The sequence below is a fragment of the Cellulomonas sp. GTC20042 genome (assembly GCF_055389595.1).
Window position 1 is genome coordinate 2672297 of sequence record NZ_AP043678.1, and the last position, 115343, is coordinate 2787639.

Below are 115343 nucleotides of genomic sequence, written 5' to 3' on the forward strand. Positions count from 1 at the left end.
CCGGACGGCACCGCCGTCACCGCGCGCAGCATCGAGGCCGTCGACACCGAGTACCCCTCGGCGAGGGTCACCGGCACCAGCCTGGAGTCCTGCGAGGGCACCGTCGAGGACCGGCGCACCGACGGCACGATCCCGGAGCGCGTCCCCTGCCTGCGGGTGCACGCCACGGTCACCAGCGGCTCCGAGAAGGGCCGGGAGATCTCCGTGTGGGCGACGGCGGGCACCTCGGCGTCCGACGTCCCGGACGGCACGCGGATCGTGGTCGAGCGCTACCCCGCCACCGGCACCGACGAGGAGGTGTGGGCCTGGCACGACTACGAGCGGTCGATCCCGCTGCTCACCATCGCGGCGGCGTTCGCGCTGGCGATCATCCTGGTGGCACGGGCGCGCGGGCTGCGCGCGCTGATCGGACTGGCCATCGCGTTCGCGGTGATCGGCTGGTACGTGCTGCCCGCGCTGCTGCACGGCGAGAACGCCGTGGTCGTCGCCCTGAGCGCCTCCACGCTGATCATGACCGTGGTGCTCTACCTGGCGCACGGGCTCTCGCTGCGCACGTCGACCGCGCTGCTCGGCACGCTGACCGGGCTCGCGCTCACCACCGGCCTCGGCGTGCTCGGCGCCGAGTGGGCGCACCTGAGCGGCGTGACCTCGGAGGACTCCTACCGCCTGTCGCAGCTGCTCGGCGAGAGCGGGGCGACCTCGCTGCGCGGGCTGTTCCTGTGCGGGCTGGTGCTCGCCGGCCTCGGCGTGCTCAACGACGTGACGATCACCCAGGCGTCGGCGGTCTGGGAGCTGCGGGCGCTCTCCCCGCAGGCGGGATGGCGCGAGCTGTTCGACGGGGGCATGCGGATCGGTCGGGACCACATCGCGTCGACGGTCTACACGATCGCCTTCGCGTACACCGGCGCGGCCCTGCCGGTGCTCCTGCTGCTCCAGATCTACCAGCTGCCCCTGCTGCCGACGCTGACCGGCGGGGAGTTCGCCGAGGAGATCGTGCGCACGTTCGTCGGGTCGATCGGCCTGGTGCTGGCGATCCCGCTGACGACCGCGATAGCCGCGCTGGTCGTCACCCGCACCCGCGTCCCCGGTCACGCCGCCACGCACCCGCACTCCCACGCGCACGCGCACTCCCACGCGCACGACTGAGCGCCGACGCCCGCGCAGTCCCAGCCCGCGCCGAGTTGTCAGTAGTTGTCGCTTCGCGGCGCCGGGAAGCGGCAATTCTTGACAACTCGGCGAGCGTGGGACCGCCCGCGGATCAGCGCGCGGCGGGCAGCGTGAGGATCTGGGCGCCGTCCTCGGTGATGGCGACGGTGTGCTCGCTGTGGGCGGTGCGGGCGCCGGTGGCGCTGCGCAGGGTCCAGCCGTCGGCGTCCGTGACGAGCTCGTCGGTGTCGGCCATGATCCACGGCTCGATCGCGAGCAGCAGCCCGGGGCGCAGCGTGTAGCCCCGACCCGGACGGCCGAGGTTGGAGATGTGCGGGTCCTGGTGCATGGTCGAGCCGACGCCGTGGCCGCCGAACTCGGTGTTCACCTGGTAGCCGGCGCCCTGGAGCACCTGCCCGATCGCGTGCGAGATGTCGCCGATCCGCGCCCCCGGCCCGGCCACCGCGATCCCCGCGGCGAGGGCCCGCTCGGTGGCGTCGATCATCGCCAGGTCGGCCGGGTCGCGCTTCGCACCGACCACGAAGCTGATCGCGGAGTCGGTGACCAGGCCGCCGAGGGAGATCGCCAGGTCGAGGCTGAGCAGGTCGCCGTCGGCCAGCGTGTAGTCGTGCGGCAGGCCGTGCAGGACCGCGTCGTTGACCGAGGTGCAGATGTAGTGCCCGAACGGGCCGCGCCCGAAGGACGGCGCGTAGTCGACGTAGCAGGACACCGCCCCGGCGCCGAGGATCATCTCCTTGGCCCAGCGGTCGATCTCCAGCAGGTTGGTGCCGACGGTCGCGCGGCCCTTGAGCGTCTGCAGGATGTCGGCGACCAGCGCGCCGGTGTCCTGCGCGCGGTGGACCTCGGCGGGGGTGAGGATCTCGATCATCGGGGCACCTTCATCTGTCTGTCCAACAACTATCCCGGTCAGACTATCCCGGTATTACTATCGGACGCATGGTCCGACTGCCGCTCACCCCCGCCGAGGTCGAGCGCGGGCGCCGGCTGGGTGCCCTGCTGCGCACGGCGCGCGGCGAGCGCTCGATGCTGACCGTCGCGCTGGCCGCCGAGGTCTCGCCGGAGACCCTGCGCAAGATCGAGTCCGGACGCGTGGCGACACCGGCGTTCCCGACGATCGCCGCCATCGCCGACGTGCTGGGGCTGTCCCTCGACGCGGTGTGGGCGGAGATCACCCGCTGCGAGCCCGCCGAGGCACCGGCGTCGCTGGCGTCCTGACGCGCGCTCAGCGCTCGGGCGCCGCCACAGGATCGCTCGGATCCGCCTCGATCGCCCCGCCACCGACGGCAGCCCCTGCCCCGCCCGCGACCGGCGCCGGCACCAGCGCCGCCGCCACCGCGGTCGTCAGCGGGATCGCCAGCACCAGCCCGATCGACCCGACCAGCGTCCGGACGATCTCCTCGGCGATCTCCCCGCTGGTCAGCGAGTCGAGCAGCGTGCGGTCGGACATCGCCACCAGCATCACCAGCGGCAGCGCGGCGCCGAGGTAGGCGAAGGCGACGGTGTACACCGTGGACGCGATGTGGTCCCGGCCGATCCGCATCCCGCCGCGGAACAGGTCGAGCCGGGTGGCCGAGGCCGAGGCCGCCCGCAGCTCCCACACCGCCGAGGCCTGGGTGATCGTCACGTCGTTGAGCACGCCGAGCCCGGCGAGCACCATGCCGCACAGCAGCAGCCCGCGCAGGTCCGCCTCGGGGGCGAGCTGGCGCAGGTCGAGCACGTTCTCGCCGTTGAGGCCGGTCAGGTGGGTGGCGCCGGTGGCCCAGGCCGCGAGCGCGCCGGTGGCGAGCAGCCCGCCGAGGGTGCCGAGCAGGGCGGTGGAGGTGCGGATCGAGATCCCGTGCGCCAGGTAGAGCAGCGCGAACATCAGCGCCGAGGCGGTCACCAGGGCCACCGGCAGCGCCGCCGCTCCCTGCACCAGCGCGGGCACGGTGAACACCAGCACCCCGCCGACCGACACCGCCAGCCCGAGCAGCGCGCCGAGCCCGCGCCAGCGCGCCACCGCGAGCACCAGCACGCCGAGCACGGCGGCGAGCAGCGCCATCGGCGGTCCGCGCACCAGGTCGACGAAGACGAACGGGGCCGATCCGGTGGCCTGCGGCAGCGCGAGCACCCGCACCCGGTCCCCCACCGCGATCACGTCGAGGTACTCCGGGGCCACCTGCACGGTCACGGTGCTGCCGTCGGCCTCCTCGGCGAGGAACGCGGGGCCGGTGGCCGAGTCGGCGAGCAGGTCGACGTCGGTGACCGTCACCACCTGGTACGAGGAGCCCTCGGGGGTGGTGCTGAGCTCGGGCAGGTCGCCGTGCGGCCAGAGCCGGACCAGCCCGGCGATCGTGACCACCGCCGCCAGCACCAGCAGCCCGACCACGACGGCACGGGCCCGCCTCCCGACCGGCAGGTCAGGGGCGGGCCCGTGCGTGTGGGTCATCGAGCGCCGGATCAGGCCCCGACGAGGTGCTGCGCCAGGTACGCGGTGACCTGGTCGAGCGCGACGCGCTGCTGCGACATGTCGTCGCGGTGGCGGATCGTCACGGCCTGGTCCTCGAGGGTGTCGAAGTCGACCGTGATGCAGAACGGCGTGCCGATCTCATCCTGACGGCGGTAGCGGCGGCCGATGGCACCGGCGTCGTCGAAGTCGACGTTCCAGTTCTTGCGCACCTCGGCGGCGAGGTCGCGGGCCTTGGGCGACAGCGCCTCGTTGCGGGACAGCGGCAGCACCGCGGCCTTGACCGGGGCCAGGCGCGGGTCGAGGCGCAGCACGGTGCGCTTGTCGACGCCGCCCTTCGCGTTGGGCGCCTCGTCCTCGTGGTACGACTCGACCAGGAACGCCATCAGCGAGCGGGTCAGGCCGGCGGCCGGCTCGATCACGTAGGGCACCCAGCGCTCGTCCTTCGTCTGGTCGAAGTACGACAGGTCCTGGCCGGAGTGCTCGCTGTGCGTCGACAGGTCGAAGTCGGTGCGGTTCGCGATGCCCTCGAGCTCGCCCCACTCCGATCCGCTGAAGCCGAAGCGGTACTCGATGTCGACGGTGCGCTTGGAGTAGTGCGAGAGCTTCTCGGCGGGGTGCTCGTAGTGCCGCAGGTTCTCGCGCGAGATGCCGAGGTCGACGTACCAGTCGGTGCGGGTGTCGATCCAGTACTGGTGCCACGTCTCGTCGGTGCCGGGCTCGACGAAGAACTCCATCTCCATCTGCTCGAACTCGCGGGTGCGGAAGATGAAGTTGCCCGGCGTGATCTCGTTGCGGAAGGACTTGCCGATCTGGCCGATGCCGAACGGCGGCTTCTTGCGCGCGGTGGTGAGCACGTTGGCGAAGTTCACGAAGATGCCCTGGGCGGTCTCCGGGCGCAGGTAGTGCAGGCCGGACTCGTCCTCGACCGGGCCGAGGTAGGTCTTCAGCATCATGTTGAAGTCGCGGGGCTCGGTCCACTGGCCACGGGTGCCGCAGTTCGGGCAGGCGATCTCGGCCAGGCCGCCCTCGGGCGCGCGGCCCTTCTTCTCCTCGAACTCCTCGAGCATCTGGTCCTCGCGGAACCGCTTGTGGCAGGACAGGCACTCGGTCAGCGGGTCGGTGAAGACGCCGACGTGGCCGGAGGCGACCCACACCTTGCGCGGCAGGATCACCGCGGAGTCCAGGCCGACGACGTCGTCACGGCCCTGGACGACGGTGCGCCACCACTGCTTCTTGATGTTCTCCTTCAGCTCGACGCCGAGGGGCCCGTAGTCCCACGCGGAGCGGGATCCGCCGTAGATCTCACCGCTCTGGAAGACGAAGCCGCGCCGCTTGGCGAGGGAGACGACGGAATCGAGACGGGAGGGTGCTGCCACGGTGGTTCTCCTGGTGCCGGTGGCCCCGCGCCTGGGTGGTGCGGGGAAGATCGATCGACAGGCTACCGGGGTCGGGGCGTGGGGCGCCGCTCGCGTCCAGGCGTTTTGACACTCGTTCTCACCTAGATGAGAATGGCTGTCATGATCCGTCGCCCCCTCACCGCCGTCGCCACGCTCGCGGCCGGCGCGCTGCTCCTGACCGCCTGCTCCTCCGGGGACGACGACGCGGGCGGCGGCACCGGCGGCGGCGACGGAGCGGTCTCGGTGCTCGCCTCGTTCTACCCGCTGCAGTACGTGGTGCAGCAGGTCGGCGGCGACCTGGTGGACGTCTCCAGCCTGACCCCGCCCGGCGCCGAGCCGCACGACCTCGAGCTGTCCCCCGCGCAGGTGGACCAGGTCGGCCGCGCGGACCTCGTGGTGTACCTGTCCGACTTCCAGGCCGCCGTGGACGACGCCGTTGACGCCAACCCGCCGGCCCACGTGGTCGACGCCGCGGAGGACACCGAGCTGCACGCCGCGGAGCACAGCGAGGACGGCGAGGAGGAAGAGGGCCACGACCATTCCTCATCGGGATCGCTGGACCCGCACTTCTGGCTCGACCCCTCCCGCCTGCCCGCCGTGGCCGACGACGTCGCCGCGCAGCTCGCCGAGATCGACCCCGACCACGCCGACGAGTACACCGTCAACGCCGCCGCCTTCACCACGGCGATGACCGAGCTCGACCAGCAGTACGCCGACGGCCTGGCCACCTGCCAGAGCCGCACGATCGTCACCACGCACGAGGCGTTCTCCTACCTGGCCGAGCGCTACGACCTGCAGCAGGTCGGCATCTCCGGCATCGACCCCGAGGGCGAGCCCTCCCCCGCGCGCCTGGCCGAGGTCGGCGACCTGATCAAGGACCAGGGCGTCACCACGATCTTCTTCGAGACCCTCGCCAGCCCCAAGGTCGCCGAGACCCTGGCCGACGAGCTCGGTGTCGAGACCGCCGTGCTGGACCCGCTGGAGGGCCTGACCGACGACACGCAGGACTACGTCTCGATCGCGCAGGACAACCTCGAGGCGCTGCGTACGGCACTCTCGTGCTCATGACCGACGCGATCACCCCCGCCCCGGCCGTCGAGGCCCGCGGCGTCGACGTCACCCTGGGCGGGCACGCGATCCTGTCCGGCGTGGACCTGACCGTCCGCACCGGCGAGGTCGTCGCCCTGCTCGGCGCCAACGGCTCCGGCAAGTCCACGCTGGTCCGCTCGCTGCTCGGGATCGTGCCGCGCAGCGCCGGCGAGGTGCGCCTGCTCGGCGCCCCGCTCGGCCCCGAGGTGCCCTGGCAGCGCGTCGGCTACGTGCCGCAGCGGATGCCCGCCGGTGCCGGCGTCCCCGCCACCGCCGTCGAGGTGGTGATGTCCGGGCTGGTGCACGGCCGGCGGATCCGTCCGCCGCGTGACGCCCGCCGCCGTGCGGTCGCCGCCCTGGAGGAGGTCGGCATGGCCCCGCACGCGGGCCGCTCCGTGCTGCGGATGTCCGGCGGGCAGCAGCAGCGCGTGCTGATCGCCCGGGCGCTGGTCCGCGAGCCCGAGCTGCTGGTGCTGGACGAGCCGACCTCCGGGATCGACCTGCCCACCCAGGAGACCTTCGTCGCCACCGTCGCCCGGCTGCACGAGGCCGGCGGGACCGTGCTGGTGATCCTGCACGAGCTCGGCTCCTTCGCCCCGCTGATCGACCGCGCCGTGGTGCTGCGGCACGGGCGCGTGGTGCACGACGGCCCGCCGCCCCGGGCGCTGGGCGAGCACGCCGGCCCGGAGCACGACCACGAGCACCCGCACGCCGACCCCGAGCCCCCCGCGGCCGGGACCGGGCTCTCCCTGGAGGTCCTGCCGTGACCTGGTTCGAGACCCTCGGGTCCATGCTGTCCTCCCCGCTGATGCAGCGGGCGCTGATCGCCGCCGTGCTGGTCGGCGCGGCCGCCCCCGTGGTCGGCACCTTCCTGGTGCAGCGCAAGCTGTCCCTGATGGGCGACGGGATCGGGCACGTCGCCCTGACCGGCGTCGCGATGGGCTGGCTGGTCGGCACCTGGGCCGGGCTCGCCCCCGCCGACACCCTCGCCGTGCCCGGCGCCGTGGTGGCCGCCGTCGTCGGCTCGATCATCATCGAGTGGGTGCGCTCGCGCGGGCGCACCAGCGGCGACCTGGCCCTCGCGCTCATGTTCTACGGCGGCATCGCCGGCGGCGTGCTGCTGATCAAGATCGCCGGCGGCACCAACGCCAACCTGGTCTCCTACCTGTTCGGGTCGATCTCGACCGTGTCCACCGGCGACCTGTGGTGGACCGTCGGCCTCGCCGTCGGCGTGCTGGCCGTCGGCGTCGGCCTGCGGCACGTGCTGTTCGCGGTCAGCCACGACGAGGAGTTCGCCCGCGGCTCCGGCCTGCCGGTCACCGCGCTCAACATGGTCGTCGCCACGATCTCCGCGCTCACCGTCACCGTCGCCATGCGCGTGGTCGGCCTGCTGCTGGTGTCCGCGCTGATGATCGTGCCGGTCGCCGTCGCGCAGCTGGTCGCCGGGTCCTTCGCCCGCACCATGGCGCTGGCCAGCGCGATCGGCGTCACCGTCAGCGTGGTCGGCCTGTCCATGACCTACTGGGAGGACATCCCGCCCGGCGCCACGATCGTGCTGCTCGCGATCGGCCTGTACGCGCTGGTCGCCGTCACCCGACCGCTGATCGCCCGGGGCAGGGCCGCCGACGCGCCGCACCACGACCCGCACCCCGAGCTGCCGGACGACGTCGAGCTGACGGCGCCCGGGACCCTCGGACGCTGACCGGGGTCGGGCGCGGAGTTTCGTAGACTCGCGCCCATGACGGACGTGGCGGCGGCATACGGCATGGCCGGGTGGCCGGTCGAGGCCGTGATCGGCGCGCTGTTCGTCATCGTCATGGGACGGTCGCACCTGTTCTACTGGATCGGCCGCGGGGTGACCGACGGGACGACCGTGCTGGTCGCCCGCGCGGGGCACGCGCACGGGAGCGCCGAGGACGACGGGGCGGGCGCGGTCAGCGGGTCCACGCCGGCCGGGCCCGCGACGGCGCACCCGGAGCCGCCCGCGACCGCCGCCCTCCCCGCCTCCCGTGCCGAGGGCGCCCGCGTCCGCGTCCGCCGCCTGCTCACCGGCCCCGGCGCCCGGCGCGGGCTCGCGATGGTGCACCGCTGGGGGCCGTTCGCCGTCACCCTGGCGTACCTGACCGTCGGCGTGCAGACCGTCGTCTTCACCAGCGCCGGCCTGCTGCGCATGCCCTACCTGCGGTTCACGATCGCGTCGATCCCCGGGTCGGTCGCCTGGGCGTTCATCTGGGGCACCGTCGGCCTCGGCGCCGCATGGGCCGCCGTCACCCTGGCCGCCGAGCAGCCGTGGGTGCTCGCGGGGGTCGTCGTGCTGCTGGTGGTCGTCGCGGCCGTGCTCGTGCTGCGCCGCCGGTCGCGCCGTGCGGCCGCCGCCGCGCTGACCGCCGAGGCCCGCGTCCCCGCCGACGCGTAGCCGGGCAGGCTCCGCGCCGAGCGGGGAGAACCTGTCGCCCGATGTCCGGTTCGGGCGACAGAAAGACCCCGCTCGGTGCGGGTCGCGCGCGAGTGCGAGGCGAGGACTCTGGTCCGGGGTGCGCGGATCCGGGCGCGCCTAGGCTCGGGCGGGTGAGCGAGGCGATCGTGGACGCGGTGCGGGCCCGGTTCGACGGGCGGGCACCGACCTATGACGACAGCGCGATGCACCAGGACCTCGCGACCGCCGTCGCCGGGTTCGTGGACCTCGACGGGGTGCAGACGCTGCTGGACGTGGCGACCGGCACCGGTCTGGTGCTGCGCGCGCTGCGGGACGTCGCACCCGACCCGCTCCGGATGATCGGCGTGGACGTCTCCCCCGGGATGCTCGCGGTCGCCGGCGCCGCGCTGCCCGGGGCGGTGCTGGTCGAGGCCGACGCACGCCGGCTGCCGGTCGCGGACTCCTCGGTCGACCTGGTCACCTGCGTGACCGGCCTGCACCTGATCCCGGACACGGACCGGGTGCTCGCCGAGTGGGCACGCGTGCTGCGGCCCGGCGGGCGCGCGGTCACCGCGACCTTCGCGGACTTCGACCCGACGCAGCACCACCGGGAGGTCGCGGCGTCGGCGCCGCTGCCGTACCCGGTGGTGCACGACCCGTTCCGCACGCCCGAGGCGCTCGCCGCGACGGCGGGCCCGGCCGGGTTCACGCTCGGCCGGACCACCACCTGGACCGACGGTCACGACACGCTGCTGATCGCGGACCTCACGCTCACCCGCTGATCGCGCGGATCAGGCGCCGTCCTCCTGGGCGAGGCAGAACTGGTTGCCGTCGGGGTCGGCGAGCACCGTCCAGCGGAACCCGGGCATCTCCCGCTCGGCGACCAGGCTCGCGCCGTCGGCGAGCAGCGTCTGGGCGGTCACCGCGCGGTCGGGCACGTGCAGGTCGAGGTGGATGCGGTTCTTGCCGGGGGTCGGGTCGTCGATCTTCTGGAAGGCCAGCGTCGGGCCGTCGGAGGTGACGGTGACGAACCAGCCGCCGTTGTCGTCGTGCACGGTGCCGCCGGTGTGCCGCGCCCACCAGGCCGCCAGGGTCGCGGCGTCGGTGGTGTCGAAGGTGATCATGCCCACGCTCATCGTCGTCATGCCGCGAGCGTAGGACCGACCCCCGACATCCCGGGCGTCAGACGCCGACGGGCTTGTCGACCGCTCCCCCGTACCGCCGGTCACGCCGGGCGTAGGTCTCGACCGCCTGCCAGAACACGGTGCGGTCGACGTCCGGCCACGGGGTGTCGATGAAGACCATCTCGGCATAGGCGGACTGCCACAGCAGGAAGTTCGAGGTGCGCTGCTCCCCGCCGGTGCGCAGCAGCATGTCGACGTCCGGCATGTCGGGCTCGTCGAGGTACCGCGCGACGGTCTTCTCGCTGATCTTGTCGGCCTTGAGCCGCCCGGCGGCGACGTCCTGGGCGATGGCGCGGGTGGCGTCGGCGATCTCGGCACGCCCGCCGTAGTTCACGCACATGGTGAGGGTGCAGGTGGTGTTGCCGGCGGTCAGCCGCTCGGCCTCCTCCAGCTCGCTGATCACCGAGCGCCACAGCCGGGGGCGGCGCCCGGCCCAGCGGACCCGCACGCCCCAGGAGTTCATCACGTCGCGGCGACGACGCAGCACGTCCCGGTTGAAGCCCATGAGGAAGCGCACCTCGTCCGGCGAGCGCGACCAGTTCTCGGTGGAGAACGCGTAGGCGGACACGTGGGTCACGCCGATCTCGATCGCCCCGGCCACCACGTCGAGCAGCGAGGCCTCCCCGGCGGCGTGCCCGTCGGTGCGCGGCAGCCCGCGGGCGTTGGCCCACCGGCCGTTGCCGTCCATGACGATCGCGACGTGCTGGGGCACCAGGGCCTTCGGGATCGCGGGCGGGCGGGCACCGCTGGGGTGCGGCGGGGGTGGGACCGGCATCAGACCCTCTCGACCATCGGGAGCGAGCGCAGGGTGCGCTCGAGGTGGAACTGGGAGTACGCGGAGACCATCCCGTTGCCCTCCTTGCGGTGCCGCTCGGCGCTGGCGTCGGCGATCGGCCAGTCGCCGACCAGCAGCGCGGCGAGCAGCGCCAGGGTCTCGGGGGCGGGTGCGGTCGCGCCGGGCGGGCGGCAGGCGACGCAGACGGATCCGCCCTGGGCGACGGCGAAGGAGTGGTGCGGGCCGGGCCGGCCGCAGCGCGCGCAGTCGGTGAACGACGGCGCCCACCCGGCGATCGCGAGCGCCCGCAGCAGGTAGGAGTCGAGCACCAGCCCGGGGGCGTGCTCGCGGGCGGCCAGCGACCGCACGGCGCCGACCAGCAGCCAGTACTGCTGGAGCGCGGGCTCGCGCTCGGCCTCGACCAGCCGCTCGGCGGTCTCCAGCATGACGGTGCCCGCGGTGTAGAGCGCGTAGTCCTCGCACACCGGCCGGCCGTAGGCGCCGAGGGTCTCGACCTGGGTGACGACGTCGAGGTTGCGCCCGGTGCTGAGCTGGACGTCGATGTGCATGAACGGCTCCAGCCGGGAGCCGAAGCGCGAGGTGGTCCGGCGCACGCCCTTGGCGACCGCGCGCACCTTGCCGTGGGTGCGGGTCAGCAGGGTGACGATCCGGTCCGCCTCCCCGAGCTTGTGGGTGCGCAGCACGATCGCCTCGTCGCGGTAGAGGCTCACCAGGACATCATCCCCCGTGCCGCCCACACCGCGCCGCCGCCGCGCAGGGATCCGCACCGGCCGTGCACCGGACGTCCTCAGATCGAGTGCGTGCCCACGGCGGCGAGGTGCTGCCGGTCCCGCCCGTCGCGCTTGGCCGCGCGCACCGCCGCGCTCAGGGTGCCGAGCAGGTCGTCGCCCACCGCGGAGTGCGCCAGGCCGACCGACACGGTCACCGCCAGGCCGGGGGCGAGCCGCGACCAGTCGTGGTCCCGGACGTCGGCCACGATCCGCTCGGCGCGCCGCACGACGTCCTGCTCCGCCGCGACCTGGTCGAGCACCAGCACGAACTCGTCGCCGCCGAACCGGGCCAGGGTGTCGCCGGCGCGGGCGTCCTGGCCGAGCAGGGCGGCGACCTCGATCAGCACGGCGTCCCCGGTGACGTGCGAGTGCGCGTCGTTGACCGACTTGAAGTCGTCGACGTCCACGAACAGTGCGGTCAGCGGCCCCTCGGCGGAGTCGAGCCTCGCCTGCAGCGCACGCCGGTTGCCGACGCCGGTCAGCGCGTCGACCTGGCTGAGCTCGGTGGCCTGGTCGCGCTCGGCCAGCAGCTCGTGCAGGCGCATCCGGGTGCGCACGGCGTCGAAGCGGTCGGCGTGCTGGGCGGACCAGCGGGCAGCCACCCGGCGGAACATGTGGCTGGAGTACGCCAGCGCGGGGTGCGGGCCGTACCGGTCGGTGGACGCGCGGATCAGCGCCTGGTCGGCGGCGGACACCCACAGGTCGTCCCCGAGCGCCTCGGCGACCTCCTGGAGGTCGTGCAGGGCGGCGGCGCCCTCGCTGAACCGCCCCTCGACGCAGGCGACGGTCCCGGCGACGTAGGTGCTCATCAGCCACTCCGGGCTGCCCCGGCGCGGACCGGCCCAGCCGCGCGGCACCTCGACCAGCTGGGCCGCGCCGGCGACGTCCCCGAGCCCGAGCCGGGCCAGCGCCTCGTGGCAGTCGGCGATCCCGGTCAGCCCGGACCAGTCGGAGCGCGGGGCCACCCGGCGCAGCAGGGCGGCGCGGGACGCCAGCCGGGCGAAGGTGGCACCGGCGTCCGCGCTGCCGACCAGCGAGAGCTGCACGGCCCAGTCGGCCAGGGTGCGCGCGGAGTCCACCACCACCGAGGGCACGATGTCGTCGGCGACCACGTGCCAGATCCCGGACAGCAGCGCGTCGCTCTGCTCGTACAGCTCCACCCGGCGCAGGGCGTTGCCCATCATCACGGCGGCGGAGACCTGGTTGTAGACCCGCCCGTCGGGCTGCCCGACCAGCACCCAGATCTCGGCCAGCAGGTCGATCACGTCGTGGTGCACCCTGGCGCTGCGCAGCGCCATCGCCCGCACGCCCAGCGCCTTGGCCCGCCAGAACGGCTGCGCGTCCTGCGCGGTGCGGGCCTCCAGCACGGCGGCGACCTCGGCGGCCTCCCACGGCCGGCCCACCTCGATCAGCGCTCGCCCGCGCACGAACAGGCAGTACCGCAGGGTCGCCTCGTCCGGCAGCGCCGCCGCCAGGGGCTCGATCCGCTCGGCCAGCCGGACGGCCTGCTCGGCGTCACCGTGCAGGAGGGCGTCGAAGGCCCGGGCGGCGAGGCGGTGCAGGGGGCCGAACTCGTGGACGCGCTCGGGTAGCACCGCGTGTCGCCTCCCCCCGGATGCCGGACGCACCACGCGACCGTCGCCGCGGTCGGTGCGGCGTTGGACCCGAGCATGGGTCACGCGCTGGTCCACGGGCACACCTGAGAGACGTTTTCACCCGGTCGCTCGCGAATTCCGCCCGCTGAAGCGACAGGGCGTCAGAATCCGCAGGTCACGCCGGACGCGGCTGCGGACGGCCGGTCACGTCGGACCGACCGCCCGCGGGCCGAGCGGGTCAGGCGCGCTGGGCGCGGTTCACCGCGGAGATGATCGCCTTGAGCGACGCCGTGGTGATCGACGGGTCGATCCCGACGCCCCAGAGCGTCCGGTCGCCGACCGCGCACTCGACGTAGGCCGCCGCGGTGGCGTCGCCGCCCGCCGACAGCGCGTGCTCCGCGTAGTCGAGCACCTGCACCTGCACGTCGAGGGTGCCCAGCGCCGCCACGAAGGCCGCGATCGGGCCGTTGCCGGCGCTCTCCACCGTGACCGGCGTGCCGTGGTCGACCAGGTCCACCGAGAGGGCGTCGCCGCCGTCACCGGTGACCGTGCGGGTGCCGCCGAGGGCGAACCGGCCCCACGGGGTGAGGTCGCCGTCCGGCTCGGCGGGCAGGTACTCGTCGGTGAACACGCGCCACAGCTCGTCGGCGGTGACCTCGGTGCCGTTCGCGTCGGTGTACCGCTGCACCACCTGCGAGAACTCGATCTGCAGCCGGCGCGGCAGGTCCAGGTCGCGCTCCGACTTCATCAGGTAGGAGATGCCGCCCTTCCCGGACTGCGAGTTGACCCGGATGATCGCCTCGTAGGAGCGGCCGACGTCCTTCGGGTCGATCGGCAGGTACGGCACCGCCCAGACGATGTCGTCCACGCCCGCGCCCTCGGCGTCCGCCCGGGCCTGCATCGAGTCCAGGCCCTTCTTGATCGCGTCCTGGTGCGAGCCGGAGAACGCGGTGAACACCAGGTCGCCGCCGTAGGGGTGCCGCTCGCCGACCGGCATCTGGTTGCAGTGCTCGACCGTGCGGCGGATGTGGTCCATGTCGGAGAAGTCGATCTGCGGGTCGATCCCCTGGCTGAACAGGTTCATGCCGAGGGTCACCAGGCAGACGTTGCCGGTGCGCTCGCCGTTGCCGAACAGACAGCCCTCGATCCGGTCCGCGCCGGCCAGGTAGCCGAGCTCGGCGGCGGCCACCGCGGTCCCGCGGTCGTTGTGCGGGTGCAGGGAGAGGACCACGTGCTCGCGGTGCCGCAGGTGGCGGCCCATCCACTCGATCGAGTCGGCGTAGACGTTCGGGGTAGCCATCTCGACGGTGGCGGGCAGGTTGATGATCACCGGGCGCTCGGCGCTCGGCTCGAAGACGTCCAGCACCGCGTTGCTGATCCGCACCGCGAACTCCAGCTCGGTGCCGGTGTACGACTCGGGGCTGTACTCGTAGAAGACCTCGGTGCCCGGGATCGTCTCCTCGTACTTCTTGCACAGCCGGGCGCCCTGCACGGCGATGTCGACGATGCCGTCCTCGTCCTGCCGGAACACCACCTCGCGCTGGAGCACCGACGTGGAGTTGTACAGGTGCACGATCGCCTGCTCGGCACCCGCGATGGCCTCGTAGGTGCGCTCGATCAGGTGCTCGCGGGACTGCGTGAGGACCTGGATCACCACGTCGTCGGGGATGCGGTCCTCGTCGATCAGCTTGCGGACGAAGTCGAAGTCGGTCTGCGAGGCGGACGGGAAGCCGACCTCGATCTCCTTGTAGCCCATCTGCACGAGCAGCTCGAACATCGCCAGCTTGCGGGCGGGGTTCATCGGCTCGATCAGGGCCTGGTTGCCGTCACGCAGGTCGACCGCGCACCAGCGCGGGGCCGTGGTGATCTGCTTCGTCGGCCAGGTGCGGTCCGGCAGCTCGACCCGGATCTGCTCGGCGTACGGGCGGTACTTGTGCACCGGCATGCCGGAGGGCTGCTGGGGGGTGCGGGAGTGATAGCTCATCGGGGCGTTCCTTGCGTCGCTGGTGCGGGAGTCGACCGGCACACCGAACTCCGCGACGAGGATCCGGCCTAGAGGGCCTCGTCGCGGCAGCGAAGAAGGAGGGTACGGGCGAGCACGTCGTCACTGTACCCCCGGGTCTCGGAGCGTCCGCAACCGCTCAGCATCCGGACAGCCGTCCCGGGTGGTGGCCGCGGCCGGTGTCAGCCCAGCGCCGTGAGCGCGTCCCGGGAGCGCAGCAGCAGGTGACCGCCCGCCGCCGTCACCGTCCGGGTGCCGGGTTCCAGCGGCACCGTCCACGCGACCTCGCCGTCGGACAGCCGCCGGGCCTCGATCGTCGGGTCGCCGGACGCCGTGCGCCCCGGGCCGAGCACCACCGTGCCGTCGGTCAGCGGCGCCCACCACATCAGGTCCCGGAACGGCAGCTCCCACCGCACCTGCCCGGTGGCGAGGTCCACCACCTCGTACCCGTCGACGCCCAGCAGCACCACCGATCCGCCCGCGACGATCCGCACCGAGCGGAACGTGTCCAGCCGCCAGATCTCCTCGCCGTCGGGCAGCGAGCGCGCGACGATCGACCCGCCCTCGTCCAGCACCATCACGTCGGAGGCCGCCACGTCCGAGACCACCAGCGGCGGGAACAGCACGCGGGTGCGGAACACCTGCTCTCCCGCCGCGTCCCGCACCACCCCGCCGACGCCCGGGGTCCAGGTGCTCACCAGCTCGCCGTCCAGCGCGCCCACCACGACGCTGTCCCGCGGGGGTCGCAGCACCACGTCGCCGTCCTCGGCGGCGAGCACCAGCACCGACCACGACTGCACCAGCACGAAGGTGTCGCTCACCTGGAGCTGCGGACGGGCCGCCGCCCCCGCGCGCAGCCGCAGCGGCACCTCGTCCTCGTACCACCAGCGGACCTCGCCGGAGGCGCCGGAGCGCCGCTCCACCCGCGCCACGCCCTCGTTGTCCGCCGACAGCAGGACCAGGTCGTCGCCGGCCCGCGCGACGTCCAGCAGGCGGCCGCGGTGCCGCCACTCGCCCATCGGCTCGCCGGTGTCCGCCGCCAGCGCCGTCACCAGCAGGTCGGTGGTCGGCCAACCGGTGCCCGGCGCCCCCACCGCCGAGGCGCCCCGGCGCTCCAGCGTGCGCGGCCCCTCCACCGCGCACAGCAGCACGGTCCCGGCCGCCTGCGCCGGCTCGTCCTGCGGGATCGTGGATGCCGCCCCCTCGCCGGTCGGCCCGTCGGCGGCCCGGCAGCCGGTGAGCGGGCGCGCACCCGCCACCGGTCCGAGGTCCTGCGTCCAGCGGGTCGACCCGTCGGTGGCGTCCAGGCCGGTCACGGTGAACCGCCCGAGCCGCACCGCCGTCACCACCAGCACGTCGCCGACCGGCACCAGCACGTCACCGGTCTCCACCGGCGCGCTCCACCGCTGCCACGGCGGCTGCTCGATCCGCGCCAGCATCCCCGGTGGCACCGCCTGCACCCGCGCGCCCCCGCCGCCGAGGCGGTCAGCCACCAGTGCCCCGCCGGCGACCAGCACCCCGACCACCAGCAGCACGACCAGCCGGCGCCGGTGCCCGCCGGTGGCGCGGTGCTGCGGCGGGTGGTGGACGACGTCGGGGGGTGTGCCGTCCAGGGAGAGCTCGGTGACCGGCGCGCGGTCGGGCGGGCGCCTGCGCGGACGGGAGCGCGGGTGGTCGGGCGGGTGTTCGTCGGTGACCGGGCCGTCGGTGGGCGCGCCGGGGACCGGCTCGACGTCGATCAGCTCGACGTCACGCATCCTCGCGTCAGACCGCCCTCGGCCCATGGGCAGAACTCTAGGCGCGCACCCCGACCGTCAGCGAGAGATCGCCGAACTGGATGACGGAGCCCTCGGCGAGCCGCACCCGGCGGTCCGGCAGGCAGACGATCCGCTGACCGTCCGGCAACGTCACGAGCGTCCCGTTGGTCGATCCGCGGTCCACCACCCAGGGGCCCTCCGCGTCACGGCCCAGCATCAGGTGCGTCTTGGACACGGAGCGTCCGGGGTCGGACACGTTGACCACCCGCGCACCGGCCACCGGGTCCGGGTTGCGGCCCACGAGCAGCGGGGACTCCAGGTCGACCAGCGTGCCGTCGGGCAGCCGGACCGCCCAGCCGGGCAGCGCGCCGACGGCCGGGGTGGCGCCGGTGAGCGGGGCGCCGGCCGGCGGGGCGGGGAACGCCGGGGCCGGGACGGGGGCGGCGGCCGCGGGCGGCTGCACGGCGGGGGCCGGGTAGCCGGGCAGCGGCGAGGCTCCGGGCAGCTCGGCGGTGCCCGGTGCGGGGTACGTCGGGGCCTCGGTCGCCGGGTGCGCCGGTGCAGCGGGGGTCGGGTACCCGGGGACGGCGGGTGCGGGTGCGGCCGGGGCAACGGTGCCCTCGGGGCCCGGGGCGACCGGAGTGCCGAACGGGACCGCGTGGCGGCCGGCGCCGGGCGGCACCGGGGTCGACGGGGCTGCCGCCGGGTCGACCGGGCAGCGCTGGTCCCATGCGGGCACGGCGGGCGCAGCGGGCGCGGGCGTCGGGGCGGGAGCCGCCGTCGGCGCGACCGGTGCGGGCGCGCTCGCGTCGGCGGCGGGGTACGGGTACGGCGGCGGGGCGTTCTCGGCGGCCGGCGGGGTCGAGGGCGGAGCCGGGTGCGGCGGCGGCAGGTACGGCACCGCGTCGGCACCGACTCCCGGCGCGGGCGCGGGGGCCGGCGGGTACGGGTACGGCGAGGGCGCGGGCGGCGCCTCGGCGGGGTACGGGTACGGGGCCGGAGCCGCGGGCGGGCCACCCGGCGCGACCGCGGAGGTCTCCCCCACCGAGGCGTACGGGCTCGGCGCGGCACCGGCGCCACCCGGCGCGGGGTACTGGCTCGGCGCAGGGTCGTACCCGCTCGCGGGTGCCGGGTACGGCGACGGTGCCGCTCCCCCGGGGTACGGCGTGGGCGCGGCGTCGCCGGGCGCGGGGAACGGCGGCTGCGCGGCACCACCGGCCGCCGGGTACGGAGACGGCGGTGCGGTGTACGGCGAGGGCGCGGCCCCACCGGGCGTCGAGTACGGGGACGGTGCCGTCCCGCCGGGCAGCGGATAGGCCGACCCGCCCGGGACCACGGGCAGCGCGCGGGTGTCCAGGTCGGGCCCGGGGCCGGGGGTGCCCAGCGGCGGCAGCACGAGGTGCGGGTCGTCGAGCCGGCGGTCGGCGGCGAGGGCGCCCCACCGGGTCCGCTCCTGCTCCTCCGTGCCGCTCGCCGCACCCGCGACCACCCCGGCGCCCGGGGCCACCGGCGCACCCGGCACCGGCCCGGCGGCGGGACGCGGCGTGGCGGCGATGCGGGCGGCGGCGGGCAGCCCGCGCACGTCCACGACGATCGCGTCGGCGGCGCGGTCGTGCCAGCCCCGGTGCTTGCCGGAGCCGTCGAACAGGATCGAGGCCAGGACGACGAGCTGCCCGACGCCGCAGGCCAGCGAGCTGAGCGAGAGCACCAGGGTGCGACCGAGCGCACGCCCGAGGCCGATCGGTCGCGCGGTGCGGACGTCCACCACGCGCAGCCCGAGGATCCGCCGGCCGACCGTCCAGCCCTGGGTGCCGTGGAACCACCACTGCACGCCGCCCCACGCGAGCAGCACCACCAGGCCGACCACGACCAGCACCGGGTTGACCGTCACGGTGCCCGGGTCGTCCGTGCCGCGCAGCGCGGCGAGGGAGGACGGGAGCACCGAGAGGGAGAGCACGCCCGCGGCCACCGAGGTCAGCGCGCCGTCGATCAGCGCTGCGGCGATCCGTCGTCCGACCGGGGCGGGCGGTGCCGTCACCGGCGTGGTCGTGGTCATCGGTCCTGTCCCTTCGTGCGACGGCGCCGCGGGAGGCGGGGGCCCCGTGCGGTGCTGCCGGTGCTGCTGGTCGTGCCGGTGGAGCGCCGGGTACGGGCCCGGCCGCGCAGGGATCGCGTGGTGACCCGGCCCTTCCATCGCTGCCGACGCGTCATGGTGGCACGCATCCGGGCCAGGGCGACGTCCACCTGGGCCCAGAACTCGCGTGTCTGCCGATCGGTGGGCTCGGCGCCGCCGAAGACGACGGCGTCGGCCTGCGCGGCGAGGTCGCGCACGGCTCCCTCGACGTCGGGCGGCGCGCCCTTGCGCCGACGGCGCTCGGGCCGGGCCACGGGGGCGGTCGCAGCGGCCACCTTCGTCTTCCGGCCGCGGCGACGCTTCGTGGGTGCGGGCTCGTCCTCGCCGGAGAACGCGCGGGCGAGCGCCACGGCGCCCTCGCGCCGGGTGGCGACCGGGTCGACCGGGCGGCGCAGGTCCACCGCGAGGTCGAGCACCTCCTGCCAGCCGCCGACCACCCGGCGCACCAGCTGCGCGTCCCGACGCCGACGTCGCCGCCGCCGGGCCTTGATCGCCGCGATCACGAGGAACGGGGCGAGGAGCAGCAGGAGGATGCCGGAGCCGGCAGCCGTGCCGAGCGCGATCGTCACCCAGAGCGGGGTCGCGCCCGCGTCCGGGTTGTCGGTGGTCTGCGGCTGCTCGGAGTCGTCCTCCGGCTCGTCCACCGGGTCGGCGGGCGGCGGGGGCGGCTGCGCGACCTGGGGCTCCGGGTCGGCGGGGCTGGTCTCGGTCTCGTCCTGCGGGGTCTGGGTCTGCGGCGGCGTGGGGTCGAAGGTCACCCAGCCGTAGCCGGCGAAGGAGATCTCCACCCAGGCGCGCACGTCGGCGCCGGTGACCACCAGCGGGGCGTCCGGGTCCGTCGCGGTCTCGGCGGTGCCGGTGGCGGTGTCGTCGTCGCCGGGCACGAAGCCCATCACCACGCGGGCAGGCAGGCCCATCTCGCGGGCCATCAGCGCCATCGCGGAGGCGTACTGCTCGTCGTCGCCGACCATGAGGTCGCCGGCGAGCAGCGAGGTCACCCGGTCGGCGCCGTGGCCGGACAGGGACGGGTAGTCGCCCATCTCGGTCAGGCCGTGCGAGAAGTACCCGCCCTCGGACAGCGCCTGCTCGATCGCCCGGGCCACCTGCACCGGTGTCTCCGCGTCGCGTGCGGCGTCCGAGGCGGCGGAGACCACCGCGTCCGGCACGCCCTGCGGCTCCGGCAGGTCGAGGCTGCTGGCGCCGGCCCCGCCGATCGTGTCGTCCTCCGGCTCCGCGGGGATCACGGTGTCCAGGGTGTAGCGGGTGCCGTTCGGCACGCCGCCGGTGAGCACGGCGGCGCCGGTCGCGTCGTTGAACCGCAGGCGGGAGGCGGTGTCGGCACCGTCCAGGTCCACCGCGACCGCGTCGCCGACGGTCGGCAGCCACACGCCGCCGAGGTCCGCGACCTCGATCTCGACCTGCACGTGCTCGCCGTCGCCGGAGGCGTCCGCCGCCGCCGCCTCGTCCACGGCCTCGGCGCTGACCGTCTCGCCGATCCGCCGGAACTCGCCGGAGGCCTGCGCGGAGCCGTCGCCCGCGACGTTCCACACCACCCCGTCGAAGCGGTCCAGGGTGGCCAGCCGGATCCGGGCGCCCTGCGGCAGCCCGGTCACGGTGAACAGGTCGCGGGTGTCGTCGTCCTTCACGAACTTGCGGAAGGCGGACAGCGGGCTCGGGTAGTCGCGCGGGTCGAAGGGCGGCACGAGCGCGTCGCGCAGCACGTAGCGCGCCCGGTGCTCGGCGACCAGCGGGGCGGTGCCGAGACCGGCGCCGAGCGCGACCACCAGCAGCACCGCCAGCGCGACCGGCCGGCGGGCGCGCAGCCGGCCCGACCGCCAGGACGCCCACACCAGCAGGGCCACGGCCAGGCCGGTGCCGACGCCGGCGGGCTGCACGGTCTCGAAGGCGCCGAGCAGCACCGCGCCGCCCAGCACCACCGGTGGCACCAGCGCGGCGGCGGGCGCGGTGCGGTCCCGGCCGAGCGCCACCCGCACGGCCAGCGCCGTGCCGACGAGCGCCAGCAGGAACGGCGGGACGCGCAGCCAGCCCGAGGCGCCCAGCGGCGGTTGCAGCGTGAGCACGTCCTTCCAGCCCAGGGCGGCGCCGCGCACCACGTCGGCGACCGATCCCGGCGTGGGGACGATCCCGGCGATCGTGCGCTCCGGCGCCGCCAGCGGGCCGCCGAGCACGGCGACCAGGACCAGCAGCAGGACGGTGGTGGTCAGCGCCGACCAGCCGCGCCGCGCCGACAGCACCGCCGCCGCGGCGCCGAGCAGCACGCCGCCGAGCACCGGGGCCAGCAGGACGGTGCCGCCGTAGACCGGCAGCAGCGGGCTGAGCGCCACCGCCACGGCGACGGACAGCAGCAGCACGTCCACCAGGGTCGCGACGAGCGACCGGGTCGAGCGCTCCGGCCGGCTCGTGGCCCGCACCGGCTGGCGCGGTCCGGAACCGGCGGTCGTCTCGTCGATCGGCGCGGTCGCCGTGGTCGCGGTCACTGGGCGGCCGCCAGTCGCAGCGCGCGCGGCAGATCGTCCAGCGAGCCCAGGCGCACCAGGCTCAGCGAGCGCTGCGTGCGCACCTCGACCTCGGCGCCGGGCACGCAGGAGATCACCAGCGTGCGGGTGCCCTCGGGCACGTGCCGGGCGGTGGCGCGCAGGTCGGTGTCGGCGACCACGGACCCGGTCACCAGGAACGCCAGCGTCACGTCCGGGGCGTCCCGGCTGACCTGGCGGCCGAGCGTGGAGGTGGCGGCGCCGTCCGGCCCGCACACGATGCCGGAGCAGTCGTCCAGGAACGGCCGGCGCGCGGTGGTCCGCACCCGGTTGCCGCCGGCCAGCACCACCAGCGGGTGTTCCTCGGCCATCACGTGCACGCCGAGGGAGGCGACCACGCTCACCGCGAGCTCGAGCTCGGCGTCGTCGGCGGAGCGTGCGTAGTCGCGCGGCTCGGTGGCCAGCGCCACGGCGGTCTGGGTGCGGCGGGTGTCCTCGTACTGCTTGACGGTGAGCTGCCCGCGCCGGGCGGTGGTGCGCCAGTGGATCGACCGGCGGTCGTCGCCGACCACGTAGTCGCGCAGCGCGTGGAACGCCAGGTCGGAGTCGGACAGGTCGCGGGTGGACCCGCCCTCCAGGTCGCGCAGCAGGCCGGCGTCGGCGCCGGTGAGCATGATCACGCGCGGGTGCACGAACAGCTGCTCGGACCCGGTCGTGACCGCGTGCCGGACCGCGAGGCCCAGCGGGTCGCCGCGCACCGCGCGCACCGGTCCCACGGTGACGACCGCGCGCCGGTCGGTGGGCACCGCGAACAGCTCCTCGTGCTCGGTGCCGGCGGGCAGCGCCGGGATCGCCAGCTCGGCACGGCCCTCGCCGACCTGGAGCTCCAGGCGCACCGGCCGGGCGCGACGCCCCGCGGGCGCCTGCACCACGACACCGCCGAACGCGCGCTCCCCCACCCGCACCCGGCGGTCGGCCAGGTCCAGGCGCACGCGGTGCGGCAGCCGGCCCCAGGTCATCACCACGGCGACCAGCAGCACCGCCAGCGCCGCAGCGGCCAGCGAGGTCAGCTCGACCCAGCCCAGCCGCACGCCGAGCACGCCGCCGAGCAGGCCGAGCGCACCGGCGCCCCAGCCCACGCCCGACAGGCGGGTGCGCGACCGTCCCCTCATCGCAGATCCCTCATGTGCCCGTCCGGATCAGGCCCGGGCGACCGGCGGCGGGGTCGCGGACAGCACCCGCTCCACCACCTGCGTCGCGGTCGCGCCGACGAAGTCCGCCTCGGGGTCCATCACCAGACGGTGCGCGAGCACCGGCACGGCCAGGTCCTTGACGTCGTCCGGGATCACGAACGGGCGACCGTCCGCCGCCGCGGCCACCCGGGCGCAGCGCACCAGCGCCAGACCGCCGCGCACGCTCGCGCCGAGCGAGGTCTGCGGGTCCTCGCGGGTGCCCTCGACCAGGCGCGCCACGTAGTCGAGCACCGCCCCGTCCACGTGCACCGTCTGCGCCAGGTCGGCCATCTGCACCATGACCTCGGTGGTGATCACCGGGTCGAGGCCCGCCGTGCGGTCGCGCTTGCCGGCCAGGATCTCCACCGTGGCGGTGCGGTCCGGGTAGCCGAGCGAGGTGCGGACCAGGAAGCGGTCGAGCTGCGCCTCCGGCAGCCGGTACGTGCCCGCCTGCTCGACGGGGTTCTGCGTCGCGATCACCACGAACGGCCGCCCGACCGGGTGGCGCTCACGATCGACCGTGACGTGCCCCTCCTCCATCACCTCGAGCAGCGCGGACTGCGTCTTCGGCGAGGCACGGTTGATCTCGTCCGCCAGCAGCACCGAGGCGAACACCGGGCCCTGGTGGAACTCGAAGGTGCGGGTGTTCTGGTCGTAGATCGTCACGCCGGTGACGTCGCTCGGCAGCAGGTCCGGGGTGAACTGGATGCGCTGCTGGGTGCCGCTCACCGACGCCGCGATGGCCCGGGCCAGCGAGGTCTTGCCGGTGCCGGGCGCGTCCTCCAGCAGCACGTGCCCCTCGGCGACCATCGCCGTCAGCACCAGCCGCACCGGGCGGTCGGCGCCGAGGACGGCGCGGGAGACGTTCGCCACCAGGGCGCCGAACGTCTGGGCGAACCACGCGGACTGCTCGGGGGTCATCGGGTGCTCGTCTCCTGTCGGGTGCTGCGGGGGTGGGGTGCTGCGGGGGCGGTGCGCGGAGTCGTCGGGGTCATCCGTCGTCGGTGTCCCCGCTGGACGGCGCGGGGCCCCAGCGGACCGTCGCCGTCCCCGTGCCGTTGTTCTGGGACTCGGACGAGGTGATCGTCCAGACCTTGACGGTGAGCGAGTACTCGCCCGGGACCACAGCGGTGGGCAGAGGGATCGTCCCCGTCGTCGCCGGGTCGCCCCAGGTGCCGCGGAGAGTGCCACCGGGCCAGCCGGTGACCTCGTACCGGTAGCCGGTGATCGCGTCGCCTCCGGTCGCGGTCGGAGCCGTCCAGCTGACCGTCAGCGAGTTCGGGAAGTCCGGGGTCGAGGTCGGGGCGGTCGCCACCACCGTGACACCGGCGGGGGCGTCCGGCCGGGTCCGCGCGTCGGAGGACGTGACCGCGGGTCCGAACTCGGAGCACTGGCCGCGCACGTTGCAGGCACGCACCTGCACCGAGACCGCAGCGCCGCCGGACAACCCGGAGATGCGCGCCGTCCGGCTGCTGTTGTTGACGTTGCCCACCGAACCGGCGGAGCTCGTCACCTCGTAGCTGACGTACCGAGAGCCGTTGGCGTCGACGGCGTCCCACTGCACGTCGATCGTTCCTGCCCCCAGTGCGGCGGTCGAGTTCGAGGCGCCCGTCACTCGCGGTGCGCTCGGCGTGCCCGGGGTGCCGAACGCCGCAGCCTTCGCCGTTCCGGCTGCCGACTCACCGGCCTTGTTCACGGCCTTCACCGAGAACGTGTACTCGGTGCCGTTCGGCACGTTCGACAGCGTGAACCGGGGCTCCGACCGCTCGAAGGTCCCGGCGCCTTCGCCGCCGGTGACGACGATGACGTACTTCGAGATCACGTCGCCATTGGCCGCGGGAGGAGCCCACGTCACGTCGATCTGCCTGCCGAGCACCGAGTTGGTGGCCTCGGCGACAGGCTCGGGCGCACCCGGCTTCCCCGCCGGGACCTCCACCCCCGACGGCTCGCTCATCGGACTCCCCTGCCCCTTGTCACCGAGCTTGTTGAACGCCTTCACCGTGACGGTGTAGCCGTTGCCGTTCACCAGGTTGTCGAAGGTGTACGACGTGCCCTGGGTCGTGACCGTCGCGTTGCCGCGGGTCGGTGCGGGCGAGATCGTCACCTGGTACGAGGTCACCGGGGAGCCCTTGCTGGCGGGGGCGGTCCACTGCGCGGTCAGGCTGCCGTCGCCGAACCCGGTCCACCTCGGCGCTGCGGGCTGGTCGGGGACCGCGTCCGGTGTGGCCGTGGCCGACGCCGGGCTCGGGTCGGACCAGTCGACCGCGTTCTTCGCGGCCACCGTGAACGTGTAGGCCGTGTCGTTCGTCAGCCCCGTGATGGTGCACGTCGTGCTGGCGCACTGGGTCTGCGTGCCGCCGGGCTGCGCGGTGACGCGGTACCCGGTGATCGGCTCGCCGCGGTTGTCCGGGGCGTCCCAGGAGAGCACGACGGTGGAGTCCCTGACCTCGCCGACACGCGGGGCGGCAGGCGTGGCGGGCTTGCCGCGCACCCGGGCGGAGATGCTGGCGACGACCTCGCGGGACGGGTCGTCGGTGGCGTCGCGCACGCGCACCTGCACGACCATCTGGCCGACCAGGTCGTCGGCGGGGCGCACCGCCACCGAGCCGCCGGAGATGCTGGCGGTGCCGGCGCCCGGGGTCTCGACGGTGACGCCGACGATCCGCAGCGACTGGTCGGGGAACGGGTTGTAGGCGCCGTCGAGCATGTTCACGACGGTCTCCTTGCCCTGGACCCCGTCGTTGATCACGCGGGAGGGCACGGTGGCCAGGCGCCGGGTGGAGGCGATGGTGCGCACCTCGACCTGCACGTCCATCGACCCGGAGCGGCCGTAGCCGAGGGTGAGCTGGAGCGTGGCGCGGGTGCCCTTGGGCGTGGCGGTGTCGGTGGAGACGCTGAGCCGGGTGCCGTCCAGGGTGGCGGTGAAGCCGGCGGGCACGCCGCCGGACAGCGCGTAGCGGTAGTTCTGCTGCGCGCCGGTGGCGCCCTCGACGCCCTCAGTGAACGCGAGCAGGTCCACGCTGACCGGTGCCTCGCCGGGGGCGACGGACAGCACGGAGGGCACGAACACCGGCGGGTAGTCGTCCTCGGTGTACACGGTGATGGACAGGGTGATCACGCTGGTCCGGGCGGTGGTGTCGCCGTCGCCGGTGGCGTCGGTGACCGGGACGGTGATCGACGCCGGTCCGACGTACCCGGCGGCCGAGGTGTAGCGCAGGGTGCTGGAGTCGACCACCAGCGCCGAGCCGTCGGAGCGGGTGGCGGTGACGGCGGTGGCGTCGGCGATCTTCGGCGTGCGGCCCGGGGCGACCTGCACCTGCTCGTCCAGGGTGATCTCCAGGGTCTCGCCGCTGGCCACGCGCAGCTCGGCGGCCTTGGGCCGGGCGACCGGCGGGAAGAACCCGAGGGCGGGCACGGTGATGAACGCGTAGGAGCGCGCGGACTCGTCGGTGGTGTTGGTGAGCAGGTAGGGCACGGTCTGCGCGCGGTCGGAGAGCGTCACGGTGACCACCCCGCCGGTCACCGAGGCGACGTCGGCGGCGCTGCCCGGCACGGAGACCGCGAGGTCGCTCAGCGGGCCGCTGGGGTTCTGCGCCAGGCTCAGCACGTCGACGTCCACGGCGGTCTTGCCGATCGTGTCGACCGGCGGCACGACGACGTCCTTCGCCACCGGTGCGAGCACGGGCGCGTCGCCGTTCACCGTCACGGTGAGCACGGCACCGGAGGTCGCACCCCGGGAGTTCTTCGCGGTGTACCCGATCGGGTAGATGCCGTCGGACTGCGCGGTGACGACGATCCGGCTGCCGCTGACCGTGGCCTCGACGCCGCCCTCGGCGGGCACCTCGAGCGCGGGGTCGATCGACAGGTCGCCACCGGCGACGTCCACGTCGTTGTCCAGCACCCGCACCTCGACGGTCTGGCCGGGACGCACGGTGACCGTGTCGTCGCGGGCGACCACCCAGTTGCTGTCGGCGGGCCGGGCGGCGATGCCGACGCGCACGGTGGCGACGGCGCGCTGGCCGGTCCAGTCCTCGACGGCGTAGGTGAAGGTGTCCGTGCCGGACTCCCCGGTCAGCGCCTCGTACTCCAGGTAGTCCGCGCCGACGTCGGTGATCCGGCCCTTGGTGCCGGCGGAGGCCTGGCCGAGCAGGGTGAGCCCGTCGCCGTCGGCGTCGATGCCGACCAGCGGCACCTTGATCCGCACGGTGTCGCCCGCGAACACGCGTGCCTCGAGGTTGAGCGGGCGCGGCGGTGCCTTGGTGGCGGCGTCGGACTCGTGGACGCGCACGGTGACGGTGGCGGCCGTCTCGTTGCCGGTGGCGTCGCGCACGATGAAGGTGGCGTGCACGGTCATCGGCGTGGCGGGCGCCTGGTAGCGCAGCACGTCGCCGGCGACGAACATCAGGCCCTCGCCGTCGCCCAGCGGCTCGGCGAACTCGGTGGCCAGGGTGATCGCGTCGCCGTCGGGGTCGTAGGCGTTCTCCATCACCGGGATCGTGACGACGCCGCCGGTGCGCACCTCGGCGGTGACGTTCGGCACCACCGGTGGCTGGGTGGTGGAGGACGCGGGCACGGGGGTGACCAGGATCTCGCCGGTCGCGGAGGCGGTGCCGTTGGAGACCACGTACGGGATCGTGACCGACTCGGTGAGCGCGCCGGTGGCCGAGATCTGGACGACCTCGTGGTTCCGGACGGCGACCCGCAGCCCGTCCACGGTGCCGACCGACTGGAGCACGAGCACGCTGCCGGCGGGGTCGGTGTCGTTCGCCAGCGGGGCGACGGTGACCTCGCCGCCGCTCGGCAGGTACGCCTTGTCCAGCACCGCCACCGGCGGCTGCACCTGGTCGGGCACCTCGCGCACGTCGATCCGGGCCAGGCCGGTGGCCTGCTGCGGCGCGGCGGTGACGGTGAACTTCACGTAGTAGGTGCCGGCCTGCGCGGCGCTGAACCGGAAGGTGCCGCGGTCGAGGTCCGGGGTGACGGTGGTGCCGGTGACCTCCTCGACGCCGGCGAGGCGCGGCTGCTCGGCGCCGTGGCTGCGCACGGCCGCGAGCGGCTGGAGCAGCACCTCCTGGCCGGCGTAGGTGACCGCGTGCACCGGGTCGACCAGCAGATCGGTGGTGCCGACCGCGCGCACGTCGACCTCGACCACGCCGTCCACGGTGTGCGCGCCGTCGGAGACCGCCACGTGCACCACGGTCGACCCGAGCGATCCGCCGTCGGCCACGTACGTGAGGGTGCCGTCCTGCCGGAACCGAGCGGTCCCCTGCTCGGCGACCGCGCTGACCAGCGTCAGCACGTCGCCGTCCGGGTCGGTGAAGTCCGACAGCACCGGGTAGGTGGCGGTGGTGCCCTGCTCCACGACGATCTGGCCGGTGCGGGTCTGCACCGGCGGCTCGTCCTGGCCGAGATCACGGACGGTCAGGGTGACCTGCGCGGTGGACGGGGCGCTGGTCCCGCGACCGTCGGTGATCGTGTACGAGAAGGTCACCGAGCCGGAGGCGTCCGGCGCGACCGCGAGCTGGAGGGCGCGCCCGCCGTAGACCTCGATCAGGGTGCCGAACTCGGCAGGCACGGGGTCCAGGTCGGAGATCGCGAGGATGCCGCAGTCCGAGGAGGTGTCGTTGTCGATCACCGAGAGGATCGTGGTGCGCCCGGGACGGACGCCGAAGGAGTCGTCGTTGGCGCGCGGCGGGGCGCTGCTCTCGGTGCACTCGGGCACGAGCTGCTGGGTGGTCCGCTCGCCCTCGCTCTGCTCGCTGTCGTCCTCCGGCTGGTCCTCCGGGACGATGTCGGCCCAGTCGGGCTCGCGCAGCTCGGTGTCCTCCAGCGGCAGCCAGAGCCGGCCGTCGACGGTCTCGTTCAGCGCGACGACCTGCCGGTTCACCCGGAAGGTCAGCGAGTCGCCGGAGGTCACGCCCTCCAGGTCGAGCACCTGGGGGTCCTGGCCGTCGCAGAGCAGCAGGTAGTTCGCGGTGGCCGAGGGCCAGGCGCCGTGGGCGCAGGTGCCGACGCGCACGGGTGCCGCCGGGGTGCCGCCACCGCCGGCCTGGTAGGTCTCGGCGGCCGCGCCGTCGGACAGCCGCACCTCCGCCAGACCGGCCGACCCGGCGACCAGCACCGTGTCGTCCGCGGGCCCGGCCTGCTGGAGCACCGGCGTGGTCATGCCCAGGGTGCTGGAGCCGCCCGGGGTGCGCACGGTGTCGCCGTCGAGGCCGACCACCACGTCGCCGACCGCGGTCACCGCGTCCACCGGACCGCCCAGCCCCGCCTCGACGGTGCTCTCGGCCGCGCCACCGACGACCGGGGTGAGCCGGGTGACGTCACCGGTGGCACCGGCCACGGCGAAGGCGTCGCCGGAGGTCGAGACGACCACCTGCCCGTCCTCGCCGATCTCGGCGTCGGCCTCGTCGGTGGTGGACAGCAGCGGCAGGTCGGCCAGCGTCCGCACCCACACCTGGCCGTCGGTCGCCAGCACGGCGACGGTGCCGCCGCCCATGGCCACCTGCGCGCCGGCCGGCACCGCGACCTGCGCGGCGGCGGTGACCCCGGCCGGGTCGACCACGGAGACGGTGCCGGGCTCGACGAGCAGGACGTCGCCGGCCTCCTGGAGCACGTCGAAGTCCGAGCCGGTGGCGGTGAGCCCGGCGTTGAGCTCCTCGACCTGCGCGTTGTACCGGCCGAGCTGCAGGGTGCTGGTGGACGTCAGCCACACCGCGCCGTCGTTGAGGTCCACCCGCGCCAGCGGGAAGCCGGGGTTGACCAGCGCGAGGGTGGCGAGCACCGCGGGCACGGTCACCACCGCGACGCCGGACACGGTCCGACGGCGGTCCCAGGGCCATCTCATGACGCGCAGCCCTCGGTCGGCGTCGCGGAGGCCCGGCGGTCGGCGCGCACGATCGACACCTCGATGCAGACCTCACCCTCGCCGTCCGGCGTGACGACCACCGTCGGGTCGTCCACCAGCGTCAGCGTGGGCTCGCCGGTGGCGGACAGCACGCCCCACAGGTAGCGGTCGCCCTCCTGCTCCGACGGGTTGGTCCAGGTGAAGACCACGGTGCCGTCGTCCTGGCGGGCGCCGAACAGGTTGGTGGGTGCGGGGACCACGGCCGCGACGGTCGGCGCGGGGGCGGTGAAGTCGGTCTCGTCGCCGTTCGGGGTGCCGTCGGAGCCGCGCCCGCCGAGCAGCACCACGGCCACGATCGCGCCGACCACCACGACGGCGGAGCCGACGGCGGCGAGCACGCGGCCGGTGCGGCGTGCGGGCGCGTGCCCGGGGCCGACCTCGATCCGCACCTCGCCGGGAGCCGGAGCCGGGGCGGGCGCGGGTGCCGGGGCGGGCTGCGCGGTGGCCCACGCCGGTGCGGGCGAGGCAGCCGGTGCGGTGGGCTGCACCTGGTGCACGGGGCGCATCCGGGTCGCGCCCTCCGCCCCGGCGACGTCGACCGGGCCGGCGGGCAGCGGCGCCGAGGGCGTACGGGGCGTCACCGGGGCGACCTCGACCACGGAGCGGGCGCGCGTGGCGTCGGCGGCACCGGCGTCCAGCGGGGCGCCCCGCAGCACGCCGGGATCGGCCTCCAGCTCCAGCGCCGTCACCGGCAGGCCGAGGTCCTGCTGCACCGCCTGCAGGTCACGGCCCAGGTCGGCGGCGCGGGCGTGCCGCTGCACGGGCTCGCGGGCCATCGCCCGGGCGAGCACGGTGCGCAGCCGCTCGGGCACGTCGTCCCGGGTCAGCGGCGAGGGGGTGCCGCGCTCGATCCGGCCGACCAGGTCCGCCGCCTCGTTGCCGCCGCCGGGGCGCTCGAAGGGCGAGCGTCCGGCCAGCGCGGAGAACAGCGTCGCCGCCAGCGAGTACACGTCGGAGCGCTCGTCACCGTGCGGCTGCGCCGCCAGCAGCTCCGGGGCCGCCCACGGGATCGACATGCCCACGGCGGCGCCCTCGGCGTCCCGCGGCGAGGCGATGCCGAAGTCGGACAGCACCGGACGGCCGAAGTCGTTGGTGAGCACGTTGCCGGGCTTGATGTCCCGGTGCACGATCCCGGCGCGGTGCACGGTCTCGACCGCGGCGGCCAGCCGCACACCGGTCTCCAGCACCTCGGCCACGGTGAACCGCTCCGAGCGGTACCGCTGGCCGAGCCCCGGGCGCGAGCAGTACTCCAGCACCAGGTACGGGCGACCGTCCTCGGCCACCCCCGCCTGGAACACCGACACGATCGACGGGTGGTGCGCCACCCGCGCCATCAGGTCCGCCTCGCGGGCGAAGGCCTCTCGGGTGGCGGGGTCGACCGAGTCCAGCAGCACCTTCACCGCGACGGCACGCCGGGGCAGCTCCTGGTCGTACAGGAACACGTCCGCCGCGCCCCCGCCCCCGAGCAGCCGCTGCGGGGTGTATCCCGGGATCCGCGGCGGCCGCGAGGGCTCACGTCGCTGGTTCACGCACCGGGCTCCACGGTGAACGTCACGCCGTCGCCGAGATCGACGACGTCCCCCACCCCCACCGCGACGGGATCGCCCGCGGTGATGCGGCGCGCGGGCAGCGGACCGCTGGCCACCGTCACGCCGTTCGTCGAGAACAGGTCCGTCACCAGGACCAGTCCCTGCTCCACGTGCACCTGCGCGTGCGAGCGGGAGATGTCCTGCTCCGGGCTGGGAACCGCCACCAGGCGGGAGCCCGCCGGGGCACGCTCCGCCTGCGGGGCACGACCGAGGACCACCGGGCGGTCCAGCGGGACCGTCTCCCCGGTGGACAGGTGCAGGTGGGCGACCGGCTCGGCCGGTGCGGACGGGGCGGGCACGGCCACCGCCGCCTGCCCGGGCACGCCGTAGCCACCCGCGGCGCCGGCGCCCACGGCCTGCGGGACGGGGGCGCCCTGCGGCACGCCCGCCGGGCCGGAGGGCCACTCGCCGGTCTGCGAGACCGCCCAGGAGGGCAGGTTCTGCCGGATCGACGCCAGCTCGCCGGACATGATCGTCAGGCCGTCGTGGTCGTCGGCGGAGGCCGGGCCGGGCAGCGCGGGGGTCGGCGCCGGGGCTGCCTCGGGCTCGGGAGCGGGTGCCGGGGCGGGGACGGCGTCCAGGTGCTCGACCGCGGGGGCCGGCGCCGGGGCGGGCGGCCAGGTCGGGGCGGGCAGGGCGTCGACCGGGTGCTCCTCGGCCTCGTCCAGCACGGGCTCGGGCTCCGACGCGGTCGCGCTCTCGGGCGCGACGAGCGGCTCGACCTCGGCGGCGTGCTCCGGCACGACGACGTCGGCCTCCGGCTCCGCGGCGACCTCGGCGTCGGTGTCGCCTGCGTCGGTGGAGTCGATGGCGTCAGCGGCGACCGCCTCGCCCTCGTCCGACCCGACCTCGTCCTCGACCTCGTCCTCGACGACCTCGTCCTCCGCCGCCACGACGGCGACCGGCTCGGCCACCTCCGCGACGACCGGCTCCTCGACGTCCGCGGCCTCGACCACGTCCGGCAGGTCGGCCGCCACGGCCTCCTCCGCCACCACGTCGGCCGCACCAGCCGCCAGGTCGTCCCCGGCCGCCGCCACCGCGTCGGCCTCCACCGCGGCCACCCCGAAGGTCGCCACCGGCACCGGCTGCGCGATCGTCCGCACCACCGGCACGTCGTCGGTCCCGCCCGTGGGGGCGTCGGCGGTGAGCTTCACGCGCACCCGGGACGCCCGCACCACGCCGGCGGCGATCGGCAGGCTCGCGCCGCGCGCCGCACCGGCCACCCGGATGGTGACCTCCTCGGCCGCACCGGTGGAGCGCTCGGACCACGACAGCACCTCGGGGGCGGTGAGCACCTCGGCGCGGGTGCCGCGCACCACCTCGACCTCGACGTCCCCGCGCAGCGCGGTCTGCACGCCGCCGCTGCTCAGGTCGACCGCCGCGAAGGGGTGCAGGCCGCTGATCCCGTGGCGCATCAGGGCGTCGAGCTGGCCCGCCATGCCGCCGTGCTCGGGCGCGGAGGCCCAGACGTCCCGCACGACCTCGGCCGGGGTGGTCGGCGCGAGCAGCAGCACGACCCCGCCCGCCACGACGGCGTACCAGTCTCCGGGGGTGTACTCCGGCACGATCACCGCTGGTCCTCCACACGCGTCCGGGGCCGCGGGATCGTCGCCCCGTCGACCGTCTCGTCCCAGGTCCTATCGGCAGGAACACCCCCGAGCGCAAGCCATCCGCCCGCAGAGTCCACCGAAGGGAGTGCATCCACCACCACGGCGGTGGCGTTGTCGCGGCCCCCGTGGTCCACCGCGAGGCGCACCAGGGCGGCCGCCGTGGCCGCTCCCTCGGCGCCGCCGGCGAGCACCTGGGCGATGTCCGCGGGGGTCAGCTCGTTCGTCACCCCGTCGGAGCAGATGAGCATCCGGTCACCCGGACGCGCGGGCAGCATCCAGTAGTCCGGCTCGGGGTCGGCGCCCGTGCCGAGCGCGCGGGTGAGCACGTGCCGCTCGGGGTGCTGCTCGGCGGCGTCGCGGCTGAGCATGCCGCTGTCCACCAGCTCCTGCACGACCGAGTGGTCCACGGTCAGCTGGGCGAGCTCGCCGTCGGCCCAGCGGTACACCCGCGAGTCGCCGACGTTGAACACCAGCCAGTGCGCGGCGCCGTCGTGCTCGCCGAGGGCGACGCCGGCGACGGTGGTGCCGCCCTCGCGCCGCTCGAAGGCGGTCCGGATCCGCTGCGCGGCGCGCCGGAAGCACGCGTGCACGTCGCCCGGGTCGACGGTGGTCAGCCCGGCGAGCTGCGCGAACTCCTCGACGGCGAGCCGGCTGGCGACGTCGCCCGCCTCGTGCCCGCCCATGCCGTCGGCGACCAGGAACACCGGCGGGTGGGCGAGCATCGCGTCCTCGTTGAGCGCGCGCACGCGCCCCCGGTCGCTCGCCGATCCCCAGCTCGTGCGCACCTGCTCGCCTCTCGTCGTCCCTGCTCGTCCCGCCCGGTCGAGTATGCCTCGGATCACGTCGCGTCTCGGTCAGATACCGAGCTGGTAGACGCCCCAGTACGCGAGCACCACCAGCAGCGCGACGCTGGCGAGGCACGATCCCCACAGCACCGCGTGGCCGATCAGCCCCCGGGCGAAGGGCTGCCGGGAGCGGCGCAGCGCGCGCATCCGCTCCACCACGGCGGCACCGGCCACCACCGCGCACAGCCCGAGCAGGCGCACGCCGACCCAGCCGCCCTGCACCACCCAGCCGTTGCGCTCGTAGCCCAGCGCGAGGCGCGCGACGGCCACCAGGTACCAGACCAGTCCGACCACCGTCGCCACCGACGCCGCGGACAGCAGCGCCATCCGGCGGGCCAGCACGGGATCGCGACCGGGCACCGGGGTGCGCCCGCGCAGGTGCTGCACGCCGATCACCGCCCACCGGCCGACCGGCAGCAGCACGATCAGCCCGACCGCGCTGAGCACCAGGGCCACCACCGCGTCGCCGTCGCCGAACCACCGGGGCGTCGGCGTGGGCGCCGCCCAGTAGAGCTGCTCCGGCTGCGCGCCGGCGATCCGCGGCCACCCGGAGGCGGTCTCCGGCAGGCCGAGCACCCAGCCGGACAGGTCGCGCAGGAACGCCGGGGCGACCTCGCCGTCCACCCGGATGCCGTGGTCGGCGCCCCGGTAGTAGCGCACGGTGTAGTCGGTGTTGCCGGCGATCGCGACGTCGCGGATCACCTGCTCGGCACCCTGCACCAGCGGCATGGAGGCGTCGGCGGTGCCGTAGGCGACCAGCACCGGCTGCGTCATCCGGCGCTGGTAGGGCGACACGTCGAAGTCGGCGTACTCGAAGCCGCCGCCGGGCACCGACATGCCGACGGCGCGCGGGATCGCCCGGAACACCTGCTCGGGCACGCCGGTGTTGCGCAGGTAGGAGCCCATCGCGAAGGCCGCCTGCTGCCGGGGCGGCACCACCGGCGCGGACACCAGGGCCACGAAGTCGATCGCCGGCTGCTCGACCGCCATCACCGGGGCGATCCAGGCACCCTCGCTCTCCGCGTAGACGCCCACCCGGTCCGGGTCGACCCCGGGCATCGCGCGCAGCAGGTCGAAGGAGCGCAGGTAGTCGGCGGCCATCGCCACGTAGTCGCGGTGCCGGGTGGTGTAGGTGTCGAGGCGCTTGTCCGGCACCATCGTCGCCACGCCCGCCGCCGCCAGCGCCTCGGCCTGCTCCACGAAGGCGAGCTCGTAGGTGCCGGTGCCGGCGCCGTGCACGAACAGCACCGCGGGCACGTCCCCGCTGACACCGACCGGCATGTGCACCTGGGCCTGCACGCTGGTGCCGTCGAGCTCGACGGTGACCACGGAGGTCTCGACCTCGTACCGCCCGGGCTCCGGCGCGTCGGTGATCGCGGTCGAGGACGACTGCACGGTCAGCGGGTCGGTCATCGGCACCGGGGTCCACTCCGGTCCCATCAGCGCGCCGAGCGCCGCGAGGACCACCGCCCCCACGACGCTGCCGACCGCCGTCCTGTTGCGCACCTCCCGATTATCCCCGAGCCGGCGCCACCACCCGCGCACGGGTGCGTCGGCACCCGGCCCGGCGGGTGGGGGAACGGTCACCGGCTCAGAACCCGAGGCGGCCGAGCTGCTTCGGGTCGCGCTGCCAGTCCTTCGCGACCTTCACGTGCAGGTCGAGGTACACCCGGTTGCCGAGCAGCGCCTCGATCCCCCGGCGGGCCCGGGTGCCGACGTCCCGCAGCCGGGACCCGCCCTTGCCGATCACGATCGCCTTCTGGCTGTCCCGCTCCACGAACAGGTGCACCCGCACGTCCAGCAGCGGCACCTCGCCGTCGGCGACCTCGCGCGGGACGATCTCGTCCACCACCACGGCCAGCGAGTGCGGCAGCTCGTCGCGCACGCCCTCCAGCGCGGCCTCGCGCACCAGCTCGGCGACCATCACGGCCTCCGGCTCGTCGGTCAGCTCGCCCTCCGGGTACAGCGCGGGACCCTCCGGCAGGTGGGAGATCAGCACCTGCTCCACCACGTCGACCTGGTAGCCGGACTCGGCGGACACCGGCACCACGTCGGCCCAGTCGCCCAGCTCGGAGACCGCCAGCAGGTGCTCGGCCAGCCGCTGCTTGCCGACCAGGTCGGCCTTCGTCGCCAGGGCGACCACCGGGGTCCGGCGCGGCAGCGCCGCGAGCTGCTCGGCGATGAACCGGTCGCCGGGGCCGACCTTCTGGTCCGAGGGCAGGCAGAAGCCGACCACGTCCACCTCGGTCAGGGTGCCGCGCACCAGGTCGTTCAGCCGCTCGCCGAGCAGGGTGCGCGGGCGGTGCAGGCCGGGGGTGTCCACCAGCACGAGCTGCGCCTCCGGGCGGTGCACGATGCCGCGCACGGTGTGCCGGGTGGTCTGCGGGCGCCCGGAGGTGATCGCGACCTTCTGGCCGACCAGCGCGTTGGTCAGGGTGGACTTGCCCGCGTTGGGCCGGCCGACGAAGCAGGCGAAGCCGGATCGGTGGGTCATGGGGGTGTTCTCCGTCATCGGTTCGTCGGATCAGCGGGTGCGGTGCGGGGCGGCGTCGTGCGGGTCGGGCTCGTCGGCACGGTCGTCCGGGCGCTCGTCGGCGTCGACCGGATCGGGCCGATGCACCCGGGAGACCTGCACCCGGGCGATGCGCTTGCGGCGGCCCTCGGTGCCCTCGGCGACCAGGCGCAGGCCGTGGATCTCGCCGACCGACCCGGCGATCGGCACCTTGCCGAGCGCCTTGGCCAGCAGACCGCCGGCGGTGTCCACGTCGTCGTCCTCGACCTCGATGCCGAACAGCTCGCCGAGCTCGTCGCGGCCCATCCGCGCGGGGACCAGGAAGGTCCCCTCGCCCAGGTCCTCGACCTGCGGGGCGGAGGGGTCGTGCTCGTCGGTGAGCTCGCCGACGATCTCCTCCAGGGCGTCCTCGATGGTGACCAGACCGGCGATCCCGCCGTACTCGTCCACCACCATGGCGATGTGCGAGGCACCGGCCTGCAGCTCGCGCAGCAGCTCGTCCACCGGCTTGGACTCCGGCACGAACACGGCCGGGCGCACCAGCGACCCGGCGGGGGCGTCCATCGCCTCCGGCTCGTCCTGCACCCGGCGCACCAGGTCCTTGAGGTAGAGCACGCCGCGCAGGTCGTCCACCTGCTCGCCGATCACCGGCACCCGCGAGTAGCCGGAGCGCAGCAGCAGCGAGAGCACCTTGCGCAGCGGCGTGCTCTCGGCGGTGGTGACCATGTCGGTGCGCGGCACCATGACCTCGCGGGTCAGCGTGTCGCCGAGGCCGAGCACCGAGCGGACCATCTCGCGCTCGTCGGTGTCGATCGCCGGGGACTCCCCCACCCGATCGACGATCTCGCGCAGCTCGTCCTCGTCGAGATCCGCACCGGCACCCGGCGCCATCCGCACCAGCGGGGCGGCGACCCGGCGCACCCCGGCCAGCAGCCGGGAGGTCGCCGCGAGCACCTGGCGCGGGTACCGGTGGCCGAGCGAGCGGGGGCTGAGCCGGGCCAGCACGACGGTGAGGAACGCGCAGGCGGCGACCGCGATCACCAGCTCCACCGACCAGGTCAGGGTGCTGGCCGCGATCGCGAGGGTCAGGCAGACCGCCGCGAGCATCTCGCAGAGCAGCCGCACCACGGCGGCGGCCTGGGCGACGGCGGCGCGCTCGTCGGTCAGCCGGCGCACCCGCTCGGCGGCGGGGTGCCGGGCGGCGAGCAGGTCGGCGACCGCGGACCGGCCGATCCGGAGCACCGCGGCCTCCCCGGCGGACAGCGCGGCGGCGGCCAGCACCGCCAGCACCGTCAGCGCGGCGAGCAGCAGGACCGGGACGTCGTTCATCGACCCGCGAGGAAGGTCAGCAGCAGCTGACGCTGCAGGCCGAACATCTCCTTCTCCTCCTCCGGCTCCGCGTGGTCGTAGCCCAGCAGGTGCAGGATCCCGTGCGTGGTGAGCAGCAGCAGCTCCTCGACCGTGGAGTGGCCGGCGGCCAGCGCCTGCTGCGCCGCGACCTCCGGGCAGAGCACGATGTCGCCGAGCAGCCCCGCGGGCGTCGGCTCGTCGGCGCGGCCCGGGCGCAGCTCGTCCATCGGGAAGGAGAGCACGTCCGTCGGGCCGGGCTCGTCCATCCACTTGATGTGCAGGTCCGTCATGACGTCGGTGTCGACCAGCATGATCGACAGGTCGGTCTGCGGGTGCAGGTGCATCGCGTCCAGGACGAAGCGCGCCAGGGCGGCGAACTCCGCCTCGTCGACCTCGTGGCCGGACTCGTTGTTGACCTCAATGCTCATCGCTTGTTGCTGTCCCAGCGTGCGTAGGCGTCGATGATGTCGCTCACCAGGCGGTGGCGGACGACGTCGGAGGAGGAGAGACGGCAGAACGCGACATCGTCCACGTCCGCCAGGATCGACTCGACGGCCCGCAGCCCGGAGGTCGTGCCCGAGGGCAGGTCCACCTGGGTGACGTCGCCGGTGACGACGACGCGCGAGCCGAACCCGAGCCGGGTCAGGAACATCTTCATCTGCTCGGTCGAGGTGTTCTGCGCCTCGTCCAGGATGATGAACGCCTCGTTGAGGGTGCGCCCGCGCATGTAGGCCAGCGGGGCGACCTCGATCGTCCCGGCCTCCATCAGCCGGCCGATCGAGTCCGGGTCGACCATGTCGTGCAGCGCGTCGTAGAGCGGCCGCAGGTAGGGGTCGATCTTGTCGGACAGCGACCCGGGCAGGAACCCGAGCCGCTCCCCCGCCTCGACGGCGGGACGGGTCAGCACGATCCGGTTCACCTGCCGCGCCTGGAGCGCCTGCACGGCCTTGGCCATCGCGAGGTAGGTCTTGCCGGTGCCGGCCGGGCCGATGCCGAAGGTGACCGTGTTCCGGTCGATCGCCTCGACGTACTCCTTCTGCCCGGCGGTCTTGGGCCGGATCGTCCGCCCCCGCGAGGACAGGATGTTGAACGTCAGCACGTCCGCCGGGCGGGTGCCGGTGCCGGCGGTGAGCATCGCCACCGAGCGGGTCACGACGTCCGGGGTGAGCGGGGTGCCGGCGACGGCGGTCTCGACCAGCTCGTCCACCAGGCGCGCGACCAGCGCCACGTCACCGGCGGGGCCGGCCAGCGCGATCTCGTTGCCGCGCACGTGCACGTCGACCGTCCGGAAGCCGTCCTCGATCGCGCGGAGCACCTGGTCGCCCAGGCCCAGCAGCTCGACCATGGAGACGGTGGACGGGATCGTGATCCGGTGCTCGACGCGGGCGTCGGGGCGTGCGGAGGACCGGCTGCGGTCTGCTGAGGTCTCGGCCATGTGCTCGGCGTCCGCCGCTGCGCTCCTTCTGCGGGCCCGCACGGTCGGCGGGGCGTCACCGGGGAGTCTACCGACCGGCTCCGACGCGCGCCCCGCCCGGGCCCCCGACGGCGGTACGCCCTGCGCGATCAGGGGCCTCGCACGAGGCATGCCGGCGCCGCGAGGTCGAGGGCCGATGGTCCCTAGGCACGGCGCGCGGGGCGGGGGCAGACTGCTTCGCAAGGGGGCAACGGCGCCCCCGGCATCGGGAGGTGCGACGTGGCTCTGTATGTCCAGGACTTCTCCGAGGGTGGCAAGGACCAGAAGGACCTGCTCGGCGGCAAGGGTGCGAACCTCGCCGAGATGACCCGGCTCGGCCTGCCGGTCCCGCCCGGCTTCACGATCACGACCGACGCCTGCCGCGCGTACATGCGCACCGGGCACCTGCCGCCCGAGCTGCGGGTCGAGGTCACGATGGCCCTGCGGCGGCTGGAGGACACCCTGGGCAGGAGCTTGGGCGACTTCCACGACCCCCTGCTGGTCTCGGTCCGCTCCGGCGCCAAGTTCTCCATGCCCGGGATGATGGAGACGGTGCTCAACGTCGGGCTGAACGACGCCTCGGTGGTCGGCCTGGCCGAGTTCTCCGGAGACGAGCGGTTCGCCTGGGACTCCTACCGCCGGCTGATCCAGATGTTCGGCAAGACCGTGCTCGACATCGACGGCGACCTGTTCTCCGACACCCTGGACAAGGCCAAGGCCGCCAAGGGCGTGCAGCAGGACGTCGACCTGGACGCCGAGGACCTGCGGCACCTGGTCGCCGAGTTCAAGGACATCGTGCGCACCGAGTCCGGCCGCGAGTTCCCGCAGCACCCCCGCGAGCAGCTCGACCTGGCGATCGTCGCGGTGCTCGGCTCGTGGAACACCGACCGCGCACGGCTCTACCGGCGGCGCGAGCGCATCCCGGACGACCTGGGCACCGCGGTCAACGTGTGCTCGATGGTCTTCGGCAACCTCGGCCCGACCTCCGGCACCGGCGTGGCGTTCACCCGCGACCCGGCGACCGGCCGCACCGGCGACTACGGGGACTACCTGGTCAACGCCCAGGGCGAGGACGTCGTCGCGGGCATCCGCAACACGCTGAGCCTGGCCGAGATGGAGCAGGAGGACCCGACCTCCTACGGCGAGCTGCGGCAGGCCATGCGCCGGCTCGAGACGCACTACCGCGACCTGTGCGACGTGGAGTTCACCGTCGAGCGCGGCAAGCTCTGGATGCTCCAGACCCGCGTCGGCAAGCGCACCGCCCCGGCGGCGTTCCGGATCGCGACCCAGCTGGTCGACGAGCACCTGATCACCATGGACGAGGCGCTGGCCCGGGTCAGCGGGGCGCAGCTCTCGCAGCTGATGTTCCCGCAGTTCGACCACGGCGCCGAGCGGACCCTGCTGACGAAGGCCATGGCCGCCTCCCCCGGCGCCGCCGTCGGCAAGGCCGTCTTCGACCCGGCCACCGCGCAGGCGTGGGCCGCCGAGGGCGAGGACGTGGTGCTGGTCCGGCGCGAGACCAACCCGGACGACCTGGGCGGCATGATCGCGGCCGTCGGCGTGCTCACCGCTCGCGGCGGCAAGACCTCGCACGCCGCCGTCGTCGCCCGCGGCATGGGCCGCACCTGCGTGGTCGGCGCCGACGAGCTGGAGGTCGACGCGGTGGCCCAGCGGTTCACCGTGCACGGCACGGTGGTGCACCAGGGCGACGTGATCGCGATCGACGGCACCACCGGCGAGGTCTTCCTCGGCGCGGTGCCGGTGATGCCCTCCCCGGTCACCACCTACCTGGAGGACGGCCTGGACGCCGCGCTGGCGCAGGCCGGCGAGGACGAGCAGACCGCCGACCTGGTGCGCGCGGTGGACCGGCTGCTCCGGCACGCCGACGAGACCCGCCACCTGCGGGTGCACGCCAACGCCGACACCGCCGAGGACGCCCGCCGCGCCCGCTCGCTCGGTGCCCAGGGCATCGGGCTGTGCCGCACCGAGCACATGTTCCTCGGCGAGCGCCGGGTCATGGTCGAGCGCGTCGTGCTCGCCGCCGACGACGCGGAGCGCCAGGCCGCCCTCGACGCCCTGCTCCCGCTGCAACGGGCCGACTTCGGCGCCCTGCTGGAGCAGATGGACGGCCTGCCCACCACGATCCGGCTGATCGACCCGCCGCTGCACGAGTTCCTGCCCGACCTCACCGAGCTGTCGGTCAAGGTCGCGCTGGCCGCCGAGCGCGGGGAGCCGGACGCCGACGACGAGAAGCTGCTCGCCGCGGTGCGCCGGATGCACGAGGCCAACCCCATGCTCGGCCTGCGCGGGGTGCGCCTCGGGCTGTCGATCCCCGGACTGTTCGCGTTGCAGATCCGCGCGGTCTGCGAGGCCACCGCCGACCGGATCGAGGCCGGCGGCCACCCGCACGCCGAGATCATGGTGCCGCTGGTCGGCAGCGTGATGGAGCTGCACCTGGTGCGGGACGAGGCGCTGCGGATCATGGCCGAGGTCGGGCAGGGCCGGGGCGTCGACCTGTCGCTGCCGGTCGGGGCGATGATCGAGCTGCCGCGCGCCGCGCTCACCGCCGACCGGATCGCCGAGGTCGCGCAGTTCTTCTCCTTCGGCACCAACGACCTCACGCAGACCACGTGGGGGTTCTCCCGGGACGACGTCGAGGGTGCGTTCTTCCCGGAGTACCTGGCGAACGGGGTGCTCACGGTCAGCCCGTTCGAGACCATCGACACCAAGGGCGTCGGACGCCTCGTGCAGATCGCCGTCGAGGAGGGCCGGGCCACCCGTCCGGACCTCATGATCGGCGTCTGCGGCGAGCACGGTGGGGACCCGGAGTCGATCCGGTTCTTCGACACGGTCGGGCTGGACTACGTGTCCTGCTCGCCGTTCCGGGTGCCGGTCGCACGGCTCGAGGCCGGCAGGGCCGCGATCCAGGGCCCCGACACCGACGTCCGCTGAGGGCGGGCGCCCGGGCCGTCGGGCTGGTGAGACACCACCCCGGCGGCCCCGCGCCTGCGACACCATCCCCGCGGCCCGCCGGACCGCCCCCTCCGCACCCCGGCGGGCAGCGGCACGCCCGGGCCCCGCCCCCGGTCAGAGGGTGGGGAACCAGGTGCGGACCTGGCGGACGATCACGTGCTCGAACGCGTCGTCGTCGTGGTGCTCGGCCACCCAGCGCACGAACGACCCGCCCACCGCCGCGTCCATCTCCTGCCGGCAGGCCTCGGGCTCGGTGACCGCGCGGTGCAGCAGCTCGGTCGCCTCGGCGGGCGTGCCGTAGCGGAACGGGTACGCGTCCGGCACCACCGAGCGCACCCACGGCAGGTCCGGGAACACCCCGATCGCCCCGGCCGCGAGCGCCTCCACGTACTCCAGCCCGTAGGACTCCTCGGTGGCGGTGGCCAGGAACGCGGTGGTGCGCGACAGCGCGTCCCAGTACGAGTCGCGGCTGGCGGTCAGCGGGCCGACCCACGCCCAGTCGCGGGCGGACATCTTCATCGCCATGTCGGACACCAGGTGGTGCTCGTGCAGCCGCGCCTCCACCCGGATCGGCGTGCGCCGGTGCACCCGGTCCACCACCTCCAGGAACAGCCGGGGCTGCTTGCGCTCGGAGACGTAGATCGCCGGGTAGAGCACCACGGGCACGTCGGTGTCGTGCCGGGGGCGCACGTGCTCGCGGCGGAAGCCGAGGTTGACCCAGGCGGTCTTGGCCTGCGCGGCCAGCGGCGGCACCGTCCACCGGGCGACCACCTCGCGCACCTCGGAGGCCGTGCGCGCCGAGTTGGCGAAGGTCGGGAACAGCGCGCAGGACAGCGCCACCGCGGAGCGCTCCACGTCGTGCGGGTAGCGGGTGGCGTTCCACCACACGAAGTTCATGACGTGCGGCTCCTCGCAGGCCCCGTGCAGGGTCTGCCAGACGTGCACCGAGTCGATCACGTCCATCGAGATCACCACGGTGTCCCGGCCGTCCACGAACTCCAGCGGCAGCATGTCGAAGCCCGCGCACCGCCGGGGCCCGGGGCCGACCAGCACCGACCCCGGGAACACCCGCAGCAGGCGCCGGACCAGCGTGGCCCCCGCGTCGTGGCCGGTGACGACGCCCTCGGCGTCGACCAGCACCGCGTCGTGCTTCACCGCGACCTTCATCGTCCTCACCTCACCGTCCGGACGTCCCGGACCGGGCACCTCGGCGGGTGACCGGTCCGGGACGTCGACGTGTCAGCGGCCGTCGGCCGGGGTCGCCTCCCGATCGGCCGAGCGCGCGGCGTCGTTCGCGCCGTCCTCGGCGCCGGCCGAGGGGGTCGGCAGGCCGCCCGCGAGCACCCGACCGGGCGCGGTGGCGGGCGCGTCGTCCAGCGCCGGCTCCGGCGCCGGGTCCTCCAGCACGGCCGGGTCGTCGGCCTCGGCGGTGCGGATCCGCATGCCGTAGAACGACCGGTGCACGAAGAACGCCGAGATCACGAAGAACACCGCCGCGAGCACCGTCACCAGCGTGCCGCGCCCCTGGTCGGTCAGGCTGACCGCCAGCTCCACGGCCAGCAGCCCGAACAGGGTGGTGAACTTGATCACCGGGTTGAGCGCCACCGAGGAGGTGTCCTTGTACGGGTCGCCCACGGTGTCGCCGACGATCGTCGCGTCGTGCAGGGCGGTGCCCTTGGCGTGCAGGTCGACCTCGACCACCTTCTTGGCGTTGTCCCACGCCCCGCCGGCGTTCGCCATGAAGATCGCCTGGTAGAGCCCGAACACCGCGATCGACACCAGGTAGCCGATGAAGAAGAACGGCTCCACGAACGCGAAGGACAGGGTCGCGAAGAACACCGCGAGGAACATCGTCAGCATGCCCTGCTGGGCGTACTGGGTGCAGATCTCGACGACCTTGCGGGAGTCGGCCTCGCTGGCGCGGGTGCTGCCGTCCAGCCGGATCGTGGTGCGGATGAACTCGACCGCCCGGTACGCGCCGGTGGTGACGGCCTGGATCGAGGCGCCGGTGAACCAGAAGATGATCGCGCCGCCGGTGATCAGGCCGAGCAGGAACGGCGGGTGCAGCAGCGACAGGTTCTCCAGCCCCGTCGTCAGACCGGCGGTGAGGCCCACGATGATCGAGAAGATCATGGTCGTGGCCCCGACGACGGCGGTCCCGATCAGCACCGGCTTGGCGGTGGCCTTGAAGGTGTTGCCCGCGCCGTCGTTCTCCTCGAGCATCCGCTTGGCGGTCTCCCACTGCGGCGTGAACCCGTGCTCGGCGGCGATCTGCTCGGCGGCCCCCTCCTGCTCCTCGACCAGGGACAGCTCGTAGACGCTCTGCGCGTTGTCGGTGACCGGGCCGTAGGAGTCGACCGCGATCGTCACCGGTCCCATGCCGAGGAAGCCGAACGCGACCAGCCCGAAGGCGAACACCGCCGGCGCCACCATGAGCTGGTCGAGCCCCTGCTCCGCGATCAGGTACGCCCCGCCCATCAGCGCGACGATCGTCATGCCCAGCCAGTACGCGGAGAAGTTGCCCGCCACCAGCCCGGACAGGATGTTCAGCGAGGGCCCGCCCTCGCGCGAGGACGTGACGACCTCGCGCACGTGCCGGCTGCTGGTGGAGGTGAACACCTTGACCAGCTCGGGGATCAGCGCACCGGCCAGCGTGCCGCAGGAGATGATCGTCGCGACCTTCCACCACAGCCCGGCCCCGTCGCCCTCCATGTGCCCGAGCACCGCCCAGGTGGTCACGTAGGTGAAGGCGATGCTCACCGCGGAGGTCAGCCACACCAGCGAGGACAGCGGCTTCTCGAAGTCCATCCGCTCGGCGTGCGCGTACCGGCGACGCGTCCACGCGTCGTTCGCCAGGAAGGACAGCGCGGAGGCGATGACCATGACCGCGCGCACCACGAACAGCCAGACCAGCAGGGTCGCCTGCACGGCAGGGCTGTCGACGGCCAGCAGCACGAAGGTCACCAGGGCCACGCCGGTCACGCCGTAGGTCTCGAAGCCGTCCGCGCTCGGGCCCACCGAGTCGCCCGCGTTGTCACCGGTGCAGTCCGCGATCACACCGGGGTTGCGGGCGTCGTCCTCCTTGATCTTGAACACGATCTTCATCAGGTCCGCGCCGATGTCCGCGATCTTGGTGAAGATGCCGCCGGCGATCCGCAGCGCCGACGCGCCGAGGGACTCGCCGACCGCGAAGCCGATGAAGCACGCCCCCGCCACGTCGGCGGGCAGGAACAGCAGGATCACCAGCATCATCAGCAGCTCGAGGCTGATCAGCACCATGCCGATCGACATGCCGGACTTCATCGGGATCCGGTGCACCGGCAGCGGCTTGCCCTCCAGCGAGGCGAAGGCCGTGCGCGAGTTCGCGAAGGTGTTGACCCGGATGCCGAACCACGCCACCGCGTAGGAGCCGGCCATGCCGAGCAGGCTGAACCCGATGATCGTCGCCACCCGGCCCCAGCCGAAGCCGACCAGCACCCGGTAGTACACGACGATCACCGCCGCGATGAACACCCACAGCAGCATGAGGAACCGCCCCTGCTGCACCAGGTACGTGCGGCAGGTGGAGTAGATCAGCTCGGAGATCTCCCGCATGGCGGTGTGCACCGGCAGCCTGCGCAGCTGTATGTACGTGCCGGCGCCGAACGCGAGGCCCAGCACGCAGACCAGCAGGCCGACGCCGAGCAGCGCCCGCCCGGACACCCCGCCCATCACGGTCACCTGACCGAGGTCCGGCAGCGCCAGGCTCGCCTCGCCGCCGTGCAGGCCGCTCTCGCCGGCCGCGTCGGCGGACGTGCTCCCGGAGGAGGCGCAGCCCGCGAGGGTCAGCACCACCAGGCCGAGCAGCCCCGCCAGCGGTCCGGTCGCGCGGGGCCGTCGCCGGTCCAGGCCGGGCGGTGATCCCGCCGTGCCGGGGCGCCCGCCGACGGGTCGGCGGACGGTCGTGCTGTGGACGTCGGTGCTGGTACGAACCCTGTGCATGCTCACGGTCGGTCCCTGGGAGAGCGCCTTTGCTGTCCCTTCGACGCTAGATCCGCCGACCCCCGCGCGGCATGAGCCCTATGGCCCAGATCACACTGCTCAGGTCCACCGGCCGAGGCGCTGGGCGAGCAGGGCCAGCGCGACCGGCCCCGCGGTCGACGTGCGCAGCACGTGCGGGCCCAGCCGGACCGCCACGGCCCCGGCCTCGATCATCCCCGCGGTCTCCCGCTCGGAGATCCCGCCCTCCGGCCCGACGACGACCAGCAGGTCCCCGCCTGCGGGCAGCGCCACGTCACCCAGCGGCTCGGTGGCCTCCTCGTGCAGCACCAGCACCGCGCCGCCGCCCTCGACGGTGGCGCGCACCCGGCGCAGCAGGGCCCCGTGGTCGACCGCCACCGCGACCTCGGGCACGTGGGCGCGCCGGGACTGCTTGGCCGCGGTCCGCACGGTGCCGAGCCAGCGGGCCCGGCTCTTGGCGGCACGGTCGCCGCGCCACACCACGATCGAGCGCTCGGCCTGCCAGGGCACGACCTCGTCCGCGCCGACCTCGGTGGCCGCCTCGATCGCCATCTCGTCCCGGTCGCCCTTGGCGAGCGCCTGCACCAGCACCAGGCGCGGGCTGCCGACCGGCTCGACCACGATCTCGGCCACCCGCAGGTGCACGCCGTCCGGGCCGACCTCGGCGACCTCGCCGACCAGGCGGGTGCCGGCGCCGTCCACGACGTCCACCCGCTCGCCGGGCGCGCGCCGCTGCACCACGCCGGCGTGCCGGCCCTCGGTGCCGCCGAGCAAGAACGTCCCGCCGGGCGCGAGCCCGTCCAGGGTGCCGGGCTCGCTGAGGAAGACCGGAGCGGTCACCGGCTCACCGGCCCGCGAGCTTGTCGCGCAGCTTGGCGAAGACGCCCTGGCTGGCGGCGGTCAGGCGGGCCTCCGGGCGCTCCTCGTCGCGCAGGCTCGCGAGGCGCTGGAGCAGCTCGGTCTGCTCCTCGTCCAGGCCGGTGGGCACCTGGACGTCGACGTGCACGTGCAGGTCGCCGCGTCCGCCGCCGTGCAGGTGGCCGACGCCGAGGTTCTTCAGCGTGACCACCTGGGCGGGCTGCGTGCCGGGACGCAGGTCGACGTCGCGCGGGCCGTCCAGGGTGTCCAGGGTGAGCACGGTGCCCAGGGCAGCTGCGGTCATCGGCACCTCGAGGGTGCAGTGCAGGTCGTCGCCCTCGCGCATGAACGTGTCGTGCCGGCGCTCGCGCACCTCGAGGTAGATGTCGCCCGCGGGGCCGCCGGCCGGGCCCACCTCGCCCTGCGCGGTGAGCTTGATCCGGGTGCCGGTGTCCACGCCCGCCGGGACGTCGACCTCCAGGGTGCGGCGGGAGCGCACGCGGCCCTCGCCGGCGCACTCGGTGCACGGCTCCGGGATCGTGGTGCCGAAGCCGTGGCAGGCGGCGCACGGCTGGGTGGTCATCACCTGGCCGAGGAAGGAGCGGGCGACGCGCTGCACGGTGCCGCGGCCGGCGCAGACCTCGCAGGTGCGCGGGGAGGTGCCGGGGCGGCAGCAGGTGCCGGAGCAGGTCGGGCAGACCACGGCGGTGTCGACCGGCACCTGCCGGTGGGTGCCGAAGGTCGCCTCCGCGAGGTCGAGGTCGAGCCGGACCAGCGCGTCCTGCCCCCGCCGGGCGCGCGGGATCGGGCCGCGCTGCGCACCGGCACCGGCCCCGCCGAAGAAGGTCTCGAAGATGTCCTGGAAGCCGAAGCCGCCGCCCATGCCGCCGCCGGGCGACGAGGGGTCGGCGCCGAGGTCGTACATCCGGCGCTTCTCCGGGTTGGACAGCACCTCGTAGGCGCGCGAGACGTCCTTGAACTTCTCCTCGGAGCCGGCCTCGGCACCGGCGACGTCCGGGTGCAGCTCACGGGCCAGGCGGCGGTAGGCCTTCTTGATCTGCTCCGGGGTGGCGTCGCGCTGCACGCCGAGGATCTCGTAGTAGTCGCTCACTCGTCACTTCCTGCGCTGGTGGGGTCCGTCGTGCGGGTCGGCGCGCCGGTGGGGGCGCGGTCTGCGGCGCTCACCCGGCGAGGATCCGGGAGAGGTACCGCGCGACGGCCCGCACCGCCGCGATCGTGCCGGGGTAGTCCATCCGCAGCGGTCCGACCGAGCCGATCCGCGCGACCGCGGACCCACCCTCTCCCGGGCCGCCGTAGCCGGTGGTGACGAAGGACGTCTCGAGCAGCCCCTCGTGCTGGGTCTCGCGGCCGATCCGCACCGCCACGGCGGTGTCGTCGGCGGCCATGTCGGTCAGCAGCCGCAGCAGCACCACCTGCTCCTCCAGCGCCTCGAGCACCGGGCTCAGCGTGCGGGCGAAGTCGGCGCCGCTGCCGCGGACCAGGTTGGCGGCCCCGGCGACGACGACACGCTCCTCGCTCTCCCCCGCCAGGGTGTCCTCGACCACGCCGACCACCGCGCGCACCAGGGGGGCGTCGGCGGGGGCGAAGTCGTCGGCGAGGTCGGCGAGCACGGAGTCGAGCTCGGCCAGCCGGCGCCCGACGGCGGCGACGTTGAGCCGGGTGCGCAGCCGGGCGACCACCACCGGGTCGAGGGTCTGCGCGAGCTCCAGGGTGCGCTGCTCGACACGGCCGTGGTCGGTGATGATCACGACCAGCAGGTGCCGGTCGCCGACCGGGACCAGCTCGACGTGCCGCAGGGCGGTGCGCCGCAGCGAGGGGTACTGCACGACGGCGACCTGGTGCGTGAGCTGCGCGAGCAGCCGGACCGAGCGGTCCACCACGTCGTCCAGGTCGACCGCGTCCTCCATGAAGGTCTCGATCGCGCGGCGCTCGGGGGCCGACAGCGGCTTGATCGTCGCCAGACGGTCCACGAACAGCCGGTAGCCGGTGTCGGTCGGCACGCGTCCGGCGGAGGTGTGCGGCTGCACGATGTAGCCGCTCTCCTCCAGCGCCGCCATGTCGTTGCGGATCGTCGCGGGCGAGACGCCGAGGGAGTGCCGCTCGACCAGCGCGCGGGAGCCGACCGGCTCACGGGTGGCGACGTAGTCCTCCACGATCGCGCGCAGGACGTCCAGCCTGCGGTCCTCGCTCATCGTCCACCTCCGGCGATCGGGTAGCACTCGGATGTTCCGAGTGCCAATCCTACGCGGGTCGTCCGGGGGCGCCCGGCCCGCGCCCTGCCGCGTCCGCGCTCGGCGAACCGAGGGTGCCGCGACGGCGCTGGGTGGCGTCCACCACGGCCACCACGAGCGCGATCAGCACCAGGGTGATCGTGATCAGCAGCGCCCGCCCGGCGGCGGTCCCGCCCGCCGCGCCCCCGCTGAGCGCCGAGTAGTAGGTGGACAGCACCAGCGCGACGCCGAGCGCCGAGCCGATCCGCTGACCGACCTGGAGCATCGACCCCGCCACCCCGGCCCGCTCCACCGGCACGTGCGCCAGCGTCAGCGTCTGGTTGGGCGAGATCACCAGGCCGCTGCCGGCACCCGCGACCATCTGCGTCGCGGCCACCACCCAGCCGACCGCCGGCGCATCCACCAGCCGGATCGCCACGTCGGTGCCGACCAGCCCGAGCACCACCAGCACCAGCCCCACCACCACGAGCGTGCGCCCCCGGGTGGCCACCAGCCGGCCGGACTGCTGCGCGGCCACCGCCGAGGCGATGGCGAACGGCATGCCGACCAGACCGGCCTGCAACGCGGAGAACCCGGCGATCTGCTGGAGGTAGAGGGTGACCACCAGGAACACGGACGTGAACCCGGCGAAGTACGCCATGCCGAGCAGCGCGCCGTTGCGGAAGGACGGGTCGCCGATCACCCGCGGGTCGAGCACCGCCGCACCGGTGCGCCGCTGGTAGCCCCGCTCCCAGAGCACCGTGATCACGCCCAGCGCGAGACCGGCCGCCAGCCACCACCAGCGCCGGGGGTCGTCGGAGCCGCCGGTGGTGGTGACGAAGGGGATCATCACCGCCGTGGCGGTCAGCGCGACCAGCGCGAGGCCGGGCACGTCGAGGCGGGTGGGCGCACCCGGGCCGGTGGCGGGCGCCCGTCGCGGCAGCCAGCGCAGGGCGAGCGGCAGCACCACCGCGATCACCGGCACGTTGACGAAGAACACCCACCGCCAGCCGTTCTCCGGCCCGGCGATCTGCAGGATGATCCCGCCGAGCAGCGGGCCGATCGCGGTGGAGACGCCGATCGTCGCGCCGAACCATCCGAAGGCCTTGCCGCGCTCCCACCCGGTGAACAGCTGCTGGATCGTGCCGACCACCTGCGGGTTGAGCAGGCCGGCGCTGGCACCCTGGAGCAGGCGCGCGACGGCCAGGAACTCGTCGGAGGGCGCCAGCCCGGCGGCCAGGCTGGTCAGCGCGAAGCCGAGCAGGCCGACGAGGAACAGCACCCGGCGCCCCTTGGCGTCACCGAGCCGTCCGGCGGGCACCAGCACCAGGCCGAAGGCGAGGGTGTAGCCGGCGACGACGAGCTGGAGCTGGCTCGGCCCGGCCTCCAGGCTGCGCTCGATCGAGGGCAGCGCGACGTTGACGATCGAGACGTCGAGCATGGTGATGAAGCCGACGGCCAGGCAGACGCCGAGCGCGCGCCAGCGCAGCGGGTCGACCGGTCGCGCAGGAAGGGCTGCGGGGGTGGATGTCACCGACGTGTCCTACCACGCCCCGCCGTCATCGGCACCTACGCTGCCCCGGTGATGGACCGATACGGGACCGATGTGCTGTCCGCCGGGTCGTCCCGGCCCCACCGCCGACCGACCTCCCGCCAGCAGCCCGCCGAGCGCGGACTGGTGGTCGAGGAGGTGACCACCGGCTGGGTCGGCGCGATCGTGCGGGTGGAGAAGTCCGGCGGCGAGCACGTCGTCGTGCTCGAGGACCGCAAGGGCGCCACGCGCACCTTCCGGCTCGGCCCCGGCTTCTGGGTGGACGGGGAGCCGGTGGAGCTGGTGCCGGTGCGCGCCGCCGCGCCGACGGGGCCGAGGCGGACGGCTTCGGGGTCGATCGCCGCGCCCGAGCAGCGCGCGCGGGTGGCCCGGGGCAGCCGGATCTGGGTCGAGGGCAAGCACGACGCCGAGCTGGTCGAGAAGGTCTGGGGCGACGACCTGCGCGGCGAGGGCGTGGTGGTCGAGCTGCTGGACGGCGTGGACAACCTGGTCGACGCGCTGCGCGACTTCTCCCCCGGCCCCGGCCGCAAGGTCGGCGTGCTGGTGGACCACCTGGTACCGGGTTCGAAGGAGCAGCGGATCGCCGACGACGCGCTGCGGCGGGTGCCGGCCGGCACGGTGCTGGTGCTCGGCCACCCCTACGTGGACGTGTGGCAGGCGGTGCGCCCGGCACGGGTAGGCCTGTCGGCGTGGCCGACGATCGAGCGCGGCACCGAGTGGAAGCGCGGCATCCTGCGCGAGCTCGGCTGGCCCGCCGAGGAGCAGGCCGACGTGGCACGGGCCTGGCAGCGGATCCTGCGCAGCGTGCGCTCCTACGCCGACCTGGAGCCCTCGCTGCTCGGCCGGGTCGAGGAGCTGATCGACTTCGTCACGGCCCCCTGAGCCGGGCACGCGCGAGGGGCGCCACCCGGGATCGGGTGACGCCCCTCGCGCGTGCCCGGCAGCGGTCAGGCCGCGACCGGCTCGTTCTGCAGCCGGCGGTACATGAACGCCGTCGCGATCAGGCCGACCGGGATCGCCACCAGCACGCCGACGCCGCACAGGAACGAGCCGATCGCCTGGGCCACGTAGACGCCGAGGAACAGCAGCACCACGGTGCCGAGGTTCCGGTTGACCAGCGCGAAGCTCGCCTTGAGGGCGTCGACCGGGGCGAGGCCCTTGTCGATCACGAAGTACAGCGTGAACTGCGCGAAGAACGCGAACACGATGCCCGGCACCCAGAGCAGCAGGTAGCCGATGCCGGTGCCGACGCCGACGAGCAGCGCCGCGAGGATCACCTTGCCGAAGTCGTCGAACTTGAAGAACGTGGCGAACTCGACGCGGCGGCCGTTGACGATCTCCAGGGTGGCGCGGATGACGCCCGCCTGCATGAAGACGCCGAGCAGGGCGATCACGGCGAAGAACAGCAGGCCGGTGAACCCGCCGAGGGCGCCGAAGCCGCCGCGGACGTTGCCGTACTGGTCCACGCTGGCGGCTGCGGTCGCGGTGAGGATCGCGAAGAAGACGCCGGCGATCACGCCGATCACCACGACGTACGCGAGCACGCCGAGGATCAGCGGGCCGACGTTCTGCGTGAACTTGGTCCAGCCGTAGTTGAACGCCTCGCCGACGCCGGCGGTGGGGCCGGTCGCGCCGTAGGGCTGCTGCGGCTGCTGGGCGTAGGGCTGCGCGTAGGGCGCGCCCGGGGGCTGCTCGGCGTAGGGCTGCTGCGCGCCGTAGGGCTGCGCCGGCGGCTGCTGGCCGTAGGGGTCGGCGGGCGGGGGCGGGTAGCCGCCGGCGGCCGGTCCGTAGCCCGGGGCGGCGGGCGGCGGGTACGCGCCCGGCTGCGGGGCTGCCGGAGGCGGCGTGGGCTGGCCGGCGGCGGGCGTCGACGGCTCGTCACCGCTCGGCGGGGTGGTCCCCGGGTTCTCGGTCATCTGGATGCCTCCCTGTTGCGGACGTCGTTCGTCCGTCGCGACAGCGAACCGAACCTCGGACCTGCATGTCAAGGATCGCGGGCCGTGTCCGAGCACATGTCACGCATCGGGATGAACCGGACAAAGTCCCCGGTCAGACCCTCCCCGGTGCCTGCGCCGCGAACGGAGCGGGACGAGCATGGCGGATCGCGGGCCGGTCCGCACGGCGAACCGGCCCTCGGGCGCCCCGATCAGTCCGCGAGCGCCCGCACCACGGCGTCCGCGAGCAGCCGCCCGCGCCGGGTCAGCAGCACCCGCCGCCCGTCCACGTCGCCGCGTCCGAGCGCCGCACGCCCGTCCACCAGACCGTCCGCGACCAGGGCGGCGACCGCGCCGCGCCCCCGCTCGGACAGGTCGTCGACCGGCAGCCCCTCGCGCAGCCGCACGGCGAGCATCACGCGCTCCAGCCGGGCGATCTCCGCGTCGATCGTCTCGCGCCCGGCGGCGGGGCTCTGCCCGGCCTCGACGCGCGCCGCGTAGGCGCGGGGGTGCTTGACGTTCCACCAGCGCAGGCCGCCGACGTGGCTGTGCGCGCCGGGTCCGACGCCCCACCAGTCGTCGCCGCGCCAGTAGGCCAGGTTGTGCCGGCAGGCGTCGGCGGGGGTGCGCGCCCAGTTGCTCACCTCGTACCAGCCCAGGCCGGCCTCAGTGAGCAGGTCGTCCACCAGCTCGTACTTGGCGGCCTGGTCGTCCTCGTCGGGCAGCGTGAGCTCGCCCCGGCGCACCTGCACCGCCATCTTGGTCCCGGCCTCGACCACCAGCGCGTAGGCGGACACGTGGTCCACGCCGGTGGCCAGCGCGGTCTCCACGGAGGTGCGCCAGTCGTCCAGCGACTCCCCCGGCGTGCCGTAGATCAGGTCCAGCGAGACGGCCAGCCCGGCGTCCCGCGCCCAGGCGACCACGTCCGGGATCCGGCGCGGGTCGTGGGTGCGCTCCAGGGTCGCCAGCACGTGCGGCACCGCGGACTGCATGCCGAAGGACACCCGCGTGAAGCCCGCGCGGGCCAGCGCCGCCAGCGACTCCGGGGTCACCGAGTCGGGGTTCGCCTCGGTGGTCACCTCGGCGTCCGGCGCCAGCCCCCACGCGTCGCGCACCCCGTCGAGCATCCGGGCCAGGTCGTCGGCGGGCAGCACCGTCGGGGTGCCGCCGCCCACGAACACCGTCTGCACCGGTCGCGCCGGCAGCCCGGCCTCGGCCAGCACCCGGGCGCCCAGGGCGATCTCCCCCAGCGCCGTCGACGCGTAGGACGCCTGGCTGGCGCCCCCGCCGAGCTCGGTCGCCGTGTAGGTGTTGAAGTCGCAGTACCCGCAGCGCACCGTGCAGAACGGCACGTGCAGGTACACGCCGAAGCCGCGATCCTCGGCACCCGCACGGACCGACGCCGGCAGGGCACCGTCCAGCGGCGCCTCGTCGCCCTCGGGCAGCGAGGGGCTCACTTCTTCTTCGCGTCCTTGGCGTCCTTCGGGGCCGCCGCGTCCGACGACAGCGCCGCGATGAAGGCCTCCTGCGGCACGTCGACCCGACCGATCGTCTTCATGCGCTTCTTGCCCTCCTTCTGCTTCTCCAGCAGCTTGCGCTTGCGGGTGATGTCACCGCCGTAGCACTTGGCCAGCACGTCCTTGCGCATCGCGCGGATCGTCTCGCGGGCGATCACCCGGCTGCCCACGGCCGCCTGGATCGGCACCTCGAACTGCTGGCGCGGGATGAGGTCCTTGAGCTTGGACGCCATCATCACGCCGTAGGCGTAGGCCTTGTCCTTGTGCACGATCGAGCTGAACGCGTCCACCTGCTCGCCCTGGAGCAGGATGTCGACCTTCACCAGGTCGGCGCTCTGCTCGCCCACGGGCTCGTAGTCCAGGCTCGCGTAGCCACGGGTGCGTGACTTCAGCTGGTCGAAGAAGTCGAACACGATCTCGGCCAGCGGCAGGGTGTACCGCATCTCGACCCGGTCCTCGGACAGGTAGTCCATGCCCAGCAGGTCGCCGCGCTTGCCCTGGCAGAGCTCCATGATCGCGCCGATGAACTCGCTCGGCGCCAGGATCGTCGACTTGACGATCGGCTCGCGCACGTCGCGGATCTTGCCGCCGGGGAACTCGCTCGGGTTGGTCACGACGACCTCGGAGCGGTCCTCCATCGTCACGTTGTAGACCACGTTCGGGGCGGTCGAGATCAGGTCCAGCCCGAACTCGCGCTCCAGCCGCTCGCGGATGATCTCCAGGTGCAGCAGGCCGAGGAAGCCGACGCGGAAGCCGAAGCCGAGCGCCACCGAGGTCTCCGGCTCGTAGTTCAGCGCGGCGTCGTTCAGCTTGAGCTTGTCCAGCGCGTCCCGCAGCGCCGGGTAGTCGGATCCGTCGATCGGGTACAGGCCGGAGAACACCATCGGCTTGGGGTCGGAGTACCCGCCCAGCGCCTCGGAGGCCGGCTTGCTCGCGTTGGTGACGGTGTCGCCCACCTTGGACTGGCGCACGTCCTTCACGCCGGTGATCAGGTAGCCCACCTCGCCGACGCCCAGGCCCTTGGTCGGCACCGGCTCCGGGGAGATCACGCCGATCTCCAGCAGCTCGTGCGTGGCACGGGTGGACATCATCGCGATCCGCTCGCGCGGGTTGAGGTTGCCGTCCTTGACCCGCACGTAGGTGACCACGCCGCGGTAGGTGTCGTACACCGAGTCGAAGATCATCGCGCGCGCCGGGGCGTCCGCGTCACCGACCGGCGCCGGCACCAGCTGCACGATCCGGTCCAGCAGCGCCTCGACGCCCTCGCCGGTCTTGCCGGACACCTTGAGGCAGTCCGCCGGGTCGCCACCGATCAGGCCGGCCAGCTCCTCGGCGTACTTCTCCGGCTGCGCCGCCGGCAGGTCGATCTTGTTCAGCACCGGGATGATCGCCAGGTCGTTCTCCAGCGCCAGGTACAGGTTCGCCAGCGTCTGCGCCTCGATGCCCTGCGCGGCGTCGACCAGCAGCACGGCACCCTCGCAGGCGGCCAGCGAGCGGGACACCTCGTAGGTGAAGTCGACGTGCCCGGGGGTGTCGATCATGTTGAGCGCGAACGGGGTCCCGTCGAGCTCCCACGGCATGCGCACGGCCTGCGACTTGATCGTGATGCCGCGCTCGCGCTCGATGTCCATCCGGTCGAGGTACTGGGCACGCATCGCCCGCGAGTCGACCACGCCGGTGAGCTGGAGCATCCGGTCGGCGAGCGTGGACTTGCCGTGGTCGATGTGCGCGATGATGCAGAAGTTGCGCAGCAGCTCCGGCGGGGTCGCCGCGGGGGCGATGCGCTGGGACTGGGCGGCGCTCGGGATCGGGGACACGTGCTCCCTCGGTTTCGCAGGGTCGGACTGGCACCATCGTCCCATGCCGACGCCCGATCCCCGATCCGTGGGACCCACCATCGTCCTGCTGGACCGGCTGGCCGACGCCCAGGACGCCTTCGCCGCGCTGCTCGACGCCGCCGACCTCGACACCCCGGTCGCCGCCTGCGCGCCGTGGACGGTCACCGATCTCGCCCTGCACCTCGGCGGCGTGCACCGCTGGGCCGCCGCGATGGCCCGCGGGATCGAGCGCGACGACCAGGACCCCGCCGAGCCCCGGGATCCCGCCGCCCTGCGCGCGTTCTACCGGGAGCAGGCCGCTGCGCTGCGGGCCACGCTGCACGACATCGGCCCGGAGGCCCCCGCGATCACGCTGGACGGCCCCGGGCCCGCGTCGTTCTGGCACCGCCGGCAGCTGCACGAGACCCTGGTCCACCTGCACGACCTCGCCACGGCCCTCGACGTGCCGCACCCGGTGGACGACCCGGCGCTGTGGGCGGACACGGTGGACGAGGTGCTGACCGTGATGGCCCCGCGTCAGGTGCGCCTCGGCCGGATCGCGGCGATCGAACGGCCGGTGCGGATCGTGGCGACCGACGCCCGGACGACCTGGGTGCTGGGGCCCGACGGCGCCGTGGCGGTCGAGGTCGCCGGGGACGCGCGCACGCTGGCGCTGCTGCTGTGGGGCCGGGCCGACGCCGACGACCCCGCCCTGACCGTCACCGGTGCCCGGGCCGACCTGGACGCGGCCCTGGCGCGGGCGCTGACCCCCTGAGCGCGCCCAGCTCCCTGAGCGCGCCCGCGCTCACGCCTCCCGGGTGATCCGCACCTGCACGTCCAGCGACCGGGTGCCCGCCCCGGCGAAGATCCCGCGCAGCGGCGGCACGTCCTCGTAGGAGCGCCCCCGGCCCAGCACCACGTGGTGCTCGCCGACCGGCACACGGTTGGTCGGGTCGTAGGCGGTCCACTCCCCGGCCCACCACTCCACCCAGGCGTGCGACTCCCCCGTGACCGTGCTGCCCACGTCCCCTCCGGGATTCAGGTAGCCCGAGACGTAGCGCGCCGGCAGGCCGATCGACCGCAGGGCGCCGGCCGCGAGGTGCGCGACGTCCTGGCAGACCCCCTTGCGGGCCGCCCAGGCGTCCGCGGCCGGCGTGTGCACCTCGGTCACCCCCGGCACGTACTCCATCTGCGCCCGCACCCCGTGGCACACCGCGAGCGCCGCCTCTGCCGGCTCCAGCCCGCGCGCGGCATCGGCGGCCAGCGCCGCGACCTCCTCGGGGACGGCGGTGGTCGGCGTGTCGGACAGGAACTCCGCCAGCGTGTCCCGCAGCGCCGGGCTGCGCAGCGTCTCCCACTCCCCGGCCGTGCGCGGGGCGGGGCGGTCGGCCACCTCGACCCGGCTCTCCGCGGTCACCACCAGCTGCTCGTGCGGCGCCAGCACCTCGAACACCGTCACGGCCGTGCCCCAGTAGTCGCGGTACTCGTGCGACCAGGTCTGCGGCGCCACGTCCAGGCGCGCCTCCAGCACGGTCTGCCCGGGCTGGCCCAGCGGCGTCATCCGGGCCTCGTTGTAGGAGGCGGTGACCGGCCCGGCGTAGCGGAACTCGGTGGTGTGCACGATGTGCAGGCGGCTCATGCGCGGACCTCTCGGGCGGTGCGGTGCGGCGCGGGACGGCCCGGCATCAGACGGCCTCCCCGACCCAGGTCGTCAGGTGGCCGGAGGGGAAGTACCGCAGCCGGATCGCGTCGCTCGCCGCCGCGCAGGCACGCTGCACCCGCTCCATCTCCTCCGGCAGCGCCTCCAGCACCTCGGCCAGCGGCCGGTACTCCAGGCTCGTCCGCGCGTGACCGAGGTGGCGTCGCGCCTCCTCGACGACCGTGCTGCTGCGCTCCGGCTCCAGCGCGGTCAGGCACTCCTCCGCCTGCCCGAGGGCGTACACGATCGATCGCGGGAACGACCGGTCCAGCAGCAGGAACCCGGCCGCCCGCTCGTCCGAGGCCATCCCCCGGTACGCGCGCAGGTACGCCTCGTACGCCCCGCAGGAGCGCAGCAGCGTCGTCCAGCCCGGGCCGCCCGCCCCCGCCAGCGACCGGGTGGTCACCAGCCGGGCGGTCATGTCGGCGCGCTCGATCGACCGGCCCAGCACCATGAACCGCCAGGTGTCGTCCCGGGAGGTCGCCGAGTCGGTCAGCCCCGCGACGATCGCCGCGCGCTCCCGCACCCAGGTGAAGTAGTCGTGCGGACGTGCGGGCCGCATCTGCGCCGGCAGCTGGTTCCACGAGGTGTTCAGCGCCTCCCACAGCTCGGTCGACACGATCTCCCGCGCCCGGCGGGCGTTCTCCCGCGCGGCCACCAGCGACCCCGCGATCGAGGACGGCGCCACCCGGTCGTAGGCCAGCATCGCCAGCACGGTCTGCCGGCCCACCTGCACCTCCGGCGGCGGCGCGGGCCGGTCCATCACCGACAGCAGCGAGCGGCAGGCCAGGTCCTCCTCCGCCCACGGGTCCTCCAGCAGGATCTGCACGTGCACGTCGAGCAGGCGGGCGGTGTCGTCCGCGCGCTCCACGTACCGGCCGATCCAGAACAACGACTCCGCGATCCGGCTCAGCACGTCGCACCCCCGGTCTGCTGCTGCTGCATCTGCTGGTCGTGCTGGCCGGTGTCGCTCGGGTTCGCGTCGATCGGCACGCCCACCGGGACCACCGGCGTCGGCCGCGTCGGGGGCGCCGGGCGGTGCGGAGCGGCGGCGCCCAGCACCCAGGTGTCCTTCGACCCACCGCCCTGCGAGGAGTTCACCACCAGCTGCCCCTCCGGCAGCGCCACCCGGGTCAGCCCGCCCGGCAGCACCCACACCTGCTCGCCGTCGTTCACCGCGAACGGCCGCAGGTCCACGTGCCGCGGCCGCAGCCCGTCTTCCACCAGGGTCGGCACCGTCGACAGCTGCACCACCGGCTGCGCGATCCACCCGCGCGGGTCCTCCTGCAACCGGGTGCGCAGCGTCGCCAGCTCGGCGCGGCTCGCCGCGGGACCGACGACCAGACCCTTGCCGCCGGACCCGTCCACCGGCTTCACGACGAGCTCGTCCAGCCGGTCCAGCACCTCCGCCAGCGCCTCGGGCTCCTCCAGCCGCCAGGTGTCCACGTTGCGGATCAGCGGCTCCTCGCCCAGGTAGTAGCGGATCAGGTCGGGCAGGTACGTGTAGACGAGCTTGTCGTCCGCCACCCCGTTGCCCACCGCGTTCGCGATCGTCACCGTCCCGGCGCGCGCGCAGGTCATGATCCCCGGGCTGCCCAGCGCCGAGTCCGAGCGGAACACCACCGGGTCCAGGTAGTCGTCGTCCACCCGCCGGTAGATCACGTCCACCCGGCGCCGGCCGTGCGTGGTGCGCATCCACACCCGCCCGCCCGCGCAGAACAGGTCACGGCCCTCCACCAGCTCGACGCCCATCGTGCGGGCCAGCAGGGCGTGCTCGAAGTACGCGCTGTTGTAGACGCCCGGGGTCAGCACCACCACCGTCGGGTCGTCCACCCCCGTCGGCGCCGCCGCGGTCAGCGCCGCCAGCAGCCGGCGCGGGTAGTCCTGCACCGGGCGGATCCGCAGCGCCGCGAACAGCTCCGGGAACGTCTGCGCCATCGCCCGCCGGTTGGAGAGCACGTAGGACACCCCGCTCGGCACCCGGACGTTGTCCTCCAGCACCCGGAACTCACCCTGCTCGTCCCGGATCAGATCGATCCCCGAGACGTGCACCCGCACCCCGTTCGGCGGCTGGATCCCCCGCGCCGCCCGGTGGAAGTGCGTCGAGGAGACGATCAGCGCCCGCGGCACGACTCCGTCGACCACCGACTTCTGCGGCCCGTACACGTCGGCCAGGAACGCCTCCAGCGCGCGCACCCGCTGCGCGACGCCCGGGGCCACCCGGTCCCACTCGTGCCCGGCCAGCACCCGCGGCACGACGTCCAGCGGGAACGGCCGCTCCTCGCCGGCGAAGTCGAAGGTCACCCCCTGCGCGAGGTACGAGCGCGCCAGCGCGTCGGCACGGGCCCGCAGGTCCGCCGCCGTCTGCTGCGACAGCGCGGCGTGCACCGGGGCGTACGTGGGCCGCGCGGCGCCGTCGTCGATCATCTCGTCCCAGGCCGCGCCCGCGGGGTACGCGTCGAACAGGTCAGCCATCCGGCGATCCTCGCGGGTCCGTGTCACGCCCGCATGTCCGGCCCGCGTCGCGCGCGTCACACGCCCGCGCCGCGGGCCACGCCTGCTGCACGTGCCTGCTGCGCGAGCGTCCTGCATGTGCGTGCTGCGCGCACCTGCGCCACGCGTGCCCGCCGCAGATCTGCCGAGTTGTCATCTCTTGTCGCTTCAGGGGCGCGGGAAGCGACAATTCTTGACAGCTCGGCGCGCGCGGGACGCGGGTCGAGTGGCCGTGGATCGGGAAGGCAGGGGCCTGGTAAGATCGTCAGTCGCGTGTCCGCCCGGGTCGGCGGGCACTAGTCCGATTCCTCTCCGCGGGTGTCCCCACGCCCCAGTCCCGGAGTCGGATGCGCCCTCGACGACCTGTTCCTATCGCTTCGGCGAGCACACGAGAGAGTCCACACCGTGGCTAACATCAAGTCCCAGATCAAGCGGATCCGCACCAACGAGAAGGCGCGCCTGCGCAACAAGGCCGTCAAGTCCGAGCTGAAGACCTACGTGCGCCACGTGCGCGAGGCCGTCGCCGGCGGCGACAAGGACGCTGCGTCCACCGCGCTCCTCAAGGCGTCGAAGAAGCTCGACAAGGCCGTCTCGAAGGGCGTCATCCACGCCAACCAGGCTGCCAACAAGAAGTCGGCGCTGGCGAAGGCGGTCCACGCGCTCTGACGCGGACCCCACGCACACCGCGAAGGGCGGCACCCGGCGAGGGTGCCGCCCTTCGTCGTCCCCGGACACGGTGCACGGGCGCTGCAGGCGACATCACCGCCAGATCCGGGCACGCGGACGGGACCGATCGCCCGGCACCCGTCCTGGACGAGCGCAGCCGCACCGGCCCTCGCGCTGCGCGCGACCGAGCAGGCGACCGCCGGGGCAGACGTCCGAGGGCGTCACCCCCCCTGCGGGGTGACGCCCTCGTGATCATGGGGCAGCCCTCGGGCCACCGGGTGGTGCGGGATCAGCTCTGCTGCTGCTCCGCGACAGCGCTCCACGCGTCCCACAGCACCGCCGGGACGGCCGGACGGAAGCCCGCCTCGCGCAGCGCCCGGTCGAACGCCTGGGCGGCACCGGTGACGTCGCCGTGACCGAGGAACCGGTCGCCGAGCTCGCGCCAGACGGCGGCCGACTGACGGGACGCCGACATCATGCCGAGCATGTCCGCAGCCCACCGGTAGGCCCGGGACGCCTGGTCCACGTGACCGCCGGCGTGCAGCGCGTCGCCGAGGGCGAGCTGTGCCGCCGAGCTCTCCAGCCGGGGCTGGTCGCCGAGCCGACCGAGCGCCGCGCGGGCGAACTCCTCGGCAGCGACCGGGTCGCCGAGCATGAGGTGGGCACGCGAGCGCTCCACGTCCAGGCGGGACATCTCGACCTCGGAACCGGTGACCGCGAGCTCGGGGGCCGCGCGGTCCAGCTGCTCCAGCGCCATCACCGGCTCGGCCGGGTCGCTGCGCAGCAGCAGCCACGCGTAGTTCAGGCGCAGGCGCGGGATGTCACGGCTGACCTCGCCCTCGCCGAGCAGCGCCAGCGCCCGCTCGGTGTACCGCTTGGCCAGCGGGTAGTCGTGCCGCTGCTCCGCGACCAGCGCGGCGTTCCAGTACACGGACCCGCGGCCGCGCGGGGTGCCCAGCGACTCCGCCTGGCGGATCAGCTCGGCGGCACGGTGGGTCGCGTAGAGCAGGTCGCCGCGCTCGACGTAGGCCCACAGCGTCGTGGACCCGAGGCGCAGGTGCTCGTCCGTGCCGGTCAGGCCGGCGTCCTCGAGCTCGATGATCTGGCGGTCGCCCACCTCGATCGCCCGGCCGAGGTCGCCGGACTCGACGTAGGAGGCGACGAGCGCGGTGGCGGCGGCGGCCGCGTCGAGGTGGTGGTGCTCGGTGCGCGCGTGGCGCAGCAGCGGCTCCAGCACGCCGACGGCCGACTCCAGGTCGCCGAGCATCTCGTGCGCCTGCGACAGCGCGAGCTGCGCCTCGACCCGGACCTGTCGCGTGACAGCCTCGAGGTCGAGTGCGAGGATGCGGTCGCGGGCCGACGTCGCCTCGCCCGACACCAGGTCGAGCCGCGCGTAGTCGAGCGCGAGCTTGGCGCGCGCCTCCGCGGGCCCCTCGTCGCCGTGCTTCAGGTACTCGACCGTCGAGCCCAGCCGCTCGGCCAGCACGCCGAGGGCGGCGTCCGTCGGCTCCCGTCGACCGGACTCGATCAACGAGATGTAGCTCGGCGAGAGCGCGTCACCAGCGAGGGCCGTCTGGGAGAGCCCAGCGGCCAACCGCGCCTGGCGGACGCGGTCAGCAATGGTCGTCATGGGTGTCACTGTACCTATGACGGTGCCTGACTGCGAGCACGTCACCCGTCCGGCACGTCCGCCCCCCTGACGCAGTCCCGGCTCACCCAGCGGCCCGAGGGCCAGCAGGGCGAGCCGGGAGGCGCCGAAGGCGTTCAGTTCACGATCCGGCAGCAGCCGGTGGCCCCGCTGTTGATCGTCACGCCCCCGAAGGCGTTGGCGACGCCGGAAGCACCGAGGGTGAGGGCCAGAGCCAGCGTGGCGGTCGCGGCCGCCTTCAGCGTCTTGCGCATGGGGGATCTCCTGTCACAGTGGATTGACTGGCTGTCATGACGAGCATGACGGACGCGGAGCGCTTCGCACCAGCCGTTCCGCGAACTTCCTGGATCTCCGCCCGATCGGGTGAATTTGTCCGGGTTCTGACCCGTCAAAACGGGACATCATGCCCAGGTCCGCGGATTCCACCCGTGTCATGTCGAGATGACTGTGGTGTCATACGTGACATGACCAGGGGACAGGGCGAGGTGGAACGACGGCTCGCGGCGGAGATCGACGCGTCGATCCCGGAGGACCTGCGCAGGGCGTGGGAGTGCCACGTCTCCCGCGAGCGCGCCGTCATCGGACGGCAGGGGATCTTCTCCCCGCGCCTGCACCCGTTCGGCTACGAGCTGGCGTTCCGCACCCCCGGGGCCACCGGGATCGACGCCGGCGCGTGGACCCCGTTGCAGCACGAGCGCGCGACCAGCGCCGTGCTCCGGGCGACCTTCGGCCGGGCCGACGTCGACGAGGTCGGGCACGGGCGCTGGCTGTTCGTCCGCTGCCCGCGGTCCTTCCTCACCGGGCAGCTGCCGCTCCCCCACCGCCCCGACCGGCTCGTGATCGAGGTCGCCGCCTCCACCCGCATCGACGCCGAGGTCGTCCAGGGAGTCCGACGGCTGCGCGAGCAGGGCTTCCGCGTCGCGATGGCCGGCTTCGTGTCCCGCCCCGACCAGCGCACGCTGCTCCCCCAGGCCGACTTCGTGAAGATCGACGCCCGCGACCTCGACCTCGAGGGAGAGCCGGTCGTCGAGCTCGCCCGATCGCACGGGGCGCTCCTCGTCGCCGAGTTCGTCGAGTCCTCGGTGGAGCTCAAGGCCGGACGCCAGCTCGGCTTCGACCTCTACCAGGGCAACCTGCTGGAGCGGTGCCTGCTGCTGGACCGCTCCTCCGCCCCGCTGCTCGGCCCGGACCACGACTCGATCGGCCGGCTGATCTGACACCCGGTGCGTCCGGGCTCCTCACCCGCGCGACAGGCGCCGCCGACTGACGGGCAGGCCGGCGACGGGGCACCCGGGGCCGCGCAACGGCTCTAGGCTGCGGGCCGTGCACCTGACGCTCGATCCACCGACGGCCGCCGAGTTCCAGCACCTCTACGACCAGACCAGCTGGGGCGACCATCCCGCCGCGACGTTCGAGGCGGCCCTCGCCGGGTCCTGGGTGGTCTGCACGGCACGCGACGACGAGGGTGCCGCCGTAGGGATCGGACGGCTGATCGGCGACGGCGCCCTGCACGCGTTCGTCACCGAGCTCATCGTGCTCGGCACGCTGCGTGGCCAGGGAATCGGCGCGAGCATCCTGACGCGGCTGGTCGCCGAGGCGCGTGCTCGTGGCGTGCAGGACGTCCAGCTGTTCGCCGCGCACGGGCGCACGGAGTTCTACCGGCGGCACGGCTTCGTCCCCCGCCCCGCCGACGCACCCGGGATGGGGCTGGCGTCCGACGGGTGAGCCTCCGGAGACGTCGCGACGCCCGAGGCAGTCGGACCCGCATGGTTCGACCGTGCTCGGTGGTGACGGCGCCCTGGTCGGGCGAGGACACGCTCGGCCGACCAGGCACGCCCGTCGAGGCGCGCGCGGCCACGACCACCCACATCCGGCTCGACGGGCCAGACGTCAGCGGCGGACGGCTCCGGCGATCCGCAGCACGGCGCGCTCGACGGCGAAGTGCGGGTCACGACCGGCGCCCTTGACCTCGGCGTCGGCCTGCGCGACGGCGGTGATCGCGTCGGCGAGTCCCTCCGGCGACCAGTGCAGGAGGTCCTTGCGCGCGCGGTCGAGCTGCCAGGGCGCCATGCCGAGCTCGCCGGCGGAGGACCCACGTCCACGCGCCGAGACCTTGGCCAAGGTCCGCAGACGGGCGGCGAGCGCGGCGACGACGGGCACAGGATCGAGACCGGTGGCGAAGGCGTGCCGCAGCAGCGCCACGGCCTCACCGGCGGAGCCCTCGACAGCCGCGTCGGCCACCCGGAACCCGGTCGCCTCGATCCGACCGCCGTAGTACTGCTCGACCACCTCGACGCCGATCACGCCGCTGGTGTCGGCGGCGAGCTGGGAGCAGGCGGCCGCGAGCTCGCGCAGGTCGGAGCCGACGGCGTCCACCAGGGCCCGGACGGCGCGCGCCTCCATCCGACGGTGCGCGCGGCGCATCTCCTGGGTGACGAACGCGGCCTTGTCGGCGTCCCGCTTGATCGCCTCGCAGGCGACCACCGGGTGCCCTGCAGCACGCACGGCGTCCAGCAGCCGCTTGCCGCGCTGACCCCCGCCGTGCCGCAGCAGCAGCGCGACGTCCGGCTGCGGCGCGGCGACGTAGGCGGTCGCCTCGAGGATCAGCTCGTCGGTGGCCTTCTCGACGTTCTCGACGACGACCAGGCGGTCCTCGGCGAACAGCGACGGACTGGTCGCCAGGGTCAGCTCACCGGTGCCGTAGGCGGAGCCGTCGAGCCGGGTGACCTCGATCTCGGGGCTCTGCTCGCGGGCCATCGCCACCAGGCGCTCGACGGCCCGCTCGGCGAGCAGGTCCTCCGGCCCGGTCATCAGGACGACGGGGGCGAGCGTGACCTCGTCCCACGCGACGCCCGGGGCCGAGGCAGCGCCGCGAGCACCCGATCGCGCAGGTCGGCGGGCCGGGGCGGGAGGAGGCGGGGGCACGCCCCTAGGGTGCCACGTCCCGCCGACAGCAGGAGCACGAGCACGGCCGCCGCGGCACCGGCGAGCAGCAGCACGCCCAGCGCTCCCCCGGCCCACGCGACCTGCGCGCCGGGCAGCGCCACGGCGACCCGGGCGACCGCCGCGATCCACCAGCAGGCGGCTCCGGCGAGCGCCGCGACCCACCCGGCGGGGACCGGACACAGCACGGACAGCAGGGCGGCGAGCAGTCCGAGCACGGTCGCGGGACCGACCGCCGGACCGACGACGACGTTGGCGAGCACGGCGTAGGTCGGCACGGCAGGTTGCAGCAGCAGCACCACGGGACCGCACACCGCCTGCGCCGCGCACGGCACCGCGAGGACCAGGGCGAGCGTGCGTCCCGTGCGCCGCTCCCATCGCGTCGCCAACGGCCCGGCAAGGGTCGTGATGCCGGCGGTGGCCACGACGGACAGCACGAACCCGAGATCACGGGCGAGCCACGGGTCCACCACCAGCAGCACCACGACCGCGCCCGCGAGCGCGGGCACCGAGCGCGCGGGCCGGCCTGCGACCAGCCCGACGAGCCCCACCGCGCCCATCACCGCGGCCCGCACGACGCTGGCTCCCGGCTGCACCAGGGCGACGAAGCCGACGAGCACCAGCGCGGTCGGCAGCCAGCGGTGCTGACGTGGCACCCGGCACCACCCGCACAGGCCGAGCACCAGGGCCCCCAGGATCGAGAAGTGCGCGCCGGACACCGCCGTCAGGTGCGCCAGGCCGGACCCCCGCATCGCCGGTTCGAGGTCCGACGTCCCGCGCACGTCGCCCACCGCGACCGCCGGCAGCAGCGCCCGCGCGTCACCGGGCAGGGAGGCGGAGACCGTCACGAGCCCGGCACGCAGCCGCTCGGCGCCGCTCAGCAGCGGCTGACGCACCGGCACGACGCGGGGTGGACCGTTCGCGCGGGCGCGGGCCACCGTGCGGCGAGAGCGGTCGGGCTGCGCGGAGAGCCGGACCTCGGCCTCGACCCGGTCGCCGTAGGCGAGCCCGGCCCAGGTGTCGGCAGGACCGATCACGTCGATCGCTCCGCCGGCGTCGCGCTCTCCGGCGGCGGGGTCGGCGTCGGCGGTCGTGGGGTCGTCGGGCGCGGGCGGGTGGGCCGCGTGGTCGTCGGGCGCGGTGCCGCCGGTCGCGTCGTCGGTCACGGTGCCATCGTTCGCGTCGTCGGTCACGGTGCCATCGTTCGCGCCGTCGGTCACGGTGCCGTCCGCTGCGGACGGGGAGGCCGCGGGGGTGACCGAGCGCAGCGCGAGGAGCACACGGACGCTGCCGCCGCTCTCGCCGGACGCGCCGAGCACCGGGCGGGGCGCCGAACGCACGACACCGACCACGCGCGCGGTCGCCCGTCCGGCCGCGAGGTCACGGACTCCCCCACGCTCGCGCTCGACCAGCTGTGCGGCGGTGGTCAGCGCCAGCACCGCCACGACGCCGCAGACGAGCACCGCCTGCGCGGCAGCACCCGTGCAGGACGCGGCGAGCGACGACACGGTCGACGGGCCTCGCGCCCACGCCGGCCGGTGGGTCCCGCGGGACCCGCGCGCATCTCGGGCCCCGTCCATGTGCGTGGATCCGAGTGGCGCCGCTGATCCCCGCACCCGCGCTGTCCGGTTCGCCTCACCGAACCTGTGCGGCACCGTCGGCCCGCGCGATGGCACCGTCGGGCCGCCTGACCGCACCGCGCAGAGCGCCCACAGCACGCCCGCGAGGCACGCCGCGCCGACGCCGAGCGTCACCGCTTGGCCGGGGCGCCAGGTGATCACCCACGCGGCGGCGAGCCAGACCGCGAGCGCGGTGGGCACGAGACGCACGTCGATCGGCTCGTCCATGTCAGACCCGCACCAGGTCGCGCAGCCGGTCCATCACGGCGGGGCCGATGCCGGAGACCTGCTGGAGGTCGTCCACCGAGGTGAACCGCCCGTGGTCGGTGCGCCAGCGCACGATCCGCTCGGCGAGCACCGGGCCGATCCCGGGCAGCGCGTCGAGATCGGCCTCGGTCGCACCGTTGAGATCGACGGTCCCGCCGCCCCCGCCGGCTGCACCCGCACCGCTCCCGGCGGTTCCGCCACCACCGACACCGGCAGGAGCCGCCAGGACCTCTCCGGGCAGCGGGACGTGCACCTGGGCACCGTCGGCGAGCACGGCGGCGAGGTTGAGCGCGGACAGGTCGGCCCCGGGCAGCGCCCCGCCCGCGGCGGTGACGGCGTCGGCCACCCGTGATCCCGCCGGCAGGGTCACGACGCCGGGCGCGCCGACCTGGCCGACGACGTGCACGACGACCCCGGGCGTCGCCGTGACAGACCCGGGATCGGCGATGCCGGCGTCGGACGTGCCGGCCCCGGTCCCGTCAGCTCCCCCGCTCCCGTCGGCGGTCACGGAGCCGGACGACGTCGACGCCCCGGCACGAGGCTCGGGCAGGTCGACGGTCGTGCCGGTCGGGGCGGCCGCCGCCGTGCGCAGCGCGACCGCGCCGCCGACGAGGGCCAGGGCGAGCAGCGCCCCGGCGACCGCGCGCGGCCCGACGCGCCAACGCAGCCAGAGCCGGGCGGGCGCGCGATCGACCCGCCGCGCCCGCCGACCCGTCGTGGGTGCGGGTTCGGGTGCGGGCGCCTCGTCTCCGTCGTACCAGCTCATGCCCGGGACGGTAGGCAGCCGCCCTCACGGGTGTCCGCCCGCGCGGGGTCGGTCTGGGGACGACGAACGCTCCGGGCGCCTGTGGACGGCTCGACGCCGCGTGATCCTGCGGATGCGCCGGATCGTCCGGCTCGACGGGATCCGCGACGAGGGCGTGATCGACGGGTCGGCGGCCCCGTCTGCCCCGCCGGGTCCCACTGCCGGACGGGTCGCCGCGGCCCGTCTGCGCCGCCGGGTCGAGCCGCCGCCCGCCGCTGGATCAGCGGTCGGTGACCATCACCGCGAGCGCCCCCGGTCCGACGTGCCCGCCGAGCACCGCGCCGACCTCCCGCACCAGCACGTCCTGCGGGTCCAGCCCGGTCGCCGCGCGCACCCGGTCGGCGATCTCCTGCGCAGCATCGAGCCACCCGAGGTGCTGCACCGCCACGCGCACACCAGCACCAGCGCCCGCGTCCCGCCGCGCGACCTCGGCGAGCACGAGCTCGACCAGCCGGTCCCGCGCAGCCCGTCGCGTGCGCACCCGCTCGGCCACCTCGATCTTGCCGTCCTTCAGCGTCAGCACGGGTCGCAGCCCGAGCACGGTGCCGAAGGCCGCTGCCGGTCCGCTGATCCGCCCGCCACGTCGCAGGTGCTCCAGGGAGTCGACCAGGAACCACGCGGAGGTGGAGCGTCCGACGCGCTCCGCGATGCCGGCGATCACGGCACCGTCCGGCACCCAGGCGTCCGCAGCCGGCCGGGCCGATCCGTCGGCACCACTGATCCGGCCCGAGCGCGCGCCACCACCCCACCGCGCGGTCCACCGCCCGAGAGGCCCGCTGACGGTCGGTTCGTCCGCACCTGCCGGAGACCCGACCCCCGCCGGCCGCGCCGCCACCGCCGCGGCCAGTGCCGCGAACCCCAGCCCCGCGCCCGCGCTGCGGGAGTCGACCACCCGCACCGGCAGCGGCGCGAGCTGCGCGGCGAGCCCTGCCGTGCGCACGGTGCCGGACAGCTCGCCGGACAGGTGCACGGAGACCACCTCGTCGGCGCCGTCGCGGGCGGCCTGCTCGTAGGCCTCGACGAAGGCGGCGGGGGCGGGCTGCGAAGTGGTGACGCGCCGTCCGGCGGAGAGCAGCGCGGCCAGCCCGTCGCCGTCGAGGTCGACGCCGTCGCGGTAGCGGGTGCCGTCGGCGGCGACGTCGAGCGGCACCACGACGATCCCGTGGCGCGCGGCGTCCTGCGGGGTCAGGCAGGCGGTGGAGTCGGTGACGACCACGACCCGACGCTCGGGCACCGGCACGAAGACACCGGCGCCCTCCCCTCGACCGAGCAGACGCGCGAGAGCCCCGGGGATCCTGCCCCCGGGGCCCGCGTCACGGCCGCTCGTCAGGCCGGCACCACGTTGACGAGCTTCGGCGCGCGCACGATCACGGTGCGCACGTCCCGGCCGTCGAGCGCGCGCTGCACGCCGGCGTCGGCCAGCGCGAGCTCGCGCAGGGCGTCCTCGGTCACGTCGGCACCGACCTCGGCGCGGCCGCGGACCTTGCCCTGCACCTGGAAGACGCAGGTGACGGTCTCCTGCACCAGGTGCTGCGGGTCGGCGACCGGGTAGGCCTCGTGCGCGAGCGAGCGCCCGTGCCCGAGCAGGCGCCACAGCTCCTCGGCGAGGTGCGGGGCGATCGGCGCGGTCATCAGCACCAGCGGCTCCACGGCGGCACGGGGCACGCCGTCCAGCGAGGTCAGGTGGTTGTTGAGCACGATCAGCTTGGCGATGGCGGTGTTGATCCGCATGTGCGCCATGTCCTCGGTGACGTCCGCGATCGTGCGGTGCAGCACGCGCAGGGTCTCGACGGACGGGGCGTCCTCGGTCACGGTGATCGCGCCGGTCTCCTCGGAGACGACGTTGCGCCACAGCCGCTGGAGGAAGCGCTGCGCACCGACGACGGCGCGGGTCTCCCACGGGCGGGACAGGTCCAGCGGGCCCATCGACATCTCGTAGACGCGCAGGGTGTCGGCGCCGTAGTCGGCGTACATCTGGTCCGGCGTGACGACGTTCTTCAGGGACTTGCCCATCTTGCCGTACTCGCGCTCGACCTCCTGGCCCTGCCAGGTGTAGCCGGTCGAGGAGGACTCGTCCTCGACCACCTCGTCCGCCGGCACGTGGGCGCCACGGGCGTCGGTGTACGCGTACGCCTGGATGTAGCCCTGGTTGAACAGCGTGTAGAACGGCTCGCGGCTCTTCACGTGGCCCAGGTCGTAGAGCATCTTGTGCCAGAACCGCGCGTACAGCAGGTGCAGCACGGCGTGCTCGACGCCGCCGACGTACAGGTCCACGCCGCCGACGCCGTGGGTGTCGGTCGGGTTGTGGCCCGGCCCCATCCAGTACTCCTCCAGCGCGGGGTCGACCACCTGGTCGGTGCCGTGCTGCGGGTCCAGGTAGTGCAGGTAGTACCAGCACGACCCCGCCCAGTTGGGCATGGTGTTGGTGTCGCGGCGGTACGTCTTGGGGCCCTCGCCCAGGTCCAGCGTGACCTCGACCCAGTCCGTGTTGCGGCCCAGCGGGGCCTCCGGCGAGGAGTCGGCGTCCTCCGGGTCGAAGGTGCGCGGCGCGTAGTCCGGCACGTCCGGCAGGTCGACCGGCAGCACGGACTCGGGCAGCGCGATCGGCAGGTCGTTCTCGTCGTAGACCACCGGGAACGGCTCGCCCCAGTAGCGCTGGCGGCTGAACAGCCAGTCGCGCAGGCGATAGGTGATGGTGCGCTCGCCGGCGCCCTCGGCCTCCAGCCAGTCGATCATCCGGGCCTTGGCCTCGGCGACGGTCAGCCCGTTGAGGTCCACCGTCTCGTTGGCGGAGTTCACGATCGCGCCGTCGCCGGTCCACGCCGCACCCTCGAAGCCCTCGGGGGTGGCGACGGTGTAGACGACCGGCAGCTCGAAGGCCTCGGCGAAGGCGAAGTCACGGGTGTCGCCGCCGGGGACCGCCATGATCGCGCCGGTGCCGTAGCCCATCAGCACGTAGTCCGCGACGAACACCGGCAGCGAGTCGCCGTTCACCGGGTTGAGCGCGTAGCCGCCGGTGAAGACGCCGGTCTTGCGGCCCGCGTCGGCCTGCCGCTCGACGGCGGTCTTGGCGGCGGCCTCGGCGCGGTACGCCGCGACGGCCTCGGCCGGGGTGGCCGCACCGCCGCGCCACACCTCGGGCACGTCCTCGCCCCAGGTGCCGTCGCCGCCGGCCAGGATCGCGTCCACCAGCGGGTGCTCCGGCGCCAGCACCACGTAGGTGGCGCCGAACAGCGTGTCGGGGCGGGTGGTGAAGACGGTCAGCGCGTCGTCGGCGTCGGTGACCTCGAAGTGCACGTGGGCGCCCTCGGACCGGCCGATCCAGTTCCGCTGCATGGCGGTGACCTTCTCGGGCCAGTCGATCAGGTCCAGGTCGTCGGCCAGCCGGTCGGCGTAGGCGGTGATCCGCATGTTCCACTGGCGCAGCGTGCGCTGGAACACCGGGAAGTTGCCGCGCTCGGAGCGGCCGTCGGAGGTGACCTCCTCGTTCGCCAGCACCGTGCCCAGGCCCGGGCACCAGTTGACCGGGGTCTCCGAGACGTAGGCCAGACGCTGCGAGTCGATCACCCGGCGGCGCGCGACCGCGTCCAGGTCGGCCCAGGCGACGCCCTCGGGCACGCCGTCGACGGCCGGGACCTCACGGGTGCCCGCGGCGTAGGCGGCCTCCAGGTCGGCCACCGGGCGGGCGGCGCCGCGGCCGCCGTCCGGGCGCACCGCGTCCTCGTCGTACCAGGAGTTGAAGATCTGCAGGAAGATCCACTGCGTCCACCGCACGTAGTCCGGGTCGATCGTGGCGAAGGACCGACGCGGGTCGTGGGCCACGCCGAGCCGGCGCAGCTGGCGCGCCATGATCTCGATGTTGGCCTCGGTGGTGGTGCGCGGGTGCTGGCCGGTCTGCACGGCGTACTGCTCGGCGGGCAGGCCGAAGGCGTCGTAGCCCAGCGCGTGCAGCACGTTGTCGCCCTGCATCCGGCGGTAGCGCGCGACCACGTCGGTGGCGATGTAGCCCAGCGGGTGACCGATGTGCAGACCCGCGCCCGAGGGGTACGGGAACATGTCCATCACGAAGAACGGCTTCGCGCCGGGCTTCGCGGTGGCACCGTCGCCGTCGGTCAGCGCACCGGTCGGGTTGGCGGCGAAGAACGTGCCGCGCTCCACCCACTCGTCCTGCCAGCGCTGCTCGAGCTCGCTCGCGAGCGCCGCCGTGTACCGGAAGGGCACGTCCGCGTTCACGGGCTCGACGGGTTCGGGGCGGGAGGCAGGGGCAGGGGAAGTCACCCCGGGAGTCTATCGACGCGCGAGGCGCCTCACGGACGCCGGGTCAGGGCGTGGACGCCACCGCCGCCGGCACCGCACGACGCCGGTCCACCAGCACCGTCCCCGCCACGACCAGCAGCCCGACCGCGGTCATCGCCGCGCCGACCCACGCCGGGGCCAGGTAGCCGGCGCCGGAGGCGATCACCAGGCCGCCGGACCACGCCCCGGCCGCGTTGCCGGCGTTGAGCGCGGAGTGGCACAGCGCGGCGCCGAGCGACGGGGCCGTCGGCGACAGGTCCATCAGGTACGACTGGAGCGCGAGCCCGAGGATCTGCGAGGTGACGCCGAGCCCGACGATCGCGAGCACCGCCGGCACCAGCCACTGCCCGACCAGCGCGATCACCACCAGCACCACGATCGTGCTGGCGAAGCCGAGCAGCACCGTGCGGATCACCGAGCGGTCCGCCAGCCGCCCGCCGAGCAGCGTGCCGATCGTCATGCCGACGCCGAACAGCGCGAGCACGATCGGGACCGTCGCCTCGGCCATGCCGGTGACCTCGGTGAGCAGCGGGGACACGTAGGAGTAGACGGCGAACATGCCGCCGAAGCCGATCGACCCGGCGACGCACGCCAGCCAGAGCCGGCCGTTGCGCAGGGCGCTGATCTCGGAGCGCACGCTGGCGCCGTCCCGCACCGGCAGCGACGGCAGCCACGCCCACAGCGCGAGCATGGTCAGCACGCCCATCGCGCCGACGGCGACGAAGGCCGCCCGCCAGCCGAGCTCCTGGCCCAGCACGGTCGACAGCGGCACGCCGATGATGTTGGCGATCGTCAGGCCGGCCATCATCGTGGCCACGGCCTGCCCGCGCCGCCCCGGGCCCGCCACGTGCGCACCCATCACCGCGCCGACGCCGAAGAACGCCCCGTGGGGCAGGCCGGCGACGAAGCGCGCCGCCACCAGCCAGCCCGCGCTGGGCGCGAAGGCCGACAGCAGGTTGCCGACTGCGAACGCGATGATCAGCCCGAGCAGCAGCCGGCGCCGGTCCAGCCGTGCCGCGATCGTGGTGAGCAGCGGCGCGCCGACGACCACGCCGAGGGCGTAGCCGGTGATCGCGTGCCCGGCGTCCGGGATCGACACGTCCAGGTCGCCGGAGATCAGCGGCAGCAGGCCCATGGTGGCGAACTCGGCGGTGCCGATGCTGAACCCGCCCATGGCCAGCGCGAGCAGCGGCAGGCGTGCGCCGCGGCGCACGGGGTTCGGGTCCAGGACCTCGCGATCGGTGCTGCTCACTGCTGTCTCTCCCGGGGGCCGTGGTGCTGACGTCCGCCACGGGGTCGGCCTCGGCGCGGGTGCGCGGGCCGACGGGTGCGGCGGCACCGGTCTCAGCGTCGGCGCAGCTCCGGTGGAGTCAGCCTACCGGTCGGTCGGTAGCGCACCCCGGTCGCGGCACGTGGCGGTGCTCACGCGGGGATCAGGCGGCGGGAGCGTCCAGCAGCACCCAGATCGCCCGGGCGGCCAGCTCCCCGAGCTCCACCGGGCGCGGGTCGCCGGCACCGTCCGGCGCGGTCACGTCCACCGCGATCATCCCGGCGAAGTCGCGTCGCTCGACCACGGTGACCCGCGCGTCCAGCACCACGCCCACCGAGGCGAGGTAGCGCAGCAGCCCGGGGTCGGAGTCGGAGATCCGCGCCACCGTGCCCGAGCCGGCGTGCAGGTCCCACAGCATGTCGGCGGGCGGGGTCGGCACCGTGCCGTCCGGCGCCGGGATCGGGTCGCCGTGCGGGTCGCGGGTCGGGTGGCCCAGGCGGGCGTCGATCCGCTCGACCATCAGGTCCGACACCGCGTGCTCCAGCACCTCGGCCTCGTCGTGCACCTCGTCCCAGCCGTAGCCGAGCTCGCTGACCAGGAACGTCTCGATCAGCCGGTGCCGGCGCACCACCTGCACCGCGTGGCGGGCGCCCTCGTCGGTCAGCGCGATGGCCGCGTAGGGGGCGTGGGTCACCAGCCCCTGGTCGCTCAGCCGGCGGACCGTCTCGGACACCGTGGAGGCGCCGACACCCAGCCGGTCGGCGAGCATCTTGGTGGTGACGGGCGCGGTGGACCACTCGCGCGCCGACCAGATCACCTTGAGGTAGTCCTGGGCGACGGACGTCAGGGCGGGGGTGTCGGGCTGGCTCACGACGCCCAAGCGTAGAGGGCCCGACCGGCGGGGAGCCCGGGCGACCCCTACCGTGGCCGGGTGCGACGTCGCTACCGGTTCGTCACCGTCTGGCACCTGCCGGCCGGGCGGGAGGCCGTGTGGGCGGTGCTGGCCGACCCCGCGATGTCCTGGCCGCGCTGGTGGCCGGGGCTGGACGCGACCTCCGTGCAGCCGGTGGACGACCGCGCGGGCGGACCGGTCGGCAGCCGCGCCGCCCTGGTGCTGCGGCCCGCGCGGTGGGCGTACGCGCTGCGGTTCACCCTGGAGATCACCGCCGCGGACGCCCCGCGCGCCGCCACGCTGGCGGTCGGCGGCGACCTGGTGGGCACCGGGCGGGTGCGGCTGGTCGGCGCCGGCGAGGGCTGCACCGTGATCCTCGACTGGGAGGTCGCGACCACCCGCCGGTGGATGAACGCCACCGCCCCGCTGCTCGCCCCGGTGTTCGCCGCCGCCCACGCGCGCGCCCTGCGGGCCGGTGAGCGCGGGCTGGCCGCCGACCTCGCCGCGCAGGCCGCCGGACCGCAGCACCCCGAGGATCGCTGACCAGCGCGGTCGCGCTGTGGTAGGAAACCGGGAGGACCACCAGGCGCACCCGCGACGTGACGGCGAGGACCCCAGATGGACGCCCAGCAGACCCCACCGGTCAGCACGCCCGGGGAGGCCACCCCCGCACCCGCGCCCGATCCCGCCGCGACCCCGGCGCCGACCGGTGACCGCGTGCTCGGCGTGGTCGTGCGGGTGCTGTCCCCGGTCGCCCGCTGGTTCGCCGACCGCGACCTGTCCGGGCCCGGCCTGCTCGGCGCCCTGATCGGCCTCGCCGCCGCGATGACCCCCTCGCTGCTCCCCCGCCCGACGCTCTACCTCGGCTTCATCGCGGGCGTCGGCGCGGCGGTCGGCTACGCGGTCGGCGTGCTGATCGCCTGGGTGCTGCGGCGCACCGGCGTGCCCCGTCCGCCGCTCGCCTTCCGCCGGATCGCCTGGCGGGTGCTGTCCGTCGCCGGGCCGGTGCTCGCCGTGGTGGTGATCGCGGTCGGCTGCTCCTGGCAGGACGACGTGCGGGTGCTGGTCGGCGAGCCGCGCCGCACCTCCTCCGCGTTCCTGGTCGGCGCGATCGCCCTGCTGGTCTTCCTCGCGCTGGTCAGCCTGTCGCGGGTGCTGCTGCGGCTGTCCCGCCGGGTCGCCCGCCTGCTCGGCCGGTGGATCCCGAAGCCCGCCGCCTCGCTCGCCGGGGTCGTCGTGGTCACCCTGCTCGTGTACTGGCTGGCCGCCGGGGTGCTGTTCCGGGTGGTGGTCGACGTCGCCGACTCCGTCTACTCCGGCACGAACGCCGGCACCGAGGAGGGGGTCGAGCCGGTCACCTCCGACCTGCGCTCCGGATCCCCCGACTCGGCGGTGACCTGGGACAGCCTCGGCCGGCAGGGCCGGTCCTTCGTCGCCGGCGGGCCCTCGGTCTCCGAGATCGCCGACGCCACCGGGCTGGACGCCGTCGAGCCGATCCGCGTCTACGCCGGCCTCGACTCCGCCGACACCGCCGCCGAGCGCGCCGCGCTGGTCGTGGACGAGCTCGAGCGCACCGGGGCTTTCGACCGCTCCGTGCTCGTCGTCGCGGGCGCCACCGGCACCGGCTGGACCGAGCCGCAGCAGATGGCCGCCGTCGAGTACCTGTGGGGCGGCGACACCGCCATCGCCACCATCCAGTACTCGTTCCTGCCGAGCTGGCTGTCGTTCCTGGTCGACGCCGACCGTGCCACCGACGCCGGGCGCGAGCTGTTCGACGCCGTGCACGCCCGCTGGTCCGAGCTGCCCGAGGACGACCGGCCGATGCTGATCTCCTACGGCCTGTCCCTCGGCTCCTTCGCCGCGCAGGCGCCCTTCGGGTCCGAGGGCGACCTGGTCAACCGCGTCGACGGCGCCCTCTACGTCGGCACGCCCAACTTCACGCCGCTGTGGACCACGATCTCCGCCGGCCGCGACGCCGGCAGCCCGCAGTGGCGGCCCATCATCGACGAGGGCAACACCGTCCGCTTCGGCTCCCAGCCCTCCGACCTCGTCGCGCTGCCCGCCACCTGGGACAGCCCGCGCGTCGTCTACCTCCAGCACGCCTCCGACCCCGTCGTCTGGTGGAGCTGGGACCTGCTCACCCGCGAACCCGACTGGCTGGCCGAGGAGCGCGGCCCCGACGTCTCCGACCGCGTCCACTGGTTCCCGGTGATCACGTTCCTCCAGGTCACCGTCGACCAGTTCTTCGGCGTCAGCGTCCCCGACGGGCACGGGCACAACTACGCCTCGCAGGTGGTCGGCGCGTGGGCCGACGTGACGCAGCCGCCGGGGTGGGACGAGGAGTCGCTGGGCGACCTCCAGGACCTGATCGACCAGACGCTGACGCTGCCGACGGTGCCGGGGCAGGGCGTGGGGTGAGACCGGTCGTGCGCGTGGACGTTTCGCTTATGCGCACGATATCTTCGGCTATATGAAAACGTCCGCGCCCGCGCTGGTGCCGTTCCTCCGCTCGGAGGCGCAGGCCCGCCTGCTCGCCGCGGTCCTGCTGGAGCCGGGCCGCGAGGTCAGCCTCACCGACCTCGCCGCACTGATGGACGTCACGCCGTCCAGCGCCCACCGCGAGGTGGAACGGCTGCTCGCCGCCGGCATCCTGCTGGAACGACGGGTGGGCCGCACCCGCCTGCTCAGCGCCGACGCGACCTACCGTTACGCGGGCCCGCTCGCTTCGATCCTCGCCAGCGCCTACGGACCGGCCGGCATCATCCGGGACGAGCTGACCAGCCTGCCCGGCATCGTCGAGGCCGCGATCTTCGGCTCCTACGCCGCACGCTGGTCCGGCCGCCCCGGTGCCGACCCGCAGGACATCGACGTCATCGTCGTCGGCGCGCCGCCCGGCCGCGACCTGCGCCGCGCCGCCGCCCGTATGGAGGACGCGCTGGGGCGGCCGGTGCAGATCATCACCGTGACCCCCGAGGAGTGGGCGACCGGCGAGTCGGGCTTCCTGCGTGACGTGCGGTCCAAGCCGCTGATCCCGATCGGCCTCGTCGTGCGCGAGAACGACGAGGGGGCGTGACCGACCGGCCACGCCCCCTCGTCACGCGCGTCGATCAGCCCTGCGCGTCGCGCCAGGCCACCCACTGCTCCACGAGCGACAGGTCGTAGTCCGGCCCGCCGACACCCACGGTGAACAGCGTCACGCCCGCGTCGACCAGCGGCGCGGCCACCTCGGCCGGCGGCGCGGAGACGCCCACGCTGCGCTCGATCAGCGACGCGGTGTCCCGGCCCACGGCCTCGCCGTGCTCGTCCAGGATCGCGCTCTTGCGGGTCAGCGTGTCCAGGTCGCCGAAGGAGTGCCACACGTCGGCGTGCTCGGCGACGACGCGCAGCGTCTTCCGCTCGCCACCGCCGCCGATCAGGATCGGGATGTCACGGGTCGGCGCCGGGTTGCCGGCGGCCAGACGCGCCTTGATCCGCGGCAGCGCGGAGGCCAGCTCGGCGATCCGGGTGCCGGGGGTGCCGAACTCGTAGCCGAACTGGTCGTAGTCCTTCTCGAACCAGCCGGCACCGATGCCGAGGATCAGCCGGCCGCCGCTGATGTGGTCGACGGTGCGGGCCATGTCGGCCAGCAGCTCGGGGTTGCGGTACGAGTTGCAGGTGACCAGGGCGCCGATCTGCACGCGGCTGGTCTGCTCCGCCCAGGCGCCGAGCATGGTCCAGCACTCGAAGTGCTTGCCGTCGGGGTCGCCGTAGAGCGGGAAGAAGTGGTCCCAGTTGAAGATCACGTCCACGCCGAGGTCCTCGGCACGACGCACGGCGTCGCGGATCTGGGCGTAGTCGGCGTGCTGGGGCTGGATCTGGACTCCGATGCGGAGGGCTCGCGTCATGGGCACACGGTACGTCCGCGCAGGCGGGCGCACCGCACGGCGACCACCGCCGCCCTTCACGCCATCCCGAGCGCCGCCCGCGCCTCGGACACCAGCAGGTACATCCGCGTACTCTCCCCCACCGTCCGGAACCCGTACCGGGCGTAGAACCCGCCGGCCGCGTCGTCGACCGGGTCCACGACGATGACCCGCCCGGCGATCCGCTCGGCGGCGGCGCAGACCGTCTCCAGTGCGTCGAGCAGCAGCTGCTCACCGAGCCCGCGTCCGTGCAGGATCTTGGCGAGGGCGAGCTTGGCGATCATGAAGCCAGGCACGACGGTGACGCCCGAGGAGTACCGGCGGGTGACGTCCTCGCGCTGGATCGAGGTGACGCACAGCGCGTAGTACCCGACGACGGCGTCGGTCTCGGCGTCGTGCCAGAGGGTCGTGCGGGCGAGGCCGTGCCGCTGGGCCTGGCGGGCGTGGCGTCGCAGCCACTCGTCCAGTGCGGGTACACCGGAGTCGAAGGATTCGAGGTCGCCGTCCTCGCCGAGGGGCGCGGACCGGTAGGCGGCAGCCGTCATGGGCGCGGGTCGCGGGTGTAGGCACGCGGCTTGCGGGCGGCCTCGGCGAGACGCGTCAGGTCGCGGGGTGCGGCGTCGAGAGCGGCGATCATCGCGTCGAACTGCTCCGCGGGCATGAGCGTCAGGTCGCTACGGGCGAGCACGCGGGCGGCCTCGTCGCGGGCGGAGCGGGAGACGAACGCGGACACGCTCTCGTGCGTGAGGCCGGCAGCCTTGGCGATCAGGCGCTCGGTCTCCTGGTCCACCCGCTGCTCCATGCGGCGGGACTTCACCGGTCGATCGGCAGTCATGCGATCAGTGTACGGCGTTTGTCCGTACAGCGATGGGGATGACCGCACCGCATTACGCTGACGCGGTCCCCTCGCACGTCTCCCCCGGAGGTCCCGATGTCCGCCGCCGAGCAGTTCGCCCCCGTCCCGCTGCGCTGGGTGGGTCCGCTGCGGATCAGCGGGAACGTGATGACCGGCGAGACCGAGGTGCCGCTGGCGACGTACGAGTCGCCGCTGTGGCCGAGCGTGCGCCGGGGGGCCCGGATCTCCACGATGGTCGAGGGCGGGATCCTCGCGACGCTGGTGGACGAGCGGATGTCGCGCTCGGTGCTGTTCGAGGCGGACGACGCCGGGGTGGCGCTGGCGGCGATCCAGTACCTGACGGCGCACCGGGCGGACCTGGAGCAGGTCGTCTCGACCTCCAGCCGGTTCGCGCGGCTGATCGACGTGCATCACCAGATCGCCGGGAACCTGCTGTTCGTGCGGTTCGAGCTGACCACCGGCGACGCGTCGGGGCACAACATGGTGACCCACGCCTCCGAGCGGCTGATGGACCACGTGCTCGGGCAGGTGCCGGGGCTGCGCTACGGGTCGATCTCGGGCAACTTCTGCTCGGACAAGAAGGCGACGGCGGTCAACGGGATCCTGGGCCGCGGCAAGAACGTGGTGACCGAGATCGTGATCCCGCGGCGGATCGTGGAGCGCTTCCTGCACACCACCCCCGAGGCGGTGGTGCAGCTGAACATCCGCAAGAACCTGATCGGGACGATGCTCGCGGGCGGGCTGCGCTCGGCGAACGCGCACTACGCGAACATGCTGCTGGGCTTCTTCCTGGCCACGGGGCAGGACGCCGCGAACATCGTGGAGGGCTCGCAGGGGATCACGCACGCGGAGGTGCGCGGCGAGGACCTGTACTTCTCCTGCACGCTGCCGAACCTGATCGTCGGATCGGTGGGCAACGGCAAGGGCCTGGACTTCGTCGAGGAGAACCTGACCCGGCTGGGCTGCCGCGAGGACCGCGAGCCGGGGGCCAATGCACGCCGGCTGGCGGTGCTCTGCGCGGCGACGGTGCTGTGCGGGGAGCTGTCGCTGATGGCGGCGCAGACCAACCCGGGCGAGCTGATGGCCGCGCACCTGCGCCTGGAGCGTGGCGCCTCGGCCTGAGGGTCACACCGGGTGTGACGTGCGGTTTCATCACCGGAAACCGCTCACCCGGGCGAAACATCCGACGATTCCTTGCAGGACACCCCGTCTGTCAGCAAGGAGCTCCACCGCATGTCTGCCACCCCGGCCCCCGCCGGTTCCCGTCGTCGGCGCCTGTTCGCCGACCGCCCCGTCGGCGCGAAGTTCGGCGCCGTCGTCGCCCTGCTCGCCCTCGCCTCTGGCGGTCTGACCGTCCTGGCCACCTCCCGCCTGGACGCGCTCAGCACCCAGCAGGACGTGATGTTCGCCGAGAGCGTCACCCCGTTGTCGACCATGGGCCGGCTGGGCCTGGCCTCGGCCGCGGTCAAGATCAAGTACGTCCGGCTGCCGATCACGGCCGGCGCCGATCGGGACAAGACCGTCGCGGGCCTGCAGGACTCTCGCGACCAGGTGCAGGATCTGCTGGACGAGCTGGCCGCCGACCCGGCGACCGCCGAGCACGCGGCGGCGATCCAGGCGGCGTTCGACCCGTACTACGCGATCGTGGACGACCGCTACATGCCGCTGGTCGAGGCCGACGACGACGAGGGCGCCGCCGCCATCGCGAACACCGACCTGGTGACCGCGGGCACGGTGATCGACGACGCGATCAAGGCCGCCTCCGCCGAGCTGACCGAGAACGCCGACACGGTCGCCGACGCCGGCACCTCGATCGCCCGCACCGCCAAGGTGACCATGTGGCTCGCCCTCGCCGGGGCGCTGGCCGCCGCGATCGCGCTGGCGGTGGTGGTGATCCGGCAGATCCTGCGGGCGCTGACCGAGGTGCAGCGCTCGCTGTCCGCGATGGCCGACGGCGACCTCACCCGCTCCCCCGAGGTGCGCTCCGGCGACGAGCTCGGCCAGATGAGCGCGTCGCTCGCCACCGCCCAGCACGAGCTGCGCAGCACGATCTCCGGCGTGGTGGAGACCGCGCAGACCGTGGCCGCCGCGACCGAGCAGCTGTCCGCCGCGTCCACGCAGGTCACCGCGTCCTCGCAGGAGACCGCCACCCAGTCCGGCACCGTCGCGGCCTCCGCCGAGCAGGTGTCGCGCAGCGTGCAGACCGTCGCCGCCGGAGCCGAGCAGATGGGCGCCTCGATCCAGGAGATCGCGCAGAACGCCTCCCAGGCCGCCAAGATCGCCGGTGCCGCCACCGAGATGGCGTCCACCACGAACGAGCAGGTCAGCAGGCTCGGCGAGTCCTCGCAGGAGATCGGTGCCGTGGTCAAGGCGATCACCGGGATCGCGGAGCAGACCAACCTGCTGGCGCTCAACGCCACGATCGAGGCGGCGCGCGCCGGGGAGGCCGGCAAGGGCTTCGCCGTCGTCGCCGGTGAGGTCAAGGAGCTCGCCCAGGAGACCGCCAAGGCCACCGAGGACATCGCCCGCCGGGTCGACGCGATCCAGCGCGACACCATGGGCGCCGTGGCCGCGATCGGCGAGATCTCCACGATCATCGCGTCGATCAACGACTACCAGCTCACGATCGCCAGCGCCGTCGAGGAGCAGACCTCGACCACCAGCGAGATGTCGCGCTCCGTCGCCGAGGCCGCCACCGGCGCCTCCGAGATCGCCGGGACGATCACCGGCGTCGCCGGTCAGGCCGAGGCGTCCACGCACGCGCTGACCCAGGTCGACGCGGCCGTCGGCGAGCTCGCCCGGATGGCCACCGACCTGCGCGTCCAGGCGGGGCGTTTCACCTACTGAGCCGTGCGCGGGGGCCGTGGTGAGACGTTCACCACGGCCCCCGCCGTGCGCACCCGGTGAAGGGGTCGCGAGGGTCCGGGTGCGCGGCTGGTTCCGCCCGTCGCGGGCGGCTACAGTCGTCCGGGCCTCCCGTGCGACCGTGGGACGAACCGCGGCACCGCACGACCGAAGGCCCGCCGTCCGTGCGACGGCGCACCCCTGACAGCGAGGACCGCACCCGACCATGCAGCTCGGCATCGACGACATCGCGTTCGCCACCGCGGACCGGTACCTCGACCTCGCGAACCTGGCACCGGTGCACGGCGTCGAGCCCGCCAAGTACTCCGTCGGCCTGGGCCAGGACCGGATGAGCATCTGCGCGCCCGACGAGGACGTCGTCACGCTCGCCGCCACCGCCGCGCTGCCGCTGGTCGAGGGCCGCGACACCTCCGCGATCCGCACGGTCCTGCTCGCCACCGAGAGCGGCATCGACCAGTCGAAGTCCGCCGGCGTCTACGTGCACAAGCTGCTCGGCCTGCACTCCGCCTGCCGCGTGGTCGAGCTCAAGCAGGCCTGCTACGCCGGCACCTCCGCGCTCCAGATGGCGCTCGCGCTGGTCGCCCGCAACCCCGAGCAGCAGGTGCTGGTGATCTGCGCCGACGTCGCCCGGTACGACATCGGGTCCTCCGGCGAGCCGACGCAGGGCTGCGGGGCCGTCGCCATGATCGTGTCCGCGAACCCCCGCCTGGTCGAGATCGAGCCGACCTCCGGCCTGCACACCGCCGACGTGATGGACTTCTGGCGCCCGAACTACCGCACCACCGCCGTGGTCGACGGACGCCTCTCGATCCGCGCGTACACCGACTCGCTCACCGGTGCGTGGGAGGACTACCAGGCGCAGGGCGGCGTCGCGTTCTCCGAGATCGACACGTTCTGCTACCACCAGCCGTTCACCAAGATGGCCCTCAAGGCGCACCAGCACCTGACCCGGGTGGCCGGAGCCCCGCGCGACCCCGCCGTGATCGACGCGCAGATCGCCGACTCGCTGCGCTACAACCGGGTGATCGGCAACTCCTACACCGCCTCGATGTACATCGGCCTGGTGTCGCTGCTCGACCACGCCACCGACGACCTCGCCGGATCGCGCATCGGGTTCTTCTCCTACGGGTCCGGCGCCGTCGGCGAGCTGTTCACCGGCATCGTGCAGCCCGGCTACCGCGAGCACCTGCGCACCGCCGCGCACCAGCGCCTGCTGGACGAGCGCACCGAGGTCACCTACGCCGAGTACCTGCGCACCGTCAGCCCGGTCAACCCGGTCGACGGCGGGGACCACGAGGTCGAGCACATCACCCGCGGGCCGTTCCGGCTCTCGGCGATCACCGGGCACCAGCGGGTGTACGAGCGGACCGACCAGGCGAGCGCCGCGGTCGCCTGAACGCGCTCCCCTACTGGTACGTCACCAGGTCCGGCACCGGCTGCACCTGCATCGTCTGCGCCGGGTCGAGCATCGGCACGTCCTCGTCGTAGAAGTTCTTCCACCCCCAGTGCGTCGGCGGCGCACCCTGCCGCAGCGCGTTCCAGGTGCCGGTCTTGGCGGGCTGCGAGCCCTGGCCGTCGGCGTGGATGATCACGGCGAGCTCGTCGTGGCCGGTGTCGAGGCGTTCCCGCTCGGTGATCATGCGCAGCGAGAACTGGTGCAGCAGGAACATCTTCTGCGGCAGCGCGCGGTCGCGGGTGAACTGGGCGAGCCAGTCGCCGGTGGCGTTGACCTCGTCGATGCCGACGGAGCCGATCTGCCGCAGGTGCACCTGGTCGGGGGCGAGCCGCCACTCGGGGTCGAGCGCCAGGCCGACGTGCGGGTAGGCCAGCAGGTCGGCGTACTCCTGCGCCTGGGTGACGAAGTCGGTGCGCCCGGGCTGCAGGTCGATCACGACCGCCATGCCCGCCTCGCCGGCGGCCTCGACCAGCGGGCGCAGCTCCTCGACCGGACGGCGGCGGGAGTAGGAGCCGTCGGCCTCGGGGCCGGAGGACGCGATGGTGGCGATGATCTCCAGCGTCGGGACGACGGTGCGGCCGGTGAGCGCCGTGTACTGGTCGGCGGTCTGCTGGGCGCGGGCGATCGTGGCGGGCACGTCCTGCTCGCCGAGCACGCCGAGCGCGGGGGTGCCGGGGGTGCCGTACAGGGCGACGTAGAGCTTGCCGGGATCACCGGAGGCGGGCCCGGGGAAGACGAGCTGACCCCCGCCGGGGACCTCGACGCCGGTGGCGGCCGCCGCGAGGCGCGGGGCGAGGGTGCTCTCGGTGCCGAAGGTGCTGCCGAGGGCGAGCACGCTGGTGGTGCCGGTCAGCGCCTGGACGCTCGCGGAGGCGGCGCGGGGGTCGCCGCCGGGGACGTCGACCACGGGCACGCCGGCGGCGCGGGCGGTGGCGACGGCGGCGGTGCTCCGCTCGCCGGGATCGGTGGTCGGGTCGACCAGCAGGGCGGTGCCGGAGACGGCACGCGGCGGGCGGACGTGCGCGAGGGCGTCGTCGTCGCCCGCACCGGTGGGCGCGGGAGCGGCGGGGGTCGCGGCGCGGGTCGGTGCCGCCGGGTCGCCGAGCGGAGACGTGATCGACGGCGGGAGAGCCACGCCGGTCGGGGTCGGTGCGGGGGTCGCGGTCCCGGCCGAGGCCGCACCCTCCCCCACGAGAAGGTCGACGTCCGGCCGGTCCAGCGCGCGCACGGCGCCGACCAGGCCGGCGGCGGCCACCGGTGCGGGATCGCCGACCACGACGCCCAGCGCGGCGAGGTCGCCCCCCGAGGCGGCGGTGTGCACGGCGAGGTCGGCGGTGGCCTCGGCGAGCGGGCCGTCGGCGACGGCCTCGGCGGCGTCGCTCCCGACCAGCAGCACGTGGGCGGCGTCGAGCGCGTCGATCCGGTCGGCGACGGCGGCGTCGTCCTCGGCGACCGGGAGCAACGGGGCGCCGAGCGCGACGGCGGCGGAGGCGGCGGGCGCCAGATCGACGGGATCAGGGCCGGAGAGCACGACCACCGGTGACGTGGTGAAGAACGCGTCGGCGGCGGCGAGGGCCGCGGCGGTGGCGGTGCCGTCCGGGACGACGGTGGCGGTCTGCGCGGGGGCGGCGACCTCGGCGCTGAGCAGGGTCGCGGTCGGCGGCGCCGAGGGGGTCGGGCCGGGGTCCGCGTCGGTGTCGCCGCCGGCGGTGCAGGCGCCCAGCGCGACGACCGGGGCGAGCAGCACGGCGGCGACCCGCACGGCACGACCTCCCGCCCACCACCGACGACGGGCTGCCGGGTCCGGCAGGGCCGCACCCCCGGGGTCGGCGGCGACGGGACGGACGACGGGCGGCACGGGCACGGGCACGCGGCTCCTGCGATCGGGACGAGGGGACCCGCCACTCTGGCACGTCCGACGCCCCCGCGTCGCGCGGCGCCCTGCGCCGCACGCCACGGCACCGCAGGATGGACCCATGACCACCGACCCGCACAGCACCGCCGGGGCCTACGTGACGACCGGCACCGAGTTCGTCCGTGACCAGAACTACATCACCACCCGGATCACCGCCGACGGCCGGGACGGCTACCCGGTGGAGGCGGGTCGGTACCGGCTGGTGGTGTCGCGGGCGTGCCCGTGGGCGAACCGCGCGGTGATCGTGCGGCGGCTGCTCGGCCTGGAGGACGCGATCTCGCTGGGGATCTGCGGGCCGACGCACGACGCGCGCTCGTGGACCTTCGACCTCGACCCGGGCGGCGTGGACCCGGTGCTGGGCATCCCGCGGATCCAGGACGCGTACTTCGCGCGGTTCCCGGGCTACGAGCGGGGCATCACCGTGCCGGCGATCGTGGACGTGCCGACCGGGCAGGTGGTGACCAACGACTACGCCCAGATGACGCTGGACCTGTCGACGCAGTGGCGGGAGCACCACCGCGAGGGCGCGCCGGACCTCTACCCGGAGCCGCTGCGCGACGAGATCGACCAGGTGGCCCGGGCGATCTTCACCGACGTGAACAACGGCGTGTACCGGTGCGGCTTCGCCGGCTCGCAGGAGGCCTACGACCGCGCGTACCGGCGGCTGTTCGACCGGCTGGACCGGCTGAGCGAGCGGCTGACCCAGCAGCGCTACCTGGTCGGCGACACGATCACCGAGGCGGACGTGCGGCTGTTCACCACGCTCGTGCGGTTCGACGCGGTGTACCACGGGCATTTCAAGTGCAACCGGTCGAAGCTGACCGAGATGCCGGTGCTGTGGGCCTACGCGCGCGACCTGTTCCAGACGCCGGGCTTCGGCGACACGATCGACTTCGACCACATCAAGCGGCACTACTACGTGGTGCACGAGGACATCAACCCGACGCAGATCGTGCCGGGCGGGCCGGATCTCACCGGGTGGCTGACCCCGCACGGCCGCGAGGCGCTGGGCGGGCGGCCGTTCGGCGACGGCACCCCGCCCCCGCCCGTCCGGGACGCCGAGCGCGTGCCGGGGCCGCACACGGCGGCCGCGCAGCTCGGGTAGGGGCGAGCCCCGCGCCGAGTTCGGTGGTTCGTGCGAGAAAACAGCCACGGAACCACCGAACTCGGCCCGAACCACCGAACTCGCGGGCTCGGGTGCGTGCGGGGTGCGCGGGTGCGCTCGGGGGTTACGCGACGCGGACGCGGACCTGGTTGCGCCAGGGGTCCTCGAAGCGGACCGTCGCGCCGTCGTCCTGGACGGGCACTCCGTGGGACGTCAGGCGCTCGCGCAGGGCGCCGACGTCGTCGGTGCCGGGCACGACCAGGGTGACCTCGCCGAGGCCGAGGGAGGACGCGCGCGGGCCGGCGCCGGCAGAGTTCCACGTGTTCATCGCCATGTGGTGGTGGTAGCCGCCGGCGGAGACGAACAGCGCGCCGTGCCACTCGGCCATCACGTCGAAGCCGAGGGCGTCCACGTAGAACGCCCGCGCCCCGGCGACGTCGCCGACCTGAAGGTGCACGTGGCCGACCACCGGGCGACCGGCGGGGGCGGCCAGCGCCTGCTCCGTGACGTTGCCGCGGATGAACTCGTTGGGGTCGAGCAGCAGCGAGTCCATGACGACGTGGCCGGACTCGTCGAACCGCCAGGTGTCGCGGGCGCGGTCCCAGTACAGCTCGACGCCGTTGCCCTCGGGGTCGGTGAGGTAGAACGCCTCGGAGACCAGGTGGTCGGCGCTGCCGATGTAGGTCTGCGGGGCGTGGGACGCCACGGAGGCGAGCGTCGCCGCGAGCGCCTCTCGGGTGTCGAACAGGATCGCGGTGTGGAACAGGCCGGCCTGCCCGCGGCGGGTGGGCGGCAGGTCGGGCGTGTGCCGGAGCACCATGAGCGGCTTCGTGCCCCGGCCGAGGACGACGACGTCGGGGCGCTCGACGCCCTCGATCCGCTCGTCCGGGCGCTCCACGACCTCGAGGCCGAGCACGTCGCGGTAGTACCGGAGCTGCTGGTCGAGATCTCCGACGAGCAGGGTGACGGGTCCCATCGCGGTGTCGGCGGCGAGACGGTCCTGGGGGCTGATGACGGACATGGTGGACTCCCTTCCACCGCCGACAGTAGTTGAAGGCTCAACCAAATGCCAGTCCCCCGCTGCATCTGGTAGGAGTGGTGCACGTGACTGGTGTGTACGTGTCGGCCCTCGACCTGTTCTCCATCGGCATCGGGCCGTCCTCCTCGCACACGGTGGGCCCGATGCGCGCCGCGCTGACCTTCGTGACCACGCTGCGCGAGCGCGGGCTCCTCGAGCGCACCGACCGGATCCAGGTGCGCCTGCACGGGTCGCTGGCGGCGACCGGCATCGGCCACGGCACCCCGGACGCCGTGCTCGCCGGGCTGCGCGGGCTGGAGCCGGAGACCTGCGACCCCCGCGAGGTGCACGGCCGCTGGGCCGACCTGGCCGAGGGCGGCGCGCTGGACGTGCAGGGCATCCCGATCACCGCGCAGGACGTCACCTTCGAGCCCTTCGCCCGCGATCTCGGCCACCCCAACGCGCTGACCTTCACCGCGCTCGCCGGGGGTGCCGAGGTGCACTCGGCCTGCTACCTGTCGATCGGCGGCGGCTTCGTGGTGCAGGCGGGCGGCCTGCCGCCGACCCCGCCGCCGGTGCCCTCCACCTACCGCTGCGCCGCCGACCTGCTGGCAGCCTGCGGCGAGGACGGGCAGATCGCCGACGTCGCCTGGGCCGACGAGGTCGCGATGCACGGCGCCGAGGCCGCCGCCGCGGGGCTGGACGCGATCTGGGACGCGATGAGCGACTGCGTGGCCGCCGGGGTCGCCGCCGAGGGGGTGCTGCCGGGCGGGCTGCGGGTCCGTCGCCGGGCGGCCGCCGCGCAGCAGATCCTCGCCGACCGGGCCGCCCAGGGCGAGCGCGTAGCCCCCGAGGAGCAGCTGGCGGTGTGGGCGATGGCGATCAACGAGGAGAACGCCGGCGGCGGCCGCGTCGTCACCGCCCCGACCAACGGCGCCGCCGGGGTGCTGCCCGCCGTGCTGCACTACCTGGTCCGCGAGCACGGCGCCGACCGCGAGCAGATCCGCACCTTCCTGCTCACCGCCGCCGCCGTGGGCTCGATCGTCAAGGCGAACGCGTCGATCTCCGGCGCGGAGGCCGGCTGCCAGGGCGAGGTGGGCAGCGCCTGCGCGATGGCCGCCGCCGGCACCACCGCCGTGCTCGGCGGCACCCCGCGCCAGGTGGAGAACGCCGCCGAGATCGCTATGGAGCACCACCTCGGCCTGACCTGCGACCCGGTAGGCGGGCTGGTGCAGATCCCGTGCATCGAGCGCAACGCGGTCGCGGCGGCCACGGCGCTCACCGCCAGCCGGATCGCGCTGCTCGGCGACGGGCAGCACGTGGTCAGCCTGGACACCGTGATCGAGACCATGCGCCAGACCGGCGCGGACATGTCCTCCCGCTACAAGGAGACCAGCGAGGGCGGCCTGGCCGTCAACGTCGTCGAGTGCTGATCCTCAGCGCTGGAGGTCGTTCTTCCCGAAGTCCTGCAGGAACCGCGGGCCGGTGCGCGCCAGCTCGTCCTCGAAGGACGCCGCCCACCCCCGATACGGGTTCTTCGACAGCCCGTCGTTCGCGAACCGCGGGTCGTCGGTGACCTCGGTGACGCAGAACGCGGGGATCTGGAGGTCGGTCACCGGCCCGGCACGCTCGCACTCCGCGATCACCAGCGGGCTGTTCTCGCCGCCGAACACGTCGATCACCCAGCCGTCGGCGCCGAGCCACACCGAGTAGCGGTTCTTCACCACGCGGTGCCCGCCGCGCCGGATCATCTGCACACCGACGATCGGGTCGATCTCCCGCTCGGCCTCGTAGCGGGTGCCCACGTTCATCGGGCCTTTGAGCGTCACCGCGCAGAAGTCGATCGCGTCGGCGACCTCGTCCAGCACGGCGACCGGGTCGCTGCCCGGGCCGAGGTCGAGCCGCAGCCCCGGCGCCTGGGCGCGCAGCCGCAGCGCGTAGCCGTCCTGCGCGAGGAAGTAGCTCTGCACGATCAGCACCGGGTCCGGCTCGTCCAGCAGCTCCGCCGGGCGGTCCCGCACGAAGAACCGGCGCTCGAACTCGAAGTCGCCGTAGCCGGTGTCGCTGCTCATCGCCCCGCTCCCTCGTGGTGCACCCCTGTGCCCACCCACGCTACGCGACGCGGTCGCCAGGACCCCGCAGGTCAGGCCGGGCGCGGCCCGCGCAGGTCGAGCGCCCGGACCGTCGCGCCGTCGGCGGTCGGCACCGGCACCATCCCGATCCGCGCGTAGAACGCGAGCGCCCCGGAGTTCGCCGGGTCCACGCCGAGGTGCAGCCCGGGCACGCCCCGCTCCCGCAGCGCATCGGTCAGCGTCGTGACCAGGGCCCGGCCGAGCCCGCGCCCCTGGGTGCGCGGCAGCAGGTCGATGTGCAGGTGCGCGGGGTAGCGCTCGACCACGGCCGGGTCGGCCGGCTGCCCGGCGTGCAGGATCCGGACCAGGCCCGCGTCCGCGTCGTCACCGTCCCGCAGCGGGTAGCGCTCGCGCAGCGCGGGCCACCACGCCCGCTCCTGCCAGGCCGCGAACGCCGTGGTGTCGGCGGTGCCGATCACGTAGCCGGCCACGCCGAGGTCGTCGGTCACCACCCAGGACAGCGTCGGGTCGGCCACCGGGTACGGCCCGCAGTAGACGTGCCCGAGCAGGTCGGGGTCGCGGTAGAGCGCCGACGCGTCCTGCCCCGCGGCGCCGGTGCGCAGGCACACCCGGTACATCCCCGGCAGGTCGGACGGGGCGAACGGTCGGATCTGCATGGTCGCCGACGCTACCGCGCCCGGCCCGCCCAGGGTGATCTCCGGCACTGACAGCGCTCCCACCAGCGACGACGCGCAGATCTCACCCGTTCTCATGGCGGGATCACCCGTCCCCGGGGTCGTTTTCCGGCTCCGACCTGCCGACAATCGCGAACATGGGACCCGTGGCACCGGTGGAGCGCAGGCAGGAGCACCTGCCGCTGCTCTACGCGCGCCCGATCCACCTGTCGCTGGCGCTGCTGGTGATGGGGACGCTGGCCCTCGGCGGGGCGTTCTGGCCGCTGAGCCCGCTGACGCCGGTGGCGCGCTGGTTCGCGGTCTCCGGGCTGCTGATCGGGCTCGGCCTGCTGCTCCTGGTGGTGCCGCAGCGGCCGTGGACGATGCCGGTGACGCTGTGGACCGGTCTGGTCGGCGCGGGCGTGCTGACCGGCTCCTGCCTGACGTCGGAGGGCATGGTCGTCGTGGCGCTGGGGGTGATCGCCGCCGCGCAGTTCGCGGTCTACGCCTTCCCGCCGCAGCTCGCGTGGACCAGCGCCGGCTTCGCGCTGGCGGTGGTGACCCTGGGCATGGTGGTCGCGCCCGCGCCGTTCCACCTGGTCAGCTGGCTGGTGATCGTCGTGGTGACCGGCGCGAGCACCACCCTGCTCGCCTACGTGATGCGCTGGCTGCGCCGCTACGCCACCACCGACGACCTGACCGGCGCGCTGTCCCGCGGCGCCGTGCTGCAACGGCTGGACGAGGAGCTGGCCGAGGCCCGGCGATCGGGGACGACGCTGGCCGTGGTGTCGGCGGACGTGGACCACTTCAAGGCGATCAACGACACCCGCGGGCACCTGGCCGGCGACGAGGTGCTGACCGCGCTGGTGGACGGCTGGAAGGCGCTGCTCGGGCCGCTGGACGTGGTGGGGCGCACCGGCGGCGACGAGTTCGTGCTGCTGCTGCCCGGGCGCGACCGGGAGTCGGCGACCCGCTGGGTGGAGGAGGCCCGTGCCGCCTCGGTGGCCCCGTGGAGCGCCGGCCTGGCGCTGTCCTGCGCCACCGACACCGCCCGCGACCTGCTGGACCGGGCCGACGTGGCGCTCTACGCGCAGAAGGCCGCGCGCTGACCCGCGTCTCGCGGGATCACGAGACGAACGCGCACTCGCCCTGCTCGACCAGCCCGGCCGTGAGCCGGCGGTGCATCTCCGGCCGCATCGGCGGCAGCGCGTCCAGCCGGAACCAGCGGGCCTCGGAGTTCTCCCCGTCGCCCGGTCCCGGCTCGCCGGACACCCAGCGGAACCGGAAGGTCAGGTCCAGGTACACCGCGCGGTCACCGTTGGCGTAGGTCATCTCCGGCAGCGCCTGCACCGCAGCCAGCCGCTCGGCGACCGCCACCACCTCGGTCTCCTCCAGCACCTCGCGCGCACCGGCCACCGCCGGGTCCTCGCCGGGGTCGACGATCCCGGTCACCGGCGTCCACTCCCCGTTGTCGGCGCGGCGCACCAGCAGCACCTCCTGCGGGTCGCTGCCGGGCGTGCTCGCGCGCGCGGGCCGGAGCACCACGGCGCTCACCCCCGGCATCCAGAGCAGGTCGTGGCCGACGTGCTCGCGCAGGTGCAGGACGAAGTCAGGGGTGGGCACGTCGCGATGCTACGCGCGGGGCCGTCCGTCGGCGGCGGGTCGGGTGGACCACAGCGCCCAGGCCACCAGCAGCGGCTGGAACACCAGGCGGACGGCGCGCTTGCGGTCGGTGTCCAGACCGAAGCCGTCCGTGCGGGTGAGGTACTGCGAGACGTTGCCGGGGAAGATCGCCACGAAGAACGCCGCGGCCGCCCTCCCCACCGTGCGACGGCCCCGACGCGGGGTCGCGAGCAGCGCCGCGCCGAGCGCGATCTCCACCACCCCCGATCCGAGCACCACGGCGTCCTCGACCACCGGCACCCACGGCGGCACCTGCGCGCGGAACTCCTCGCGCGCCCAGGTCAGGTGGCTCGTGCCCGCGAACGCCAGGAACAGCCCCAGCGCCACCCGTCCGACCGTCCGTCCACGCCCGCCACCTGCTGCCATCGCCGCGCTCCCTCGTTCGTCGCCCGATCGCCGTGGGCGGTCCTCCCCCAGGAGAGCACGGTCGGCGGCACCTGTCGACGGGACTATCCTGGTGCTTCGTGGCCACCTTCTCCGCCGTCACCCGGCAGCACGTCCTGACAGCCCTCGCCGAGTACGACGACCGCGGTGCCGACGCCTTCCTCGGCGTCTACGGCTTCGAGCGGAACCCTGCCTCCACGATCCTGCACGAGGGTCGCAGCTACGACTCCCAGGCCGTGCTCGGCGTCGCCCACCGCTACGCCACCGGTCGCCTCGCGATGGCCGACGAGTTCGCCGGCGGCAAGGTCTCCACCGCCGCGATCCTGCGCAAGCGCGGCTTCGAGGTGACCGATCCCTCGGCCCCCGCCGCCCCGGCGAAGGCCGCCCGCGCGCCCCGCGCCCCCCGTGCGGTCAAGGAGCCGAAGGCCCCGCGCGCCACCACCCGCAAGGTGGTCGAGGAGGAGCGTCCGGCACCGGTGTGCCCGACCTGCTTCATGACGCTGCCGGCGACGGGGATCTGCGACACCTGCGGCTGAGCCGCGCCGGCGCGGTGCCGACCGGGCGCGCGTCGGGTCAGGCGCCGTGCGGGGCCGCCGACGCCCGGAACGGCGCGGCCTCCCGCCGCACGCCATCGCGCACCGTCGCCTCCGCCACCGCCTCCGGGCTGAGCCGCACCGGCCCCGCGCCGTCCTCGCCGAGCACGTCGTCCGGGTTGAGCAGCGCGCACGCCTTGAGCGACAGGCAGCCGCAGCCGATGCAGCCGGCCAGGTCGCGCTCGAGCTTCTCGATCGTGCGGCGGCGCTCCTCGAGCTGGACCTTCCACGCCCGGGACGTCCGCCGCCACTCCTCGGTGGTCGGCGGACGGTCCAGCGGCACGGTGGCGAACACCTCGGCGAGCTCGCCGAGCGGGATGCCCAGGCGCTTCGCGACCACGATCAGCGAGATCCGACGCAGCATGTGCCGGGCGTACCGCCGCTGGTTGCCCACCGAGCGGGTGGAGACGATCAGCCCCTCGCGCTCGTAGAAGTGCAGCGCGGAGACGGGCACGCCCGTGCGCCGGCTGACCTCGCCGACGGCGAGGGTGTCGTCCGGCTGCACGGGCGGGCCTCCTGCGGGTGGTGGGTGCCGCTCAGCCGAGGTGCGCGGCGGCGGCGTCCCGGTCGGCGGGTCCGTCCGACGGTACCGGCGATCCGTCCGGGTCGGCCGGGTCGGCGGGGTCGGACGGGGTCGGCAGCACCGGTCCCCCGGCGCGCGTGGTCGGCGCGTGGGCGACCGCCAGCAGCTCGGCGCGGGTGGCGATCTTGACCCGGCCCCGCCCGTGCGCCGTCCCGGCGACCTCCTCGGCGCGGTCCACCCGCTGCCACTCCTCCCAGGTGACCACCCGCACGCCGCGCGCGGCCAGGGTCTGCTCCCAGCCGGGTCCCGCCGCGCCGGCCTCGCGCGAGACCCGGACCGCCGCCGACGCCGTGAGGTCCGCGACCACCTGGTCCACGGTCTCCCGCGCGTCGGACTTGGTCGACCCGATCAGCCCCACCGGCCCGCGCTTGGCCCACCCGGTGACGTACAGCCCCGGCACGGTCGCGCCGGAGTCGTCCAGCACCCGGCCCTGCGCGTTCGGCACCCGGCTGCTCGCCACGTCGAAGGGCACCCCGGGCACCGGGGAGGACGCGTAGCCGACCGCGCGGTACACCGCCTGCACCGGCCAGCGGGTGGTCTCGCCGGTGCCGGTGACCCGGCCCAGGTCGTCCGGCACGGTCCGCTCGGTGACCAGCGCCTGCACCCGGCCGTCGCCCTCGATCGCCACCGGCGCCTGGTACAGGTGCAGGTGCACCCGTCGGCGCGCGGTCATCGTCGCCGGGTCGCGCTCGGACCAGCGGGTCAGCGTCTCGACCACCTGCTTGCGCGGGGTCAGCTGCGCGACCATCCGGCGGCCGTGCTCGTCCAGCACCACCTCGGCGGGGTCGACCACCACGTCCACGTCGTGCTGCTCGCCGAGCTCGCGCAGCTCCAGCGGGGAGAACCGGGTGTCGGCGGGACCGCGCCGGGCGAACAGGTGGATCGTGCGCAGCGCCGACCCGGCCAGCGCGGTGTGCACGTGCGCCGGCACGTCGGTGGCCAGCAGGTCGTCCGCCGGCTTGGCGAGCATCCGCGTGATGTCCAGGGCGACGTTGCCGGCGCCGATCACCGCGACCTCCTCGGCGTCCAGCGGCCAGACGGCCGGGGCGTCGGGGTGCGAGCAGTACCAGGCGACCAGGTCGGCGGCGCCGAAGGATCCCGGCAGGTCCGCGCCCGGCACGTCGAGCGGGGCGTCGCGGTCGGCACCGGTGGCGAGCACCACCGCGTCGTACTGCCCCAGCAGCTCGGGCACGGTCACGTCCCGGCCGACGTCGACGTGGCACAGCACCCGGATCGGCGACCCGTGCAGCAGGTCGTGCAGGGAGTCCTGGATCCGCTTGATCCGCGGGTGGTCCGGGGCGACGCCGTAGCGGACCAGCCCGTAGGGCACCGGCAGCTTCTCCAGCAGGTCCACCGCCACGCCGGGCAGGGAGTCGACGAGCATGCGGGCGGCGTACACGCCGGCGGGGCCGGCGCCGACGACGGCGACCCGAGGGTGGTGCGGGTCCGGGTGGTGCGGCAACGGGGGTCCTTCCTCAGGGCGCGCCGGGCGGTGGCCGGGCGCGGCGGGTTCGGGTGAGGTGCTCGCGGGGTGCGGCGCGGGCGGTGCGGCGCGCGGGGCGCGGGGCGCGGCGGCGGCGCGGACGATCGCGGCCCGCGCGTCAGTCCCCGTGCACCTGCAACGGCAGCGTGGCGATCAGCGGGTGGTCACGGTCGACCGCGCCCAGCCGGGCGGCGCCGCCGGGCGAGCCGAGGCCGTCGAAGAACTCGACGTTGGCCTTGTAGTACTCGGACCACTGCTCGGGGACGTCGTCCTCGTAGTAGATCGCCTCGACCGGGCACACCGGCTCGCAGGCGCCGCAGTCCACGCACTCGTCAGGGTGGATGTACAGCGTCCTCTTGCCCTCGTAGATGCAGTCGACCGGGCACTCCTCGATGCACGCCTTGTCCTTGACGTCCACGCAGGGCTGGGCGATCACGTACGTCATGCAGGCCTCCGCTCGTGACGGCCGCCCGGTCGGACGGCGCCGAGCACGACGGTAGAACCTCAACCATGGTTGAGGTCAAGGCCGGGTGGTGCGGATCGCCGGCTCAGGCGGGCTCGGGCCGCCGCCGCAGCGGGTCCTCCACGTCCTGCTCCTCCCCGGGCCGCGCCGGGTGCACCCGGGGCACGTCCGCCCCCAGCAGCACCTCCGCTGCGTGGTCCGCGAGCGCGAAGCCCGCCGACCCGTACAGGTGGAACACCGCGTCCGCGCCGTGCCGCTCCAGCTCGGCGACGTCGTCGTCGTAGCGCGCGACCGCGGCGACCTTGCCGGTGAACCCGGCGGCCTGGAGCCGTGCCAGCGCGATGAGGTTCGCGTTGTGGAAGGGCATCGCGAGCACGGCCACCCGCACCCGGCCGGCACGCTGCACCCGGGTCCAGAACTCCAGGTCGGTGGCGTCGGCGCGCACCACCGCGTAGCCCTCGTCCTCCAGCGCCGCCACCCGCGTCCGGTCGTGCTCCACGCCCACCACGGACAGCCCGTACTCGTCGCGCAGCCGGGTGTAGGTCGCGGCGCCCACCCGCCCGAGGCCGAGCACCACCGCGTCCGCCTCGCCGATGTCGACCAGCCGGTCGTCCGGGTGCAGCCGGAAGGAGTCACGCACCGGCAGCAGCCGGGACAGCCGGGTGGCGAGCTCGACGCCGCGCCGGTTCACCACCGCCGACAGCGCGAAGCTGAACGCCACCGCGAGCGAGATCACCACCACCCACTGCTCGTCCAGCAGCCCCGCGCTCGCCCCGACGGCGGCCACGATGATCCCGAACTCGGAGAAGTTCGACAGCACCAGCGCCGCCAGGAACGACGTGCGGCGCCGCAGCCGCATCAGCCAGAGCACCACCGCGTACGCGGCCACCTGGAACGGCAGGATCAGCAGCAGGAGCAGCGCGAGCCCGATCTCCAGCAGGTGCGGCGTGCCGTGCAGGCCGATCTGCACGAAGAACGCCACCAGCATCAGGTCCTTGAAGGTCATCAGCGAGCGGGACAGCTCAGCGGCCTGCCGGTGCGAGGACAGCAGCACGCCGACCACCAGCGCGCCGACGTCCCCGTCGATGCCGACCAGCTCGAACAGCCCGAAGCCGAGCACCACCGCCACCGCGACGCCGAACAGCGCCTGCAGCTCGCCGTGGCCGACCCGGTCCCAGATCCGGTGCAGCACCCACGCGCCCGGCACCAGCAGCACCAGCAGCAGCGCCCACGGGCTCGGCGGCTCGCCGCTGGACAGCGAGAGGAACACCACGGCGGCGACGTCCTGCATGACGAGCACGCCGACCGCGATCCGCCCGTACAACGAGGTGGTGTCCGAGCGGTCGTCCAGCACCTTGACCACGAACACCGTGGAGGAGAACGACAGCGCGAAGCCGACCAGCGCCAGCGCCCCGAAGGACTCGCCCGCCACGTGCCCGAACCCGATCACCGCGAGCAGCCCGAGGAACCCGAGCGCGACGGCCACGCTGATCACCATGTGCGCGACCGTGGTCAGCCAGATCTCCCGGCGCAGCAGGGTCCGCACGTCGAGCTTGAGGCCGATCGCGAACAGCAGCAGCACCACGCCGAAGTCGGCGACCGGCTCCAGGTAGGGCAGGTGCGGGGCCCCGCCGGCGCCGAGCGCGAAGCCCGCGGCGAGGAACCCGACCAGCGGTGGCAGGCGCAGCAGCACCGCGACCAGACCGCCGAGCAGGGCGGCACCGAGGTAGAGGGCTGCGGCGGCCATGAGGGGGTCCTCCCACGTCGGTGTCTGTGTGCTCCAGCACACATTCTGCCGTCCCGCGGCAGCGAACCCGCACGTCGCGCGTGGTGGGCGCCCTAGGCTGCCGGTGTGCCCGACCACCACGACCACGTGCCGACCGACGCCCTGCGCCGGGTGGTGGCACCGATCGGGGACCTGGTCGACGCCGCCCGGCTGGACGGCGGCACCTTCGCCACGACCTACCGGGTGACCCTGGCCGACGGCCGTCACGTGGTGGTGAAGACCGCCCCGACCGACCCGACCGGGCTGTTCACCTACGAGCACCGGCTGATCCGCACCGAGGCCATGGTCTACGCGCTGGCGGCGGAGCACCCTGGCCTGCTGATGCCCGCGCTGCTGCACGTCGACCTGACCGGGGGCGTGCTGGCGGGTGACGTCGTGGTGGCGGCGTTCCTGGACGGCGTGCCGTGGAACGAGGCCGGCTTCGGCCCCGCCGACGAGGACCCGCGCGCCGCCCGCGCCCAGGCCGACCTCGGTGCGCTGGTCGCACGGATCGGCACCGTCACCGGCGAGACCTTCGGCTACCCGCAGTCCCCCGCCCTGCAGCACCCCACCTGGCGCGGCGCGTTCACCGCGATCGTCGAGGCCGTGCTGGGCGACGCCGAGCGGGCCGGGGTGGAGGTCCCCGCCGACCGCGCACGCGCCGCCCTCGACCGGCACTCGGCCGCGCTGGACGAGGTCACCGTGCCCCGGCTGGTCCACACCGACCTGTGGCCGGGCAACCTGTTCGTGGACCCCGCCACCGGCGCGCTGCGCGGGGTGATCGACCCGGAACGCGCCCTGTGGGGCGACCCGCTGATCGAGCTGGTCGGCTCCCACCCGCAGCAGGACGTGCTGCCCGCCGCCGTGGTCGGATCGATCGACGTCACCTCCCCCGGCGCGGTGGCCAGACTCGCCCTGGGCCGGATGTGGCTCGCCCTGGTGCAGACCGTCGAGGGCACGCTGCGCGGCTACACCGGCGACTGGGCCGCCCGCTACGAGGAGGGCAGCCGCGCCTCCCTCGCCCGCGCCCTGGCAGCGCTGGGCGTCTGAGCCCGCGCCCCGCCCGCCCCTGCTCGCCTACGCCAGCGCGAGTTCGGTGGTTCAGGCCGAGATCGGTGGTTCGGTGGCACGTTTTTCGCACGAACCACCGAACTCGCGGCCCGCGTGCGGCCGAGCTACCAGCCCGCGACCGCCCGCAGGCCGGCGCTCGGGGTCAGCTGCACGAGCGAGAGCCCGCCGGCGTCCTCCACCTCGACGCTCACCGCCGCGGCGCGCCCGCGCTGCTGCCGGCCGACCCACTCCAGCACCTCGAGCACGTCGCCCGCGCCGACCAGCCGCCAGCGCTCCGCCGGCCCGCCGCTGCCCGCGTGGAAGTCCACCACGTAGGTCGGGTCGTCCACCTGCGTCCACGAGTACGGCGTCGAGGTCCCCCGGACTGCCTGCATGGCCCCAGCCTGCTCCCCGCAGATGAACCCCCGGCAACCCCCACCCGAACACTCACCCCCGCACTCCCCGCACCCACCCCGCACCCACCCCCACGAGGTCGGTGGTTGCGCACGAGGTCGGTGGTTGCGCACCCGATGATCAGGCACGAACCACCGACCTCGTGAGGAGGATCAACCCCCAGCGATCAGAGCGAGCCCCCGTGCGAGCGGATCACACCCTGGTACCAGTCGTACGAGGCCTTCGGGGTGCGCGCGAGCGTGCCGTTCCCCTCGTCGTCCTGGTCCACGTAGACCAGCCCGTACCGCTTGGACATCTGCGAGGTGGACGCCGCGATGATGTCGAGGCCGCCCCAGGCGGTGTACCCGAGCACCTCCACGCCGTCGTCGATCGCCTCGCCGATCTGCGCGATGTGCGTGCGCAGGTACTCGATCCGGTAGGGGTCGTCCACGCGCCCGTCGGCACCGACCTCGTCCTTGGCGCCCAGCCCGTTCTCCACGACGAACAGCGGCACCTGGTACCGGTCCCACATGTCGCGCAGCGCGATCCGCATGCCGACCGGGTCGTGGTGCACACCCCAGTCGGTGACCTCCAGGTGCGGGTTGCGGATGCTGGAGAAGATGTTGCCGCCGGTGATCCCGTACTGCGACGGATCGGCCGCCGACACCAGGGACATGTAGTACGAGAACGACAGGAAGTCGACCGTGCCCGCGGCGAGCTCGGCGGCGTCCCCCGGCTCGACGACGATCTCGATGCCCTTGCGCGCGAGCAGGCGCGGCACGAACGTCGGGTACGCGCCGCGCACCTGGACGTCGGTGTGCAGCAGGTTGAGGTCGTTCGCCTCCAGGGCCTCCAGCACGTCGGCGGGGGCGCTGGTCGCCGGGTAGTGCAGCATGCGCGCGAGCATGCAGCCGACCTGCGCGGACGGGTCGATGTCCCTGATGATCCGCACCGCGCGGGCGCTGGCCACGTACTGGTGGTGCACCGCCTGCCAGGACTTCTGCTCGGTGTTCTCGCCCTCACGGGTCACCACGCCGCCGCCGGTGTACGGCTCCAGCAGCGTCGTGTTGATCTCGTTGAACGTGAGCCAGTAGGTCACCAGCGGGTGCAGCTCGCGCACGACGGTCTCGACGTACCGGGTGTACAGGTCGATCACGCCGCGCTCGGACCAGCCGCCACGCCCGTCGGCCACCAGCGCCAGCGGCATCTCGTAGTGCGAGAGCGTGACGACCGGCTCGATGCCCTTCTCGCGCAGCAGCGTGAACAGGTCGCGGTAGAACTCGATGCCGGCCTGGTTCGGCTCCGCGTCGTCGCCGTGCGGGAAGATCCGGGTCCACGCGATCGACAGGCGCAGCGCCGTGATCCCGAGCGCGGCGAACAGCTCCACGTCCTCGCGGTAGCGGTGGTAGAAGTCCACCCCGTAGCGCTTGGGGTAGCCGAGGCCGCCCTCGACGGTGCGGGCCGTGGCGATCTCCTCGTCCGAGGCCCGCATCAGCGCCTCGAGCGCGGTGTAGCTGCGCGCCTCCGGCGAGCGGAAGGGCACGACGTCGGCGGTGGACAGGCCCTTGCCGTCGGCGTCGAAGCCGCCCTCGACCTGGTTCGCCGCGAAGGCGACGCCCCACAGGAAGTTCTCGGGGAACGTCATCGCGCGGTCTCCAGGGCGTGCTCGAGGGTGGTGACGGTCAGCAGGTCGTCGCCCGGGCGCACGGTGCCGGAGGCGACCGTCTCCACGTCGGCGAACGCGGCCGAGTTGGTGATCACGATGACCGTGGTGGTGTCGTGCGTCGCGGCCACGGCCGGCAGGTCGAAGGAGACCAGCGGGTCGCCGACCTCCACCCGCGCGCCGTCGTCCACGTAGGCGGTGAAGTGCGTGCCGCCCAGGTCGACGGTGTCGATGCCGACGTGCACCAGGATCTCCACGCCGTCGTCGCTGCGCAGGCCCACCACGTGCTTGGTCGGGAAGACCGTGACGACCGTGCCGGCCACCGGCGAGACGACCTCGCCCGCCGAGGGGACGATCGCGACGCCCTTGCCCATCACACCGGTGGAGAACGCCGGGTCGGACACCTGGTCCAGCCCCACGACGACACCGGCGAGCGGGGTGGCCACGCGCGGGCCGACGTGGTCCGCGCCCGCCCGCACCGGTTCGGCGCCCGCGTCGGCCGCGGCGACCTCACCGGTCAGCGGCGACTCGTCGAAGCCGATCAGCACCACCGCGACCACCGACACCACGAAGGACACCGCGAGCGCGGCCGCCGACCAGCCGAAGGACTCGCCGGCCAGACCGGGCAGGCCCGGCAGACCGCTGTTGCCGACCAGCGCGTAGGCCTTGGCACCGAAGCCGAGCGAGGTCGCGCCACCGGCGGCGCCACCGATCATCGAGGCCAGGAACACCTTGCGCATCGGCACCAGCAGGCCGAACAGACCCGGCTCGGTGACACCCATCCCAGCGTGGCGAGGTTGCCGAGGATGAACGGCACCAGGGCCGCGTGCATGCCGGTCATGATGATCAGCGACATCAGCGCGCCGAGCAGGATGCCGGAGAAGATCCCGCCGTGGGTCAGCAGCCAGTTCAGGCCGCCGGAGATCTGCTCGCCGATGATCGCGCCGAGCGGGCCGAGGGCGGTCAGGGTGATCGGGCCGACGATCAGCATCGACAGCAGCGGCACCACGCTCAGGTGCAGCGCCTGCGGCATGACCTTCTTCAGCCCGCGCTCCACCCAGGACAGCGCCCGGCACCCCGAGGAAGTGCACCGGCTCGCCGGCGGTCAGCAGCGTCGCCAGCGCCGGGTACACCAGCGCGCCGGACAGCGCGCCCGCGACGAAGACGTTCGTCTTGAAGGTGCGCGCCGCGGAGATCGCGATCATCACCGGCAGGAAGAAGAAGAACCCGTCGCCCAGCGCGTACAGCAGCTGGTAGGTCTGGGTCTCGGCGGACATCCAGCCGACCCACACGAACAGCGCGAGCAGACCCTTGATCAGGCCCGCGCCGGCGATGGCCGGGACCAGCGGCACGAAGGTCTTCGACAGGAAGCCGAAGAACTTGTCGCGCAGGCTGCCGCCCGAGGCGGCCGGGGCGGCAGCGGTGTCGTCGGACTCGTCGGTGGCGACGACCTTGGACCGCAGGCCGGGGTGCCCGTCGGTGATCGCGGCGAAGACGTGGGGGACGTCGTTGCCGATGATCACCTGGAACTGCTCGCCGGACTGGTTGATCGCCTGGACCGCGGGCACCGCCTTGACGGCCGCCTCGTCCACGCGCGACCGGTCCTGGAGGGTGAACCGCACCCGGGTGATGCAGTGGTAGAGCGAGGTGACGTTCTCCTCGCCACCGACCGCCGCGATGATCGCGGCGGCATCCTTCTCGTACGTCACAGGAGGCTCCTGGCTGTCCCGGGCACCGACGGCGCGCGGGTGGGAGGGATTCAGAGCAGGTTGGACAGGTGCAGACCCAGATAGGTCTGCTCCTGGAGCGTCATCGTGTGCCCGTGCCGTTCCGCGACCACCGCCGCCACCGCGTCCACGCAGGCGAAGGCCCTCGGCTGCTGCTCCCGCAGGAACGCGTACAGCTTCGGGTCGCCACCCTCCTGCACCTCGCCGGCGACCACGCGCTGCGCCAGGAAGCGCAGGTGGGTCGCGAAGCGCAGGTACGCGTGGCCGTCGTCGTCCTCGATCCCGAGCTCCTGGCGCACGACACCGAGCACGTCGCGCATGAACTCCATGAGCCGGGCAGTGTTCTCCGACGATCCGCCCACGGTCGCGTTCACGAAGTGCAGCGCGATGTTGACGGCCTCGTCGTCGGTGAACTTCACACCCAGCTGGGTGTTTGAGGATCATCACGGCCGAGCGCGCGAAGAGGTACTCCTCGCGGTGGATGGTGCGGACCTCGACGGCCAGCGGGTTCGCGAGGGAGATCCCCTCCCGCACCCGCTGCACGGCGTAGACGAGGTGGTCGGCCAGGGACGCGAAGATGCCGTCCCCGAACTCCCGGCCGAGCGACCGGCGGGCGACCGTCACGATGTCCGCGGTGACCTGGAGGATCTCCGGCGGGATCGTGCCCACGATGGAGGCGAGATGGTTGCCCACGGCATCGTCGCGGATCCGGAACACCGACTCCACGCGCTTCTCGTCGATCGTGTCGCCAGGCTTGCCCTGGAAGCCGATGGCCTTGCCGACCACGATCACGTCACGACCGGCAGCATCGACCGCCGACACGACGTTGTTGTTGAGGATGCGCCGCAGCTTCACGCTCTCACCCCGTTGCAGACCTGCTCATCCGAGGCCCTCTTTGGCCCCGGTGGTGGTGTTGCCTGCATCAGCAGTGACAAGCCGGGCGCGCCGCTAGCACCCGCACCTGGACGGGCAAAGGCGCAGAGCAGGACTTCACCCGGCGTCGTCCGGCCGTGGTCCGGAGGGGCCCGCGGGCTCGATAGCCTCGACGTCGTGCCCACCTCGCTCGTCCCCGGCCCCACGCCCACCCGCTCCACCGCCGGCCGGACGACCGCGATCGTCTCCCTGCTGGGCGCGACCCTGTTCTGGGCGGGCAACTACGTGGTCGGCGCGCACGCCGTCGAGAGCCTGGACCCGGTGAGCCTGGTGCTGCTGCGCTGGACGATCGCCGCCGGTCCGCTGCTGCTGATCGCGCACCTGGTCGAGCGTCCGGACTGGCGGGCCGTGCTGCGCGCCTGGCCGTGGGTCGTGGGGTCGAGCGCGCTCGGGCTGCTCGGCTACAACCTGCTGCTCTACACCGCCCTCCAGCACACCGACGCGTTCTCCGCCTCGCTGATCAACGCCTTCAACCCCGCGCTGATCACGCTGGCCGCCGCCGTGGTGCTGCGCGAGCGGCTGACCCCGCTGGCCGTGGCCGGCGTCGGGATCGCCCTGGTCGGCGTGCTGGTCGTGCTGAGCAAGGGCGACCTGGCGACGCTGACCACCGGCGGCTTCGGCGCCGGCGAGGCGCTCATGGTCGGCGCGATCGTCGCGTGGACCGGGTACACCGTGCTCGCCCGGCGCGGCCCCGCGCTGCCCCCGGTCACGTCCTCGGCGGCGCAGGCGGTGGTGGCGACGGTGGTGATGGCCGTGGTGGCGGCCTGCTCCGGCGGGGTCGCCCTGCCCTCCGGCGGCGGGGTGTGGGCCGCGACGCTGTACATCGCGATCTTCCCGTCGGTGCTGTCGTACCTGCTGTGGAACCGGGCGCTCACCGTCGTGCCGGCGGCCGGCGCAGGGGTGTTCCTCAACCTGATCACGGTGTTCACCGCGATCCTGACGATCGCGCTGGGCCAGCCGTGGACCGGCGCGCAGCTGCTCGGCGGGGCGATCGTGATCGGCGGGGTCGTGGTGACGAACTGGCGGGCGCTGGTCCGGCGCGGATGATCCCGGGCGTCCGGAGATCGCCGTGCCAGGGGCGGATCGCCCTGCCCGGAGCGGCTGCGGGACGCCGGACCCCGGTGACCGTCGACGAGGAGGGCTCGGAGGTCGACGCCATCCCGGGAACGACGAAGCGGCCGAGAGCATTCGCTCTCGGCCGCTTCCGATGTGGGCCTGGCATCCTCGTATGCGAACCCTTTGCGCTACCTGCACCCCTTGTTGCTTGAGGCGGCTGCCATACCCGTCACCCCGGTCAAGCGACCTGAAGCTCGACGTGTAGTCCAGCGAAGGATCGCAGACGACGAAGCTGAAGCCGTGGTCGCTGGCTACCGTGCCGGCAAGTCGGTGTACGAGCTCGCCGCCGAGCACTCATGTCACCGCACCACGATCAGCGGGATCTTGAAGCGGAGCGGTGTGAGGATGCGACGCACTCCAGCTCGTGAAGCACAAGTCCTGGAGATGGTCCGGCTCTACGAGTCTGGCCTCTCGCTTGTGAACGTAGGCGAGCGCGTGGGCTTCTCGGACAAGACCGTCCACCGCTACCTGCGGGAGCGAGGCGTACGAATGCGCGAGAGCCATGGCGGGCCTCGGCGAATGCGATGACCGTACTGTAGTCCACGCCGATAGGATTGAAGGGTGCCGCATGACCCGTCACTTCCCGACCTCGGCGACCAGCCTAGGCTGTCGCAAAGTGCTCACAGCCGCAGAGCGCGGTTCCACCAGTCTTGGTACCGAGTCGCCCACCTCGGCGTGAAGACGTGGGGCCAGACTCCGGCCGGCCGTCCCATCGGGAGCATCCTTCCGCCCGCGGCCGCCGAGGCTGGCCTGAACTTCATCGCACCGTCAGCCGCGAAACTCTTCCTCGCGCGTCGCCAGCAAGGTTGGGGCGTCGATCCGACGCGCATGACCAACCACATGACTTCGAGCCAGACACTCCTGGTCAACCTGCTCGGGCCCATCGGCACAAGTTCTAATTGGCTGCGTGACGTGCTGAAGTCGGTCCTCAAACGCCCGGACATAGCCGAGGTCACCCGCTGGGACATCGAGTTCGCCCCTCCGGCGCGAAGCAATTATCTCGGCGACATGACGCGTCTCGATGCCTTCTTTCGACTCCGCACAAACCGCGGTGTCGAAGGCGTTGCTCTTGAACTGAAGTATACCGATCGCTTTAGCAACCGACGAGTAGATCTCGCCGGAAACCGGCGATACGCCCAACTCGCGTCGGCGAGCGGACTATGGCGCGCTGGCCGCGCCACGTTCCTTGAACATGATATAGGGCAGCTAGTTCGTTGCCACGCACTCGGTACCCGAATCCTCCAAGTAGACGAGAGGGTGTCGGAGGTCGCCACACTGCTACTCGTCAGCCATCCGGACGACGAGGCTGCTTCAATAGTCTTCAATCAATATCGAAGTCATTTGGCGGACGCGAGCCGGGCAGCACACGTCACACTCGATCAAGTGCTTGCCGCCGCGCTGTCAAGCGCACCGACCGCTGAGGATGCGGACGTGGTGCGCGCACTTCAGCTTCGCTACCTGGGACATCCAGAAAGCGAGGCACTGTGGGACGAGTACCTCGACGGCGCCGCGATACGCGGCCGGCGTACTCATCTATGACTTCACTGACTACTCTTCGCCAACTCCACTGAGCGACGCGAAAGTACAAGGCAAGTCTGTCGGACCGAGGAACCGCGCTATGACCTAGTGCCACGAGGACGGCGTCGACCCACAGAGACTTCTGCGAGTTGCACTTTCTCGAGGACGCACCTATCCGGAACCCAATCGCCAGCGATGAGCCGGAGGATCGCGTTCATCGCGGCGGGCCTGAGCTATCTCGCGCGTCTGGCTGCAAGGTCCGAGGATGCCCTGCGGCCGTAGTGCGGCCTCCGGTATCGCTACTCCACGAGATGCAGGCGACGCCCATCGGTTCCGACAACATTGAGGCCAAGCGCCTCGAACAGACTTGTCAACCACGCGCGCAGGTCAGCGTCGTTGCCTGGCAGTAAGGGCAGCGCGCCAATGCCGACCTCATCGGCGGCGTCCCGGAGTCGGTACCCCTCCGCAGCCGTTGGCCACGGAAAGAGCGCGACGCCAGCTACAACCGGCCTAAACGCTTCGTTCTTCTCGTTGAGAACTTGGATGGCGTCACGGTAGCGATGGAGTTGGTTCACCGCATCGATCGGCGCACCGGCTGCACCGTACTGGTGCACGTACTCGGTCGAGCCGTCGACTCGGTACTTGGCGTCGAGCGCGATCATCACGTCCACGCCCGACGCGACTACACGAAGGACGACGTCTGGCTTCTGAATACCCGTGGGGACATCGAACGCGGGGTTGTACGCGAGCGTCGCCTGGACGAACCTGCCGGTGAGCTTGACGGACCGGGACAGTCCCTTCCGAAGGGTGAAGCGGAGTCCGGTCGCGTCGCTCGGGATGAGTTCCGCGAAGTCGACTTCGGCGCCGAGCAACTCAGCCGTGACCTGCGCGACCGTGAGGAAGCACCATGTCTCATACAACTCGTTGAGGTCGGAGGTCGAGTACTGCTCCGTTCCGCCCTCACCGGCAAGCGCCGCGCTGAGCAGGCTGAGCACCTGGTATGCCTGCGCATAGCCGATTGCGCCCTGTAGTTGGAGAGACGTGACGGAGCCGGGAACGTCGGCTGTCGCCGCCGAGATTACCGGCGACATCAGGAAATGACTGACCACTTCCTGAAGCTCTGTAATCTCCGCCAACTCAGCTGCCAGTCGGGGTGGCTCTTTGCCGGTGCGCTCGATTGACCGCCGAACCCGTGCTTGCTGTTGACCCTCGAGCTCAATTAGACGGGCGTGCACAAACTTGAGCTGTGACCGAATCCAACGGTGCTCAAGGGTGTCGAGCGATTCGAAAGACCGAGCCACCTGGATCTGCGACCGCACCGGGCCAACGCCTGGTACATCCTGAAAGTCTCCCGAGCCGAGCCCCCGAGATACGGCACGGACGACGCCAGCGCTCGAACCTCGTACTCGGTGGATCGGAGTGAATGCGTCCTCGCGGACCAGCGTGCGCCTGGCCGCCGAGTTGATGAACTGGATCGCTGCGTTGAGTTGCCCCAGATGGATGCGAAGCAGGGTCAACCACTCGATGCCGGAGCCAACCTCATCGCGGTTGATCTGCGCCTGCCGGTAGGTTCCTCGCAGGTACTCGAGGATGAGCGTCCGCCGCACGGCTGCAACGTCCTCAAGCAGCTCCTCGTAGTCGTCGATGTAGTCGATCTTCGACGGAAATACCTCAGCCTCGATACGGAGCACGTCGTCTCCGACCTGGAACGAGAACGAGGTCCGTCCGACCTGCCCACGAAACCGAACCGTCAACGCGAGCAGACTTGCCTCCGCAACGACCGTCCGCTGAACGATGAGCGTGGGGTCGCGGAAGGTGCTCGTTGGCTGCAAGCCGGCGACCTTGCTCCGGACGATGAGCTCGTAGTTTCGCTCCTCGAACAGAACGGGAGCCGGCGACGTCGCGATTGGCGAGCCGTTCACGGTCGCCGCGAAGTGCGGCGTGACAGTCAGGTCGGCGCGCGACTGCAGCGCCGCAGGAAACTCTGCGGGGCCGTTCAGTTCGACGACGAGGGCCTCGGACTCGATGCGTGCGAGTTGCGCCACGGCGCCTACGTCCAGTAGTTGGTGAAGCCGGTCTCGACAAGCCTGCGCTGCATCAGTTCGATCCGCTGTGCAGAGACAGGGAAGGCCGACGCGCCGCCAGTACCAGGTTGCGCCCACTCACCGAGCTGCTTGAGCAGGTTGGAGATAGTCGCGCCCGACCCCTGGATACGCGGCAACACCTTCATCGAAATCGCAAGATCGAGCGGGTCGACCCGCCCGCCCTCGGTCGACTCGAACTGATCCGGTTCTTGTTCAGCGGCAAGAACGAACATAGCGATCTCGTCGCGGACGCGATAGCCAAAGTGCAGCTGCGCAGGCTGCAGCAGCGCGTTCAGCTCACTGAGGGTCTCGATCACGCGCACCACGCTCGGCTCATCACGACGCGGGTGTCCCGCCAGCGTCGCACTCTCGCGTCGCCATGCGTCGGAGTGAGTGTCATGAGCGGACGCGGTTGCCCCAGCGCCGCCGATCAAGCTCAGGTCAACGTCGGAGAACTCGATGACGAACGCGCGGTCGAGCACCTTACGGGAGAAGCCAAAAGTCGTCTCGTCCATGTTGACCGAACCGACCATAGCGAAGTTACTCGGGATCCTGACGGAGCCCCACTCGTCGCCCGCGTCTTGCTTGAGGGGTGTGGCATCCGCACCGGGGAGCAGCACACCGGCCTCTTCGATGCGAGACAGCACTTCAGCGAAGTAGTGCTCCGGTCGGGCAATGTTCATCTCGTCCAGCAGGAAGAAATACTGCTTGTCCGGGTGGTCGGCCGCTTCCTTCGCAAATGTCAGCAAGTGGCCGGGCGCGAAGTCTCCGGTGAGGGTCTTGTACCCTAGTAGTTCGCTGCTGTCGTTCCAGTCGGGCCGCACGGGCACCGTCGTGGCGACAGCACCCGTCGCGTCCGCTACCAAGCGGGGCAGCGCACTCTTGCCCGTGCCCGAGACGCCGGCCAGGATCACGAACGGCTTCGTTCGGATCGCCGTGATGTAGGCCGCGACCTGCCAAGGCGCGAAGTGGAATCCGCGCGCCTCGATGTAGTCCAGCACGGCTTTGATGTCGACGTCATTGGTTGCAACCGAACTCGGCCCGAGTGCCGCAGCCGGAGCCGCCGCAGCCGGGGCCGCAGGGAGGTAGTCCGCGACATCAGCCACGTCGGTCGCAAGTGAGAGAGGCATCCTGCAATCTCCGGTTCCGTGGCCTAGATGAGAGCGGGGTCGAAGAGAGCTGACACCTCAACGTCGCTCAGACCGACCTCACGCTGGAGGGCATCGATGAGGTCCGACACCTCGGACTGGTCGGTTAGTCCAAGTGCTTCGAGATCCCGTGCCCTCAACCACCAGATCGCCGCGTCCGCGAGGCGCGGCTTCTGATTCTTGTCGGGATCGGCGCTCTCGGCCCGGAGGAACGCCTTCACGAGCTCGCCGGCTGAGATTTCCACGAAAGCGAAAGCACGCGGACGACTTCCCGGTACGGCTACAAACGGCGGAGAAGCCAACGACGTCGCCCAGCCCGACGCCGTGTCGGACGGACCATTCGACGGGTACTTGTCGGAGCGAAATCCGTTGTCCGTGGCACTGCCGCTACCGAAGGGGTTGAAAAAGTGCGGTGCCGGCTCCGCGTCGGGCCGGATGCGCGCCCACTCCTGGATCGCCTGCTGGAAGGGAACGGACGCCATCCCGGTCACCACCTCGCTGCCCGGGCCACCCGAATTGACGAGCGCACGCCGGAAGATCAGGTAGTCAAGCAACTTCGGCTGCGCGCGCGACACCCGGAGTCGCTCCACGGCGTGCTTGATGAGGTCGGCAGGTAGGTAGAGGGCCACTACGCCTCCTCGTCGTCGCGCTCCTTGATCGCCTTGAGCCTATCAGCAGCGAGATCACAGTACTCGGAACTGATGTCGATCCCGATGGAGCGATAGCCGTGCCGGCGGGCGAAGGCCATCGTCGTACCTGACCCGTTAAAGGGGTCTAGCACTACACCGCCTGGCGGCGTCGTTGCGGACACCGGGATCCGAACGAGGTCTTCTGAGAAGGCTGCACGATGCCCTGAACGACCTCGCGCAGGGTTTGTGAACCAGGTGTCCAGCGGAGGTAAGAGACGCCCCGACGGCATCTTGCGGCCAACCGAGTGTCGGTCGTAGTAATACCAACGGTTCTTAGTCAGATGGAATACGTACTCATGCGAAACCGACGACCGGTCACGCACTTGGTCCGGGATAGGGTTCGGCTTGACCCAGACATTGTCGTTACGCACGAGCCATCCGTCGTCCTGGAGCGCGATTGCGAGACGATGCGGAATTAGCAGCAACTGCTTGGGTCGTGCCCACAGTCCATCTCCGGGCCTGTCCTGCGGTCGAATCCCGAAGCGGCGGGCACCCTGCTTTACCTCACCACTCTTGTGCGCGCCCTTACCGCTCCAGTATGTGTCCCCGATGTTGATCCAGAGGGAACCCGTGTCTTTGAGGACCTCGCGGCAGAGAGCGAAGACCTCGACCAATCGATCCACGAACTGCTGCGGATGCTCTTCGAGGCCCAGTTGGCCGTCCTCGCCGTAGTCCCGCTGCCCGTAATAGGGCGGGGACGTGACGATGGTGTCAACGCGAATGCCGGACTCGATTAGTCGTTTGAGTTCCGTTACGACATCGCCTTTAAGGATCAGAGAGCGCTCGTCGGCGTAGTGCGCGCTTTCAAAAAGTGCACCCTCGGTAAAATACGTCTGCGGAGTCGACTCCGGATTTAGTGCGCGATTCGCGGCCGTCGGCTTCAACTTTCCCCCAACGACTGACGCGCTGCCCGGGGGAAGGGGGACAACCCTCGCGAGGGATGACATTCGAGAGGATCTCCGTTCAGGACCGGCTCGACACCACGTTCGGCGCTCGCCCCAGACACTACCTCCACTCCGGCACTGGCGAGAGCGGCGCGCCCAGGCGTGAGCCGCCTTGGGGCGCGGTCGCCGCTCACCGGGCAAGCTCGGGCAGCCCGCGATGCACCTGGGGCGACCGGGACGTCACGCCCGCTCACGTCACCTGAAGAGAGCCGCATGGTCCGCGCGCGGAAAGCACCATCGGCTGTCAGTGGGTGATGTACTCAAACAGTGGATCGAGCGGGGCGAACGCGTCCACCCCTGTCTTCAGATTGGTCGCTGCGGCATGGTCCCAGAAAACGGCCGTTGTCTTGATACCGCGTTCTGCGAGTCGGCGCACTACGGGGAGGAAATCTTGATCTCCTGACACTAAGACAAGCCGGTCCCCTCGTTCGCTCCTCATATGCTGGTAGGAGTCATCTAGAATCTGCGCCCCCATCTCCATGTCGACACCCTTCTCTTTGTTGAAGGCATTGCGATCGAAGACGGTCACCTCGAATCCCCGCTCGCGCGCAACTCTCCAGATCGAGTCGTCCTCTGGCGGTCGCGATCCAAACAAGCTTGACCGTCCGATCTGCGAGTCTTCGGGACAGACAGCGCTGTACAGCCGCCCGAAGTCCAGGCGCCAGGCCTGGTCGGTGATCCGATCGCGCATCGCTTCACCAGTCGATGGTGCTAGGCCTTTCTTCACCGCACTGACGCGCATCCCTTCGATCCAGACATTCGAGTAGTCAACGTAAACGAACAGGACCATGGTCACCCCTCGGGTCGGGCTTCGAGCGCGGGAATCACGACCGGTCCACCGTAGGCGGGGCGCGCGAGTTTGCGCAGGCTGTTGAGCGGGAAGGACGTGCACGTCACCCGGTTGAGCGTGATGAAGCGCGCGGGTTCGCGGTGTGTCGACCTGGTCGATGTGTCCCGCAGATCGCCTGCGGCCTGCGTCGTCCCTACGCTCGAGCGCGACGGCGCGTTCACCGGCGGAGCCGTCTTCCTGGAGTTGATGCGCCTCGGCCGCCCCTTGTTCGGCATCGGGTCTCACGTGCCTCTGCGGTCGCGGCCAGCCCCTACACTCCACCAAGACCCGGGGCGAGACAGTCACGACCATGTCGTCATCCCCGGTGAGCGCTGTACGTGCTCCACCCGTTCATGTGCGGCGCGAGCTCTTCGTGGCTGCACGTCGTGACCGTCACGACCTGCAAGGGTCCGCGGATCGGGTCGGTTCGCTCGGCGTGGCCGCGAATCCAGCCAGCCCACTCCCGGGCAGCTTGCGCGTCCTCCCGGCCGAGCGACGCTGCCCAGGCCTCGATCTCCTGCACGTATGCACGCATCTTCGCAGCCGCGTCCCGCCGCTTGAGCTCGTCGCGGAGCCGGGCCGCGTTGCGCTCGTAGGACACCTTCGTGAACGCCTCGCGCTTGACCTCTTCCCAGCGGACCTGGCGAATCTCCGCACGCCGTTCGCCCTCCTGCCGAGCCCAGGCGGCCTCCGCTTCGGCGATCTCCAACTGGCGGATCAGGACGGGCAGCTGCTCCTCCAGCGTCGCGCCGTCGGTGTCCCGCAGCGTCAGTACGGCCTGCGACTCCCACGCCTTCCCGACCGTGACCTCAAGGCGGCCCGAAGCGAGGAACTGCTTGTTCGCGCTCGTCCGGGACGTGCGGGTGTAGTAGTCGGTGACCGTGCTGAACGCCTGCGCTTTCCGGCCCCGCTGGTCGAGCTCCCGCATCGTCACCACCAGCTCGCGCGACGGCACCCGAAGCGACAGATCCGGACGCACCTCACCACGCCCCGTGGACATGTTCGGGACCTTCGCCGACACCTTCCACCCCATCGAGACCGCGGCGTCGACAAGCCCTTGCAGGAACCTGGCCGCACGAGGGATCTGAACCTTGGAGACCAGCGCGCGCTTGTCCTGGAACGCGACAACCGCTGGGTGGGGGTCACGAAGCTGGCGGGGCACGGCGAACACGCGCACCGACGTCCGCGCGGCGAAGTCCGGCTCGAGGTAAGCCGTCACCCCCAAACTCGGGTCCATCCGCGTCGGCTCGTGAGTCAGCCGCTCCCCCGCAGGCACCCGGTGCTCACGGAGAAGTACGTCTTCCATGCGCACCATCTCGCGCTCGTCGACACCAGTGCCCAACTCGAGCCGCCCGCCGGCAGCCACAACGCGTTCGAGGACCTCCACAGCCCGATCGCGCAGCTGCTGAACAGCACGCTCCCGCTCGGCGCGAGCCTGCTCCTCACGCCGGAGCCGCTCACGCTCCGCCTCGACTCGCTTGGCCTCCTCCTGCAGGCGCCGCGTCCCCTCCGGCGTCACCATCGCCGACCATGTGGCGCCGCGACCGTCGACCTTGATCAGACCGCGGTTATGCAGTGCTCGCGCCGAGACGCGGTGCGAGGTGTCGTCGTAGACGCCGTCAGGGCAGCCGTCCGCAACCCAGCGCAGCAGATCGAACTGGGCCACGCTCAGGTAGGCGGGGTTACGTCCCATTGGTGATCACCGTGCGGCCATCAGCAGTCATGCGCCCATTCGATCACTCCAGGGCGGCGCCGCGGGCCTGTTCGGGCAGGTCGTCCCGACGTCGCACATCCCAGCAGCCCGTAGAACTTGAGCCTGTGAAGTAGCCCCGCGGCGGACGACACTCGTGTAGACACGAACGCATGGGAGAGAACACTGACTCGGCAGCCGGTGCGGGCCTGTTCGACGGCTTCGAGGGGCACCGCGCACCGGGCGACGCCGAGCTCGCCGAGGCACTCGACTCGGCGCTCGTCTCTCTCGACGCGAATGTGCTGCTGGGCTTCTACCGGTACCCGGAAGAGTTCGGCACTGCGCTGATCGAAGAGCTCGAGCGCTACGGCGACCGGGTGTTCGTCTCACACCAAGCAATCACGGAGTTCTGGCGCAACCGAACCTCCGCACTCGCCGACCGGGCACGCGCCAAGACCGAGGTCGAGAACCACCTCACAGGCAACGAACGTTCGACGCGCGACGCCATCGAGAACTGGGCCAAGAAGGTCGCACTCGACGAGGCCGACCTCGAGCAAGCACGGGCACTCGTCAGCCGCCAGTTCGAATTGCTGTCCCGGCTGATCGAAGACACTCACGCCGACGACCGCGAGATCTACCCCTCCACCGACCAAGACCCCGTCGTGACTTCGCTCGATCGCCTCCTGGGCGGCCGCGTCGGTGGCCCGCTCTCTGCCGACGACTGGGATGCAGCGGTCGCGGAAGGCCAGCGGCGGCACGACAAGAAGATCCCACCCGGGTTCAAAGAGAAGGTCACCGATAAGGAGCACCTCCCCGAAGGTGTGTCGGGTGATTACCTGGTCTGGCTGCAGTCCACCCAGGCGGCGGCCGCTCGTGGGCTCGATCTCCTAATCCTGACCTCAGACGTCAAGGAAGACTGGTACGACCGCTTCGGCGCCGACATCGTCGGCCCGCGCCCGGAGCTCTCCAAGGAGTACTGGGACCTGGCGAGCAAGCGCCTGTTCATCATGCGACCGCTCGACCTCATGACGAAGGCAGCTGCTCGGGGTGGACCGATCACCGCAGATGCGCTCGACGAAGCATCCCGCCAGCTCGAAGCCGACAACGACATCCGCGAAGACGGAGTCGAGCCTGTCCGTGCAACGCAGTGGACTGCCCCCGCCGTCGAGAAGCTGCTCGCACTACTCGACCAGCAGGCGCCCGTCCAGGCCACCGTCATCCGAGCAGCGTCGAGCAGCGGAGGCCGCATCGACCGCGCGCGGGTCTACGAGCTCGGTGACTACCCGGCCGACCGCATGCTCCGCGGCTTCACACGCCCCGTCCGCAGACTCTCGCGTCAGCTCCAGGAAGCCGGCGAGGTCGACGTCCATGTCACCGAGATGTTGAGGCCTCGCTACGACTACAGCATGGAAGCGAATGCATTCCAGATCCCCGATGAGGTCGTGACGATCCTGCAAGGAGACGCGTAGGTGGCCACTCACGCCTCCTGCAAGCTGGGCATCGATCAGCAGGGCGACAGACGTTGTGATCCCAAGGTGACGGATGCCTGAGATTCGAGGCACATTCAGTTACGACGAAGGCGATCTCACCCCCGGACGATCCAGAAACGGCGGCTTCAGCCAACTGCTCTACGACCGCGACGGAAGCCTCGTCGCCCATGCGACGTTCCATCCAGACGACGAAGACGACGAGCGGCGAGAGAGCCGGTTCGAGCCGGCAACTGAAGCGACGAGCCCCGAAGACGAAGAGCTGGACCTCGGTGTGGTGATCGCGCTCGCGCTGGTAGTCGCCGGCGTCGTCGCCGCACCACGCGTCAAACAGTGGTGGATCAACACCGCCGCTCCACAGCTGTCCACCGTGTGGAGCAAGTTTAGAAGTAGGTTGGGGCGGAAAAAGACGGCCACGACCGATCATGAGGCCGGCACCGAACTCGCAGCCTTGTCTCAGACCGCAACCGTTGACTTCTTCCGCGCCGTCGATGAGGTACTTAGCGACACGAAGTCGACCATGAACGGAGATGAGGCCTATCGTCGCCTCGCCATGATGCTCATGGCGGCAGCATTCATCTCTGAGCAGCTGGATCGGCTGTCCAACGTACGGATCGAGGATGATCCCGATCTCCACCTGCTCCTAGGCGCCGTCGACAAACTTACCGCGGGCCAGGTGATCGACGAGGTCAACACGGCGCTCGAGCTCAACAGCGCGCTGCTGAGCGACGACGCGTCCTTGGAGTTCATGCGCCGCTTTGGGGGCGGGAGGTTCGTGGACGGGAACTACGTTCCTGTGCGCGCCGCGACCATCGCCGACGCGCTGCGCCTGCCGCGCACCGATCTCCCCAGCCTCCAGCCTCGCGCCATCGGCGCGAACCGATCCAGCGACACCACGCCGCGCACGCCCCGGACGGAGACCGGACCCGGACCAGCAGCGGGGAGAGCCAATCCATGAGCGGCAAGTACCACCAAGAGGAGCTGAACGTCTACGGCGCGGAGGGCGACGAAGATATGGACGCCATCC

Annotated in this window: 95 protein-coding genes and 1 pseudogene (2 of these 96 running past the window's edge); 29 read left to right on the forward strand and 67 right to left on the reverse strand. The window is 73.2% G+C overall.

The genetic code is table 11. The annotated features are described in order from the left end of the window. A protein-coding gene (locus ACZ5HG_RS12440; protein WP_464176695.1) for a YibE/F family protein crosses the window boundary here: on the forward strand, window positions 1-1146 show its 3' portion. Its footprint begins 96 nt before the window's first position; 1146 of the gene's 1242 nt are visible here — the last part of the coding sequence; the start codon falls outside the window, past its left edge; the stop codon is at window positions 1144-1146. Window positions 1147-1258: 112 nt separating this feature from the next. Here ACZ5HG_RS12440 and map read toward each other — a convergent pair whose 3' ends face one another. Next, complete coding sequence (map, locus tag ACZ5HG_RS12445; protein ID WP_464176697.1) at window positions 1259-2035, reverse strand: type I methionyl aminopeptidase; 777 nt, start codon at window positions 2033-2035, stop codon at window positions 1259-1261. Between the two features lie 68 nt (window positions 2036-2103). Here map and ACZ5HG_RS12450 point away from each other — a divergent pair, with 68 nt between their 5' ends. Continuing rightward, window positions 2104-2382 (forward strand): helix-turn-helix domain-containing protein, encoded by a 279-nt coding sequence (locus ACZ5HG_RS12450; protein ID WP_464176699.1) that lies wholly within the window; start codon window positions 2104-2106, stop codon window positions 2380-2382. A gap of 7 nt (window positions 2383-2389) precedes the next feature. On the opposite strand, the gene ACZ5HG_RS12455 is transcribed toward ACZ5HG_RS12450, so the two are convergent. Further along, window positions 2390-3595 carry a YibE/F family protein gene (locus tag ACZ5HG_RS12455; RefSeq protein WP_464176701.1) on the reverse strand — a complete coding sequence of 402 codons (1206 nt, stop codon included), beginning with the start codon at window positions 3593-3595 and terminating at the stop codon, window positions 2390-2392. An 11-nt stretch (window positions 3596-3606) separates the two neighbouring features. Then, on the reverse strand, window positions 3607-4992 hold the full coding sequence (locus tag ACZ5HG_RS12460) for a glycine--tRNA ligase (protein ID WP_464176703.1): 1386 nt from the start codon (window positions 4990-4992) through the stop codon (window positions 3607-3609). Window positions 4993-5133: 141 nt separating this feature from the next. Here ACZ5HG_RS12460 and ACZ5HG_RS12465 point away from each other — a divergent pair, with 141 nt between their 5' ends. From ACZ5HG_RS12465 to ACZ5HG_RS12485, 5 genes are all read left to right on the forward strand, one after another. Then, on the forward strand, window positions 5134-6081 hold the full coding sequence (locus tag ACZ5HG_RS12465) for a metal ABC transporter substrate-binding protein (RefSeq protein ID WP_464176705.1): 948 nt from the start codon (window positions 5134-5136) through the stop codon (window positions 6079-6081). After that, window positions 6078-6869: a metal ABC transporter ATP-binding protein gene (locus ACZ5HG_RS12470; protein WP_464176707.1), complete on the forward strand. Its 792-nt coding sequence runs from the start codon at window positions 6078-6080 to the stop codon at window positions 6867-6869. The genes ACZ5HG_RS12465 and ACZ5HG_RS12470 overlap by 4 nt, the downstream gene beginning before the upstream one ends. 23 nt (window positions 6870-6892) lie before the next feature. After that, entirely contained in the window at window positions 6893-7804 is a 912-nt protein-coding gene (locus ACZ5HG_RS12475; RefSeq protein ID WP_464182152.1) for a metal ABC transporter permease, read from the forward strand. A gap of 36 nt (window positions 7805-7840) precedes the next feature. Beyond that, window positions 7841-8518, forward strand: a complete 678-nt coding sequence (locus ACZ5HG_RS12480; protein WP_464176709.1) for a DedA family protein — start codon at window positions 7841-7843, stop codon at window positions 8516-8518. Between the two features lie 152 nt (window positions 8519-8670). Next, complete coding sequence (locus ACZ5HG_RS12485; RefSeq protein WP_464176711.1) at window positions 8671-9300, forward strand: class I SAM-dependent methyltransferase; 630 nt, start codon at window positions 8671-8673, stop codon at window positions 9298-9300. 9 nt (window positions 9301-9309) lie between these two features. Here the strand turns inward: ACZ5HG_RS12485 and ACZ5HG_RS12490 are convergent, their stop codons facing one another. The 19 genes from ACZ5HG_RS12490 to ACZ5HG_RS12580 form a co-directional block, all read right to left on the reverse strand. Further along, window positions 9310-9663 (reverse strand): VOC family protein, encoded by a 354-nt coding sequence (locus ACZ5HG_RS12490; protein WP_464176713.1) that lies wholly within the window; start codon window positions 9661-9663, stop codon window positions 9310-9312. 37 nt (window positions 9664-9700) lie between these two features. Continuing rightward, window positions 9701-10477, reverse strand: a complete 777-nt coding sequence (locus ACZ5HG_RS12495) for an isoprenyl transferase (RefSeq protein WP_464176715.1) — start codon at window positions 10475-10477, stop codon at window positions 9701-9703. After that, window positions 10477-11208 carry a DNA repair protein RecO gene (gene recO / locus ACZ5HG_RS12500; RefSeq protein WP_464176717.1) on the reverse strand — a complete coding sequence of 244 codons (732 nt, stop codon included), beginning with the start codon at window positions 11206-11208 and terminating at the stop codon, window positions 10477-10479. Before recO ends, ACZ5HG_RS12495 begins: the two co-directional genes overlap by 1 nt. Before the next feature lie 77 nt (window positions 11209-11285). Beyond that, on the reverse strand, window positions 11286-12863 hold the full coding sequence (locus ACZ5HG_RS12505) for a GGDEF domain-containing protein (protein WP_464176719.1): 1578 nt from the start codon (window positions 12861-12863) through the stop codon (window positions 11286-11288). Window positions 12864-13101: 238 nt separating this feature from the next. After that, window positions 13102-14847, reverse strand: coding sequence for a 2-isopropylmalate synthase (leuA, locus tag ACZ5HG_RS12510; protein ID WP_464176721.1), 1746 nt, complete (start codon window positions 14845-14847; stop codon window positions 13102-13104). Window positions 14848-15047: 200 nt separating this feature from the next. Beyond that, the gene (locus ACZ5HG_RS12515) at window positions 15048-16622 is read right to left on the reverse strand and encodes an outer membrane protein assembly factor BamB family protein (RefSeq protein WP_464176723.1); all 1575 of its coding nucleotides are present in this window, start codon (window positions 16620-16622) and stop codon (window positions 15048-15050) included. 37 nt (window positions 16623-16659) lie between these two features. Beyond that, window positions 16660-18678, reverse strand: coding sequence for an RDD family protein (locus ACZ5HG_RS12520; RefSeq protein ID WP_464176725.1), 2019 nt, complete (start codon window positions 18676-18678; stop codon window positions 16660-16662). Next, on the reverse strand, window positions 18675-21254 hold the full coding sequence (locus ACZ5HG_RS12525; RefSeq protein ID WP_464176727.1) for a transglutaminase TgpA family protein: 2580 nt from the start codon (window positions 21252-21254) through the stop codon (window positions 18675-18677). The genes ACZ5HG_RS12520 and ACZ5HG_RS12525 overlap by 4 nt, the downstream gene beginning before the upstream one ends. Further along, complete coding sequence (locus ACZ5HG_RS12530) at window positions 21251-22423, reverse strand: DUF58 domain-containing protein (RefSeq protein ID WP_464176729.1); 1173 nt, start codon at window positions 22421-22423, stop codon at window positions 21251-21253. Before ACZ5HG_RS12530 ends, ACZ5HG_RS12525 begins: the two co-directional genes overlap by 4 nt. Before the next feature lie 27 nt (window positions 22424-22450). Beyond that, window positions 22451-23404 carry an AAA family ATPase gene (locus ACZ5HG_RS12535; RefSeq protein ID WP_464176731.1) on the reverse strand — a complete coding sequence of 318 codons (954 nt, stop codon included), beginning with the start codon at window positions 23402-23404 and terminating at the stop codon, window positions 22451-22453. 70 nt (window positions 23405-23474) lie between these two features. Then, window positions 23475-29330 carry an Ig-like domain-containing protein gene (locus tag ACZ5HG_RS12540; RefSeq protein WP_464176733.1) on the reverse strand — a complete coding sequence of 1952 codons (5856 nt, stop codon included), beginning with the start codon at window positions 29328-29330 and terminating at the stop codon, window positions 23475-23477. After that, window positions 29327-30919, reverse strand: coding sequence for a serine/threonine-protein kinase (locus tag ACZ5HG_RS12545; protein ID WP_464176735.1), 1593 nt, complete (start codon window positions 30917-30919; stop codon window positions 29327-29329). Before ACZ5HG_RS12545 ends, ACZ5HG_RS12540 begins: the two co-directional genes overlap by 4 nt. After that, window positions 30916-32550 (reverse strand): FHA domain-containing protein, encoded by a 1635-nt coding sequence (locus tag ACZ5HG_RS12550; RefSeq protein WP_464176737.1) that lies wholly within the window; start codon window positions 32548-32550, stop codon window positions 30916-30918. The genes ACZ5HG_RS12545 and ACZ5HG_RS12550 overlap by 4 nt, the downstream gene beginning before the upstream one ends. Then, window positions 32547-33374 carry a PP2C family protein-serine/threonine phosphatase gene (locus ACZ5HG_RS12555; RefSeq protein WP_464176739.1) on the reverse strand — a complete coding sequence of 276 codons (828 nt, stop codon included), beginning with the start codon at window positions 33372-33374 and terminating at the stop codon, window positions 32547-32549. The genes ACZ5HG_RS12550 and ACZ5HG_RS12555 overlap by 4 nt, the downstream gene beginning before the upstream one ends. Before the next feature lie 69 nt (window positions 33375-33443). Continuing rightward, window positions 33444-34940 carry an alpha/beta hydrolase family protein gene (locus tag ACZ5HG_RS12560; protein WP_464176741.1) on the reverse strand — a complete coding sequence of 499 codons (1497 nt, stop codon included), beginning with the start codon at window positions 34938-34940 and terminating at the stop codon, window positions 33444-33446. Between the two features lie 85 nt (window positions 34941-35025). Then, window positions 35026-35928, reverse strand: a complete 903-nt coding sequence (era, locus tag ACZ5HG_RS12565; protein ID WP_464176743.1) for a GTPase Era — start codon at window positions 35926-35928, stop codon at window positions 35026-35028. Window positions 35929-35958: 30 nt separating this feature from the next. After that, window positions 35959-37275, reverse strand: coding sequence for a hemolysin family protein (locus tag ACZ5HG_RS12570; RefSeq protein ID WP_464176745.1), 1317 nt, complete (start codon window positions 37273-37275; stop codon window positions 35959-35961). Beyond that, window positions 37272-37724, reverse strand: a complete 453-nt coding sequence (gene ybeY / locus ACZ5HG_RS12575; protein ID WP_464176747.1) for an rRNA maturation RNase YbeY — start codon at window positions 37722-37724, stop codon at window positions 37272-37274. The genes ACZ5HG_RS12570 and ybeY overlap by 4 nt, the downstream gene beginning before the upstream one ends. After that, window positions 37721-38731: a PhoH family protein gene (locus ACZ5HG_RS12580; protein WP_464176750.1), complete on the reverse strand. Its 1011-nt coding sequence runs from the start codon at window positions 38729-38731 to the stop codon at window positions 37721-37723. Before ACZ5HG_RS12580 ends, ybeY begins: the two co-directional genes overlap by 4 nt. 258 nt (window positions 38732-38989) lie before the next feature. Here ACZ5HG_RS12580 and ppdK point away from each other — a divergent pair, with 258 nt between their 5' ends. Then, window positions 38990-41701 (forward strand): pyruvate, phosphate dikinase, encoded by a 2712-nt coding sequence (gene ppdK / locus ACZ5HG_RS12585; protein ID WP_464176752.1) that lies wholly within the window; start codon window positions 38990-38992, stop codon window positions 41699-41701. A 135-nt stretch (window positions 41702-41836) separates the two neighbouring features. On the opposite strand, the gene ACZ5HG_RS12590 is transcribed toward ppdK, so the two are convergent. The 6 genes from ACZ5HG_RS12590 to ACZ5HG_RS12615 form a co-directional block, all read right to left on the reverse strand. Then, window positions 41837-42889, reverse strand: a complete 1053-nt coding sequence (locus ACZ5HG_RS12590) for a glycosyltransferase family 1 protein (protein WP_464176754.1) — start codon at window positions 42887-42889, stop codon at window positions 41837-41839. 72 nt (window positions 42890-42961) lie between these two features. Next, a complete protein-coding gene (locus ACZ5HG_RS12595) occupies window positions 42962-45703 on the reverse strand; it encodes a sodium-translocating pyrophosphatase (protein WP_464182153.1) in 2742 nt (913 codons plus the stop codon). Window positions 45704-45802: 99 nt separating this feature from the next. After that, complete coding sequence (locus ACZ5HG_RS12600) at window positions 45803-46561, reverse strand: 16S rRNA (uracil(1498)-N(3))-methyltransferase (RefSeq protein WP_464176756.1); 759 nt, start codon at window positions 46559-46561, stop codon at window positions 45803-45805. A 4-nt stretch (window positions 46562-46565) separates the two neighbouring features. Next, window positions 46566-47690, reverse strand: a complete 1125-nt coding sequence (dnaJ, locus tag ACZ5HG_RS12605) for a molecular chaperone DnaJ (RefSeq protein WP_464176758.1) — start codon at window positions 47688-47690, stop codon at window positions 46566-46568. 70 nt (window positions 47691-47760) lie between these two features. Continuing rightward, window positions 47761-48792, reverse strand: a complete 1032-nt coding sequence (gene hrcA, locus ACZ5HG_RS12610) for a heat-inducible transcriptional repressor HrcA (protein WP_464176760.1) — start codon at window positions 48790-48792, stop codon at window positions 47761-47763. 49 nt (window positions 48793-48841) lie between these two features. Beyond that, the gene (locus ACZ5HG_RS12615) at window positions 48842-50344 is read right to left on the reverse strand and encodes an MFS transporter (protein WP_464176762.1); all 1503 of its coding nucleotides are present in this window, start codon (window positions 50342-50344) and stop codon (window positions 48842-48844) included. Window positions 50345-50395: 51 nt separating this feature from the next. Between ACZ5HG_RS12615 and ACZ5HG_RS12620 the strand changes: the two genes are divergently transcribed. Next, complete coding sequence (locus tag ACZ5HG_RS12620) at window positions 50396-51244, forward strand: DUF3097 domain-containing protein (protein ID WP_464176764.1); 849 nt, start codon at window positions 50396-50398, stop codon at window positions 51242-51244. Between the two features lie 65 nt (window positions 51245-51309). Here the strand turns inward: ACZ5HG_RS12620 and ACZ5HG_RS12625 are convergent, their stop codons facing one another. From ACZ5HG_RS12625 to lepA, 3 genes are all read right to left on the reverse strand, one after another. Beyond that, entirely contained in the window at window positions 51310-52278 is a 969-nt protein-coding gene (locus ACZ5HG_RS12625) for a DUF2189 domain-containing protein (RefSeq protein WP_464176766.1), read from the reverse strand. A gap of 230 nt (window positions 52279-52508) precedes the next feature. Then, window positions 52509-53753, reverse strand: a complete 1245-nt coding sequence (gene hemW, locus ACZ5HG_RS12630; protein ID WP_464176768.1) for a radical SAM family heme chaperone HemW — start codon at window positions 53751-53753, stop codon at window positions 52509-52511. Beyond that, window positions 53750-55630, reverse strand: a complete 1881-nt coding sequence (gene lepA, locus ACZ5HG_RS12635) for a translation elongation factor 4 (RefSeq protein WP_464176770.1) — start codon at window positions 55628-55630, stop codon at window positions 53750-53752. The genes hemW and lepA overlap by 4 nt, the downstream gene beginning before the upstream one ends. Before the next feature lie 43 nt (window positions 55631-55673). Here lepA and ACZ5HG_RS12640 point away from each other — a divergent pair, with 43 nt between their 5' ends. Continuing rightward, window positions 55674-56405, forward strand: a complete 732-nt coding sequence (locus tag ACZ5HG_RS12640; protein WP_464176772.1) for a maleylpyruvate isomerase family mycothiol-dependent enzyme — start codon at window positions 55674-55676, stop codon at window positions 56403-56405. A gap of 30 nt (window positions 56406-56435) precedes the next feature. On the opposite strand, the gene ACZ5HG_RS12645 is transcribed toward ACZ5HG_RS12640, so the two are convergent. Genes ACZ5HG_RS12645 through ACZ5HG_RS12655 form a run of 3 tightly spaced genes read right to left on the reverse strand, consistent with a single transcriptional unit; the run spans window position 56436 to window position 59804 of the window. After that, window positions 56436-57269: a transglutaminase family protein gene (locus tag ACZ5HG_RS12645; protein ID WP_464176773.1), complete on the reverse strand. Its 834-nt coding sequence runs from the start codon at window positions 57267-57269 to the stop codon at window positions 56436-56438. A gap of 46 nt (window positions 57270-57315) precedes the next feature. Then, window positions 57316-58245, reverse strand: coding sequence for an alpha-E domain-containing protein (locus ACZ5HG_RS12650; protein WP_464176775.1), 930 nt, complete (start codon window positions 58243-58245; stop codon window positions 57316-57318). Further along, on the reverse strand, window positions 58239-59804 hold the full coding sequence (locus ACZ5HG_RS12655) for a circularly permuted type 2 ATP-grasp protein (RefSeq protein WP_464176777.1): 1566 nt from the start codon (window positions 59802-59804) through the stop codon (window positions 58239-58241). Before ACZ5HG_RS12655 ends, ACZ5HG_RS12650 begins: the two co-directional genes overlap by 7 nt. Before the next feature lie 423 nt (window positions 59805-60227). Between ACZ5HG_RS12655 and rpsT the strand changes: the two genes are divergently transcribed. Beyond that, on the forward strand, window positions 60228-60488 hold the full coding sequence (gene rpsT / locus ACZ5HG_RS12660) for a 30S ribosomal protein S20 (RefSeq protein ID WP_464176779.1): 261 nt from the start codon (window positions 60228-60230) through the stop codon (window positions 60486-60488). 289 nt (window positions 60489-60777) lie between these two features. Here the strand turns inward: rpsT and ACZ5HG_RS12665 are convergent, their stop codons facing one another. Further along, entirely contained in the window at window positions 60778-62118 is a 1341-nt protein-coding gene (locus ACZ5HG_RS12665; RefSeq protein ID WP_464176781.1) for a helix-turn-helix domain-containing protein, read from the reverse strand. A 134-nt stretch (window positions 62119-62252) separates the two neighbouring features. Continuing rightward, complete coding sequence (locus ACZ5HG_RS12670) at window positions 62253-62390, reverse strand: hypothetical protein (RefSeq protein ID WP_464176783.1); 138 nt, start codon at window positions 62388-62390, stop codon at window positions 62253-62255. 210 nt (window positions 62391-62600) lie between these two features. Between ACZ5HG_RS12670 and ACZ5HG_RS12675 the strand changes: the two genes are divergently transcribed. Both ACZ5HG_RS12675 and ACZ5HG_RS12680 read left to right on the forward strand, forming a co-directional pair. After that, window positions 62601-63353 carry an EAL domain-containing protein gene (locus ACZ5HG_RS12675; RefSeq protein WP_464176785.1) on the forward strand — a complete coding sequence of 251 codons (753 nt, stop codon included), beginning with the start codon at window positions 62601-62603 and terminating at the stop codon, window positions 63351-63353. A 106-nt stretch (window positions 63354-63459) separates the two neighbouring features. After that, window positions 63460-63861: a GNAT family N-acetyltransferase gene (locus ACZ5HG_RS12680; RefSeq protein ID WP_464176787.1), complete on the forward strand. Its 402-nt coding sequence runs from the start codon at window positions 63460-63462 to the stop codon at window positions 63859-63861. Between the two features lie 165 nt (window positions 63862-64026). On the opposite strand, the gene holA is transcribed toward ACZ5HG_RS12680, so the two are convergent. The 7 genes from holA to ACZ5HG_RS12715 all read right to left on the reverse strand — a co-directional run bounded on the left by holA (window position 64027) and on the right by ACZ5HG_RS12715 (window position 74207). After that, entirely contained in the window at window positions 64027-64947 is a 921-nt protein-coding gene (holA, locus tag ACZ5HG_RS12685; RefSeq protein ID WP_464176789.1) for a DNA polymerase III subunit delta, read from the reverse strand. Next, window positions 64947-66587 (reverse strand): ComEC/Rec2 family competence protein, encoded by a 1641-nt coding sequence (locus tag ACZ5HG_RS12690; protein WP_464176791.1) that lies wholly within the window; start codon window positions 66585-66587, stop codon window positions 64947-64949. The genes holA and ACZ5HG_RS12690 overlap by 1 nt, the downstream gene beginning before the upstream one ends. A gap of 340 nt (window positions 66588-66927) precedes the next feature. Continuing rightward, window positions 66928-67731, reverse strand: coding sequence for a ComEA family DNA-binding protein (locus ACZ5HG_RS12695; protein WP_464176793.1), 804 nt, complete (start codon window positions 67729-67731; stop codon window positions 66928-66930). 259 nt (window positions 67732-67990) lie between these two features. Then, complete coding sequence (locus ACZ5HG_RS12700; protein WP_464176795.1) at window positions 67991-69004, reverse strand: DegV family protein; 1014 nt, start codon at window positions 69002-69004, stop codon at window positions 67991-67993. 92 nt (window positions 69005-69096) lie between these two features. Further along, entirely contained in the window at window positions 69097-72048 is a 2952-nt protein-coding gene (leuS, locus tag ACZ5HG_RS12705; protein WP_464176797.1) for a leucine--tRNA ligase, read from the reverse strand. Window positions 72049-72091: 43 nt separating this feature from the next. Further along, window positions 72092-73318 (reverse strand): MFS transporter, encoded by a 1227-nt coding sequence (locus tag ACZ5HG_RS12710; protein WP_464176799.1) that lies wholly within the window; start codon window positions 73316-73318, stop codon window positions 72092-72094. A 181-nt stretch (window positions 73319-73499) separates the two neighbouring features. Then, window positions 73500-74207: a metal-dependent transcriptional regulator gene (locus ACZ5HG_RS12715; protein ID WP_464176800.1), complete on the reverse strand. Its 708-nt coding sequence runs from the start codon at window positions 74205-74207 to the stop codon at window positions 73500-73502. A gap of 60 nt (window positions 74208-74267) precedes the next feature. Between ACZ5HG_RS12715 and ACZ5HG_RS12720 the strand changes: the two genes are divergently transcribed. The 3 genes from ACZ5HG_RS12720 to ACZ5HG_RS12730 all read left to right on the forward strand — a co-directional run bounded on the left by ACZ5HG_RS12720 (window position 74268) and on the right by ACZ5HG_RS12730 (window position 77301). Beyond that, on the forward strand, window positions 74268-74771 hold the full coding sequence (locus tag ACZ5HG_RS12720; protein ID WP_464176802.1) for an SRPBCC family protein: 504 nt from the start codon (window positions 74268-74270) through the stop codon (window positions 74769-74771). Window positions 74772-74846: 75 nt separating this feature from the next. Then, window positions 74847-76646: an alpha/beta hydrolase gene (locus ACZ5HG_RS12725; RefSeq protein ID WP_464176804.1), complete on the forward strand. Its 1800-nt coding sequence runs from the start codon at window positions 74847-74849 to the stop codon at window positions 76644-76646. 52 nt (window positions 76647-76698) lie between these two features. Beyond that, complete coding sequence (locus tag ACZ5HG_RS12730; protein WP_464176806.1) at window positions 76699-77301, forward strand: nucleotidyltransferase domain-containing protein; 603 nt, start codon at window positions 76699-76701, stop codon at window positions 77299-77301. A gap of 34 nt (window positions 77302-77335) precedes the next feature. Here the strand turns inward: ACZ5HG_RS12730 and ACZ5HG_RS12735 are convergent, their stop codons facing one another. Genes ACZ5HG_RS12735 through ACZ5HG_RS12745 form a run of 3 tightly spaced genes read right to left on the reverse strand, consistent with a single transcriptional unit; the run spans window position 77336 to window position 78965 of the window. After that, complete coding sequence (locus tag ACZ5HG_RS12735) at window positions 77336-78112, reverse strand: LLM class F420-dependent oxidoreductase (RefSeq protein ID WP_464176808.1); 777 nt, start codon at window positions 78110-78112, stop codon at window positions 77336-77338. 56 nt (window positions 78113-78168) lie between these two features. Then, window positions 78169-78675 (reverse strand): GNAT family N-acetyltransferase, encoded by a 507-nt coding sequence (locus ACZ5HG_RS12740; RefSeq protein ID WP_464176811.1) that lies wholly within the window; start codon window positions 78673-78675, stop codon window positions 78169-78171. After that, entirely contained in the window at window positions 78672-78965 is a 294-nt protein-coding gene (locus ACZ5HG_RS12745; protein ID WP_464176813.1) for a type II toxin-antitoxin system TacA family antitoxin, read from the reverse strand. The genes ACZ5HG_RS12740 and ACZ5HG_RS12745 overlap by 4 nt, the downstream gene beginning before the upstream one ends. Before the next feature lie 96 nt (window positions 78966-79061). Between ACZ5HG_RS12745 and ACZ5HG_RS12750 the strand changes: the two genes are divergently transcribed. From ACZ5HG_RS12750 to ACZ5HG_RS12760, 3 genes are all read left to right on the forward strand, one after another. Beyond that, complete coding sequence (locus tag ACZ5HG_RS12750; RefSeq protein WP_464176815.1) at window positions 79062-80108, forward strand: hydroxymethylglutaryl-CoA reductase; 1047 nt, start codon at window positions 79062-79064, stop codon at window positions 80106-80108. A gap of 111 nt (window positions 80109-80219) precedes the next feature. Continuing rightward, window positions 80220-81833 carry a methyl-accepting chemotaxis protein gene (locus tag ACZ5HG_RS12755; RefSeq protein ID WP_464176817.1) on the forward strand — a complete coding sequence of 538 codons (1614 nt, stop codon included), beginning with the start codon at window positions 80220-80222 and terminating at the stop codon, window positions 81831-81833. Window positions 81834-82056: 223 nt separating this feature from the next. Further along, window positions 82057-83247, forward strand: coding sequence for a hydroxymethylglutaryl-CoA synthase (locus tag ACZ5HG_RS12760; protein ID WP_464176820.1), 1191 nt, complete (start codon window positions 82057-82059; stop codon window positions 83245-83247). A 10-nt stretch (window positions 83248-83257) separates the two neighbouring features. Here ACZ5HG_RS12760 and ACZ5HG_RS12765 read toward each other — a convergent pair whose 3' ends face one another. Continuing rightward, entirely contained in the window at window positions 83258-85177 is a 1920-nt protein-coding gene (locus tag ACZ5HG_RS12765) for a hypothetical protein (protein ID WP_464176822.1), read from the reverse strand. A gap of 106 nt (window positions 85178-85283) precedes the next feature. Here ACZ5HG_RS12765 and ACZ5HG_RS12770 point away from each other — a divergent pair, with 106 nt between their 5' ends. Next, a complete protein-coding gene (locus ACZ5HG_RS12770) occupies window positions 85284-86327 on the forward strand; it encodes a glutathione S-transferase family protein (protein WP_464176824.1) in 1044 nt (347 codons plus the stop codon). Between the two features lie 124 nt (window positions 86328-86451). Here ACZ5HG_RS12770 and ACZ5HG_RS12775 read toward each other — a convergent pair whose 3' ends face one another. Next, window positions 86452-87348 carry a VOC family protein gene (locus tag ACZ5HG_RS12775; RefSeq protein ID WP_464176826.1) on the reverse strand — a complete coding sequence of 299 codons (897 nt, stop codon included), beginning with the start codon at window positions 87346-87348 and terminating at the stop codon, window positions 86452-86454. Window positions 87349-87440: 92 nt separating this feature from the next. Between ACZ5HG_RS12775 and ACZ5HG_RS12780 the strand changes: the two genes are divergently transcribed. After that, complete coding sequence (locus ACZ5HG_RS12780; RefSeq protein ID WP_464182154.1) at window positions 87441-88778, forward strand: L-serine ammonia-lyase; 1338 nt, start codon at window positions 87441-87443, stop codon at window positions 88776-88778. A 3-nt stretch (window positions 88779-88781) separates the two neighbouring features. Here ACZ5HG_RS12780 and ACZ5HG_RS12785 read toward each other — a convergent pair whose 3' ends face one another. Together ACZ5HG_RS12785 and ACZ5HG_RS12790 are read right to left on the reverse strand one after the other, a co-directional pair. Continuing rightward, window positions 88782-89417 (reverse strand): CYTH domain-containing protein, encoded by a 636-nt coding sequence (locus tag ACZ5HG_RS12785; RefSeq protein WP_464176830.1) that lies wholly within the window; start codon window positions 89415-89417, stop codon window positions 88782-88784. A 71-nt stretch (window positions 89418-89488) separates the two neighbouring features. Beyond that, entirely contained in the window at window positions 89489-90094 is a 606-nt protein-coding gene (locus ACZ5HG_RS12790; protein WP_464176832.1) for a GNAT family N-acetyltransferase, read from the reverse strand. Between the two features lie 155 nt (window positions 90095-90249). Here ACZ5HG_RS12790 and ACZ5HG_RS12795 point away from each other — a divergent pair, with 155 nt between their 5' ends. Further along, window positions 90250-91200, forward strand: a complete 951-nt coding sequence (locus tag ACZ5HG_RS12795; protein ID WP_464176834.1) for a GGDEF domain-containing protein — start codon at window positions 90250-90252, stop codon at window positions 91198-91200. 16 nt (window positions 91201-91216) lie between these two features. Here the strand turns inward: ACZ5HG_RS12795 and ACZ5HG_RS12800 are convergent, their stop codons facing one another. After that, entirely contained in the window at window positions 91217-91714 is a 498-nt protein-coding gene (locus ACZ5HG_RS12800) for an NUDIX hydrolase (RefSeq protein WP_464176836.1), read from the reverse strand. Between the two features lie 9 nt (window positions 91715-91723). After that, window positions 91724-92140 carry a DoxX family protein gene (locus ACZ5HG_RS12805; protein ID WP_464176838.1) on the reverse strand — a complete coding sequence of 139 codons (417 nt, stop codon included), beginning with the start codon at window positions 92138-92140 and terminating at the stop codon, window positions 91724-91726. A 98-nt stretch (window positions 92141-92238) separates the two neighbouring features. On the opposite strand from ACZ5HG_RS12805, the gene ACZ5HG_RS12810 reads away from it, so the two are divergent. Further along, window positions 92239-92694, forward strand: coding sequence for a hypothetical protein (locus ACZ5HG_RS12810; RefSeq protein WP_464176840.1), 456 nt, complete (start codon window positions 92239-92241; stop codon window positions 92692-92694). Window positions 92695-92731: 37 nt separating this feature from the next. On the opposite strand, the gene soxR is transcribed toward ACZ5HG_RS12810, so the two are convergent. From soxR to ACZ5HG_RS12830, 4 genes are all read right to left on the reverse strand, one after another. After that, window positions 92732-93256: a redox-sensitive transcriptional activator SoxR gene (soxR, locus tag ACZ5HG_RS12815; RefSeq protein ID WP_464176842.1), complete on the reverse strand. Its 525-nt coding sequence runs from the start codon at window positions 93254-93256 to the stop codon at window positions 92732-92734. Between the two features lie 31 nt (window positions 93257-93287). Further along, a complete protein-coding gene (locus ACZ5HG_RS12820) occupies window positions 93288-94796 on the reverse strand; it encodes an FAD-dependent oxidoreductase (RefSeq protein WP_464176844.1) in 1509 nt (502 codons plus the stop codon). Window positions 94797-94935: 139 nt separating this feature from the next. Further along, on the reverse strand, window positions 94936-95262 hold the full coding sequence (gene fdxA / locus ACZ5HG_RS12825; RefSeq protein WP_464176846.1) for a ferredoxin: 327 nt from the start codon (window positions 95260-95262) through the stop codon (window positions 94936-94938). Between the two features lie 103 nt (window positions 95263-95365). Beyond that, on the reverse strand, window positions 95366-97027 hold the full coding sequence (locus ACZ5HG_RS12830) for a cation:proton antiporter domain-containing protein (protein WP_464176848.1): 1662 nt from the start codon (window positions 97025-97027) through the stop codon (window positions 95366-95368). 105 nt (window positions 97028-97132) lie between these two features. Between ACZ5HG_RS12830 and ACZ5HG_RS12835 the strand changes: the two genes are divergently transcribed. After that, the gene (locus tag ACZ5HG_RS12835; RefSeq protein WP_464176850.1) at window positions 97133-98095 is read left to right on the forward strand and encodes a phosphotransferase family protein; all 963 of its coding nucleotides are present in this window, start codon (window positions 97133-97135) and stop codon (window positions 98093-98095) included. Between the two features lie 125 nt (window positions 98096-98220). Here ACZ5HG_RS12835 and ACZ5HG_RS12840 read toward each other — a convergent pair whose 3' ends face one another. From ACZ5HG_RS12840 to ACZ5HG_RS12860, 5 genes and pseudogenes are all read right to left on the reverse strand, one after another. Further along, window positions 98221-98490: a hypothetical protein gene (locus tag ACZ5HG_RS12840; protein WP_464176852.1), complete on the reverse strand. Its 270-nt coding sequence runs from the start codon at window positions 98488-98490 to the stop codon at window positions 98221-98223. 185 nt (window positions 98491-98675) lie between these two features. After that, on the reverse strand, window positions 98676-100133 hold the full coding sequence (locus ACZ5HG_RS12845) for a glycoside hydrolase family 1 protein (protein ID WP_464176854.1): 1458 nt from the start codon (window positions 100131-100133) through the stop codon (window positions 98676-98678). After that, a complete protein-coding gene (locus ACZ5HG_RS12850) occupies window positions 100130-101860 on the reverse strand; it encodes a glucose PTS transporter subunit IIA (RefSeq protein ID WP_464182155.1) in 1731 nt (576 codons plus the stop codon). Before ACZ5HG_RS12850 ends, ACZ5HG_RS12845 begins: the two co-directional genes overlap by 4 nt. 50 nt (window positions 101861-101910) lie before the next feature. Beyond that, window positions 101911-102297 carry a PRD domain-containing protein gene (locus tag ACZ5HG_RS12855; protein WP_464182156.1) on the reverse strand — a complete coding sequence of 129 codons (387 nt, stop codon included), beginning with the start codon at window positions 102295-102297 and terminating at the stop codon, window positions 101911-101913. 22 nt (window positions 102298-102319) lie between these two features. Continuing rightward, window positions 102320-102733, reverse strand: a pseudogene (locus tag ACZ5HG_RS12860) (CAT RNA binding domain-containing protein); the annotation flags it as partial. Window positions 102734-102928: 195 nt separating this feature from the next. Between ACZ5HG_RS12860 and ACZ5HG_RS12865 the strand changes: the two are divergent. After that, complete coding sequence (locus tag ACZ5HG_RS12865; protein ID WP_464176856.1) at window positions 102929-103858, forward strand: DMT family transporter; 930 nt, start codon at window positions 102929-102931, stop codon at window positions 103856-103858. A gap of 630 nt (window positions 103859-104488) precedes the next feature. Next, the gene (locus tag ACZ5HG_RS12870; RefSeq protein ID WP_464176858.1) at window positions 104489-105466 is read left to right on the forward strand and encodes a PGN_0703 family putative restriction endonuclease; all 978 of its coding nucleotides are present in this window, start codon (window positions 104489-104491) and stop codon (window positions 105464-105466) included. A 278-nt stretch (window positions 105467-105744) separates the two neighbouring features. Here ACZ5HG_RS12870 and ACZ5HG_RS12875 read toward each other — a convergent pair whose 3' ends face one another. The 6 genes from ACZ5HG_RS12875 to ACZ5HG_RS12900 all read right to left on the reverse strand — a co-directional run bounded on the left by ACZ5HG_RS12875 (window position 105745) and on the right by ACZ5HG_RS12900 (window position 112805). Beyond that, on the reverse strand, window positions 105745-107490 hold the full coding sequence (locus ACZ5HG_RS12875; protein ID WP_464176860.1) for a DUF2357 domain-containing protein: 1746 nt from the start codon (window positions 107488-107490) through the stop codon (window positions 105745-105747). Window positions 107491-107495: 5 nt separating this feature from the next. Then, window positions 107496-108659, reverse strand: a complete 1164-nt coding sequence (locus ACZ5HG_RS12880; protein WP_464176862.1) for an McrB family protein — start codon at window positions 108657-108659, stop codon at window positions 107496-107498. A gap of 23 nt (window positions 108660-108682) precedes the next feature. Continuing rightward, on the reverse strand, window positions 108683-109306 hold the full coding sequence (locus tag ACZ5HG_RS12885; protein ID WP_464176864.1) for a hypothetical protein: 624 nt from the start codon (window positions 109304-109306) through the stop codon (window positions 108683-108685). Then, a complete protein-coding gene (locus ACZ5HG_RS12890) occupies window positions 109306-110250 on the reverse strand; it encodes a DNA-methyltransferase (RefSeq protein ID WP_464176866.1) in 945 nt (314 codons plus the stop codon). The genes ACZ5HG_RS12885 and ACZ5HG_RS12890 overlap by 1 nt, the downstream gene beginning before the upstream one ends. 304 nt (window positions 110251-110554) lie before the next feature. Further along, window positions 110555-111100: an NYN domain-containing protein gene (locus ACZ5HG_RS12895; protein ID WP_464176868.1), complete on the reverse strand. Its 546-nt coding sequence runs from the start codon at window positions 111098-111100 to the stop codon at window positions 110555-110557. A 355-nt stretch (window positions 111101-111455) separates the two neighbouring features. Further along, complete coding sequence (locus ACZ5HG_RS12900; protein WP_464176870.1) at window positions 111456-112805, reverse strand: hypothetical protein; 1350 nt, start codon at window positions 112803-112805, stop codon at window positions 111456-111458. Between the two features lie 197 nt (window positions 112806-113002). Here ACZ5HG_RS12900 and ACZ5HG_RS12905 point away from each other — a divergent pair, with 197 nt between their 5' ends. The 3 genes from ACZ5HG_RS12905 to ACZ5HG_RS12915 all read left to right on the forward strand — a co-directional run. Beyond that, on the forward strand, window positions 113003-114298 hold the full coding sequence (locus ACZ5HG_RS12905) for a PIN-like domain-containing protein (RefSeq protein WP_464176872.1): 1296 nt from the start codon (window positions 113003-113005) through the stop codon (window positions 114296-114298). A 73-nt stretch (window positions 114299-114371) separates the two neighbouring features. Continuing rightward, window positions 114372-115274: a hypothetical protein gene (locus ACZ5HG_RS12910; RefSeq protein WP_464176874.1), complete on the forward strand. Its 903-nt coding sequence runs from the start codon at window positions 114372-114374 to the stop codon at window positions 115272-115274. Further along, window positions 115271-115343: the 5' portion of a hypothetical protein gene (locus ACZ5HG_RS12915; protein ID WP_464176876.1), read on the forward strand. Its footprint extends 59 nt past the window's final position; the window shows 73 of its 132 coding nt (coding positions 1-73); it begins with the start codon at window positions 115271-115273; its stop codon lies beyond the right edge, outside the window. Before ACZ5HG_RS12910 ends, ACZ5HG_RS12915 begins: the two co-directional genes overlap by 4 nt.

Bases quoted from the DNA above. Each gene is read 5' to 3' on its own strand.
- map (WP_464176697.1), bottom strand. From the start codon at position 2,035: ATGATCGAGATCCTCACCCCCGCCGAGGTCCACCGCGCGCAGGACACC.
- ACZ5HG_RS12450 (WP_464176699.1), top strand. From the start codon at position 2,104: ATGGTCCGACTGCCGCTCACCCCCGCCGAGGTCGAGCGCGGGCGCCGG.
- ACZ5HG_RS12455 (WP_464176701.1), bottom strand. From the start codon at position 3,595: ATGACCCACACGCACGGGCCCGCCCCTGACCTGCCGGTCGGGAGGCGG.
- ACZ5HG_RS12465 (WP_464176705.1), top strand. From the start codon at position 5,134: ATGATCCGTCGCCCCCTCACCGCCGTCGCCACGCTCGCGGCCGGCGCG.
- ACZ5HG_RS12470 (WP_464176707.1), top strand. From the start codon at position 6,078: ATGACCGACGCGATCACCCCCGCCCCGGCCGTCGAGGCCCGCGGCGTC.
- ACZ5HG_RS12475 (WP_464182152.1), top strand. From the start codon at position 6,893: ATGCTGTCCTCCCCGCTGATGCAGCGGGCGCTGATCGCCGCCGTGCTG.
- ACZ5HG_RS12480 (WP_464176709.1), top strand. From the start codon at position 7,841: ATGACGGACGTGGCGGCGGCATACGGCATGGCCGGGTGGCCGGTCGAG.
- ACZ5HG_RS12490 (WP_464176713.1), bottom strand. From the start codon at position 9,663: ATGACGACGATGAGCGTGGGCATGATCACCTTCGACACCACCGACGCC.
- ACZ5HG_RS12495 (WP_464176715.1), bottom strand. From the start codon at position 10,477: ATGCCGGTCCCACCCCCGCCGCACCCCAGCGGTGCCCGCCCGCCCGCG.
- leuA (WP_464176721.1), bottom strand. From the start codon at position 14,847: ATGAGCTATCACTCCCGCACCCCCCAGCAGCCCTCCGGCATGCCGGTG.
- ACZ5HG_RS12515 (WP_464176723.1), bottom strand. From the start codon at position 16,622: ATGCGTGACGTCGAGCTGATCGACGTCGAGCCGGTCCCCGGCGCGCCC.
- ACZ5HG_RS12520 (WP_464176725.1), bottom strand. From the start codon at position 18,678: ATGACCACGACCACGCCGGTGACGGCACCGCCCGCCCCGGTCGGACGA.
- ACZ5HG_RS12530 (WP_464176729.1), bottom strand. From the start codon at position 22,423: ATGAGGGGACGGTCGCGCACCCGCCTGTCGGGCGTGGGCTGGGGCGCC.
- ACZ5HG_RS12535 (WP_464176731.1), bottom strand. From the start codon at position 23,404: ATGACCCCCGAGCAGTCCGCGTGGTTCGCCCAGACGTTCGGCGCCCTG.
- ACZ5HG_RS12540 (WP_464176733.1), bottom strand. From the start codon at position 29,330: ATGAGATGGCCCTGGGACCGCCGTCGGACCGTGTCCGGCGTCGCGGTG.
- era (WP_464176743.1), bottom strand. From the start codon at position 35,928: ATGACCCACCGATCCGGCTTCGCCTGCTTCGTCGGCCGGCCCAACGCG.
- ACZ5HG_RS12570 (WP_464176745.1), bottom strand. From the start codon at position 37,275: ATGAACGACGTCCCGGTCCTGCTGCTCGCCGCGCTGACGGTGCTGGCG.
- ybeY (WP_464176747.1), bottom strand. From the start codon at position 37,724: ATGAGCATTGAGGTCAACAACGAGTCCGGCCACGAGGTCGACGAGGCG.
- ACZ5HG_RS12580 (WP_464176750.1), bottom strand. From the start codon at position 38,731: ATGGCCGAGACCTCAGCAGACCGCAGCCGGTCCTCCGCACGCCCCGAC.
- ACZ5HG_RS12590 (WP_464176754.1), bottom strand. From the start codon at position 42,889: ATGAAGGTCGCGGTGAAGCACGACGCGGTGCTGGTCGACGCCGAGGGC.
- ACZ5HG_RS12595 (WP_464182153.1), bottom strand. From the start codon at position 45,703: ATGCACAGGGTTCGTACCAGCACCGACGTCCACAGCACGACCGTCCGC.
- hrcA (WP_464176760.1), bottom strand. From the start codon at position 48,792: ATGAGCGAGGACCGCAGGCTGGACGTCCTGCGCGCGATCGTGGAGGAC.
- ACZ5HG_RS12620 (WP_464176764.1), top strand. From the start codon at position 50,396: ATGGACCGATACGGGACCGATGTGCTGTCCGCCGGGTCGTCCCGGCCC.
- ACZ5HG_RS12625 (WP_464176766.1), bottom strand. From the start codon at position 52,278: ATGACCGAGAACCCGGGGACCACCCCGCCGAGCGGTGACGAGCCGTCG.
- ACZ5HG_RS12640 (WP_464176772.1), top strand. From the start codon at position 55,674: ATGCCGACGCCCGATCCCCGATCCGTGGGACCCACCATCGTCCTGCTG.
- ACZ5HG_RS12645 (WP_464176773.1), bottom strand. From the start codon at position 57,269: ATGAGCCGCCTGCACATCGTGCACACCACCGAGTTCCGCTACGCCGGG.
- ACZ5HG_RS12655 (WP_464176777.1), bottom strand. From the start codon at position 59,804: ATGGCTGACCTGTTCGACGCGTACCCCGCGGGCGCGGCCTGGGACGAG.
- ACZ5HG_RS12665 (WP_464176781.1), bottom strand. From the start codon at position 62,118: ATGACGACCATTGCTGACCGCGTCCGCCAGGCGCGGTTGGCCGCTGGG.
- ACZ5HG_RS12670 (WP_464176783.1), bottom strand. From the start codon at position 62,390: ATGCGCAAGACGCTGAAGGCGGCCGCGACCGCCACGCTGGCTCTGGCC.
- ACZ5HG_RS12675 (WP_464176785.1), top strand. From the start codon at position 62,601: ATGACCAGGGGACAGGGCGAGGTGGAACGACGGCTCGCGGCGGAGATC.
- holA (WP_464176789.1), bottom strand. From the start codon at position 64,947: ATGACCGGGCCGGAGGACCTGCTCGCCGAGCGGGCCGTCGAGCGCCTG.
- ACZ5HG_RS12695 (WP_464176793.1), bottom strand. From the start codon at position 67,731: ATGAGCTGGTACGACGGAGACGAGGCGCCCGCACCCGAACCCGCACCC.
- ACZ5HG_RS12725 (WP_464176804.1), top strand. From the start codon at position 74,847: ATGGACGCCCAGCAGACCCCACCGGTCAGCACGCCCGGGGAGGCCACC.
- ACZ5HG_RS12730 (WP_464176806.1), top strand. From the start codon at position 76,699: ATGAAAACGTCCGCGCCCGCGCTGGTGCCGTTCCTCCGCTCGGAGGCG.
- ACZ5HG_RS12735 (WP_464176808.1), bottom strand. From the start codon at position 78,112: ATGACGCGAGCCCTCCGCATCGGAGTCCAGATCCAGCCCCAGCACGCC.
- ACZ5HG_RS12740 (WP_464176811.1), bottom strand. From the start codon at position 78,675: ATGACGGCTGCCGCCTACCGGTCCGCGCCCCTCGGCGAGGACGGCGAC.
- ACZ5HG_RS12745 (WP_464176813.1), bottom strand. From the start codon at position 78,965: ATGACTGCCGATCGACCGGTGAAGTCCCGCCGCATGGAGCAGCGGGTG.
- ACZ5HG_RS12750 (WP_464176815.1), top strand. From the start codon at position 79,062: ATGTCCGCCGCCGAGCAGTTCGCCCCCGTCCCGCTGCGCTGGGTGGGT.
- ACZ5HG_RS12755 (WP_464176817.1), top strand. From the start codon at position 80,220: ATGTCTGCCACCCCGGCCCCCGCCGGTTCCCGTCGTCGGCGCCTGTTC.
- ACZ5HG_RS12760 (WP_464176820.1), top strand. From the start codon at position 82,057: ATGCAGCTCGGCATCGACGACATCGCGTTCGCCACCGCGGACCGGTAC.
- ACZ5HG_RS12770 (WP_464176824.1), top strand. From the start codon at position 85,284: ATGACCACCGACCCGCACAGCACCGCCGGGGCCTACGTGACGACCGGC.
- ACZ5HG_RS12775 (WP_464176826.1), bottom strand. From the start codon at position 87,348: ATGTCCGTCATCAGCCCCCAGGACCGTCTCGCCGCCGACACCGCGATG.
- ACZ5HG_RS12785 (WP_464176830.1), bottom strand. From the start codon at position 89,417: ATGAGCAGCGACACCGGCTACGGCGACTTCGAGTTCGAGCGCCGGTTC.
- ACZ5HG_RS12790 (WP_464176832.1), bottom strand. From the start codon at position 90,094: ATGCAGATCCGACCGTTCGCCCCGTCCGACCTGCCGGGGATGTACCGG.
- ACZ5HG_RS12795 (WP_464176834.1), top strand. From the start codon at position 90,250: ATGGGACCCGTGGCACCGGTGGAGCGCAGGCAGGAGCACCTGCCGCTG.
- ACZ5HG_RS12805 (WP_464176838.1), bottom strand. From the start codon at position 92,140: ATGGCAGCAGGTGGCGGGCGTGGACGGACGGTCGGACGGGTGGCGCTG.
- fdxA (WP_464176846.1), bottom strand. From the start codon at position 95,262: ATGACGTACGTGATCGCCCAGCCCTGCGTGGACGTCAAGGACAAGGCG.
- ACZ5HG_RS12830 (WP_464176848.1), bottom strand. From the start codon at position 97,027: ATGGCCGCCGCAGCCCTCTACCTCGGTGCCGCCCTGCTCGGCGGTCTG.
- ACZ5HG_RS12840 (WP_464176852.1), bottom strand. From the start codon at position 98,490: ATGCAGGCAGTCCGGGGGACCTCGACGCCGTACTCGTGGACGCAGGTG.
- ACZ5HG_RS12845 (WP_464176854.1), bottom strand. From the start codon at position 100,133: ATGACGTTCCCCGAGAACTTCCTGTGGGGCGTCGCCTTCGCGGCGAAC.
- ACZ5HG_RS12880 (WP_464176862.1), bottom strand. From the start codon at position 108,659: ATGCCTCTCTCACTTGCGACCGACGTGGCTGATGTCGCGGACTACCTC.
- ACZ5HG_RS12895 (WP_464176868.1), bottom strand. From the start codon at position 111,100: ATGGTCCTGTTCGTTTACGTTGACTACTCGAATGTCTGGATCGAAGGG.
- ACZ5HG_RS12905 (WP_464176872.1), top strand. From the start codon at position 113,003: ATGGGAGAGAACACTGACTCGGCAGCCGGTGCGGGCCTGTTCGACGGC.
- ACZ5HG_RS12910 (WP_464176874.1), top strand. From the start codon at position 114,372: ATGCCTGAGATTCGAGGCACATTCAGTTACGACGAAGGCGATCTCACC.